At 54.1% G+C, this 93,078-nt stretch carries 74 protein-coding genes and 1 tRNA gene; 54 read left to right on the top strand and 21 right to left on the bottom strand.

What is annotated here, in order from left to right; translation table 11 throughout:
* From ABIK48_01040 to ftsZ, 20 genes are all read left to right on the top strand, one after another.
* On the top strand, positions 1 to 1,441 hold a 1,441-nt coding region (locus ABIK48_01040; protein MEO0020747.1), incomplete at its 5' end, for a tail fiber domain-containing protein.
* A gap of 6 nt (positions 1,442 to 1,447) precedes the next feature.
* Complete coding sequence (locus ABIK48_01045; protein MEO0020748.1) at positions 1,448 to 1,990, top strand: FlgD immunoglobulin-like domain containing protein; 543 nt, start codon at positions 1,448 to 1,450, stop codon at positions 1,988 to 1,990.
* A gap of 92 nt (positions 1,991 to 2,082) precedes the next feature.
* A complete protein-coding gene (locus tag ABIK48_01050) occupies positions 2,083 to 2,871 on the top strand; it encodes a cobalamin biosynthesis protein CbiA (protein MEO0020749.1) in 789 nt (262 codons plus the stop codon).
* A gap of 9 nt (positions 2,872 to 2,880) precedes the next feature.
* Positions 2,881 to 3,129, top strand: coding sequence for a 4Fe-4S dicluster domain-containing protein (locus tag ABIK48_01055; protein ID MEO0020750.1), 249 nt, complete (start codon positions 2,881 to 2,883; stop codon positions 3,127 to 3,129).
* A complete protein-coding gene (locus ABIK48_01060) occupies positions 3,122 to 4,186 on the top strand; it encodes a 3-methyl-2-oxobutanoate dehydrogenase subunit VorB (protein MEO0020751.1) in 1,065 nt (354 codons plus the stop codon). Before ABIK48_01055 ends, ABIK48_01060 begins: the two co-directional genes overlap by 8 nt.
* On the top strand, positions 4,183 to 4,944 hold the full coding sequence (locus tag ABIK48_01065) for a thiamine pyrophosphate-dependent enzyme (protein MEO0020752.1): 762 nt from the start codon (positions 4,183 to 4,185) through the stop codon (positions 4,942 to 4,944). The genes ABIK48_01060 and ABIK48_01065 overlap by 4 nt, the downstream gene beginning before the upstream one ends.
* Positions 4,934 to 5,485 carry a 2-oxoacid:acceptor oxidoreductase family protein gene (locus ABIK48_01070; GenBank protein ID MEO0020753.1) on the top strand — a complete coding sequence of 184 codons (552 nt, stop codon included), beginning with the start codon at positions 4,934 to 4,936 and terminating at the stop codon, positions 5,483 to 5,485. The genes ABIK48_01065 and ABIK48_01070 overlap by 11 nt, the downstream gene beginning before the upstream one ends.
* 291 nt (positions 5,486 to 5,776) lie before the next feature.
* A complete protein-coding gene (locus ABIK48_01075; protein ID MEO0020754.1) occupies positions 5,777 to 6,265 on the top strand; it encodes a transcriptional regulator MraZ in 489 nt (162 codons plus the stop codon).
* Positions 6,249 to 7,229 (top strand): 16S rRNA (cytosine(1402)-N(4))-methyltransferase RsmH, encoded by a 981-nt coding sequence (gene rsmH, locus ABIK48_01080; GenBank protein MEO0020755.1) that lies wholly within the window; start codon positions 6,249 to 6,251, stop codon positions 7,227 to 7,229. The genes ABIK48_01075 and rsmH overlap by 17 nt, the downstream gene beginning before the upstream one ends.
* Before the next feature lie 18 nt (positions 7,230 to 7,247).
* Positions 7,248 to 7,610, top strand: a complete 363-nt coding sequence (locus ABIK48_01085; protein ID MEO0020756.1) for a hypothetical protein — start codon at positions 7,248 to 7,250, stop codon at positions 7,608 to 7,610.
* A gap of 26 nt (positions 7,611 to 7,636) precedes the next feature.
* Positions 7,637 to 9,334 carry a penicillin-binding protein 2 gene (locus ABIK48_01090; protein MEO0020757.1) on the top strand — a complete coding sequence of 566 codons (1,698 nt, stop codon included), beginning with the start codon at positions 7,637 to 7,639 and terminating at the stop codon, positions 9,332 to 9,334.
* Between the two features lie 24 nt (positions 9,335 to 9,358).
* Positions 9,359 to 10,936, top strand: a complete 1,578-nt coding sequence (locus ABIK48_01095) for a UDP-N-acetylmuramoyl-L-alanyl-D-glutamate--2,6-diaminopimelate ligase (GenBank protein MEO0020758.1) — start codon at positions 9,359 to 9,361, stop codon at positions 10,934 to 10,936.
* An 8-nt stretch (positions 10,937 to 10,944) separates the two neighbouring features.
* Positions 10,945 to 12,033 (top strand): phospho-N-acetylmuramoyl-pentapeptide-transferase, encoded by a 1,089-nt coding sequence (gene mraY / locus ABIK48_01100; GenBank protein MEO0020759.1) that lies wholly within the window; start codon positions 10,945 to 10,947, stop codon positions 12,031 to 12,033.
* Entirely contained in the window at positions 12,033 to 13,412 is a 1,380-nt protein-coding gene (murD, locus tag ABIK48_01105) for a UDP-N-acetylmuramoyl-L-alanine--D-glutamate ligase (GenBank protein ID MEO0020760.1), read from the top strand. The genes mraY and murD overlap by 1 nt, the downstream gene beginning before the upstream one ends.
* Positions 13,390 to 14,640 carry an FtsW/RodA/SpoVE family cell cycle protein gene (locus ABIK48_01110; GenBank protein MEO0020761.1) on the top strand — a complete coding sequence of 417 codons (1,251 nt, stop codon included), beginning with the start codon at positions 13,390 to 13,392 and terminating at the stop codon, positions 14,638 to 14,640. Before murD ends, ABIK48_01110 begins: the two co-directional genes overlap by 23 nt.
* Positions 14,573 to 15,655, top strand: coding sequence for an undecaprenyldiphospho-muramoylpentapeptide beta-N-acetylglucosaminyltransferase (gene murG, locus ABIK48_01115; GenBank protein ID MEO0020762.1), 1,083 nt, complete (start codon positions 14,573 to 14,575; stop codon positions 15,653 to 15,655). The genes ABIK48_01110 and murG overlap by 68 nt, the downstream gene beginning before the upstream one ends.
* Before the next feature lie 6 nt (positions 15,656 to 15,661).
* Complete coding sequence (murC, locus tag ABIK48_01120) at positions 15,662 to 17,047, top strand: UDP-N-acetylmuramate--L-alanine ligase (GenBank protein MEO0020763.1); 1,386 nt, start codon at positions 15,662 to 15,664, stop codon at positions 17,045 to 17,047.
* Positions 17,047 to 17,967: a UDP-N-acetylmuramate dehydrogenase gene (gene murB / locus ABIK48_01125; GenBank protein ID MEO0020764.1), complete on the top strand. Its 921-nt coding sequence runs from the start codon at positions 17,047 to 17,049 to the stop codon at positions 17,965 to 17,967. The genes murC and murB overlap by 1 nt, the downstream gene beginning before the upstream one ends.
* 3 nt (positions 17,968 to 17,970) lie before the next feature.
* Positions 17,971 to 19,197 (top strand): cell division protein FtsA, encoded by a 1,227-nt coding sequence (gene ftsA, locus ABIK48_01130; GenBank protein MEO0020765.1) that lies wholly within the window; start codon positions 17,971 to 17,973, stop codon positions 19,195 to 19,197.
* Positions 19,198 to 19,217: 20 nt separating this feature from the next.
* Positions 19,218 to 20,312 carry a cell division protein FtsZ gene (gene ftsZ, locus ABIK48_01135; protein ID MEO0020766.1) on the top strand — a complete coding sequence of 365 codons (1,095 nt, stop codon included), beginning with the start codon at positions 19,218 to 19,220 and terminating at the stop codon, positions 20,310 to 20,312.
* Positions 20,313 to 20,362: 50 nt separating this feature from the next.
* On the opposite strand, the gene purF is transcribed toward ftsZ, so the two are convergent.
* Genes purF through ABIK48_01155 form a run of 4 tightly spaced genes read right to left on the bottom strand, consistent with a single transcriptional unit; the run spans position 20,363 to position 24,679 of the window.
* Complete coding sequence (gene purF, locus ABIK48_01140) at positions 20,363 to 21,880, bottom strand: amidophosphoribosyltransferase (protein MEO0020767.1); 1,518 nt, start codon at positions 21,878 to 21,880, stop codon at positions 20,363 to 20,365.
* Positions 21,881 to 21,920: 40 nt separating this feature from the next.
* Complete coding sequence (locus ABIK48_01145) at positions 21,921 to 23,171, bottom strand: DNA polymerase IV (GenBank protein ID MEO0020768.1); 1,251 nt, start codon at positions 23,169 to 23,171, stop codon at positions 21,921 to 21,923.
* Positions 23,168 to 23,752 (bottom strand): transcriptional repressor LexA, encoded by a 585-nt coding sequence (gene lexA / locus ABIK48_01150; protein ID MEO0020769.1) that lies wholly within the window; start codon positions 23,750 to 23,752, stop codon positions 23,168 to 23,170. Before lexA ends, ABIK48_01145 begins: the two co-directional genes overlap by 4 nt.
* 42 nt (positions 23,753 to 23,794) lie before the next feature.
* Positions 23,795 to 24,679 (bottom strand): radical SAM protein, encoded by an 885-nt coding sequence (locus tag ABIK48_01155; GenBank protein MEO0020770.1) that lies wholly within the window; start codon positions 24,677 to 24,679, stop codon positions 23,795 to 23,797.
* 124 nt (positions 24,680 to 24,803) lie between these two features.
* Between ABIK48_01155 and uvrB the strand changes: the two genes are divergently transcribed.
* Positions 24,804 to 26,831, top strand: a complete 2,028-nt coding sequence (uvrB, locus tag ABIK48_01160) for an excinuclease ABC subunit UvrB (protein MEO0020771.1) — start codon at positions 24,804 to 24,806, stop codon at positions 26,829 to 26,831.
* A gap of 36 nt (positions 26,832 to 26,867) precedes the next feature.
* Here uvrB and ABIK48_01165 read toward each other — a convergent pair whose 3' ends face one another.
* From ABIK48_01165 to ABIK48_01200, 8 genes are all read right to left on the bottom strand, one after another.
* A complete protein-coding gene (locus ABIK48_01165) occupies positions 26,868 to 28,052 on the bottom strand; it encodes a hypothetical protein (protein MEO0020772.1) in 1,185 nt (394 codons plus the stop codon).
* Between the two features lie 177 nt (positions 28,053 to 28,229).
* Complete coding sequence (locus tag ABIK48_01170; protein ID MEO0020773.1) at positions 28,230 to 28,421, bottom strand: hypothetical protein; 192 nt, start codon at positions 28,419 to 28,421, stop codon at positions 28,230 to 28,232.
* 8 nt (positions 28,422 to 28,429) lie between these two features.
* On the bottom strand, positions 28,430 to 28,651 hold the full coding sequence (locus tag ABIK48_01175) for a hypothetical protein (GenBank protein MEO0020774.1): 222 nt from the start codon (positions 28,649 to 28,651) through the stop codon (positions 28,430 to 28,432).
* A gap of 425 nt (positions 28,652 to 29,076) precedes the next feature.
* A complete protein-coding gene (locus ABIK48_01180) occupies positions 29,077 to 30,177 on the bottom strand; it encodes a DUF362 domain-containing protein (protein MEO0020775.1) in 1,101 nt (366 codons plus the stop codon).
* An 18-nt stretch (positions 30,178 to 30,195) separates the two neighbouring features.
* The gene (locus ABIK48_01185; protein ID MEO0020776.1) at positions 30,196 to 30,387 is read right to left on the bottom strand and encodes a hypothetical protein; all 192 of its coding nucleotides are present in this window, start codon (positions 30,385 to 30,387) and stop codon (positions 30,196 to 30,198) included.
* A 12-nt stretch (positions 30,388 to 30,399) separates the two neighbouring features.
* A complete protein-coding gene (locus ABIK48_01190) occupies positions 30,400 to 31,599 on the bottom strand; it encodes an acyl-CoA dehydrogenase family protein (protein ID MEO0020777.1) in 1,200 nt (399 codons plus the stop codon).
* Positions 31,599 to 32,894: an adenylosuccinate lyase gene (gene purB / locus ABIK48_01195; GenBank protein MEO0020778.1), complete on the bottom strand. Its 1,296-nt coding sequence runs from the start codon at positions 32,892 to 32,894 to the stop codon at positions 31,599 to 31,601. The genes ABIK48_01190 and purB overlap by 1 nt, the downstream gene beginning before the upstream one ends.
* Positions 32,895 to 32,899: 5 nt before the next feature.
* A complete protein-coding gene (locus tag ABIK48_01200; GenBank protein MEO0020779.1) occupies positions 32,900 to 34,030 on the bottom strand; it encodes a trypsin-like peptidase domain-containing protein in 1,131 nt (376 codons plus the stop codon).
* A gap of 164 nt (positions 34,031 to 34,194) precedes the next feature.
* On the opposite strand from ABIK48_01200, the gene ABIK48_01205 reads away from it, so the two are divergent.
* Positions 34,195 to 37,110: a T9SS type A sorting domain-containing protein gene (locus ABIK48_01205; protein ID MEO0020780.1), complete on the top strand. Its 2,916-nt coding sequence runs from the start codon at positions 34,195 to 34,197 to the stop codon at positions 37,108 to 37,110.
* A gap of 28 nt (positions 37,111 to 37,138) precedes the next feature.
* Positions 37,139 to 40,456, top strand: coding sequence for a T9SS type A sorting domain-containing protein (locus ABIK48_01210; GenBank protein ID MEO0020781.1), 3,318 nt, complete (start codon positions 37,139 to 37,141; stop codon positions 40,454 to 40,456).
* On the opposite strand, the gene ABIK48_01215 is transcribed toward ABIK48_01210, so the two are convergent.
* Positions 40,442 to 41,935, bottom strand: a complete 1,494-nt coding sequence (locus tag ABIK48_01215) for a hypothetical protein (protein ID MEO0020782.1) — start codon at positions 41,933 to 41,935, stop codon at positions 40,442 to 40,444. The two genes, ABIK48_01210 and ABIK48_01215, sit on opposite strands and share 15 nt — an antisense overlap.
* Before the next feature lie 219 nt (positions 41,936 to 42,154).
* Here ABIK48_01215 and ABIK48_01220 point away from each other — a divergent pair, with 219 nt between their 5' ends.
* From ABIK48_01220 to ABIK48_01230, 3 genes are all read left to right on the top strand, one after another.
* Complete coding sequence (locus tag ABIK48_01220) at positions 42,155 to 42,643, top strand: hypothetical protein (GenBank protein ID MEO0020783.1); 489 nt, start codon at positions 42,155 to 42,157, stop codon at positions 42,641 to 42,643.
* 47 nt (positions 42,644 to 42,690) lie between these two features.
* Positions 42,691 to 44,247, top strand: a complete 1,557-nt coding sequence (locus tag ABIK48_01225; GenBank protein MEO0020784.1) for an SBBP repeat-containing protein — start codon at positions 42,691 to 42,693, stop codon at positions 44,245 to 44,247.
* Between the two features lie 155 nt (positions 44,248 to 44,402).
* Positions 44,403 to 46,568 carry a patatin-like phospholipase family protein gene (locus tag ABIK48_01230; GenBank protein ID MEO0020785.1) on the top strand — a complete coding sequence of 722 codons (2,166 nt, stop codon included), beginning with the start codon at positions 44,403 to 44,405 and terminating at the stop codon, positions 46,566 to 46,568.
* Between the two features lie 8 nt (positions 46,569 to 46,576).
* Here ABIK48_01230 and ABIK48_01235 read toward each other — a convergent pair whose 3' ends face one another.
* On the bottom strand, positions 46,577 to 47,254 hold the full coding sequence (locus ABIK48_01235) for a 4Fe-4S double cluster binding domain-containing protein (GenBank protein MEO0020786.1): 678 nt from the start codon (positions 47,252 to 47,254) through the stop codon (positions 46,577 to 46,579).
* Entirely contained in the window at positions 47,251 to 49,143 is a 1,893-nt protein-coding gene (gene mnmG, locus ABIK48_01240; protein MEO0020787.1) for a tRNA uridine-5-carboxymethylaminomethyl(34) synthesis enzyme MnmG, read from the bottom strand. Before mnmG ends, ABIK48_01235 begins: the two co-directional genes overlap by 4 nt.
* A gap of 102 nt (positions 49,144 to 49,245) precedes the next feature.
* On the opposite strand from mnmG, the gene ABIK48_01245 reads away from it, so the two are divergent.
* From ABIK48_01245 to ABIK48_01315, 15 genes are all read left to right on the top strand, one after another.
* Positions 49,246 to 50,064, top strand: a complete 819-nt coding sequence (locus ABIK48_01245; protein ID MEO0020788.1) for a hypothetical protein — start codon at positions 49,246 to 49,248, stop codon at positions 50,062 to 50,064.
* 4 nt (positions 50,065 to 50,068) lie between these two features.
* Entirely contained in the window at positions 50,069 to 52,453 is a 2,385-nt protein-coding gene (locus ABIK48_01250; GenBank protein ID MEO0020789.1) for a helix-hairpin-helix domain-containing protein, read from the top strand.
* 9 nt (positions 52,454 to 52,462) lie between these two features.
* On the top strand, positions 52,463 to 53,563 hold the full coding sequence (locus ABIK48_01255) for a hypothetical protein (GenBank protein ID MEO0020790.1): 1,101 nt from the start codon (positions 52,463 to 52,465) through the stop codon (positions 53,561 to 53,563).
* 6 nt (positions 53,564 to 53,569) lie between these two features.
* A complete protein-coding gene (locus ABIK48_01260) occupies positions 53,570 to 55,108 on the top strand; it encodes a bifunctional UDP-sugar hydrolase/5'-nucleotidase (GenBank protein ID MEO0020791.1) in 1,539 nt (512 codons plus the stop codon).
* A complete protein-coding gene (locus ABIK48_01265; protein ID MEO0020792.1) occupies positions 55,105 to 56,727 on the top strand; it encodes a DHH family phosphoesterase in 1,623 nt (540 codons plus the stop codon). The genes ABIK48_01260 and ABIK48_01265 overlap by 4 nt, the downstream gene beginning before the upstream one ends.
* A 5-nt stretch (positions 56,728 to 56,732) precedes the next feature.
* Entirely contained in the window at positions 56,733 to 57,899 is a 1,167-nt protein-coding gene (locus tag ABIK48_01270) for a class I SAM-dependent rRNA methyltransferase (GenBank protein MEO0020793.1), read from the top strand.
* A 503-nt stretch (positions 57,900 to 58,402) separates the two neighbouring features.
* A complete protein-coding gene (locus ABIK48_01275) occupies positions 58,403 to 58,795 on the top strand; it encodes a 4Fe-4S dicluster domain-containing protein (protein MEO0020794.1) in 393 nt (130 codons plus the stop codon).
* Entirely contained in the window at positions 58,792 to 59,649 is an 858-nt protein-coding gene (locus tag ABIK48_01280; GenBank protein MEO0020795.1) for a CoB--CoM heterodisulfide reductase iron-sulfur subunit B family protein, read from the top strand. Before ABIK48_01275 ends, ABIK48_01280 begins: the two co-directional genes overlap by 4 nt.
* On the top strand, positions 59,646 to 61,586 hold the full coding sequence (locus tag ABIK48_01285) for a CoB--CoM heterodisulfide reductase iron-sulfur subunit A family protein (GenBank protein ID MEO0020796.1): 1,941 nt from the start codon (positions 59,646 to 59,648) through the stop codon (positions 61,584 to 61,586). The genes ABIK48_01280 and ABIK48_01285 overlap by 4 nt, the downstream gene beginning before the upstream one ends.
* Positions 61,583 to 66,028 (top strand): FAD-dependent oxidoreductase, encoded by a 4,446-nt coding sequence (locus ABIK48_01290; GenBank protein ID MEO0020797.1) that lies wholly within the window; start codon positions 61,583 to 61,585, stop codon positions 66,026 to 66,028. The genes ABIK48_01285 and ABIK48_01290 overlap by 4 nt, the downstream gene beginning before the upstream one ends.
* Before the next feature lie 34 nt (positions 66,029 to 66,062).
* The gene (locus ABIK48_01295) at positions 66,063 to 66,482 is read left to right on the top strand and encodes a hydrogenase iron-sulfur subunit (protein ID MEO0020798.1); all 420 of its coding nucleotides are present in this window, start codon (positions 66,063 to 66,065) and stop codon (positions 66,480 to 66,482) included.
* A gap of 1 nt (position 66,483) precedes the next feature.
* Complete coding sequence (locus ABIK48_01300; GenBank protein ID MEO0020799.1) at positions 66,484 to 67,623, top strand: 4Fe-4S dicluster domain-containing protein; 1,140 nt, start codon at positions 66,484 to 66,486, stop codon at positions 67,621 to 67,623.
* A 2-nt stretch (positions 67,624 to 67,625) separates the two neighbouring features.
* Positions 67,626 to 68,297 (top strand): 4Fe-4S dicluster domain-containing protein, encoded by a 672-nt coding sequence (locus tag ABIK48_01305; protein MEO0020800.1) that lies wholly within the window; start codon positions 67,626 to 67,628, stop codon positions 68,295 to 68,297.
* Complete coding sequence (locus ABIK48_01310) at positions 68,290 to 71,313, top strand: FAD-dependent oxidoreductase (GenBank protein ID MEO0020801.1); 3,024 nt, start codon at positions 68,290 to 68,292, stop codon at positions 71,311 to 71,313. The genes ABIK48_01305 and ABIK48_01310 overlap by 8 nt, the downstream gene beginning before the upstream one ends.
* Positions 71,314 to 71,337: 24 nt before the next feature.
* On the top strand, positions 71,338 to 71,772 hold the full coding sequence (locus ABIK48_01315; protein ID MEO0020802.1) for an archease: 435 nt from the start codon (positions 71,338 to 71,340) through the stop codon (positions 71,770 to 71,772).
* Positions 71,773 to 71,775: 3 nt separating this feature from the next.
* Here ABIK48_01315 and ABIK48_01320 read toward each other — a convergent pair whose 3' ends face one another.
* Genes ABIK48_01320 through ABIK48_01330 form a run of 3 tightly spaced genes read right to left on the bottom strand, consistent with a single transcriptional unit; the run spans position 71,776 to position 74,418 of the window.
* Complete coding sequence (locus ABIK48_01320; protein ID MEO0020803.1) at positions 71,776 to 72,945, bottom strand: cysteine desulfurase family protein; 1,170 nt, start codon at positions 72,943 to 72,945, stop codon at positions 71,776 to 71,778.
* The gene (gene lspA, locus ABIK48_01325) at positions 72,860 to 73,468 is read right to left on the bottom strand and encodes a signal peptidase II (protein ID MEO0020804.1); all 609 of its coding nucleotides are present in this window, start codon (positions 73,466 to 73,468) and stop codon (positions 72,860 to 72,862) included. Before lspA ends, ABIK48_01320 begins: the two co-directional genes overlap by 86 nt.
* Positions 73,468 to 74,418, bottom strand: coding sequence for a restriction endonuclease (locus ABIK48_01330; protein ID MEO0020805.1), 951 nt, complete (start codon positions 74,416 to 74,418; stop codon positions 73,468 to 73,470). Before ABIK48_01330 ends, lspA begins: the two co-directional genes overlap by 1 nt.
* Positions 74,419 to 74,516: 98 nt before the next feature.
* Here ABIK48_01330 and ABIK48_01335 point away from each other — a divergent pair, with 98 nt between their 5' ends.
* The 7 genes from ABIK48_01335 to truA all read left to right on the top strand — a co-directional run bounded on the left by ABIK48_01335 (position 74,517) and on the right by truA (position 83,953).
* Entirely contained in the window at positions 74,517 to 76,532 is a 2,016-nt protein-coding gene (locus tag ABIK48_01335; protein MEO0020806.1) for a Na/Pi cotransporter family protein, read from the top strand.
* A gap of 327 nt (positions 76,533 to 76,859) precedes the next feature.
* Positions 76,860 to 77,510: a DOMON domain-containing protein gene (locus tag ABIK48_01340; protein ID MEO0020807.1), complete on the top strand. Its 651-nt coding sequence runs from the start codon at positions 76,860 to 76,862 to the stop codon at positions 77,508 to 77,510.
* Positions 77,511 to 77,572: 62 nt separating this feature from the next.
* Complete coding sequence (locus ABIK48_01345) at positions 77,573 to 78,265, top strand: hypothetical protein (GenBank protein MEO0020808.1); 693 nt, start codon at positions 77,573 to 77,575, stop codon at positions 78,263 to 78,265.
* A gap of 60 nt (positions 78,266 to 78,325) precedes the next feature.
* Positions 78,326 to 79,789: a PQQ-binding-like beta-propeller repeat protein gene (locus ABIK48_01350; GenBank protein ID MEO0020809.1), complete on the top strand. Its 1,464-nt coding sequence runs from the start codon at positions 78,326 to 78,328 to the stop codon at positions 79,787 to 79,789.
* Positions 79,790 to 79,803: 14 nt separating this feature from the next.
* The gene (ileS, locus tag ABIK48_01355) at positions 79,804 to 82,785 is read left to right on the top strand and encodes an isoleucine--tRNA ligase (GenBank protein ID MEO0020810.1); all 2,982 of its coding nucleotides are present in this window, start codon (positions 79,804 to 79,806) and stop codon (positions 82,783 to 82,785) included.
* The gene (locus ABIK48_01360; protein MEO0020811.1) at positions 82,785 to 83,177 is read left to right on the top strand and encodes a TraR/DksA C4-type zinc finger protein; all 393 of its coding nucleotides are present in this window, start codon (positions 82,785 to 82,787) and stop codon (positions 83,175 to 83,177) included. The genes ileS and ABIK48_01360 overlap by 1 nt, the downstream gene beginning before the upstream one ends.
* Positions 83,153 to 83,953: a tRNA pseudouridine(38-40) synthase TruA gene (truA, locus tag ABIK48_01365; GenBank protein ID MEO0020812.1), complete on the top strand. Its 801-nt coding sequence runs from the start codon at positions 83,153 to 83,155 to the stop codon at positions 83,951 to 83,953. Before ABIK48_01360 ends, truA begins: the two co-directional genes overlap by 25 nt.
* 19 nt (positions 83,954 to 83,972) lie before the next feature.
* Here truA and ABIK48_01370 read toward each other — a convergent pair whose 3' ends face one another.
* A complete protein-coding gene (locus tag ABIK48_01370; GenBank protein MEO0020813.1) occupies positions 83,973 to 85,220 on the bottom strand; it encodes an ABC transporter substrate-binding protein in 1,248 nt (415 codons plus the stop codon).
* Between the two features lie 99 nt (positions 85,221 to 85,319).
* Here ABIK48_01370 and ABIK48_01375 point away from each other — a divergent pair.
* The 3 genes from ABIK48_01375 to ABIK48_01385 all read left to right on the top strand — a co-directional run bounded on the left by ABIK48_01375 (position 85,320) and on the right by ABIK48_01385 (position 86,990).
* A tRNA-Leu gene (locus ABIK48_01375) sits at positions 85,320 to 85,401 on the top strand.
* Positions 85,402 to 85,414: 13 nt separating this feature from the next.
* Positions 85,415 to 86,605: a phosphopentomutase gene (locus ABIK48_01380; GenBank protein MEO0020814.1), complete on the top strand. Its 1,191-nt coding sequence runs from the start codon at positions 85,415 to 85,417 to the stop codon at positions 86,603 to 86,605.
* Positions 86,589 to 86,990, top strand: coding sequence for a cytidine deaminase (locus tag ABIK48_01385; protein MEO0020815.1), 402 nt, complete (start codon positions 86,589 to 86,591; stop codon positions 86,988 to 86,990). The genes ABIK48_01380 and ABIK48_01385 overlap by 17 nt, the downstream gene beginning before the upstream one ends.
* Positions 86,991 to 86,993: 3 nt before the next feature.
* Here ABIK48_01385 and serS read toward each other — a convergent pair whose 3' ends face one another.
* Positions 86,994 to 88,244, bottom strand: a complete 1,251-nt coding sequence (gene serS / locus ABIK48_01390) for a serine--tRNA ligase (GenBank protein ID MEO0020816.1) — start codon at positions 88,242 to 88,244, stop codon at positions 86,994 to 86,996.
* Positions 88,245 to 88,288: 44 nt separating this feature from the next.
* Positions 88,289 to 89,122, bottom strand: coding sequence for a radical SAM protein (locus ABIK48_01395; GenBank protein ID MEO0020817.1), 834 nt, complete (start codon positions 89,120 to 89,122; stop codon positions 88,289 to 88,291).
* Between the two features lie 168 nt (positions 89,123 to 89,290).
* Here ABIK48_01395 and ABIK48_01400 point away from each other — a divergent pair, with 168 nt between their 5' ends.
* The 3 genes from ABIK48_01400 to ABIK48_01410 all read left to right on the top strand — a co-directional run.
* Complete coding sequence (locus ABIK48_01400) at positions 89,291 to 91,756, top strand: hypothetical protein (protein ID MEO0020818.1); 2,466 nt, start codon at positions 89,291 to 89,293, stop codon at positions 91,754 to 91,756.
* Between the two features lie 2 nt (positions 91,757 to 91,758).
* Positions 91,759 to 92,292, top strand: a complete 534-nt coding sequence (locus tag ABIK48_01405; protein ID MEO0020819.1) for a FlgD immunoglobulin-like domain containing protein — start codon at positions 91,759 to 91,761, stop codon at positions 92,290 to 92,292.
* A gap of 199 nt (positions 92,293 to 92,491) precedes the next feature.
* Positions 92,492 to 93,078: hypothetical protein (locus ABIK48_01410; GenBank protein ID MEO0020820.1), on the top strand; the 587-nt coding region annotated here is incomplete at its 3' end.

Genomic DNA, 93,078 nt, shown 5'->3' on the forward strand with positions numbered 1-93,078 from the left:
TCATCCGTATGTGGACAGTGCTGGTGGGGCGGAGCGTGTTGGCGGGCTGGATCTGAGCGGGCTGGATGAGCGGTATGTTGAGGCGGGTGAGGCGGATGCGATTACCAGCGGGATGATTGCGGACGGGACGATTGAGCGTGGTGATGTGGCGGCTGATTTCAAGGCGCCGTATGCGGACACTGCGGACTATGCGGCGTCTGCGGGAGATGCGCAGACCTTGCAGGGCATGGAGCCGGACGACTTTGCAGCGGCAGATCACAGTCATCCGTATGTGGACAGTGCTGGTGGGGCGGAGCGTGTTGGCGGGCTGGATCTGAGCGGGCTGGATGAGCGGTATGTTGAGGCGGGTGAGGCGGATGCGATTACCAGCGGGATGATTGCGGACGGGGCGGTGACGATGACGAAGATTGATCAGGCGGGTGCGACTGCTGGGCAGGTGCTGAAGTGGAACGGCAGTGCCTGGGCGCCGGCTGCGGATTTGAATGATGATGCCTGGGTGCGGGATAGTAACCAGGACAGTGTGCTGTTCACGGCGCGACAACTGGGTATCGCCCGCGGCAATGCGGACAATGTGCTTTATGGAGCACTTCGGTACACCCATGTGAACTTCGGTGTTGCCTGCACTACCGGTAACTCGAGTTTTGATGTTGCCTACAGCACAGTTGGCGGAGGTGTCAATAATGTAGCGAGCGCTGCTGCTGCTACTGTTGCTGGTGGGGAAAATAATAGAGCTGCCGGTTATATGGCGGTTGTGGCTGGCGGCTATGCTAACAGAGCAGGCGGAACCTATGCTTCGATCGGTGGTGGAAGTAATAATGTTAGCAACGGTAATTATGCAGCTGTTCCTGGCGGGCGCGACAATGTTGCAAGCGGTGATTATTCAATCGTTGCCGGCGGTATGTCTGACACTGCTGCAGCTAATTACAGTTTTGCCGGCGGTTACAACACCCGCGTTCGAGCCAGCGCTGATTACACCTTTGCCTTTGGCGAGGGTTGTTCGACCTCCACTCCGCGGGCAGTAGTATTCTACCATTCGGGCGGAACAACAAAACTCGGGGTCGGAGTACAGAATCCTCAGTATCCGATTCATGTTCAGGGTGGTGCTTATTGCGACGGTACCAGCTGGGTGGATGCCAGCTCACGTCTCCTGAAGAAGGATATCAGGGTTCTGACACCGGAAGAGGTGAAGGCGATTCTGGAGGAGTTGAAGCGGATTCAGGTAGTGCGTTTCCGTTATAAATCGGATATCAAAGGTGAAGAGCATATTGGTGTGATTGCTGAAGATGCGCCGGAACTGCTGGCAACACCGAACCGGGATGGTATCAACACCGGTGACGCCATCGGTTTCCTGCTAGCAGCAATCCAAGCAGTCTGTGAGCAGAACCAGGAACTCCGGCAGGAGCTTGAAGCTTTGAAAGCACAGCTTCAGGAAGGCAGGTAAACCATGATGGGCAGGAGATGGATAGCTCTGGGATTTCTTCTGCTGACCAGTTCCTGGCTCTGGGCTCAGTCTTACCGCTGTGACTGGCAGGTGACAGCGGTTGGCGGTGGAATGCTCGCAGGTGGTTACCGCTGTGGCGTTACCGTTGGACAGACAGCAACCGGGTTGATGAGTGGTCCTAACCTGCTGGCACTGGCCGGTTTCTGGCAGCCAGAGGTCACCACGGGTATTGCCGAAAAGGACCGGTTCTGGCAGGAAGGGGCAGTAGCTAATGAAACCCGGTTGTATCCGGTGTTGCCCAATCCATTCTCCGGTGCGACCAGAATCCGATATACGCTTAACTGTGAACAGCGGACACTGGTGCAGATTTGTGATATCAGCGGCCGAGTAGTAAGGACACTGGTGAATTCGGTTCAGCCTGCTGGTACATATACACTGACTTGGGATACAAGAGACAACGCCGGGCGCGAGGTTGCTGCCGGTATTTACTTCTGCCGGTTTTCTGCCGGTGGTTACCGGCGCAGCACCAAGCTCGTGCTCCAGCGTTAAAAGAACAACAGAGATCAACACGGGGCGGCGTTTTTGCCGCCCCTTTTTTGTCATATTTGACCGGAGTGTATCGGATGCTATAATTTTTTCTCATGTCGGGATTTTCTAAAACAGGTTCCCTAGCGGAAATCGCTGGCAGGCCCTTCTGGTTTAATGCGGAAAATTTTGTTGCCGGACTGCGCCGAGTAAGTATCTTTGCAGGGGGATATGGTTCGGGCAAGAGCGAAATTGCGGTCAATTTTGCTCTGAGTTTGACAGAGCTGGGCACGCCAGTAACGATTGCTGATCTGGATATCGTTAATCCCTATTTCCGGAGCCGGGAGGCGAGGCAGGTTCTTGAGCAATGGGGAGTCCGGGTGCTGATGCCGCCGGTAACGGTGATGGAGACCGATCTGCCGATGATCGGAGCCGAAATTCGCGGTGCAATGGTTTCGGGAGCAGGTTTTCTGATTTTGGACTTGGGCGGGGATCCAGTAGGTGCCCGGGTGATGGCAAGTCTGAGCCATGGTATAAACCGAGATGAGTATAACAGTTTTTTTGTGCTCAATTCCCGTCGGCCTTTTACCCGAACTGTGTCACAGATTCAGAGTTTGCTGGGAGATATTGAATCAACATCAGGGTTGACCATTACACATCTGGTGGTAAATTCCCACCTGATTGAGGAAACAACCGCTGCAATCGTTCAAGAGGGAATAAAACTGGCAGAGGCGGTGAGTGCCGTAACTGCTAAACCGATTGCGTTTATAGCAATCGAACGCCGAGTTCTGGAGGACTTCGATCCGAAGAGTACTGATTATCCAGTGCTGGTATTGGAACGACAGCTTCTGAAGCCCTGGGAACAGAGGAATGATCGTTTAGGTCCGAGGCGTTTTAAAATTTAAGGAGTTAATGTGGGGAGAAAGGCAAAAGTAACAATTGAGAAGAACCGCTGTAAGGGATGTGAACTATGTGTGACTTACTGTCCGAAGCAGGTCTTGGCGATGTCCAAGGAGATTAACGACAAAGGTTACTTCTATGCGCAGGTCGTTAATCAGGATGCATGCATAGCCTGCCGGTTCTGTGGTATGATGTGTCCGGATACGGCAATTGAAATTGCCGTCGAGGAGTCGGAAAAATCGGAGGTGAAGGCAGATGGCTAAAATTCTGATGAAGGGTAATGAGGCAATTGCTGAATCAGCAGTCCGGGCAGGGGGACTTCTCTATTTTGGCTATCCGATTACACCTCAGTCGGAGATTGCAGAATATCTTGCTCACCGGATGCCTGAAGTGGGCGGGGTGTTTCTGCAGATTGAAAGCGAAGTGGCGGTGGCTAATGTGCTCTATGGTGCGGCAGGTGCCGGTGCCCGCGTCTGGACTTCTTCCTCCAGTCCGGGGATCAGTCTGATGATGGAAGCTGTTTCCTATATTGCGGCAGCAGAACTGCCATGTGTGATCGTAAATATTGTGCGCTGCGGGCCCGGACTCGGTGGTATTCTGCCATCACAGGGGGACTATTTTCAGGCGGTCAAAGGGGGCGGACACGGTGATTACCGGTGCCTGGTGCTGGCGCCCTGTTCGGTTCAGGAAGCTGTAGATTTGATGCCGCTGGCGTTTGACCGGGCGGACCGGTATCGTAATCCGGTGATTGTCATTGGTGACGGAATGATCGGGCAGATGATGGAACCAGTGGAGTTCACGGAGCAGCAGTTTCCTCCCTTGCCGCCGAAAGACTGGGCAACAACCGGTTGTAAGGGAAGAAAGCCAAATGTAATTAACTCACTTTATCTGGATCCGGTTGAGGAGGAGAAATTGAATTTCAAACTGGCGGCAAAGTACGAACAGATGAAAAAAAATGAGGTGCGTTATGAGAAATTCCGTACCGACCGGGAGCTTGAGTGTCTGCTGGTGGCTTACGGCACTACGGCGCGAGTGTGTAAAACTGCGATTCAACGACTTGATGATGAGGGGATACCTACAGGACTGCTCAGACCGATTACACTTTTTCCTTTTCCTGAGGAGCCGATCTATGAACTCAGCCAGCGGACACAGTTTCTGTTGAGTGTAGAGATGTCCACCGGTCAGATGGTGGAGGATGTCCGGCTGGCAGTTGGCAGGAGTAAGCCAGTCTATTTTTATGGGCGGGCAGGAGGAATGGTCCCCAGTCCAGAGGAAGTGGTGGATGCGGTGAAGCGGTACATTGCCGGAGGTGGCAGATGAAAGTAATTTTCCGACGTCCGGAGTCGCTGAGTGTGACTCCAACTCACTATTGTCCGGGGTGCACACATGGTATCATTCATCGGCTGATTGCCGAGGTGATTGATGAGTTGGGATTGCGGGAAAAAGCGGTGGGAATTGCTCCGGTTGGCTGTTCCGTGCTGGCATTTAATTATTTCAATTTTGATTTCCAGCAGGCAGCTCATGGTCGGGCACCGGCGGTGGCAACAGGAATTAAAAGGGCGCGACCGGACTTGATTGTCTTTACCTATCAGGGAGATGGAGACCTGGCATCGATCGGGATGAGTGAAATTATTCATGCTGCGAACCGCGGTGAGAAATTTACGGTAGTATTTATCAATAACGCTATTTACGGCATGACCGGGGGGCAGATGGCGCCAACGACGATGCCGGGACAGGTAACGACAACATCCCCGCGGGGGAGAGATGTTAATGATGTGGGTTATCCAATCCGGATGTGTGAGCTGCTCAGCAGTCTGCGTACGCCGGCATTTATTGAACGGGTGGCGGTGCATAATCCCAAGCAGGTAATCAATGCCCGGCGTGCACTAAAATTGGCGTTCAGCTATCAACGGGATCGGGCTTGCTTTACATTCGTGGAGTTTCTGTCAACCTGTCCAACGAACTGGGGAATGTCTCCGGTTCAGGCAACTCGATGGCTGGAGGAGAATATGCTGCCCTATTATCCGGTAAAGAACTTCAAGACGCCGGAATTTACGGAGGGACAAAATGCAGATTGAGACCGTATTTGCCGGATTTGGTGGTCAGGGGGTTATGCTTGCCGGCAGAGTACTGGCAGAGGTGGGTATGAAAATGGGGAAGGAAGTGGTCTGGCTTCCCTCCTATGGTCCGGAAATGAGAGGTGGAACCGCCAATTGTGTGGTGATAATTGCCGATGAACCGATTGCTTCACCGATTATTGCCCATCCACGCGATACGGTGGTAATGAACCGTCCTTCCCTGGAAAAGTTCTGTGCGACACAAAAACCTGGGGGGTATGCTATTGTTAATAGTTCACTGATTAACATTCGACCGGATAGGGATGATATCAGAGTGGTAGAAGTGCCGGCTAATGAAGTTGCGATCGAGGCGGGCAGTGGGAAAGCGGCAAATATGGTGATGCTGGGCGCCTATGTTGGGGCAACGGGCATTGTGCCGGTTGAGGCGATTATCGAACAGATCAAAGAGGAATTTCAAGCTAAAGCAAAGCTGATTCCAGTAAATATTGCTTGCGTCGAGCGTGGTTATAATATCGGCAGAGCTGCTGGATACAACATTTAGCGGTTAATACTTTCACTGTTATTAATAAGTATTGATCTCAGACGCGACAATTTAGTTCTGATACCTACCAAGACGATTAAATTCCAGAGCAAATAGAAATTCTCATATATATTATAGCAATGCCATTTAAGTAATTATTTATCAATAAATTATAATTTTGTTTAGCTTGTTAAATTCTTTTTAATTTTTTCTTGACAAGAACTAAAGTGGGGATATAGTAATTTACAGATATATGAAGTGGATAATTGTGTGGAATTGTGTGGATAACGGGAATGGTGTTGGATGATGGGGTTGGGAAGGTTTATCGGTGAGTTTGAATATACAATTGACGGCAAAGGCAGGCTCGCGGTCCCCGTGGAGTTCCGTAAGAAACTGGGTCCGGATGAGAACAGGTTAATATTTCTTCCCGGACGGTTTCAAACAATAGAAGTCCACCCCTACACCGAATGGAACGACTACGAGGACCGCGTGCTTCGCCATCTTCCTGAGCATACTGAAGAGGCTCAGCGTTTTTTTATTCTGCTTTATTCTCAGGCAGGTGAAGCTACTTTGGATGTTCAGGGGCGGGTACTTTTGCCCAAGCATCTCCGGGAATGGGCGGGAATCAAAAGTAACGTGGTGATTACCGGAGCGGGGAAATTTTTTCTGATCTGGGAACCGGAACGGTATCGCAAGTTTGTCATGGAGTCCATGGCGAATTATCAGCGCGATCGGAATGAAGCGGGGCGTCAGGCTTGGGAGATGATGTTACGTTTTCGCGCCCATGAGCGTAACGACTGAACATGTGCCCGTGCTTGTCGAAAAAGTTGTCAGCCTGTTGAGACCATGTCTGGGTGTGGGAACGGTTATCGATGCGACTGCCGGTGGAGGAGGTCATTTGCGGGCGCTGGCACAGGAGATGCAGAGACTTATCCCTCTCGGGGAACAACGGTGCCGGCTTATTGGCATTGACATTGATGCCACTGCACTCAGATTTGCACAGTCAAGATTAAGCGAGTTCGGTTGCACGTTCATCCGGGGAATGGCTGAAGTCAGTTCTCCGGTTGGTGGTAATCAGTTGTCGATGATTTTGCTGATACAGGCAAATTATGTGAATATGGCTGAGTTGGTAGAACGATTGGGGATCAGGTTGGTAAGCGGCGTGCTGATGGACTTAGGATTGTCCTCCTACCAGCTTCAACCGGAGCGGGGGTTTTCATTCGAGGCGGATGGTCCCCTGGATATGCGTTTTGATCAGCAGAGTTCCAGACCGACCGCAAGGGAGATTTTGCAGGAAGCCAGTATCAATGAGCTTTATTCTTGGTTCAGGGTATATGCCGATGAACCGATGGCGGGCAGAATCAGCCGCCAGATATATGCTGCACGGAAAGATATCAGGACAACCGGAGATTTGGTGAAGGTAGTGGGAAAGGTTATTCCCCCACGGCGGTTGAGGAAAACTCTTGCCCGGATTTTTCAGGCACTGAGGATTGTAGTGAACAACGAGATTGAAAATCTCCGGCTCGGATTAAAGGCAGCGATTCGATTACTGATGCCAGGTGGTCGACTGGTGGTAATCTGTTATCAGTCTGGAGAAGACCGGTGTTTCAAGGAGATGTATCGGGAACATCGGGGGGAACTGTTGTTGTTAACCAGAAAACCGCTTTACCCGGACGCAGATGAGGTTTTTGCTAATCCGAGGGCGAGAAGTGCGCGGCTGCGTGCCGTAGAGAAGACAGAGTCGATCACAGACAAAAGAAATTAATTTTTATGGAGGAGGGGGATGAAAGCTAATGGCAGTTTTAAGGCAATGGTAATCATGATTGTGCTTTGCGGCATTGCGCTGGCATATCTTTATCTTCATGCTACCAGTATTCGTATGACCCGGGAACTTTTAAGATTGGAAATGGAATGGCGACTTGTAACCCAACAGGTTGATACACTGACAGTTACGCTCGAGCAGCTTACCAGTTTCTGCAGGCTTGAGTCGTTGTGCAGTATCAGCAGGGGCGGGTTTAATGTTTCTCCAGTGTTTTCATCTGAGTCGGCAGATGCTGTTCTTGCGATGCGGGGGGGAGAAGAGGAGAAGAAGCAGCCAGCTGTGCCAGTTGCAGTTACTTATAACCAAGTTCTTATCAGGAGATGAGGCGAAGGAGCAAGAGGGAGAAAATAGTGTTTGCTGGATTTTCAGCAATTTGGCTATTTCTAATCGTTAGGGTTGCCGAGGTTCAGATTGGTAAATGGCGGTATTATGAGAATCTGGCAGATCGGCTGCATCACAAAAAGATAATTCTTTTGGGGGAAAGAGGGCGGATTTTTGACCGCAAGGGACGAGCATTAGCGTTAAACCGTTTGTGCTGTTCGATTCAGATTCTGCCTCAGTATGTGCGGAATCGAGATACCTTGGCAGAAATTCTTGCGGGTTTCGGACTGGGGTCGGTTCAGGAAAACCGGGAGTTACTGGGACAGAAGAAACGCCTGTTCTGGTTTCGCCGGTCTGTGGATTATAATACTGGTGATTCTTTGAGGAAGGTTCTTACGAGAAGAAGATTTATCAATGCAGTACTGGTACAAGATGATTATGAACGGATTTATCCTTACGGCGAAATTTGTGCTGATATTATCGGATTTGTGGGAAAGGAAAGAGGGCTTGCCGGAATAGAGTGGGAGTTTGATTCAGTGCTGCGTGGCGAGCCGGGCTGGATTATGCTCCAGAAGGATGCACTGGGATGGGCAAAGCCTTATCCCAGTTTGCCGATGAGGCCGCCGAGTCCGGGAACGGACCTTTATCTGACTGTTGATGCCGACATTCAGATGATCTGTTTTCAGGCGCTTAAAAATGGTGTGGAAGAAACAGGCGCAAAGCGGGGTTCTGCTATCGTTCTGGATGCTAAGAATGGAGCAATTCTGGGGGCGGTTGATTATCCGGCATATGATCCGAACAACTATTGCGATTATCCAAGAGAGCGGTATAAACTTAATGCGGTTGCGGATCAGTTTGAACCCGGATCGAGTTTCAAGATCGTCATCTGTGCTGCGGCACTTGAGGATTCAGCGCCAGAGCGATTTACCGAGCGTTTATATGATGTTTCTGCAGGTTTTATTGAAATTGGAAGCAAAAAGATCAAGGATGTACATCCTAATGGAGTGCTTTCATTTGACAGTGTGTTCATTCAATCTTCCAATCCGGCCTGCGCGATGATGTCATTTGAGGTTAATCCGGAAATATATTACTCTATAGCCAGGAAACTCGGGTTTGCCGAGAAGGTAGGAATTGGCTTCCCGGATGAGGGCGGAGGCCGGCTGGACCGGCCCAAGCAGCTAAGAAATCGGCTGCGCTTTGCTACAATTTCGTTCGGTCAGGGCGTGATGGTAACATTGCTGCAGATGGCAGCGGCTTATCTCTGTGTGGCAAATGATGGGACGTACTTGAAGCCTTATTTACTGCAGGCAATGGCAAAACGTGGTATTGTCGCCTCCGCCATGAAGGGGAATAACCGGATGAAAATTCATGTTGCGGGAAAGACAGCTGTGCGACAGGCGTTGAGCAAAAGAACCGCTCAGAGGATGAAGGATATTCTGGAACGGGTAGTGCTGAACGGCACCGGGAAACTGGCCAGGATTGACGGGGTGAGTATTTGCGGAAAGACTGGGACTGCGCAGAAAGTTGATGCTAACGGTGTGTATTCCAGCACGAGGTCACTAATGAGTTTTATCGGGTTTTTCCCAAAGAATGAACCGAGGTATGTGATCGCAGTGATGCTGGATGAACCCACAAAGTATCGATTTGCGGGCAGCACTGCCTGTCCGGTTTTCCGTGAAATCGCTGAACGACTGCTGAAACTGGAGATGGCTGTAGCCAGCAGATGAAAAGTTTATGGAGTTGTAGTTAAGATGGTAGGGAGTGAACGGACTAAATCTCTGGCTGATTTGATTACTGGCATACCGTGTGATGTACTAACCAGCGGTGTTGCCAGTAGAAGTATTGGTTTAGGAGAAATTAAAATCAGGGGGATTGCTTACCATTCGGCTCAGGTTAAGCCGGGTTTTCTCTTTGTGGCAATTGAAGGGACGCGTGTGTCGGGCAATGATTATATTGACGAGGCGATTAACCGCGGTGCTGTGGCCGTGGCAACCAGTGAGCCCCGGAGGGTGCGGAAGAATTGGGTGGCGATCATTCAAACTCAGTTCCCACGCCGGTTTCTGGCCCAGGTTGCTAATCGTTTTTATGATTTCCCCGCACGAAAGCTGCAATTGATTGGTGTTACAGGGACAAACGGTAAAACTACTACCTGCTATCTTACCCGTTCTGTCTGCCGTCAGCTGGGTAACGAGCCGGGGTTTATCGGGACGATAGAATATTGGGATGGAGTAGAAAGAAAAGTTGCTGGCAATACTACACCTGAAAGTCTGGATATGGTACAGATGCTTTCTCGCATGGTGGAAAATGGGGTACAGATATGTGTGTCTGAGGTTTCCTCCCATGCTCTGGAGATGGATCGGGTTTTTGACCTTGATTTCAAGGTGGCAGTTTTTACTAACCTTACTCAGGACCATCTTGATTTTCACCGGACGATGGAAAATTATCGTCGCGCCAAGATGAAGCTTTTTCAGTCCCTGACACCCGGGTGTTTTGCAGTTGTCAATTTTGACGACCGGACAGGAATTGGAATTCCTCATTTGACGAGAGCCCGGGTAATCGGTTTTGGGACAAAGCCGGAACCGGATCTGGTCCTTAAGAACGAACAAAATGTAACTGAGTATATCTGGGGTGAAGTAAAACACGTTTCCGGCGCAGGAGTAGCAGGGGTGGTTTATGTCAATAATTTGCATAGCAGGAAACTCCAGGCAATTCCGATTCGTTTAAGGTTACCGGGTAGACACAATATGCTGAACGCACTTGCAGTATTCGGTATTGCCAGAGCATTGGGTTGGGAGCTAGAACCGGTTGTTACGGGAATTGAACGGCTTGATGCTGTACCGGGCAGGCTGGAACGCATTGAACATTCGGGTAACTTCCATGTCTATGTTGACTATGCTCATACTCCTGATGCCCTGAGAAAGGTGCTGGAGACTGTTCGTGAGTGGACTTCCAACCGGGTAATTGTGGTTTTTGGTTGTGGGGGGGACCGGGATCGGGGAAAGCGACCGTTGATGGGCAAAGTTGCGACACAGATGGCAGATATTGTAATAATAACTTCGGATAACCCACGGAGCGAAGAACCGGCGAAGATAATTGAGGAAATTTTGATGGGAGTGGCACCGGTTTTGCGTCAAGATTCTTCACGATGCCGGATTGAGATTAACCGCAAAGAGGCAATACGGCAGGCGTTAACGCTGGCACAGGCCGGAGATACAGTTGTGATTGCAGGGAAGGGACATGAGGATTATCAAATTATCGGCAATGAACGGTTTCATTTTGACGATCGGGAAGTGGTGCGGGAAATTCTGGGCTCGTTACAGAAAGAATAGGAGGAGGGGTGTTTTATTATCTTCTGACACCACTGACACGCTACTTTGGGGCGTTAAATCTGTTTCGATACATCACATTTCGGGCAGCAATGGCGGGTGTAGTAGCGATTGTGCTAACCTTGGTGTTAGGAGCTCCGCTGATCAGATTGCTGAAGCGACTGCAGGTCGGTCAGAATATCCGGGAAGAGGTTCCTGAAAGGCACCGGGGAAAAGCCGGGACGCCCACAATGGGAGGGGCGCTGATACTGGTGGCAGCGATAATCGGTACGGTGCTTTTCGGGGATTTGAAGAATCAGTCGGTCCTTTTGGGTTTGGCGGTACTGCTCTCTTTAGGAGCACTGGGGTTTTGGGATGATTACGTGAAAGTGCGGGGAGGTCGTGCCCGAGGAATTAACAAACGCACAAAGTTGTTCTTTCAACTTCTTGTTGCAGCTGGTGTGGGGATTGTGCTTTACTTCTTCCCGACTGACCCGGGAATTAAAACCAAGACCAATTTTTTACTGTTTAAAAATATTGTCGTAGACTTCGGGATATTCTATATTCCGCTGATAATGCTAGTGCTAATCGGTTCTTCAAACGCAGTGAATCTGAGTGACGGACTGGACGGTTTGGCACCCGGATTACTAACAGTAGCCCTGGGTACTTATACTGCGCTGTGCTATATTTCGGGTAATTTCAAGATTGCTCAATATCTTAATATCCAATATGTGCCGGTCTCAGGAGAGATGACGGTATTTTGTCTGGCACTTACTGGTGCTTGCCTCGGGTTTTTGTGGTTTAATTCCTATCCGGCAGAGATTTTCATGGGTGACACCGGTTCCCTGCCGCTTGGGGGTGCTCTGGGGCTGGCTGCAATTGTTTCCAAACATGAATTGCTGCTGCCGATCGTGGGAGGCGTGTTTGTGCTTGAGGCAGGGTCGGTGTTGCTACAGGTGATATATTTCCACTCTACCGGTGGAAAAAGAATTTTTCGCATGGCACCACTGCATCATCATTTCGAATTTAAAGGTTGGGTTGAACCTAAAATTGTAACCCGGTTTGTGATCGTTGCTGTGTTGTGTGGGATGGTGGCGTTAGCAACTCTCAAGGTGCGCTAATGTTAAGGATATTCAGAGAACAGGTGGCGGGGCGGCCATTTCTAATTCTGGGGTTAGGAAGAGCGGGGAAAGCATTGGCGAACGCACTGCTGCACGCAGAAGCTGATGTTGCAGGGTATGATGATGACGAATCGGTCTGGCACCAGCCGGTGCTTCAGGGGTTAGTAGGATTGGGATTGAGGCGGATTTACCGGGTGAATCATCAGCTTCTGATCCCACATGTGACGGTAGTGGCGAGCCCCGGATTTCCAGCTGAGCATCCGGTGGTTCGCTTTTTAACTGATAACGGGATCTCGGTGTACGATGAGCTTGATTTTGCCAGCAAATTTCTCCCTGGTGTTCAGATTGCAGTTACCGGTACCAATGGAAAATCAACTACCGTATCTTTGATTGCAACAATCCTAAAGCAGGCAGGGAAGAAAGTTTTTGTCGGCGGGAATCTGGCACCGGGAAAGCCGCTGTCAGCAGCGCTGAACATGAACGAGAAGGATTTTTATGTTATTGAAGTGTCCAGTTTTCAGCTTATGCGGGCACGAGCGCTGAAACCGAAGGTGGCGGTATTGCTGAATATTACCGAGGACCATCTGGACCGGCATCGGTCATTTGCTGATTATGTCCGCTGCAAACTGAGGATATTTGAATATCAGCAGAAGGATGACTGGGCAGTATTAAATTATGACGACCCATCAGTAAGAAAAGGGGTTGAAAATGTTCAGGCAGAAATAGTATGGTTTTCAAGAAAAAAATTAGCAGATGCCTATATCGCCCGGGGGTGGTTCTGGTTTAAAGGCAAAGCTGTAGTATCCGTCAGTGAGCTGCTCCAGCGGCCGATGAAATTTTACAATCTGAGATATCTGCCCGTGATTGAAAATGCGCTGGCGGCAGTGTGTGTTGCTCAGATATTACAAATTCCCATACCTGCAATTAAACAGGGATTGAGACGATTTAAGCATCTACCACATCGACTGGAGTTTGTTCGTCGCTTGCATGGAGTTTATTTTTTTAATAATTCGATGTGCACAAATCCTGAGGCGGGAGTCCGGTCGCTTCAGGCTTGGCGAAAGAAGGTTATTTTGATAGCAGGAGGGAAAGAGAAAGATACCAATTTTAAAAATTATCTAGACACAATCAGACAGCGGGCAAAGTGCGTAGTACTTTTAGGAGAAAACAGTAATCGTCTGGCAGAAGAATTAAGCAGCCTCGGATTTAAGAAATACGAGATTGCAGGTTCGATGAAGGATGCTGTGGTTCGTGCTTATCAGCATGCTAGGCCCGGGGATGTTGTTGTGCTTTCCCCAGGCTTTGCCTCATTTGACCTATTTCATGATTTTCAGGAAAGGGGAAGGGTTTTTCGTAATGCGGTCCGGCAACTACAGTGATAGTGGCGTGCTGAATGTTGTCCACCGCCCGAACCGGTTGTGGATTCCGGTCAGCGGACGGAGCGGAGCATTCGAATATCTGCCCAATTCTCCAATTGATTATCAGCTGCTTGTTATTGTTCTCGCCTTGGGGGTAATTGGTCTTATCACGGTATATGCAGCGACATATCATCTGGGGTTGGAATATCTCCGGGGGCAGACTTTGCGACTATTGATGGGTTGCGGAGCGCTCTGGTTGGGTATGAAGGTTAATCTCGGGCGAATTGCCGGCAGAAATTTTCAATGGCTGCTACTAATAATAATGCTCGGGCTGTTGGCAGGGGCAGTTGTTCTTGGAAATCTTGCCGGGGTGGTTGCCTGTCGTGAGCTATACGGTTTTCAACCTCAGGAGTTTGTGAAGTACGCACTGGTTCTCTGGCTGGCAGGTTATTTTGACAGGCTTCGGAATTCCGATTTAAAACCCAACTTCGTTAATACAGTAGTAAGACCGGGTTTGATAGTCGCCCTTACCGTAGGACTTACGCTGGCGCAACCTGCGCTGGGCACAAGTTTCATAATAGCAGCATCTAGTTTCTTCATTTTCGTCCTTGCGGGCGTCAGATGGCGTTATCTGGTGCCGATAATTATGGTTGTGGGAATGTTAGTTGGGGTCTGGTTCATAGTAAAGCCTGTGCTCAGGACGACAAAGTTCCGCTATATTACGGAGCGTTGGGATAATTTCTGGGCTGGCGATCGGTATCATCAGACCCAGGCATTGATCGCTCTGGGCTCCGGTGGTCCCTTTGGTAAGGGACTAGGAGAGAGCCGTCAGAAGTATTATTTTCTGCCAAAGCTGCACAAGGATTTTATTTTCTGCCTGATCGGCGAAGAAAGGGGATTTTTGGGTACGTTGATACTCATTTTACTTTATATTCTCTTAGTCTATCGAGTGACGAAGGTGGCAGAGAGGTCGGTAACAGAGTTCGGGCGTCTATTAAGCGGTGGCGTCGGAGTGGTCATTACAATCTACGCTATGGTTCACATCGCTGTATCGCTGAGCCTGATACCCACGACCGGACAGCCATTACCTTTCATATCATATGGCGGTTCGGCACTGGTATCAAACATGTTTGCTGCCGGACTGGTTCTGAATGTTTCAAGACATAGAAGGAGTGGTGTCGATGAGGAAGGTGTTGCTGGTCGCGGGTGGAACCGGCGGCCATATTTTTCCCGCGCTCGCGCTGGGTGAAGAGCTCAGAAATTGCGGGGTAACTGTGATATGGGTAGGAAGGAAAGGTATGTTGGAGGAGACAGTTGCCCGGCGGGCAGCTTTTCAATTTGAGCCTATACAATCCGGTCAAGTGACCGGGAAAGATCCGGTTTTCAGATTGCGCGGGTTAGCCGAGATTAGTGCCGGTTTTTTTCAGTCTGTGAAAATTATCAATCGGATAAATCCCAATGCAGTCATTGCCGCCGGTGGGTTTGTAAGTGCTCCACTTCTCATGGCTTCTTGGATTCGACGAATCAAATTCTTCCTTTTAGAACAGAATTGTGTCCCCGGAAGAGTAACCCGATTTTTCTCGCGGTACGCTCAAGAAGTCTTTCTGACTTTTCCGCTTGAAAAATCTCTGAGTGGTAATTGTAATGTTACCGGGACGCCACTGCGTCAGGGAATTGTTCAAAGATGTTCTCAATCAAGTGTTTTTCAATTGAGAGAAGAGGCTTCAGCGACCATTCAGAACCGGACAGTATTGGTAATCGGAGGGAGTCAAGGTGCGCGGGTACTAAATCTCGCCGCACTAGATTTGGCAGCAACACTTTCCAATATCCGGGTTGTTATTATTACCGGGAAAAGGGATTACGAGCTGATTAAGTCTCTGGTGCATTCCAGAAATTGCGAACTGGTGGACTGGACTGATCAGCCAGAAGAATATTATGCTCAAGCTGCGCTGGCAATTACCCGCGCTGGTGCGCTGGTAATATCAGAATTAATGGCGTTCGGCATACCGATGATTGTCGTTCCCTTTCCTTTTGCCGCCGACCGGCACCAGGATGCCAATGCCCGGTATATAGCAAAAATCGGTGCCGGAATTGTGCTGGAACAGAGTCAGCTTTCGGGGTTGACCAGCTTGGTACAGCATCTTTTGACAGATGCTGCAAAGATGGAAGCGATGTCAAGAAATGCCCGTATGGCTGCTCGGATAGATGCCGGTCCTGCCATTGCCCGACGGATTATTACGGCGTTAAATTCAGAAGGAGATTGAGCTGCTATGTTTGGCAGACTAAAACGTATTCATTTTGTGGGTGTCGGTGGCGCAGGGATGTCGGGTATTGCACTGCTACTCAAAAATCTCGGATTTGAGGTTTCGGGATCGGACATTCAGGCAAGTGAAGTGACGGAACGTTTGATACAGGAGGGGATAAAGGTGTTTATCGGACACCAGGCAGAAAATTGCACCCATGCTGAGGTGGTGGTTTTTTCCACAGCAGTTGCTGATGATAACCCCGAATTGGTTTTTGCCCGCGCTCACGGGATACCGGTAATCAGGCGGGCAGAAATGCTGGCAGAACTGATGCGTTTGAAATTCAGCATCGCAATATCTGGGAGCCACGGCAAGACAACCACTACTTCACTCGTTACGCATGTTCTGACTCGTGCCGGGCTGGATCCTACCGCAGTGATTGGCGGTAGAATTGTTGGAGCCGAAACCGGTGCCCGGCTGGGTCAGTCAGAATATCTCGTTGCTGAAGCTGATGAGAGTGACCGTTCTTTTGTTCTACTTTATCCTTCGATCGCAGTGGTGACAAATATTGAACCGGAGCATCTTGATTATTACCGGAATATTCAGGATTTAAAGAAGGAATTTTTACGGTTTGTTAACCGGGTTCCCTTTTATGGCAGTGTCATTTTATGTATGGATTCCCCGGCGGTCCGTTCCTTCCGGAACCGGGTGTCGCGTCGGGTAGTAACCTATGGGGTTGATACGGAGGCAGATTTTACAATCCGCGATCTCCAGCTTTACCGCTTCAGTTCGGCATTTACAGTGGTTTATGATGGTAGGGAGATAGGCAGATTCAGCCTGGCGATGGCAGGAAGACATAATGTGCAGAATGCGCTGGCAGCAATTGCGGTGGGGGCTGAGCTGGGAATTGACTTTGCTACCATTGAACAGGCGCTGGCAACATTTACAGGCGTTCACCGGCGACTGGAAAAGAAGGGGGAAGTGAACGGGATAGAAGTGTTTGATGATTATGGTCATCATCCGACGGAAATCCGGGTGACCATCGAGGCATTGCGTCATGCCTATCCAGAGCACCGGATACTGGTTGTTTTTCAGCCCCATCGCTATACGCGCACCAAACTACTGGCGGAAGAATTTGGCACTGCATTTGATCAGGCAGATGAAGTGGTAATTACCGGGATTTATGCCGCAGCTGAACCGCCGATTCCTGGGGTGGACGAGAGGTTGATTGTAGATGCGGTCCGGAGGCGAAGCAGAGCCGGTTTGACAGTTCACCACATACCGGAGCTGAATGAAGTGACAAATTTCCTCGGTGATCGATTGAAGGGGGGGGATGTGGTGCTGACGCTGGGGGCGGGCAGTATCACCAAATTGGCAGATGAGATTCTGAAACTGCTCGGTGAGGTTAAGTGATGACTGGTAACTGGCAAGAGGTATTGCTGCAGGCAGTTCATGAGGAGCATTGTGAGGTATTTTTTAACGAGCTTCTTGCCCGCCATACCAGTTTCCGGATTGGCGGTCCGGCTGATGCATTGGTTATTGTCAGGAGTCGAAGGGGTTTGCGCGGGGTGTGGACGATTGCTCAGAAATATGGAGTAAACATAACGGTTATCGGGCGCGGTACCAATATGCTAATTTCTGAACAGGGACTGCGTGGTATTGTGGTTAAACTTCAAGGTGAATTCTGCCGGATCGAATTGAGGGACAATGAGATTTATGCGGGGGCGGGTGTCTTACTTGATGAAATTGCAGATTTTGCCGAATCTCATGGTTTTTCCGGTGCTGAATTCCTCGCGGGGATTCCTGGAACAATTGGAGGCGGGTTGATGAGTAATGCCGGTGCCTACGGTAGAAGTCTGGGGGATATCGTCCAGCAGGTAGAAGTAATGGATAATCAGGGGATAGTCGCATTGTTAAACAGGGAGGTTCTCAGGAATCAATATCGGGAATCCCTGCTACCTGCAGGCTCTTGGGCATTATCAGTAATTTTGAAATTACCGCAAGGCAAGGGAAGGAGCTGTCAGGAAATAAGAAGTGAGCGCCGGCAAAAGCATCCGTCTGAACCCTCAGCCGGTTCTTTTTTTAAGAATCCTGCAACAGTTCCTGCAGGTAAACTAATTGAGCAGTGCGGTTTGAAAGGCATGATATTGGGCGGAGCAGCAGTTTCACCCCAGCACGGGAATTTTATAGTTAACCGGGGCGGTGCCCGATTTGTTGATGTTTATGAGTTAGTTCAGATTATCAAGGCAACAGTTGAGGAGATGACCGGCATTGAGCTTGATGAGGAGGTGCGGATTCTGCCTCCTACAGGTTCAGCCGGAGACAGGAGGTGAAGAATGGGTAAATTGAGAAGGATTGCTGCAATTGATATCGGTACCACTAAGGTTACCTGTGTGATTGCCGAAGTGGATCCCACCGGTAAGACGGAAGTCAAGGGATACGGGGTGTCGCCACCGGACGGATTCCGGATGGGAGTTGTCATCAGCCTTGATAAGGCAACAGAGTCATTTGCCCGGGCAATTGAGCAGGCGGAAAAGATGGCGAACTGTCGTATTGGTGCTGGTCCGGTTTACACCAGCATTACCGGTGATCATATCAAGCATATGCCCGGATTAGGGGCAGTGCCGGTGAGCAGACCAAATAAGGGAATCATGCCACGTGATATAGAGGATGTAATACGTCAAGCACAGACCATTCGTCTACCGAATGATGAACAGATACTTCACGTTATCCCAACTCAGTTCATTGTTGATGGTCAGCGGGGAGTGCGGAATCCCTTGGGATTGTTTGGGGTCCGTTTAGAAGTAGAGGCATTGCTGATCATCGGCGCGGTTACCGCGATCGAGAACATATATCGGGTAATGGAACGGCTGGATATCAAACACCGGGTGTTAGTACTTCAGTCGCTGGCTACTTCCTACGGAGTTTGTGATGAGGAAGACAAGGAGCTGGGAGTAGCGATTATTGATATCGGCGGAGTACTGGAGGTATCGATCTATCGGGAAGGGGAAATCCGGTTTACGAAAATGCTCCCGGTTGGCGCCGCAAATATTACTAAGGACGTGGCAATCGGACTGCGGACTTCGTATCAACAGGCAGAGAGTATCAAGCGGGAGTTCGGGGTGGCAATGGCGGGGATGATTGAAAGAGATGAACCACTGACGATTGAAGATGCTTCAGGCCGGGGGCCCAAGCAAGTGTCCCGACGCCTGCTGGCATCAATCATTGAGCCCCGGGTGGAGGAGCTGCTTAACTTGGCGGATGCGGAAATCAGAAAGTCACAGCTTGCGGACGGACTTTCCGGAGGTGTTATTCTGACTGGGGGTGGTGCTCTTTTACCCGGGATTGATATGCTTGCTGAGCAGATTTGTGGGATGCCGGTAAAAATCGGAAGGCCGGAACGGGTAGGAGGACCACGAGAAGTGGTTACGAATCCGGCGTTCGCCACTTCTGTAGGGTTGATCCGCTGTGCAGTTGAAGGGAAAAGTAGTCAGTTGCATCGTTTGCCTGTTCCCGGTTTGGGACAAAGGCTGTGGGAAGATTTGAAGTCGTGGTTTTCTTAAATTAATGAAAGGAGGCAAGAGTGATTGAGCCGGTAGAGGAAAGAAATCTGACCCGGATCGGTGTATTCGGGGTCGGTGGGGCAGGCTGTAATGCCATAAATCATATGGTTGATGCCCGTCTAAGTGGAGTGGAACTGTTTGCGGTCAATACCGATCTCCAAGCGCTGTCAATGTCTCTGGCACCGAACAAGATTCAGATTGGTGCGCAGCTAACCGGTGGTCTGGGTTCGGGCGGTGATCCGAGAATTGGCCGGCAGGCAGCTGAGGAATCAATCAGTGTCCTGCGTGAGAATCTTGCTGGGTTTGATATGGTTTTTATTGCCGCCGGTGAAGGTGGTGGTACAGGTACCGGTGCTGCACCGGTGGTTGCTCAGGAGGCCAAGCAGCAGGGGGCACTGGTGGTCGCAGTTGTTACTCGGCCGTTTGATTTTGAAGGCCGGCAGCGTCGCGAGAAAGCTCAGGCAGGAATCGATGCGCTCAGACCGCATGTTGATACGCTGATTGTAATTCCCAATCAGCGGATTCTGGAAGTTTACGGCGCCCAGCCCTGTTTTGAGGCATTTCGGCTCGCAGATGAAGTGCTGTTAAATGCAGTTCGGGGAATATCAGAGATTGTTACGACCCGGCAGTTAATCAATATTGATTTTGCCGATGTGCGTACCGTGATGAGCGAGCGGGGAGGAGCGGTGATGTCGGTAGGGATTGCTCAAGGAGAGGGGCGTGCCACTGAAGCAGCACACCGGGCGTTGCGTTCGCCATTGATTGAGGACGTATCGATTGAGAGCGCCCGTCGGGTCCTGCTGAATATCTCGGGCGATGAATCAATGACACTGAAAGAGGTAGATGAGGCTGCCCAGATTATCTACCATGCAACGAATGGACAGGCAGATATCCGGATGGGGGCTGCTCGTCTGAGCGATCTGAATTCCGCAATGAAGGTGACGCTGATTGCTACCGGGCTCAACGAACCTTTGCCGCGAATTGATGATGTAGCTGACCTTTTGAGCGGGGTAGATTTGAATCCTCTGCGGCGTAATTTAAATCCTAAAGGCGAACTGCCGGTAGATAAAACGGATTTAGAGATTCCTACTTTTATCCGTCGGCAACTCGATTAACGCGCGGGCGGCGCAGCAGTCGGGAAGATAGCTGCTGCGCCGCTGCTGTTTTATTCCGGCATCTTCCTTTCCGCCTGTTCCATCCAGCGCCGGCGTTCGGCTTCCAAAGCGCGCAGGTCACGTTCGGTAATCCCAGTGGGATAGTTACCGTTGAAACAGGCGGTACAAAACTGACGGTCGTGGTGATTACCTCTGACTGCTTGGATCAGACCGTCATAGCTCTGGTATATCAGTTCATCTACACCGATCAGTCTTGCGATCTGCGGTTCGGTTTTTCCCTTGGCGATGAATTCGCCCCGGGTCATCATGTCAATTCCGTAGACACATGGGAAGCGGAGCGGGGGTGCGGTAACCGCCAAGTAAACATGGCGCGCACCGGCTTCCCGGACCATCTGAACAATCTCTCTGGAGGTTGTTCCCCGGACAATTGAATCGTCAACAAGCAGAATATTCTTGTTCTGAATCTGGGAACGCACCGGATTGAGTTTCTGACGGACAGAAACAGAGCGATTGACTGTTGCCGGGGTAATGAAGGTCCGAGCGATGTAGCGGTTCTTGATCAGACCTTCCCGCATCTCGATATTCAGTGCCCGGGCAAGAGCAGCACCCGCCGGTCGGGCAGTATCCGGAACCGGTATTACAATCTCGGGTTGGATGTTACGGCGCATAACCTCGTGAGCGAGTGTATTACCGAGCCGCAACCGTGCCTCGTAAACTTCAATACCATCGATGACTGAATCAGGCCGGGCAAAATATACATATTCAAAGATGCAAGTGCGGGGTTTACATGAATTAAGCAGGTGATGGTGGAGTCGGTGATGACGGTCGATGAAAATGACTTCTCCCGGCTGAACATCACGGAATTCGGTAAAGCCGATCAGATCCAAGGCAACGCTTTCTGAAGCGACGGCGAATTCATAAACCGGTCTTTTCCTCAGTACACTATGGCGTAGGCTGTGCGAACTGTGTTCGGCTGATACCCTCCTTTTTCCCAGCACCAACGGACGGATACCGCTCTGGTCGCGGAAGGCAACCAGACCCTGCTGATGAATGAGCGCTACCACGGAATAGGCACCCTTAGCCCGCTGGAACACTGTTTTCACTGCCTGGTAAATGTGTTCCGGTTTCAGCGGTTCCGAACGGTATTTTTCCAGTTCACTGGCAAAAACATTCAGGATCGGTTCGACATCACAGAAACTGGTCAGCTGGCGCAGATCTCTTGTTTCCAATTCGTGTCGTAGGCTGAAATAATTGGTAAGATTGCCGTTATGGACCATACCAATGCCATAGGGATGATTAACAAAGAATGGCTGGGCATCTTCACTGGTTCCCGGCCCGATCGTCGGGTAACGGGTATGTCCGATCCCCAGTGAACCGGTAAGCCGGGAAAGATTCTTTTCATTGAACACTCGGCTTACCAGCCCGTTTCCTTTTTTCAAATGAAGTGTAACATCGGAGGTCAGAATTCCGGCAGAGTCCTGTCCCCGGTGTTGGAGTGCGATCAGGCCAGTAACTAAGTCCGGTGCTACCGGTTGATTAAAGTAGAAAAGGCCGAGAACACCACACACGGGTCTATTTTAAATGATTCAATTCAGAATGCAAATTTAGTTAATCACGCAGTCTGATGTCAAGGTACGGGATTTTCAACCGTTTTGCCATCCCGGGAGAAACGGTTAATGCCATGCCCGAACCGATTACCTCACTGCCCATGCGTCTTTTTAATAAATCGACTGCCCGATAAAGTCGTTCCATTTTTTCCAAGCGGAGCGGATCGTCAAAGAGTGTAATTTGACTGTTACGGGTAGAGACCAGTCGAGTCAGAATGACGCCGGTTTGCCGGTAAACCTTCCCGGGTTGATAGATCGCATCAAACCCCTGTTGAATAAATGGAGCTAATAGAAGCGGATACGCTGTTGGTGCGGACAGCTTCAATTCCACTGCGCTTTCCTGAAATTCCTGGGTGCGGAGAAACAGAATCAGACGCTGAGGTGCCAGCTGATAGCGCCGGGCTTTGAAGCAGGCGGCTTCAAGATTGGCGCTGAGCCTGCTGAAGATCGCAAACCGGCTGGTGGTCGGTGGGAATGTCGTTGCCTTGCTGATTGACTGGTAGTTGTTCTTGGGTTCGGGATTTACCGGATATACCGGTCGGCCGTTTAGTTCCTGCCAGATTTCGTAGCAGGGTTTAGGGAGGTGTTTATGGATAAACATTTCGGACCGGCGGGCGAGGTCCAGTGCAGTTCTGATGCCTAGTTTATTACACCAGGCAGCGGTACTGGTTCCGATTCCCCAGACCGCATCCACGGGCAATTTTTCCAGATACAGGTGAATCTGTCGTCCCGGGATTACTGTCAGGCCCCCGGGTTTTCTGTGCTGAGAGGCGATCTTAGCGAGAACTTTAGTGAGGCTGATGCCGATGGAAACCGAGATGCCCAGTTCTGTCCGGATTGTTTCCTGAATCCGGAAGCCCAGTTCCTCATAGGAGCAGTGATAGGCCCGGCGCAGGCCGGTAATGTCCACAAACGCTTCATCAATTGAGTATTCTTCGACCGCTGGAGAAAATCGGCGGAGAATATCCATCATCCGGATCGAAAACAGACTGTATTTTTCATAATCGGAGTTAAGAACAATTACCGCTGGATAAAGGTGTTTCACATCCCGGATCCGCATGCCCCGTTTGATACCAAGCACCTTGGCTTCATAACTGGCAGCAGTAACAATTCCCCGCTCTCTGCCGACGATCAGCGGTTTACCGGCAAGGTGGGGATTGGTTGCCTGCTCACAGGCAGCAAAGAAGGCGTCGGCATCTACATGCAGAATCGCATTTTGCCAGTCAAAGACCAGGAGTGGCTGGGTGCTCATCGGTATTTCCGGATTACGGCGGTAACCACCCCACCGATTCGGAGTTCTGCTCTGGGCTTCAAAGGCGGGTAGTTCGGATTTGCGGGGACGAGGATAATCTGTCCTCCCTGTTTTCTTAAGTACTTGATCGTCCATTCACCATCAACCTCAGCAATCACGATATCGCCATTCTTGGGGGTGATTGAGCGGTCGATCAGAACCATGTCTCCCGGGAGAATGCCGGCTTCCCGCATTGAATTGCCGGTGACCTTCAAGAGGAAGGTAGCGGCTGAGTTGCGTATCAGCCATTCATCAAGTGAAATTTTGTCCAGAAGTTCCTCCTCGGCAGGGGAGGGAAAGCCGGCTTCAACGGTTCCGAGCAGTTTCAGGGGTGAAAGCAGTTTCTGAGGGATAAGCCTACCTTTTTCATCCTGAGTGATGATCCCCTGTGCCTTCAGTTTCTTCACCAGCCGGAAAACCGCATTTTTGGAACGCCAGCCAAAGAGCTGCGCAATTTCAGTGTAAGACGGCATCCGGCACCGCTGCCGGTAGAACTGCCGGAGCTGTTCAATTTTATTGTTCAAGTCAGCACTTCGCCTCATGAATTAATTATAGTGAACGATTGTTCACTTGTCAAGCAATCTTTAGTTGTCGATGCCCCGGCCTTCAAAGTCCGGGGTGTAGTCGGAGGAAGCGGAGGAAAGTTCCTGCAGAAAACCTTCTTCAAAACCGAGGTCCAGAAAGTAATCCCTGATCTCCTGATACTCGGAGGGACGGAGGCGCCGGTTCATATCCGGCAGAGTTTCTGCCTGATAGGTCGGATAATACTGTGCCATCAGACTGATCTGGGTCTGGGGTCCGAGATTGTCCCGGAGCCAGCGGAGGATTTTCTTGGAGTCTTCAATCTGTCCCGGCAGGACGAGATGGCGGACAATCAGCCCCTGTTTAATAATTCCCTCCTCGTCGTAGCGGTTTTCTCCAACCTGCCGTTTCATTTCCATGATTGCTGCGGAGGCGTATTTAAAATAGTTCGGTGCGGAGGAGAACTGCTGTGCCAGTTCGTCGGAAAAATACTTCAGATCAGGAAGATAGATCGAGACCAGACCTCCCAGTTGCCGCAGGGTTTCCACCTTTTCATAGGCGTTGGAGTTCCAGAGGATGGGAATCCGTAACCGCTGTCTCGCCGCCTCGAGTACCGGGATCAGCTGCAGGGTATAGTGGGTCGGGGTTACGAGGTTGATGTTGTGGGCACCCTGATTTTCAAGCTGGAGCATGATTTCGACTAAACGCTCCGGTTGCACCTTTCTGCCGAATCCCAGCTGGGAGATATCGTAGTTCTGACAGAAACGGCAGCGGAGATTGCAGTGGGAAAAGAAGATCGTTCCTGATCCTCTGGTGCCGGATACCGGAGGTTCCTCCCAGAAATGGAGCTGTGCCTGAGCAATTTCAATTTCATCGGTTGCCCGGCACCGGCCCGGATGGACCGAGCGGTCAATATTACATTCAAACGGACAGGCGTTGCAGATCATGCTTATAATTCTACTTCCCGAAGGAGGCGGTATCAACTCCGGGTTGGTGCTTGTGATTAGGCGGGCAGGGCAGTGAAACCAGTTTCTGTCTTGACCCGGAGCGGAGGCGATTTAGAATATCCTGATGCAGGAGCGGTTCCGGTTGAGAGCGCCTTTCCAGCCCGCCGGTGACCAGCCGGAGGCGATTGAGCGGCTGGTTGAATTTATTCAGTCGGGAGCGAAATATTCCACCCTGCTGGGGGTCACCGGATCGGGCAAGACCTTTGTCATGGCATCAGTAATCGCCCGGCTTAACCGGCCGACGATTGTCATCTCCCATAACAAGACACTGGCAGCTCAGCTGTATGGCGAGTTCAGACAGTTCTTTCCGGATAATGCGGTGGAGTACTTCATCTCCTATTATGACTATTACCAGCCTGAGGCCTATGTGCCGGAACATGACCTTTACATTGAAAAGGACGCCTCTATTAACGAGGAGATTGAGCGGCTCCGCTTACGTGCCACCTCCAGCCTGATTGAGCGCCGGGATGTGATCGTGGTCGCCTCAGTTTCCTGTATCTATAACCTCGGCGAACCCTGGGAGTTCCGAGAGTCGCTTTTTCCGATTGAACTGAATCGGGAGCTGGACCGGGAACAGTTACTGGAACAGCTGGTAAAACTGCAATATACCAGAAACGATTTTGAGCCCAAGCGGTCAACCTTCCGGGTCCGGGGTGAGGTAGTGGAGGTTCACCCTTCGCACCGGGATTACGGGGTGCGGATTGAGTTCCAGGAGGACCGGATTGCCCGGCTGAGTATCTTTGACATTGTATCCGGCGAACTGATTGAGCGCCGGGAGCGGGTGGTAATCTATCCGGCACGCCATTTCATTACCGGTAAGGAGCGGATTGAGCGGGCAATCAGATCAATTGAGGCCGAACTCCGGCAACGGGTGGCGGAGCTGGAGGCACAGGGAAAATTCCTAGAGGCGCAGCGGCTCAGAACCAGAACCAGATTTGATCTCGAGATGATTCAGGAGTTCGGCTACTGTCCCGGAATTGAGAATTACTCCCGGCATCTTCTGGGCAAGGCGCCGGGCGAGCGGCCTTACTGCCTTCTGGACTATTTTCCGGCTGACTACCTGATGTTCATTGATGAGTCCCATCAGACCGTTCCCCAGATCCAGGGGATGTATAATGGTGACCGGTCAAGAAAGCAGGTGCTGGTCGATTACGGATTCCGACTGCCCTCCTGTCTGGACAACCGGCCGCTGCGTTTTGACGAGTTTGAGACTCTGATCAATCAGGTGGTCTTTACTTCGGCGACACCGGGAGATTATGAGCTGGAGCGGAGTCAGGGCCAGGTTGCCGAGCTGATTGTCCGGCCCACCGGACTGGTGGATCCGAAGATGACCATCCGGTCGACCGCCAATCAGGTGGATGATCTGCTGAATGAAATCCGGCAGCGGGTGGAGCGCCAGGAGCGGGTGCTGGTGACGACACTAACCAAGCGTATGGCCGAGGACCTAGCGGAGTATCTGACTGAGCTGGGCATCCGGGTAAGGTATCTCCATTCCGAGATTGAGCCGCTGGAGCGGGTGGAGATTCTGCGTGGACTGCGGCTCGGCGAATTTGATGTGCTGGTCGGGATTAACCTTTTGCGTGAAGGGCTTGATCTGCCGGAGGTGTCCTTAGTGGCGGTGCTGGATGCAGACAAGGAGGGGTTTCTGCGTGATGCCCGTTCCTTGATTCAGACCGCGGGCCGGGCGGCAAGAAATGTCCGGGGCGAGGTAATTCTATATGCCGATAACATCACCCGTTCCATCCGGAATGCCCTTGCTGAGACCGAGCGGCGGCGGCAGAAGCAGATTGAGTATAACCGCCGGCACGGCATCATTCCCCGCTCAATTGAAAAGACGACGGAACAGGTGCTGGGTACAACCGCGGTTGCCGATGCCCGGGATGCAGAAGAGGCGGAAAATAACTGGCAGGTCGCTGAAGATGGAGGCCGAATGGAACTGCTGCTCCGGCTGGAAAAGGAGATGCAGCAGGCGGCTCAGAATCTGGAGTTTGAGCGGGCAGCAAAGCTGCGGGACAGAATCCGTGAGCTCCGGCAGCAGATTGATGATGAAGAGTGGCGAAAAAGCCGGCGCAAACGGCTGAAAAACCGGTGAGGCGTAAGGGTTACCCTTAAAAACAATCCGGCTCAATTAAGGGAGCAGCAGTTCAAAGTAATGAGTTATATCACCAGGTGTGGCAGCAAGGCCTATTGCCACCACTCTGTCTTCAGTCAGCCGTAAAAGATAATAGGTGGCGGTTGCTTTTACCACCTGTCGTGGTAGCAGGAATCGCTCTGTTGTTCTTTTCTGACGGTGGATTTTATAGACCAGAGGTTGTCTGTTATTATTAATGGTAACTAGGACATAGATGCAGCTGCCGGTATCAAGAAAATCCACAATCCGCTGGGGGAAGTTGGTGCGCAGTGTTTCAAGCATATAGCGCAGCGGTTCACTGGAGCGGTCAATCTCCGGGGTAACCGGTACCGGATTTTCCCAGATCAATACCGAGTCCTCCAATTCAAATTCCTGGTTGAAGATCATAATTTTCCCCGAATAACGATCGGTAGTGTAGGAGCGGTTGTTCTGTCTGCGGACAAAGGCTTCGCTACCCACGAGATACCCAAGCCGCAGTTCCTCAAACCTGGGATCAAGCCCGCCGATAAAACGGATAAATCTGCCACCGGTATCATAAACTGCCAGCTGGTGGATGTTCTTGAGATAAAATTCCTCCCGGAAAGGATTCCAGTCCGCGGGCAGGTTTTCATCAAGCATTTCCGAACCCTGGGCAGGCCAGCCCCGGCAGTAAGGCAGAAACACAATTCCCGTTTCGGAAATGAGGGAGGCATCGGGATGTTCAAAAACGTCGGGAATGGTGTCAGGCCAGGGTTGAAATTCCACGCACCGTAACATCTGATTGGAATTTATGTTTTTGGTGATCATGACCGGTGCATTGAAGTAGTCAATCTGTACATTCTCGCCTTTGTCTCTCATCTGAATGCTGGGCAGGGGGGCGGTGATTATTAGCAGGGAATCATCAAGAAACCGGTGACTGAAATACATGGAATTGATAATATTCATTGCCTTGAGTTTAAGCACAAGCTCTGCCGGCAGACGGATGAAGAGCACCTCTTCCGAACTGTCGGGATAAAGCGCACGCAGCAGCTTTCCAGTTAGAAGATCAAAGACATAAACATGGGAGGTCATATGGTCGGTAAACGCCAGACGGGTACCGGCGGGATTGAGCGAAAGATAATACGTGCTAGAAATCGGATGTTCATCTGTGTCCCGAAGTCTTATCCTCCGCCGGAATTGCGGCTTCAGTCTTTTCTCCGGCACCCTTTTTTCTGAAACAGCGACTGCTTTGCTAGCAACTCTCGGGTGGGAGCTGTCGGCGATGAACTGGGCAACTAAGATGGAGTCAATCCGGCAGCTCAGCGTGCAGGATGAGATCAGCTCCCCGGTTGAGATTTTGAATTTGGTAACAAAAGGTACCTGGAGAGTACCGGCGGAAAATTAAAAGTTTCTGAGGAAGTTTTCGTCAACCACCAGAGTATAGTCGGCATTAAAACTCCGGCGCTGGAGATAGCGTTCTGCCGCACGGCGGTGATTGGAGACCGCCAGCAAAATGATGTCGTTTTTTACTCCCTGGGCCCGGAGGAGATCGGTAAATGGTTTGATCCCTCCTTCAATCCGGGCAGCGATCATCGGTGGAACTAAAAAACATACACCGTATCTGATTTGTAGTTAATTCCGAGTTTCTGGAAAAAGCGGTGGATTTCACGATTGGTACCTTCAATCTGCGCCATCTGGTGAAGCTGGAGAACCGGATTGAAAACGGAACCGAATAGATAAACAGAGGTTACAAGTATGAGCACAAGGGCAGGGGCAGTGATTTTACCGCCCCTGCCCGCATGTACCACTGATTTACAGTCCATGTCCGGGTTACTCTATCGTTCTATCGGAACAATCTCCACGACCTTCAGTTCGTCACCGTAAACCGGAGTTCCATCAAGCGGCAAAGGAGCACCCAGACGGATACGATAACGCTGCCCTGAACTCGGATCCGTACCCGTTAATTCAAGAAGGGTATCAGGGGATGCATTAAAGGGAAGGGTAATCTCAAGACAGACAATGGAATCTCTGACGGGACAGATCCGAGGAGGAATAACTGTTACCCCCCAGAACCATAGAGCTTGATACTGGCAGCGGTAAATGCAGGAATCAGGAGAAAAAGAAGCCCGAGGAAGAGAATACGCAGGTTCGTTAATTTTTAAGCATCCTTTTCCTCCTTTCACAGCCGGAGTTCTTTCCCGACTGCGACTAAATTATAATTATACTACTACTTGTCAACAAATTTAATTTATTTTCTCATTCTCAGCCAGAAACTGTGTAGGTGGCCGGCGATCGTCATTGCCTTTACCGGGCAGATTTCTGAGCAGCAGAAGCAGCGGATGCATTTGCGACGGTCGATTTCGGGCAAGGGACTCATTCTGATCGCCTCTACCGGACAGTTCCGGGCACATTCAGCACAACGGATGCAGCGGTTGTGGTTCAGGACCGGCACGCGGGGGATAATCAGCCGGTACACCGGCCGGGATAGGCGGGTGATCAGACTGGCGAATCCGGCACCGGGCAGGCGGAACCCGGGAATGGGTGCAAAGTCACCGTGGATCTGAATTGCAGTCCGGGCTGCCGGTCCGAGCCTGCGACTGGCAGCGATGCGCACGGTCGGGATGGAGTCCGGCTGGGCACCGGCAAGCATCGCCATGACCGCATCCAGGGCAATACCGTTTTCACTGGCGAGCAGCAGATCCATCTTCCGCACCCTGCCGCCACTCGGTCCGTTGATTCCGTCCATGACCCGGATACCATCCATGATATGGAGCATTTTTACCGGCACCGTCTGATAGATGTCCACGAGCAGTTCGGCAAACTGTTCGGCACTGGCAGCCAAGGTGTGGAGATACGCCTTGTGCCCGCCGGGAATGATGCCGAAGATGTTTTTGACCGCACCGGTGAGCAGGGTCAGGGCATGGGTTTTGAATACCGGCAGATTGAGGATGATATCAACTTCGTGAATCAGGCTGGAGACCGGAATTTCTGGGGTATAGCGGGATGAAAGCGGCAGTTGCACCGGGTTGATTGAGACATTCTGAAAACAGCCCTGACTGGCTTCAATCATACCAGTCGGCTTCAGATAGTCTTCAATCCGGTTCCGGCGGGCGCCGGCCGGATTGTCACCGACGATTATCCTTTTGGCGTTGCGCCGTTTGAGCTCGGAGATGATCCCATGAACCAGCTCCGGATTGGTGGTAACCCCGGCTTCGGGGGGGTGGGGTGCGAGCAGGTTGGGTTTGACCCAGATCCGTTTGCCGGAGAAGTCATAATTAAGAAAGTCAAGCGCCTCAATGACCGTTGCTTGCAGGTCGCCAATTTTCCGGATGAGTACCGAGGCGGGCATTAAGCAGTCGGCAGGGTGCTACTTGTTATCTTGACCCGGGATGATATAAAGGACATTGGCAAGGGATACCACCGCTTCAGGCTGCCGCTCCCTGCCTTCAGGAATTCCGGTTTCCTTGAAAATCACATCCACCATCTTGACGACACCTTCCTTGACGGTGTAACCACCACAAACCGCATAGCCGCCGGATTTGAGATAGACAATCGGCATTTTTTCTCCTTTCTACATCTCGGGTCGGGGCAGGCTGACCCGAGACGGTTTTTCCTCCCGGAAACCTAGGGCAAAGTCCGCCTGCAGCAGTTTGTGAATCTCCCTGCTCCCCTCATAAATCTGGGCACCCTTGGCATTCCGGTAGAAGCGTTCTACCGGATATTCGTCGGAAAAGCCGTAGGCACCGAGGGTTTGAACCGCATTACTTGCTGCCCGTTCGGCCGCCTCACAGGCAAAAAGTTTTGCCGCTGAGGTGGCGCGGGTGGCGGTCCGGCCCTGATTTTTCTCCCAGCCGGCGCGGAGATAGAGCAGTCTTGCAGCCTGATAGCTGACTGCCATGTCAGCGATCATATCCTTGACAAGCTGATGTTCTGCGAGCGGTTTCCCGAAGCTGCTGCGGGTAAGGGCGTAGCCGGAAGCCACATCAAGGCAGGCACGGATCAGACCGGCGGCTCCGGCAGCAACGGTGTAGCGGCCCTGGTCAATTGCAAACATGGCGATCCTGAAACCCTCGTTCTCCCGACCGAGACGGTTGGCTTCCGGGACCCGGACATCGCTCAGGGAAATGGAGCCGGTATTGCCCGCCCGGACGCCGAGTTTGTGATGGATGGTTGAAGTGGACAGTCCGGCCATGCCCCGTTCGAGGATAAAGGCGGTGATGCCGGTGTGGTCACGCCGCTGCTGTTTTTCCCGGTCAGTCCAGGCAAAAACAAGGAAGTGGTCGGCGATATCCGCAAGTGAAATCCATGTTTTCTCGCCGTTCAGGATGTAGCAGTTGCCATCCCGGCGTGCGGTCGCCCGGATACCCAGAACATCGGAGCCGGCATCCGGTTCGGTCAGACCGAAGGCGGCAAGTTTCTCACCCTTTGCCTGCGGGATCAGGTATCTCTTTTTCTGCGCTTCATCGCCCCATGCCAGCAGGGTCAGGCTGACAAGGCCGATATGGACCGAAATGATTACCCGCAGTGAGGTATCAACATACTCCAGCTCCTCACAGGTAAGACCCAGACTGATATAGTCACCACCGCTTCCACCCCAGACGGCGGGAATGGTCAGGCCAAGCAGACCCAGCTCCGCCATCTTCCGGGCGATCCGCGGGTCAAAGAACTGGTTGCGGTCGTTTTCCTGAATTCTGGGTTGAACCTCGTTGCGGGCAAACTCCCGGGCGAGTTTCTGCACGAGCTGCTGTTCTTCGGTGAAGGTGAAGTCGATCACTTTCTGCCCAGTACCCGGCGGTAGACCGCATCCACATGCCGGACCAGATTCCGCAGTTGGAACACTGCCTCCAACTCAGACGGACTGAGATGGTGCTGCACGGTGCGGTCATTTCTGGCGAGCTGGCTCAGGGTTGTGCCCGAGCTGATTGCTTCGAATGACAGTTTCTGCACCAGTCTGTAGGCACGGGTGCGGTTCATACCCTTGTTTACCAGTGCCAGCAGCAGTGCCTGCGAGAAGAAGGTCTCACCGGAGATTTTCAGGTTTTTCTCCATCTGGTCAGGTCTGACCACCAGTCCGGCGAGGACCCGGTTCATCTGCCGGAGACAGTAGTGGAGGAGGGTAAAGGCCTCGGGAATGATAATCCGCTCGGCGGCAGAGTTGGTCAGATCCCGCTCGTGCCAGAGGGGGATGTTCTCGTAGCTGGCTAAGGCGTAGGAACGGATTACCCGGGCAAGGGAACAAACTCTTTCGCAGATGATCGGATTTTTCTTATGGGGCATTGCTGAAGATCCCGCCTGAGATTTGCCAAACGGTTCACTTACCTCCCCGATTTCGGTCCGCTGAAGGTTGCGGATCTCAGTAGCGATCCTTTCTAGCCCGGCAGCGATCAGTGCCAGCATCGAGAGGAGAAAGGCATGCCGGTCGCGCGGGATCACCTGGGTGGACACCGACTCGACCTTCAGATTAAGCAGTTTCAAAACCCTTTTTTCCACATCCGGGCTGAGCTGGGTATAGGCGCCGACGGTGCCGGAGATCTTGCCGTAGCCGATTTCCATCCGGGCGAGTTTGATCCGTTCAATACCCCGATTGATTTCCGCCAGCCAGGACAGGCATTTCAACCCGAAGGTAATCGGTTCTGCATGGACGCCGTGGGTTCTGCCGATCATCGGGGTCCAGTGGTAGCGGCGGGCAAGATCGGCGGTGGTCTTCTGGAGCTCGAGTAGTGCTGTGTGGATTATATCCAGCGCCTGAACGCAGCGAATCGCCAGGGCGGTGTCAACCACATCGTAAGAGGTAAGTCCGTAATGGACATACTTGCCTGCCTCGCCGGCACTTTTTGCCACGCTGCGGGTGAAGGCGATCACATCGTGGTTGGTTTCCTTTTCAAAACGTTCAATCTCACTGATTTTAAAAGTTGCCTGCTGGATTTTTTCTGCTGCCGGCTTCGGGATAATACCCAGTTCACCCTCGACCTTTGCCACTGCTTTCTCCACGAGCAGCCAGGTCTGAAACTTTGCCTCTTCAGACCAGAGCTGAGCCATTTCCGGTGTCAGGTAGCGGGAGGTCATAAATACTATCTCAGCTGGTAGAGAATTCTTAACTGCTCACCCTTGCGATCAATAATCAGATCAATTGAACCCTGAAGCCGGTTCAGCCGTTCCTGGAGCATCCGGGCAGAGCTGACTACCTTGCCCTGAAACACCAGAATTACATCGCCCGGCAGCAGGCCGATTTTTTCGGCGACCGAATTTTCATTGACGCCAACGACCACTACTCCCTTCGTATGGGCAAGACCGAAGCGGCGCCGGAGCACCGGATTGATATCAGCAACAACAAGACCCAGTCCGGTGCTGAACTTTTCATACTCAATCTGAGTTTCTCCGAGGGCTTCGCTGACGAACCTTTTAACTTCATTAATGGGCCGGGCGAATCCGACCCCTTCCGAACCACCGGCATGGGAAAAAATGAAGGTGTTGATACCGATGACCTCGCCCAGCGCATTGACCAGCGGACCGCCCGAATTTCCGGGGTTGATTGCGGCATCGGTCTGAATCATATCGGTATAGACGGCACCGCCTCTGCCGGAACGGATGTCCCGGTGCAGTGCGGAGATGACGCCAACGGTGACGGTCGGCTGGGCATCTTCAATCAGGAAGCCGAACGGGTTACCGATCGCGATTGCCCATTCGCCGATCAGCAGCTGGTCGGAATTACCTAGGGGTGCTACCGGCAGATTATCGCCCGAAATTTTCAGCAGTGCCAGATCCCGGTCGGGATCAAGAGCGATAATCTCCGCATCAAAGCTCCGGTTGTCAGGCAGGGTTACCTTGATTTTGGTTGCATTGCTGACAACATGGGCATTGGTAATGATATAACCCTTGGCATCTACAATTACCCCCGAACCCATGGATTTGATTTCCTGCCGGAAGGTGTGCCGGGGAAAGAAGTCACGGAAGAAGTCGTCAAACCCGAAGATATCAAACGGGTCATAGGATACAATCCGCGTCTGAGTCACTACGACTGAGACCACCGCCGGGCTGACCTTCTGAGCAGCGATGACAATCGCATTTACCCGGGACCGGTCAATTTCTGTATTAACCTGTTCAACTGCAGGCCGGGATGGAGTTTTTTCGGTTGTGGCGCCACAGGCGAGGGGCAGAAACGCCAGCAGTAATGTAATTATATTAAGAGGGTCGTATTTCATCAGATTAGTTTAACCGGCAATTGGAGTAAGGTCAAGTCTTGCCGGTACTTGACAGGGGAAGAAGACAGATTTATAATTTATTAAGGCAGGCAGAAGACATAGGCAGTTCATTTTTTCTTCTCGGGTCTACATCCGGACGGCTTTAAAATTTTAAGGAGGTCATTATGAGAAATCCGGGTTTGAACTCTGTAATACCCAGTTGCCTACTTTTATCAGTTCTCCTGATAATTTTTATCCCTCAATCTGGAAGGGCGCAGGTTGAGGTCTGGACCGCCCGCTATGATGGCGGGGCAGATGACTGGGATGAGGCGACTTCAATGGTGCTGACTCCGGACGGGAATATTGTGGTTACCGGTTTCAGTGTCGGCAGTGACCACAGCCGGGACATCGCTACCGTCAAGTTTTCCGGAACGGATGGGGAGATTATCTGGAGCCAGCGCTGGGCAAGGAACACCGGATCAAGGGATGAAGGCTGGAAGGTTTGTAGTGATACCGCAGGCAACATTTTTGTTGCCGGCTGGACAAGAACGACCGGGGCCGACACCGATTTTGTCGTGATCAAGTATTCGGCTGATGGTGAGGAGCAGTGGGTCTATGTCTATGATTCTGCCGGCGGTCCGGACCGGGCAACCGGCGTGGTGGCAGATGAGGCGGGCGGATGTTATGCTGCCGGTTATTCCTCCAATGGCACCAACCGTGATTATGTGATTTTTCATTTCCGGCCGGATGGCAGCCGGGACTGGTTCGTGCGGTATAACGGACCGGCGAATGGTAATGATCTGGCAAATGCAGTTGCCCGGGATAAAGCGGGGAATATCTATGTCACCGGTTTCTCCTGGGGTGGTTCTGCTGCCCGGCTGGATTATCTGACGATGAAGATCAGTCCGGCAGGCGAAACACTCTGGACCCGGCGTTATGATGGCACCGCAGTTGACAGTCTGATCAAGAATGATTTCGGATTTGCCCTTGCGGTTGATGATTCAGACTATGTGTATGTTACCGGCAGAGCAGGGGAAAGCGGAAGCTGGTATGATGGCACGACAATCAAGTACACCCCATCAGGCCAGGTGGTCTGGATTAACCGGTTTGACTGGGGTGAAAATGCGCTTGACGGCACGGGTGAGATCAGAATCGGACCGGACCGGAGTGTCTACTGTGCGGGTTATACCGAGACCAATATCGGCTGGTTTGACATGGTAATTTACAAACTGGCGCCGGACGGGCAGCTGGAATGGCAGCGCAGTTATGATTATGTTGCCGATGATGACAGTGTGACCGGGTTGTGGGTAGACCGTTTTGGTAACGCCTATCTTACCGGTTATTCCTATGGCGGGGACGGCTGTATGGACTGGGTGACAATGAAATACAATCCGAACGGTGCCCTGATCTGGATGGCACGGCACAGTACCTTTGACGAGGATGATCAAAGTTATGATATTGCGGTGAATGGACTGGGTGATGTGCTGGTCGCCGGGTATGACTATCTGGAGGGGAGCGAGGATTATGCGGTGGTCAAGTATTCCGCACCGGATGTCGGTGCTGCGATGATCATTCAGCCGGTTGATACCTTCCGGCTGGATGCAGTTGTCACTCCTAGGGTGCGGGTGAAGAACTTCAGCGCGCTCAGCTTCACATTTCCGGTGCGGATTGAGATCGGCAATTTCTATTTTGACATCCAGCAGGTGCCGGCACTGGCACCATATGATTCCGCGGATGTTACTTTTGCTCCTTGGTTAGTACGTGATCTCGGAGAGCATGCGGTGGTGTGCTATTCAATGCTTAACGGCGACAAGGAACCCGGTAATGATACGGTCCTGGGTAGGGTGATTACCGTTTCCGCATGGGAGCGGCTTGAGGACATGCCGGCTGGTGCTCGCGGGAAGGGGGTAAAGGATGGTGGTGCGCTGTCATTTGCCCAGGATAGTCTGGTTTTCGGATTCAAGGGCAATAATACCACCGAATTTTATGCTTATAATACCCGATCCGGGCGCTGGGTGATCAAAGAGAGTATCCCCGCGGTCGGCAGGAGCGGAAGCCGGAAACGGGTCAAGGGTGGCGCCTGTCTTGCGGCTGATACCGCAGGAAGTCTGTTTGCTCTCAAAGGCAGTAATACTTTGGAGTTCTGGCGGTATTCAATTGCTGATAACCGCTGGACCCAGCTGCCCGATTTTCCGACCGGTGGCACGACCAAGCGGGTGAAGAATGGTGCCGGGATGGTTTATGTGCCACAGCTGCACCGGATTTATGCCCTGCGTGGCGCCAATACCAACGATTTCTACTGCTATGTAATTGCCCGAGATTCCTGGATGGGGAGAAGGAGCGTTCCTCCTGGAGAGCGCAACCGGCGGATGAAGGATGGAAGTGCGATTGCCTTTGACGGCGATTCACTGATCTATGCGCTCAAGGGTGGTACCTATGAGTTCTATGCCTACAACATCAGCCGGGATACCTGGATTCAGCTGCCCTATATTCCGGACAGCAGGATTCATACCAAGCGCACCAAGATGAAGAAGGGGGCGGCAATGGCTTATGATTACCAGTTCCAGCGGGTATATGCAACCAAGGGTGGCAAGTCAACCGAGTTCTGGTTCTTTGATGCAATCGGGGACAGCTGGAGTGAGACCCGGGATACCTTTCCCAGGGGCCCGGACAACAAGGCACCCTCCAATGGCGGTGCGCTGACCTATGGTGCCGGCAAGGTTTACGCCCTGAAGGGTAACAAGACCCGGGAGTTCTGGCGGTATAATGCCAATTTTCCACTCAATCCGCCCCTGCCGAGTGTGCAGGCAGAGGTATCAAGCCTGTTACCGCGACTGCGGATGACAGTTATGCCCAATCCGGTCCGGAGTCACGGTCTAATCCGTTACACTCTTCCCCAGTCGGGCGCAGTGCGGATGGCGGTCTATGACATCGCCGGCAGGGCGGTCCGGATGGTGAAACGGGATTATTTGCCGGCTGGCGAGCAGACGGAGCGGTTGGAAACTGCCGGGCTGAGTGCCGGAGTGTATCTGGTTCGGATTGAGGTTCTGGACGGTTCGGGCAGATACGGCGCAACGCAGAAGGTTCTTATTACCCGCTAATGGCAGAGAAAGTTGAGGGAGGTTCAAGATGAAGTTTGCTGTAAAACTGGCCATTCTCGGTCTGATTCCGGTGTTTTTGACCGCCGGCGCGGTGGATACAATGTGGTTGCGGATTTATCCGGGTTCGGATTCGGCAAGCGGTAACTTTAATCAGGCGGGTGATATCGGGTTTGACCCGCAGGGCAATATCATTGTCTGCGGTGCCGGAGAAAAGGGAACTGCGGGCAGTACCGATATGCTGGTTGCTAAGTTCAATCCGTGGGGTGAGACGCTCTGGGTGCGCTCCTATGGCGGGATTGTGGGCAGTGAGGAGGATATGGCGCATGCGCTGGCGGTAGATTCGTTCGGAAATATCTATGTGGTCGGAGTCACCGGTCAGTCAGGTCCTTATGATCTTGACATCACCTGGCTGAAATTTTCACCAGAAGGCAGTCTTCTCTGGGCGAGAAGGACGATGCTGCCTGATGATGATATCGGTTATGATATTGAGATCGGCCTGCAGGGCGATATCTATATCTGCGGTGCGGTTACCGATACCCACTTTGTTCTCTCCCGTTACTGGCTTGCCCGGATCAATCCGGCAAATGGCGATACGGTCTGGACCAGAAGTTATATTTTGGATACGCTGGCGTTTAATGCCAGAAAGGACCGGCACCCGGATTTTGTGATGAGTGACTGGGACCGGTGGGACAACTGCGCAGCCGCGCTGGCGATTTCTCCGGACTCCGGACATATCGTTACTACCGGCTTCGGCTACAGCGATAGCCGGAGCTATCAGGTGTGGACGATGAAGTTCCTTCCTGACGGCACCCGGCGCTGGCAGCATGAGCATTACTGGTCACTGGATTACGATGACGCCGGATTTGATGTCGCAGTGGCAAACAATGGCTACATCTTTGTTGCCGGATTTGAGGAGAATGATTACAACTGGTATGATGCCACTCTTTTGCGCTATGCTCCCACCGGCGGTACGCCTTCAGTGCGCAGGGTTAATGACCCGATGGATGATGAGGATTACTTCTTTGCAGTGACACTTGATGATTCCAATCCTCCGAATGTGTATGCCACCGGTGCCTATTATCAGAGCACGACGACCGGATTTGATATCATCACTTACAAGGCGAATGTGGCACTTACCGCCCGCTGGGGAACTGCCGGTGCAATTTTCTCCAGCAATCTTGATGATTACGGCTTTGCCATTACCTACAATCAGGGCAAGATTTATGTTGCCGGCAGAAAGGGCAATGACCTGGTGGTATTGTGTTACCGGGCGGACAATACGGTTCCGCACGATACCCTCTGGTCATTCAGCTACAATTCCCCTTACAATCAGGAGGATTTTGCCGCGGTAGTGGCGGCGATGGATTCGGATCATGTGTATTTTGCCGGTCAGGTTGCGCGAACCGGAGTTGCGAACAGTTACACCGATCTTATTGCCGGGAAGCTGTTTTACCCTTATCCTGATGTCGGGGTGGATGCCATTCTTGCGCCGGCGGGTCTGGTGGGATATCAGGAAACGATCACACCTCAGGTCCGTTTTGTCAACAGTGGTAATTCGCTTGCCCGGTTCAATGCCACTCTGCGTATCGGCAGTGATTACAGTCAGACCGTAAGCCGGACCACACCGCTCTATCCGGGTGATTCCTGTGTTTTAACCTTCCCGGACTGGGTGGCGCATCCGCTCGGGCAGGTGACGGTTACCTGTACAGTGGCGATGAGCGGGGATCGGGAACCACTGAATAATCTGCTGACTGGAGCGGTTCAGGTGGTGCTGCGCGATGCCGGCTGTCTGCGGATCGTGGCACCGGCGGATACCGTGGATTCGGGGGTGGCGGTTACACCGCAGGCATGGGTCCGCAATTACGGCACGGTTCAGGAGAATATCGGCGTCCGGTTCAGAATCGGCGACGGCTATGTAAATCAGCAGACGGTTCTGGTTGCTCCCGGGGAGAGCGCGCTGGTCCAGTTTGCCCTGTGGCGGCCGGCTGTGCCCGGTACCTGGGCGCTCCGCTGTTCCACCCTGCTGGCAGGTGATGCCAATCACAGCAATGATTTTGCTGATGGTCTGGTAGTTGTCCGTTCCGGTGGGGGTGTCTGGCCCGCAGGCTGGCAGGAGGTGGCATCGGTGCTCTCGCCACCCTCCGGCAGAGCGGTCAAGGATGGCGGCTGGCTCGCATTTGACCCGGAGCAGGGCAGGATTTATGCGGTCAAGGGGTACAAGACTGGAGATTTCTATGTTTACGATATTTATACCAACCGCTGGACCACCCTCACCCCCTGGCCTGCCGGCACTGAAGGCAAGCTGCCTTATAAGGGTTCTGCGGGCTGTTATGGTGATGGCAGGGTATGGGCGGTCAAGGGGTATAATACGCCGGAGTTCTGGTGTTATGATATCAGCACCAGTGAGTGGCGTCAGCTGCAGAATATCCTGCCGGGAAACTCGGGAAAGTACCCCAAGGGCGGGACCGATGTCGTCTATGCCGAGGTGGATGGTGTCGGTTATGTGTATCTGCTCAAGGGTTACAAGTGCGATTTCATGCGTTATAATACCGTGACCGGAGTCTGGGAACCGCTGCCGGATGCACCGGGAGGAATCAAACCCAAGTGGGATAAAGGTTCATGGCTTGCTTTTGACGGTGAAAATACACTTTATGCGCATAAGGCAAAGTATCATGAATTCTGGACCTTTGATGTCCGGGCAGGGCAGTGGAGTCTGACTCAGCTGCCTAATCTGCCGTTTGCCAGTCAGCGCACCGGCAAAAGCAAGAAGTCCAAGGATGGTGGTGCCGGTTTCTATTACAACGGTTTCATCTATGCGCTCAAGGGGGGCAATACCTGTGAGTTCTACCGGTTTGACTGCACCGGTCAGACCTGGGCCGAGCTCGACCCGATGCCGGAGATCGGTTCCACTGGCAGAAAGAAGCGGGTCAAGGCGGGAGGGGATATCGTTGCCGGTGTCAACGCCTGCTGGGCGCTGAAAGGAAATAAAACGCTTGAGTTCTGGCGCTACGGTTTGATTCAGCCTGCAGAACCGGACCGAGGTGCGCCCAGTGCTCAGAGCGGTGAGGTGGCTGGTGCCGGGTGCTGGCAGTTGATGCCGGTTTACACCCGGGCGGGGGTCGGTTTCCGGTATTCTGCTCCGGAGCCGGTGCGGATTCAGGGACAGCTTTACGACCGGTCGGGCAGGCTGGTGCTGACTGTGCCGGAGATGCAGATCACCGGCACTGGAACCGTCAAGCCCGATCTCTCCGGTCTCAGTGCCGGGGTTTATCTTCTGAAACTGGAGGCGGGTGACGGCACAGTTCAGCATAAGAAGCTGATTCTGCGGCCGTCAGTGGAGCAGTAGGACCCGGCGCAGCGGCCGGTCTGCAGTTTTAAGGAAGTAGACCCCGGAGGAAATACGAACCAGCCAGTTCAGACCGGGGGAGAGCTTCGCCACTTTTCTCCCGCTCCGGTCCAGAAGCAGACCGTAATCAGGGACAGTAATCACTGGCAGACGATAGATTGAGGGCTGGAGCCTGGTGCCCGGCTTGCGGTCCGGAAGGTCCGCCACCGCGGTAAGAAACCGGGGTTTAAGCATGCCATCGCCAATAAGGCACATCCCGTAAAACCAGGAGCGTTCCCAGGGTTCAAAACCGCCCTGTGCCTGAGAGGTGAACCAGTCTCGGAATGCGAGTGCCAGCGGCTCACCACCGGCAAGGGGCAGATAGAAGTCCTGAAACTCGAGCATCGAGCCGGTTTTGGTGGAGCCGATTGCCGCCAGCCCGGATGATGACTGAAACACATACCTGCCACCGCAATACCCGGTTTCCACAAACCGGACATTGGAGCAGGCAAACAGGTTGTAAAAGCAGGCTTCAGGATTAATGCGCGGTATCGATTCGCCGTAGAACCAGTCCCAGCTCTGGCTGTGGTTGTATTTCATCGCATGGCCTCCGGGCCAGGAATGAGCACACAGCTGAATCCACTGATAGGCGGCGGTGTCAATCCTTGGTTTGTAGTCCCGGACCCGGGTCTGCTCCGAATCGGCGACAAACACCCGCTCCGGATACAGCAGGCCGACATGTGAGTTCCATTCTCCTGCCCAGGGTGTCCAGTCGTCATCAATATAGGTGAGCGCCCGGTCCCGGATCTGGAGTCTGCCGGTGCGGTAGGCGTGGAGGCGGGCGAGATACTGCTGAATCAGACTGATATCCGGGCTGATGGTTGAGATGTAAATCCGGGAAATGCCGATCTCCGGCTCAATTGCACCGTAATGGGTGTCATGGATGCGGTCTGAACCGGGGACAAGTGAGTCCAGCGTATCCAGTCGGACCAGCGTATCCAGCCAGGTGCCATCCAGATCCATCAGGAAGAGATCACAGGGAAACTCCTCGTAGTGCTCATCCGGATCCCGCCTGCCGTTGCTGTTCCAGTCGTCAATGAGCTGAAACCAGGGCACCGGCAGGTTGCCGATCAGAATGGCGGCGGTCAGACTGGAGTACTGGTATTCCCGTACGAAAAAGGCACGCAGTGACTCCGGGCTGGTGCCGGTGATGGCGAAGGCGGCAACCGAGTAGCCTTCACCGGTCAGGTCCGCATAGAGGGTGTCAAGCCACGGATTCAGGGCGCTGACAAGTGAATCCTGAATCAGGATATCAACCCGCGGGTCAAACCGGCTGCCGGCACCGGCAAGCGGTGAAACCTGCCATCGGTCGGTCAGGGGCTGGCGGGCAACGAACTCCTGATAGCTGAGCGGTCTTGATGAGTTTGGGCTCAGCCAGCGCAGGACCGTAACTTCAGGAGGAGCCATCAGGATGAGCAGGGTGGATATCAGAATTTGCATAACTGATTATAATCATCAGCTTAGCGCAGTCAAAGCGGGTTGTGTGATTGCTTAACCATCTTCATATCAGATGAGGAAAGCCTTTTTCTCTTTTGGAGACCGGAATGGTAGGACTCTTTTCCTGGGGCTGAGTCCTTGGCATGATTTTCCTTGACAGGTGTGTGTGTGATTATAATAGGTTCGCCCCCGGTTCCGGACCCGGGGGTGAAATGAGTGAAGATGATGTACCGGAGATGGCTGGTGACTGTGATGCTGGCAGTCACCGCAATACCTGTGGGCAGTGTGGTTGCTGATGACGGGTTAAACCCAGAGGGGCTGTTTCTTGCGGTGTTTAATGCTGATGGCTCCTATGCGGATCGCAGCTATGTTGCTGCCTACATTTATGACATCACCTCCACCGAGCCCGCATCCCTATATGTAATCGGCAGCACGGGACCTGGAGAGGGTAATAACAACATCGGGCCCACCTACAATATCTGCCGGTTTGCCCGTGGCGGTGCGCTTCCGCCCGGTGATGCGATCCCCTGTGATGCCTGCTATCGCTGGCGGTTCTATGCCTGGAAGGTGATTAACGGCACCACCTATTACAGCAACTGGAGCAAGGAGATGCGCTACTCTGCGCCCGACCATCTGTATGACAGTGACAATCTGTATCTCACCCGGACTGCGCCACCGGAGCCGATACCGCCCTACTATGCGAATGAGTGAGGTCGGAAATGGGCTTGGGGGAGCGGACTGGCTGGTGGTCAGGAAGGTTGAGCAGGCTGGTCCTGCTCCCCTTGATTTTCTGTCCGCTGCTTTGGGCACAGGTCTGGATCCGGACCTTTGACGGACCGGCGCACGGGCGGGATATATTGTATTGTCTTGATATTGATCCGCTGGGAAATGCAATTGTAACTGGTAGTACCAAGATTGTACTCGGGGATGATACCGTGTTAGCAGGTTTGACATTGAAGTATGATCCGGCAGGTAACCGGCAGTGGGTGCGGATTCAGGACAATAATACTTGGCTGGCGCTGGTGTGTGATGGTCAGGGCAACGCCTATGTTTCCGGCTCTAACGGAATTGGCAAATACTATGCCAATGGTGAGCTTGCTTGGTTCTGGGGCAATCGGGTGAATGGCAGTGCTATTGCCCTTGACCGCAGGGGTGATGTGTGTGTTACCGGCTTTATTACCGAACCGCCGCCGGTGTGGAATCGTGCCGTCATCGCCAAGTATGACACGGCAGGACGGCTGCTGTGGATGTGGATTGATTCCTTAGGCTCCCAGATGTATGGTCTGGCACTGGATACACTGGACAACATCTATGTGGTTGGTTCCGATGCCAAGAGAGGTCCGCCTCCCCGGTGGCGGATAATGAAGTTCAGTCCGGAGGGGCGACTGGTCTGGGACCGGGTTACCAATACTCCCGGGGGTGCGATGAGCATTGCGGTCACTTCTGGTGGAGAGGCGTATGCGACGGGTGAATACCGGACGGGCACAGAGCCGGAGCGGATTGTGACGGTGAAATACTCGCCGGATGGTGAGGAGCGGTGGCTGCGGTATTATGACGGTCCTGGCTGGGACTGGGGATATCCGGTCAAGCTGGGTCCGGATGGGTGCTGTTATGTTATCGGTCCGAGTGGCACTCAACCCGGACCCTGGCCGCTGTTTGACTTTGTGACGATTAAGTATTCACCGGATGGTGAGGAGTTGTGGGTTAAGCGGTATGACGGGTCGGGCAAGGATGATATGCCGTTTGGGCTGGCGTTTGACTCCAGTGGTAATATCTATGTTGGTGGCTGGAGTCAGGTGCCGGCGGATTCGGTCAATTACAAGGCGGACTACACCCTGCTAAAATACGATCCGGATGGCAACCTGCTCTGGGAGGCGCGCTATTCCGGTCCGGATAATCTGGGCGGGTGCATCTACTCAATTGCAATTGATCGGGATAACTTCGTTTACACCGCCGGCAATATTTTTGTCGGAGCGCGGCCGCTTTACAGCTATGATGCCTGCATTATCAAATACCTTACGACCGGGCCAGGGATGGTGGAGCCGGGCACAGGCAGGGCTGGCAGGTCGGCACTGGTGCTTAGTCCCAATCCTGCCCGGTTCTGGTTTATGATTACCGGAGCCAGCCGGGTGGGAAATGTCCGGCTCTATGACATCGCCGGCAACCGGTTGCGGGTTTATGAGCGGGCAGAATCGGGGTGTTTTCCCCTTGCGGGTTTGAAGTCCGGGGTTTATCTGGTGAAGGGCGATACCCCCGAGGGTGAGTTTACTCGGAAACTTGTGGTCAGACAAATTTGGGATAATCAGATCAAGTAATTTACCTTCCTGCCATTCTGAAGCCAGATTTTGAGGAGACCCCACGGTTATTCCTTTCCGAGATGAGGTTTCAGTTCCAAATCCGGTCCGGTTTCCAGTTAGGTCGCGTATCATGGTATTAGTAGATTTATTCCGGTTTGGTATTATAATTGGGCATGCGCCGGATTGTGTTCGGATTTCTGATTGCCGGCTGGGTGCTGGCTGAGCCGGTGCGTATCGGTCTGGCGCTTTCCGGTGGAGCTGCCCTTGGTCTTGCCCATATCGGTGTGCTGAAGGTGCTGGAGCGGGAGGGGCTGGATTTTGTCGGAATCTCGGGAAACAGCATGGGTTCGCTCGTGGGCGGGGTTTATGCTGCCGGCTACAGCGCGGCTCAGATTGAGAGCATTGCCCTGAGCGTTGACTGGAACCGGCTTTTCTCCTCTCAGCCCGCCTATGGCGCCCAGTATCTGCAGGAGAAGCAGCAGGTGGAAAGGTATATCCTGCGCCTGCGACATAACCGGTTTCTGCCCTATCTGCCGGGCGGGCTGATTTCGCTGCAGAATGTTGAGCTTCTGCTTAACCGGCTGCTGGCTGAGGTTGAATTTAATACCGGATACGATTTTGACCGGCTGCCAGTGCCCTACCGGGCGGTGGCGGTGGATATCCGGGCGGGCAGGAAGGTGGTCCTGAAGTCGGGCCGGCTGGAGCAGGCGATCCGGGCAAGCATCGCCATTCCCGGGGTTTTTTCGCCTGAGGTAATTGAGGGCCGGGAGCTGGTGGATGGCGGGGTGCTGGATTATCTGCCTGTGACCGCACTGGAAGATTTTCAGCCCGATTTCATCATTGCGGTTCTGACAATGCGGCGTCAGGAATCTCCAGATCAGAGTCTGCTTGATGTCGCCTCCCGGAGTATTGATCTGATGAGTATTGCCAATGTTGAACAGGCGCGGCAGCGGGCGGATGTGGTGATTGAGCCGGATGTTTCGAGGTTTCTCCATTCCGATTTTGCCCGTGCCCGGGAGCTGATCGCTGCCGGTGAGTCAGCAGCACTACGGGCGTTGCCGGTGATCCGGGAAAGGCTCAGGGGTAGGGTGCCGGTGCGGAGCAGAAACCGGATTGAACCCCGGTCCGTGCCGGTAGTGCGGCGGGTGGTCTTTGAAGGTCTGAAGCGGACCCGGCGCTCGCTTCTTCTACCCTATCTTCGCACCCGGGAGGGTGTAAGGCTGAATTTCGGTCTGCTCCTCGGGGATGTGGAGCGGCTTTTCAATACCGGGCTGTTTGAGGATGTGAATTTCCGGTTAGGAGAGGTCACCGCGGAGAGTGCCGATGTGATCTTCGAGGTCAATGAGCGGCCGTTCGGGTTCTATGCGTTCGGGGTGCGCTATGATAATTATGATAATGTGGTGGTCGGGGCTGAGGTCGGGGAGGAGAATATTCTGGGTTTCGGCGCTACGGTCCGTGCCGGCGGTGTGGTCGGTAATCCGAATGAATTCCGGCTCGGGGTTACCGGCACACGGATTTTCCAGCTGCCTCTAGGATACCGGATTGACGGTTACATCAGCTCGCTGAGCCGGAGTCTCTGGGAGCAGGGGCGATTTGGTTCGAGTTACTTTGTCCGGGTGCGGGGTGTGGTGACCGAGGCGGGCTACAGCACCGGCAGAAACGGGTTTTTCAATTTCGGCGCCCGGGTGGAGCGGATCGGTTATGAGGGCATGGCGGTGGAGACCCTGCCCAGTGGCTTGCTTGCCGGTCTGCGGGCAAATCTGGAGTTCAATACCTTTGACCGGCTGGAGCTGCCCGGCCGGGGTCTGGGGTACCGGTTGAGCGGGTTTTACTCCAGCCCGAAGGTGCTGAGCCGGTTTGAGTTTCTGAAGGCGGAGTTTGCAGATGAACAGGTTGTGCCGCTGTCTGCCCGCTGGGCACTGCGCTGGTGGAGCGATATCGGGCTGGTGCTGGGCAGACCGCCGTTCAGTGAGCAGTTTCTTTCCGGTGGTGAACGGTTTGCCGGTTTTGCGCCCGAGGAGTTTGTTAGTGAGCAGCGGTTGATCGCCGGTTCGGCACTGCGCTGGCGGGTACTGAACCTGCTGAGCCGGGATGATTATCCGGTATATCTTGAGGCCGGGGTTAATGCCGGAACCTTTGCCCGGCCGGATTCGCTGCTGTTGAGCGACCGGGTTTTTGAGCAGCTGCACTGGGGCGCCGGTTTCGGGGTGATGACGAACACACCGGCAGGGCCGCTGAAGCTGATCGTCGGACTGGGCAACTTTTTCAAGCCGACGCCGCATCCGGGCGGGGTGCGGATTTACCTTTCTCTGGGCAAGGAGTTCCGATACCGGCGCTGAGCCGGATTTCAGTCGCGGCTGCCCGGACAGGCGCGGACACACAGCCCGCAGATGAACTGATGGACAAAGTGCTGGCGCTGAAATTCCCTGAGTTTCTCAAAGCAGGCTTGATGATCAAACTCCTCGGGTTTTTCCCGGATCGCACCCGCAGGGCAGATCGAGATGCAGTTGCGGCATTCACCGCAGTCCCGGTTGAGCGGTGTGCCCGGCTCCAGTTCCAGATCGGTGAGGATGGTGACGAGCCGGACCTGAGCACCGTATTCCGGGGTGACGAGCAAATTGTTTCTGCCCAGCCAGCCGAGCCCGGCCTCAATTGCAATCCGCTTGTGGGAGAGGTGCGCCCGTTGGTTCTGCCAGTCAACAAACTGGGAGGCGGGGATAGGCAGGGCGCGGTAGTCGTTGTGCTGAAGCCAGATGGTGATGTCAAGGGCAATCCGGTCGAGGGTGAAGTTGACCTGGCGGTAATGATGTTCGTAGAGCAGATCCGGATGATCAGGCAGGGCCTCGAGGATTTCGCGGGCGAGCCGGACCCCGAGGACAATCGCATAGGGCAGCCGGTCAAGCGTAGTGCGGGGAAGAAGGAAGTCGTCGGTCCGGATTTTGCGCAGGTCGGCAACGCCGATGAGCGCCGCACCCCGGGCGCGGGCAAGTGATTCCAGTTCGGTACGCAGGCGAATCAGGCTCATTCGGGCTCCTTAACGATTATATTCGTTGCCGGTTTTTTATCAAGATATACCGTAAGGGCAAAGATGGCTGCCGGCGTTATTCCCGGAATCCGCTGTGCCTGACCGACCGATGCGGGTCGGATGCGGCTCAGTTTCTCGCGGACTTCAGTGGACAGCCCTGGAATCTGATAGTAATCGATGCCGGGAGGAATTCGGATTTCCTCCAGCTCCTGGAAACGGGCGACCTGCCGTTTTGTCCTTTCAATATAGCCTTCATATTTGACCTCAACCTCAATCAGCTCCTGAACCGGCAGGGGCAGCTGGGGTGCGGATTCGGTCAGCCGGCACAAACTCTGCCAGGTAATTTCGGGCCGGCGCAGCAGTTCTAGGGCTGAAGCCGGTTCCTGAAGCGGAGCGGTTTTGATCTCCTTAAGGATCCGGTTGACCCGGTCTGAAGGTCTGATCCGGCAGGTGCGCAGCCATTGCATACCCTTCTGGAACTGCTGATTTTTTTCCTCGATCTTGCGGAAGCGCTCCGGGCTGACTAGTCCCAGCTCATAACCCTTCGGTCCGAGCCGGAGGTCGGCGTTGTCCTCGCGCAACAGCAGCCGGAACTCAACCCGGGCGGTAAACATCCGGTAGGGTTCATCGGTGCCCTTTGTAACCAGGTCGTCAATCAGGACCCCGATATAGCCATCAGTCCGGGAGAGAACAAAAGGCGGTTTGCCTCTGACCTTCAACACCGCATTGATGCCGGCAACCAGTCCCTGAACCGCCGCCTCCTCGTAACCGGTCGTGCCGTTAATCTGACCGGCAAAGAAGAGGTTCCGGATCAGCCGGGTCTCCAGGGTCGGGTTGAGTTGGGTCGGGTCAGAATAGTCGTGTTCAATCGCATATCCGGGCCGGAGCATCCGGCATTCCTCCAGACCCGGGATGGAGTGGAGCATCCTTTCCTGAATTTCCACCGGCAGTGAGGTGGAGATGCCATTGGGGTAGCATTCGATCGTGTCGGTGCCTTCGGGTTCAATGAAGATGTGGTGGCGTTCCCGTTCAGCGAACTTGACCACCTTGTCCTCAATTGAGGGGCAGTAACGGACGCCGCGGCCCTTGATCACGCCGGTGTAGAGCGGGGAGTATTTCAGACCCTTCCGGACAATTTCGTGGGTTTTGGGGGTAGTATAAGTGAGATAGCAGACCGCCCGGTTCCGGAGCGGCTGTCCGGTCCAGAAGGAAAACGGCCGGGGTGGCTCGTCACCCTCCTGTTTCTGCAGGACATCAAGCCTGACGGTGCGGATGTCAAGCCGGGGCGGGGTGCCGGTTTTGAATCTGCCGATCCGGAAGCCCAGTTCCTGCAGGTTCCGGCTCAGAAGGTTTGATGGTGCCTCGCCCAGTCTGCCGGCGGGAAAGCTGACCAGTCCGATGTGGACCAGCCCGGAAAGGAAGGTCCCGGGCGCAAGGATTATCGTTCTGCCGTAGAACTTCTCGCCGGTTTCGGTTTCAATGCCGATGGCGGTTTTTCCCCGGGTGAGAACCCGGGCGCAGGTTCCCTGCCGGAGAAAGAGGTTTGCGGTTTTTTCCAGAACTGAGCGCATGAGCTGGCGGTAGAGCTGACGGTCAACCTGAACCCGGGAGGAACGGACCGCTCTGCCCGAACTGGTGTTCAGCTGGCGGAAGTGAATGCCCGCAAGGTCGGTCACCTGTGCCATCTGCCCACCGAGCGCATCCAGCTCCCGGACGAGCTGTCCCTTGCCGATGCCGCCAACCGCGGGATTGCAGGACATCAGAGCAATAGTGTCCAGGTTCTGAGTTAAAAGCAGTGTTCTTATGCCCAGCCGGGCACTAACCAGTGCCGCTTCACATCCCGCATGGCCGGCACCGACCACGATGACATCAAATTTTTCCGCCGGCATCACAGCTGATTTTAGTTTCTCCTGAGGGAAATGTCAATCAGCCGTCTCTTGGGTGATATTCAGATTTGACACCAATCGGGTTCAGGTTAAAATCGTTTAACCATGCGGACGCTCTTGCCCCTGTTTATATTGCTGGGAATGGCGGTAATGCCGGTTTATGCCCTTTTTGAGGAAAATGCATCTGGAGTCCGGGCAGAGGGGATGGGCGGCAGTTTCTGTGCGGTGGCGGATGATCTCAGTGCGCTCGATTTCAATCCTGCGGGGCTTGCCTTTGTCCGGGAGAGACAGTTTCAGAGTTTTTACAAGCTGCTTTACAGCGGGGTGGGGGTGAATCTGCACACATTCCATGCCGGTCTGGCACTCCCCCTGAGCCGGTTCGGTTGTCTGGCAGGGCGGGTCCAGGAGACCGGTTTTGAGCTTCAGTCCCAGCGTTCGCTCAAGCTTGGACATGGCTTTTTACTGGCAGAGGGACTGGCGTTCGGTTACGGAATAAACGGCTATAATCTCGTTCAGCAGGAGCTGGGTTCCGGATATGCCTTGGGCCTGGATGTAAGCCTCTTTGCCCGGATTGCCCGTTACTGGACCGTGGGGTTTTATGGTCATAATATCAACCTGCCGAAAATCGGTTCTTCAGAACTGCCGTCAGTGCTTGTCCTGGGACTGGGGTTTTCTCCCCGGCAGGGCATTCAGTCATCGCTGCAGGTGAGCAAGGAGCCCGGGATGCCTACCAGAATTGCTCTGGGGCAGGAGTTTGAGGTTGTCTCCGATTATCTTATCCTGCGTGCCGGTGTCCAGAATGAACCGGTCCGGTTCGCCTTCGGACTGAGTACCGGTTTGCGGCGGGTCGGAATTGACTATGCGCTGATCACCCATCCGGTTCTACCCTTTACTCATAACTTCGGACTGCGGGTGAAATTTTAGCCTGATGCTGCTGGTCTTTGTCTGGCTATTGGGTCTGTGGACAGCAGATAATCAGCTGGATATCAACCGGGCAAACCGGGCGGAAATCGGTCAGCTGCCGGTGGATTCCATGACCGCGGACCGGATCTATGAGTATCTGCAGCTTTACGGCCGGTTCAACAGTATCTATGATCTGCTGCAGGTTCCCGGAATTACCCCCGAGAAACTGGATGAGCTGAAGCCGGTGATTTACATCCGGCCCCGGACTTGGGAGGAGCGGGCAACAGAGAATGTCCAGCGGATTCAGCGCCGGCTGGCAGCTGAGGACAGTCCGGGCAGGGCGGTAGTGGAGGAGTGGCAGGATCTGCTGCTGGATCCGCTCAACATTAACCGCGCAACGGTAGATGAGCTGCTGCTGCTGGAGAATGTGTCGCTGGTTGATGCGGTGGCGGTCGTGAATTTCATCCGGCAGGGAGGGAGGATCACGAGCCGTCGGGATCTGGCGAGCCAGGTTCCCGGTCTTTCAACCTATGGGTATCGGGGGATGCGGAATTATGTGACCTTTCAGGACCGGGCTGATACTGCCCGGGTCAGGATCTGGAGCGGGAACTACCGGTTGAAATACGAGAGCGGGCAGGACTGGGAGGTGCTTACCAGTGCAGAGGAGTTTACCGCAGCATTGAACAGCTTGGTTCAGGACAGCGCCCGGTTCCGGGAGGCTGGGTTTACCGAGCCGGAGCTGGCATTTTACCGGGAGAGGTTGACCCAGGAGCTGGAGTTTCGAAAAAACATGGGCAATACGGGCATAATGCGCCACCGGTTACGGGCACGGATTGGTGAACAGATCCGGGCTGGCGGACTGGTGGAGCAGAATTTATACGAAAAGCCGGGTTTCAGCGGTGTCAGGGGGTATGTGACTGTTGACAAAATCGGTCCGGTCCGGCGGCTGCTCGTCGGTGATTACCGGCTGACTCTGGGGCAGGGACTTTTAATCGATAACAATTTTGAGCTGATGGCAAGGACGCATAAGCGAACCGCCGGGCTTTTCGGCGAGCTGAATGAAAATCCCGGTTTTGGGCTCAGAGGAGCGGCGGTTGAGCTGAAATTATATCGGTCCGGCTTATTGGGATTTTATTCGCTGGCAAAGCGGGACGGAATTCTAAATCCGGACAGCACGGTAAACTGGTATATCATTTCCACACCACGCTACCCGACATTTAAAAATTTATTCGGTCAGACCGATGCCGGAGCCAGCTGGTCCGCTGATCTTTCCCAGCTGGTGTTTCTGCCACTCGGAACGCGCCTGGGTGTAAACGGTCTTTTTTCCCGCACCAGCCGGAGTCTGCAACCGGCTGCCCGCTATCTTGAACTTCCTGGTGATGCGGAGGTCATTGATGATCCGAACTGGGCCCGGCTGGATACGGGCAGAACCCGGCTGTTTTATTCTGCCGATTTCCGGACGGTGATTAACAATTTTGCCCTGGAGGGGGAGGTTGCTCATCAGCATCGGGGTGGCAGTGCCTATCTGCTGAAGGGTTATCTGCAGCATGATCTGCTGAATCTGACCGTGCTTTACCGGCATTATGATGTCAGTTATGTCAATCCGTATAACCGCGGGTTCTGTGAGGAGCTGCGGTTTGAGGATACACCACTGGAAAAGCCCTACCGGCTCATTGACCCGGCGTATGCTGCGCTCCAGAATTTCCCGATGCCCAAAGCGGAGCAGGGGTTTTTTGCCGAGATGCGCTATCAGATCTCCCGGCAGATTACCTTTACCCGTGCCTATCTTGATGTCTGGCGCAACCTTGCATATGGGGCGGACAATTTCCGGTTTCAGGCGGAAATGGAATACCGCCCGGTTTTTCCACTGCGGCTGCGCTTCCGGCAGAAGGTTCAGTTGAAGGAGCGACCGAGGCTGGTGCTGGGAACCGGCTCACTGTCCCTTGAGTCCTCACTGCGGGCACTGGTTTCGCTTTCCAACTGGGACTATCTGACTGGCGAACTGCGGTACAGCAGAACCCGGCTGACGCCAACGATGAAATACGATGACCGGGCGAGTATTGACGGCGACTTTGTGCTCGTGCAGTGGGAGCACAATTTTTCGGACGATTTTCAGGGGGAGCTGGGAATTGCCGGCTGGCGCAGCGGCGGCATGTCGAACTGGATGTTTGAGGACAACGGGATTGATTTTGTTGACGGCGACGGGTGCAAGTGGTATCTGGCATTGACTAACCGCCTGACCAATAATCTCCTTGTTTACCTGAAGTTCCGGCAGAAGTTAAGCATATTTCCCCATACCGGGCTGAGTGGAAATGAGGGCATCCATTATCCGGAAGGCATGCCGGTTCGGGATTTTATGAGTCAGAGCCGGCGGTTTGATATCTGGCTGCAGATTGATTTTCTCTGGTGAGGAGGTACAGTGAAATTGAGATTCTGGAAAGTTCTGCTCAGCTTACTTGCCGGTGGAACCGGTGCATTTGCCAGTGTGCCGGTGCGAAACTGGTGGGGCGAGGAGCTGACTGTTGAGCCATCAGGCATATTCCTTTATCCTTCAAAACTGACGGGTTACCGCGGAGCAGCAGTCTTTGCCGGACTGGGCAGCAGCATGCTGAGCGAGGAGCGGACCCGGCTGGTATACGACCAGTTTGAGAATACGATCGGCGAGGCGGCGTATGCAGATAACATCAGCTGGTCGCTGTATTTCGGACCTTTTGCCGGTGTTTATCGCTGGAGGGGATTCGGTTTCGGTGCCGGGCTGGCACAGATCCGGGATTTCAGCTATCAGTACCTGAAGGAATATCTGGACGATTTTTATGTGAAAATCGGTGAGGACCGGGTTGAGCAGTCAGGCGGCATCTGGAACGGAGTGCTTGCGGTCGGATACAGTCCGGTTTCGTGGCTTGAGATCGGTGCCGGAGGAAGATATCTTTATGGTCAGCGCAGACTGGAACAGGTGCACATCCGGGTACCGGAGACCTCAGTGGTCAGCTTGAAAAACAGCATCAGGGGTGCGGGCTGGCAGGCAGGTGCGGGGTTTGTTTCCCGCGCCGGCTGGAGGGTGGATGCGTGTTACCAGTCAGGTGTCCGGTTTGGCAGCGAGGATTCAGATGCACTCAGGAAACTACCCTGGTGTGCCGGTATCGCTGCGGAATTGAATGTCCCGGGTGCGCTGCCAGCAAGAATGCTTGCGGAGGCAAAGCTGTCCGGCTGGTCTGAAGTGGATTCCGGTTTCCGGAATGTGCTGAGCGTGCGGGCGGGGATTGAGCATCGGCTGCTCAATCGGGTGCGGATGAGCTACGGGTTCGGTGTCGACCCGCTCTTTTCCAATTCCGCGGTGCACCGGCTTCTGGGGCGGTTCGGGCTTGGATTTGATGTCAGCCGGCTGCGGCTGGATTTTAATCTTCAGGCGAGCCGGGAGGAACTTGATGCCGGAGATTTTGCCCTGCCGGTGGAACCGGCAGACATACGGGTTTATCAGGACCGAATCTGTCTGATGCTTAATTTCCGTTATGATATTTAGGGGCAGATGGGAAGAAAACAGGTGAAGTTCCGCCGTTTCGGGCTGTTCGTCAGTCTGCTGCTGGTCACCGCTGCGGCAGATGCTGAAATTCAGCATCTGATTATTGTCCATACCAATGATATCCATGGGGCCCTGCTGCCGGCTGAGGCTTACTGGCTGGATAACAACTTTCCGCCCCCGCTGGCTAACGCCGCAGGAGCGGTGACGGTAATTCGGGAGTTGCGGGATTCAGCGGTTCGGCACGGATACGGATTTCTGCTGCTGGATGGTGGTGATATCTTCAAGGGAACGCCGGTAGGGGATTTCACCCGCGGCCAGGCGGTCATCGACTTTTTCCGGCAGGCAGGGTATGATGCGGTTGCGCCTGGCAATCACGATTTTGATTTCGGCTGGCAGGTGCTGAAGGAGCTGGCTGATTCCTCCCGGATTCCTTGGATCGCAACCAATGTCCGGGTACCGGATGGCGACAGTCCGCCCGGTTATCTGAAGCGGAGCTGCATTTTTGAACGGGGCGGTATCAAGATTGGCATCCTGGGGTTTTTGACCAAGTATCTTTACGGTATGGTGAACGAGTCGCTGACGGGCGGGCTTAATATTCTCCCTTATTATGATATTGCCCGGGAAGAGGTGACGAAACTGCGGGAAGCCGGGGCTGAGATCGTCATTGCACTCAATCATATCGGTTACACCCACGATCAGCGGTTTGCCGATTCAGTATCCGGGGTGGATGTGATTATCGGTGCGCACAGCCATACCGGTGTTGAGCCGCCTTACGAGAGTCCGAAGAACCATGTCATCATCCAGCAGGCGTATTCAAAACTGAGTTCAATCGGGGTGCTGGATATCCGTTTTGACACCAGAAGTCGACGCATTGTCGGTTATGAGGGCAGGTTGATTGATCTGCTCGCCGATGAGGTGCCCATGGATTCTATTTATTCCCGGCGGCTGGATTCAATCCGGCAGACTGCGGAGAAGGGGTTTGATGAGGTTCTGGGCTATTCACGGCGTGAGCTGACCCGGGGCGGATTTACCGAAACACCGATGGGGAATCTGATTACCGATGCCATGCGGGAGCGCTTCGGCACGGAAATTGCGGTGCACAATTCCGCCGGTATCCGGGCAAACATCCCTGCCGGTCCGGTGACCTATCGCCACATTTATCAGGTGGATGTTTTCGGGAATACCGTGGTTACCGGCAGGTATACCGGCAGACAGATCAGGGAGATTCTGGAGGTGTCGGTAAACGGACATCATGCAATCTTTCAGGTTTCAGGGGTGAAAATGAGATACTCGCTGAAGCGGCCGATCGGGGAAAGAGTATTGTGGGTGGAAGTTAATGGTGCCCCGCTTGACTCGAACCGGATTTATACTCTGGCAACCAATTCCTATCTGGCGTCCGGGACCGGTGAATACCACATCTTTGCTGAGGGCGCTGATCTGGAGGACAGCTTTCTCCCGTTGCGCGATGTGCTGGCGGACTACATCCGGCGTCATTCTCCGGTGGATGCCAGGATTGAGGGCAGAATTGTGCTGATTGACCAATGAAAATCTGGCAGTTGAAACCGGCGGACGAAAGGCAGATTCAGAGTGTGGCTGAGGGGTGTGGTATTTCCCGGGAGTTTGCCCGGATGCTGGTTGTGCGCGGGGTTACGACCGGAGACGATGTTCGCATCTGGCTGCACCCGCGCCTCTCCGACCTCCATCCCAGCGAGCTCCTGCCGGATTTCGAGCCGGCAGTGAACCGGATTCAGCAGGCGATTGCACACCGGGAGCGGATTCTGGTCTGGGGGCATGATGACCTGGACGGGATTACTGCGGTTCTGGTCATGGTGAAGGTGCTGAGCAGTCTGCAGGCGGATGTTGATTATCATATTCCGGTAAAGGGCAGAGATAAGCATGGGCTTGATGCCCGGCTGGTGGCAGGTCTGCCGGCAGAAAAGAAACCGGGGCTGATCATCACGGTTGACTGCGGAATTTCCAATCACAGCGATATTGCCGGGCTGAGACAGCAGGGGGTGGAGGTAATTGTCACGGATCATCATGAGGTGGTCATGCCTTTACCGCCAGCGCTGGCGGTGGTTGATCCGAAGCGCAGTGACAGCGAATATCCCTACAGACAGCTGACCGGTGCCGGCGTGGCACTGAAGCTGATGATGGGGCTGGTGGCACACCGGCTCGGCTTGAGCGTTACTCAGTTTGTTTCCGCTCAGCCGGAGCTGCTGGAGCTGGTGACACTGGGGACAGTGGCGGACCGGGCGCCCCTGACCGGTGAAAACCGCATTCTGGTGAAACTGGGGTTTGACCGGCTGATGAAGACCAGGCTGCCGGCGCTGCGCGCGGTGCTGGACAACTTGAGAAACGGGAATGAACCGTTGACGGTATCAACATTTCTTACTGAGCTGCTGCCGCTGTTTGCCGCGGCGAACGGCAGTGAGGGGGTAAGAAAATTTCTTTCCCGGGATCTGGCAGAAGTGCAGGCGTGGGTGAAAGAATTGACAGTCCGCAGTCAGGAGTGGCGGCAGGAGGCGGAAAGGACATTTCAGCTGGCACAGGCGCATGTCCGGCTCGGTGACGGCATTCTGTTTGTTCAGCATCCGGAGCTGTCGCTCCGGGCGCTGGGGTTCAGTGCCGCACGATTGAAGGACCGGTATCAGGTGCCGGCAATTGTCATCGGCCGGCGGGATGATGTCTGGGTCGGCGAGTGCCGGGGTATTGAGGGTGTGGATCTGATGGAGCTTTTGCGTGCCCACCGCAACTTCTTTATTGATTTCGGCGGGCACAAGAAGGCAGCCGGATTTACCATCAGCCCGGACCGGGTGGATGAGTTCATCATTTCGGCGGAGCGGTTCGCCCACGAAAACTTTGCCGGCAGAATCATGCCGGAGAATCAGCTGACTGCAGATGCAGCCCTGCCCTTTTCCCGGTTCAATACCGAGATCTGCCGGCTGGCACCGTTTGGGGAGGGGAACCCGGAGCCGGTTCTGATTTCCGAGCCGGTCCGCCTGATTCTCCAAGATAAGGGCTTTGTGCCTGACACCCGCCCGGATTTGGTTCTCTTCTGCCGTCGGAGCGGTCTGGAGATTCAGCCGGAGATTTCCTATTCGGTCCTGTATTCCGTTGATGACCTGTGCCGGCTCTGGCTCATTGATCTCCAGCCCGTATAAATCCTGTGTCCCCGGCAAAAATTTCCATTACCCGCCGGAAATCGGCACGCGGCCATCTCTGGGTGTTCGCGGATGAAATTAAGAGAATTGAAGGGGAGCCGGGTAAAGGTGATCTGGTCCGGGTATATGAGCACGGCAGGCTGGTCGGTTCCGGGATGTTCAATCCCGATTCGCTGATCCGGGTCCGGCTTTACTCGTTCCGCGATGAGGAGCTGGATGAGGAGCTGCTGGTTCAGCGGCTGACGGCAGCGCATCGGCGGCGCCAGCAGAAACTGCCTCAGGAACAGGATTTCCGGCTGGTATTCGGAGAGAGTGATTTTCTGCCCGGACTGGTGATTGACAAATATGGCGATCACTTTGCGGTTCAGGTTTATGCTGCGGGGTTTGACCGCCGCATCGAAATGGTGGTCAGTGCGCTGTGCCGGCTGTTTCCGGCAAAGGCGATCTATGAGAAGGATGACATCAAGCTCCGGGAGCCCGAAGGACTGGAGCGCCGGGAACGGCTGCTATACGGTCAGCCGAATCCGGACCTCATCATCTCGGAGAATGGAGTCCGGTTTTATGTGGACATCGCCGGCGGGCAGAAGACCGGTTACTTCTTCGACCACCGGCTCACCCGCAGGAAGGTCCGGCGTCTGGCACGAAACCGCCGGGTGCTGGATGTGTTCTGCTACACCGGTTCCTTTGCAATTAATGCGGCACTGGGCGGGGCAACCGAGGTGATTGCGGTTGATATTTCGTCCGAAGCCTGCCGCTGGGCAGAGCGGAACGCCCGCCTGAACGGGGTTGAGGCGCGCTGCCGGTTTGTCACCGCCGATGCCTTTGAATACCTGCAGGAACTTCAGGCGTGCGGTGAGCGGTTTGACCTGATCAATCTTGACCCGCCCGCATTTATCAAGAGCCAGAAGCAGAAGGTGTCCGGGATCCGGGGCTATGAGAAGATCAACCGGCTGGCACTGGCACTACTGAAACCCGGCGGGATTCTGGTCTCTTCATCCTGTTCCCATTATCTGTTCTGGCAGGACCTGCTGGATGTGGTCAGCAATGCCGCCGCCGAACTTAACCGGCAGTTTGTTATCCTTGACCGTTCCACTCAGGGCCCGGACCATCCGGTTCTGCCGCAGATGCCCGAATCTGAATACCTGCGCTGTCTCATTGTTCAGGTGAATTAGACCTGAAATTTTACCTTTCTGCTGAAGATTGAGTCTGATATCACCAGAAGAGGATCCGGCAGGAAGACACGGGCGACCGGTGGCAGGACACTGCGGGGAGCCGGGCAGACAGCAGAACCGAAAACCGAGGGCGAGACAGGGGTTGAACTGGGATGCGGAGTTCGGCCTGAACTGAGGCTGGCGTCAGGCTTCTGAGCGAGCGTCGGGGCAGGACCTGCAGCCGGACCGGGGCTAGCCCCCGGCTACCCCCTCCGAAACAAATTCCGGGTATAACATTGTTTTAAGTGCCAGCCTGATAATTACTTAGAGACAGAAGTTAAACGATACATTAACAAGAAGTAGTTATGGAGGTGAAAGGGAAGGGGAGGTGTAAGCAAGAGGCTCGGTTTAACTGTCACCCGGGTGGTTTGTTTCCGGTTACGGTCCGGCAGTCATGCATCGGGTTAATTATTCCTTAAATTTTCTTGACTTGTAGTCTTGCTGATTTATCATATTTTCTTAGCATGAGTTCACAGGACAACTCCCAGCTTGTTTCCCAAATTGAAGAGTTGAGCGGTCAGCGTGTCAGTGAGTGTTACCAGTGCGGCTGCTGTACTGCGGGCTGTCCGGTTGGCGAGCTGATGGATCCGCCACCGAACCGGGCGATCCGGTTGCTGCAGCTCGGCCGGGCGCAGGAGCTTTTGGCAAGTGAAGGGATCTGGGTGTGTGCCAGCTGTCTTGTGTGCGGGAACCGCTGTCCGCGCAATGTGGATTATGCCAAAATTGCCGAGGCGTGCCGGGCACTGATTCTGCGGGCAAAGCGGAGCCAGGTTGATCCCGATGTGGTGAATGATCAGGACCTGCAGGATGTGCCGCAGCAGGCGTTTATCGCCAGTTTCCGGAAGTTTTCGGTATGAAGTATCCCTACTATCCGGGCTGTACCCTTTATTCCAAGGCGAGAAATCTGGACCGGTGCGGCCGGCTCGCAGCGGCGCGGGCAGGTTTTGAGCTTGAGGAGCTGCCTTCCTGGAACTGCTGTGGTGCAATTTACAATACCAATACTGATGATCTGGCAGCTCAGGTCGGACCGGTCCGGGTGCTGGCAAAGGCAAGTCAGCAGGGCAGACGGCTGGTGACCCTTTGTGCCGCCTGTTACAATGTGCTGAAGCGGGCGAATGAGCGTCTGCATGCCACCGGTTTTGAGCAGGACCGGCAGCGGATTCTGGAGTTTGTTGATGAGCCATTTGAACAGGATGTTGAGGTTGTGCATTACCTTGAGGTGCTCAAGGAGCTGGGCTGGGATGCTTTAAGAGCGCGGGTGGTGCGTTCCCTGAACGGTCTGAAGGTGGCATCCTATTACGGCTGTCTGATGGTGCGGCCCAGGGAGGTGCTGAAGTTTGATGATCCGGAGAATCCGGTGGTGATGGATCAGCTGATTGCGGCGCTGGGCGGAGAGCCGGTGCGGTTTGATTTCAAGGCGGAGTGCTGTGGCGGGTATCTGGTGGTGAACCGGCGTCCGGTTGCCGATGCCTGCTCCCTGCGGGTGGTGGAGAACGCCCGGACCTGGGGGGCAGAGGCGCTCGTGACCACCTGTCCGCTCTGTCAGTACAATCTGGAAACCGCCCAGCTGCGCCGGGAAACAGTACTGACACCGGTTTTTTATTTCACTCAGCTGCTCGGCTTGGCGCTGGGGCTGGAGCCACCGGAGCTGGGTTTTGAGGATAACAGGTCGGACCCGGTGCCGTTTCTGAAGGAGAAGGGGCTGTTGTGAAGCGCCGGATCGGGGTTTTTGTCTGTCACTGCGGGATCAATATTGCGGGGGTGGTCAGGGTGCCGGAGCTGGTCGAGCGGGCAAAAAATATTCCCGGCGTGGTGACGGCGCTGGATTATGTCTACTGCTGTTCGGATCCGGGGCAGCGGTTGATCCGGGAGACAATTGAGCGGGAACGGCTGGAGGGGATTGTGGTCGCCTGCTGTTCCCCCAATCTTCATGAGACCACCTTCCGCAAGGCGGCGGCTGAGGCCGGTCTCAACCCCTATCTCTGTGAGATCGCCAATATCCGGGAGCAGTGCTCCTGGGTGACTTCTGACCGGGATGCTGCCACGGACAAGGCGGAGGGAATTGTCCGGACAATGGTGGCGAAGGTGAGTCATGATCAGCCGCTCGTGCGGCTCGGTGTGCCGATTGTCAAGCGGGCGCTGGTGGTCGGAGCAGGCATTGCCGGCATCCAGGCAGCGCTGGACATCGCCAACGCCGGTTATGAGGTGGTGCTGGTGGAGAAGGAGCCGTCAATCGGCGGACATATGGCGCAGCTTTCTGAGACCTTTCCGACGCTCGACTGCTCCCAGTGCATTCTGACCCCGAAGACGGTGGAGGCGGGCCGTCATCCGAAAATCCGGCTTCTGACCTATTCCGAGGTTGCCGAGGTCTCCGGATTTGTCGGCAACTTCCGGGTGAAGATCCGGCAGAAGCCGCGCTATGTTGACCTTGACGCCTGCACCGGCTGCGGTATCTGTCTCGAGAAGTGTCCGGTGCGGGTGGAGTCGGCGTTTGACCGGAATCTGACCCGGCGCCGGGCGATCTACCGGCTCTTTCCGCAGGCGGTGCCGAACAAGGTGGTGATTGATGCGGAAAACTGCCGGCAGCTCCAAGGTAAGAAGTGCGGAGTATGTGCCAAGGTCTGTCCGGCGCAGGCGATCCGGTATGATGACCAGGAGCGGATTGTCGAGGAGGAGGTGGGAGCGATCGTGCTTGCCACCGGCTATGAGCTTTTTGACAGCCGCCGGCTGGGTGCCTACGGGCTGGGGGTGGTGCCGGATGTAATTGACAGCCTCGCCTTTGAGCGCATCCTTTCTGCCTCCGGACCTTTTGCCGGTGAGGTGCGCCGGCCTTCGGATGGCAGAGTGCCGAAGCGGGTGGTTTTTGTCCAGTGTGCCGGTTCCCGGGATTCAAACCAGGGTGTGCCCTACTGTTCGAAGATCTGCTGTATGTACACCGCCAAGCATGCCCTGCTTTACCGGCACCGGGTCCATGATGGTGAGGCGATTGTCTGCTATATTGATGTCCGGACCCCGGGCAAGGGTTTTGAGGAGTTTTACCGCCGGGCAACGGATGAGGGGGTCCAGTATCTCCGGGGCAAGGTGTCCAAGATCTTCCGGCGCGGCGACCGGGTGGTGGTCTGGGCAGCCGATACCCTGGCAGGCAAGAAGCTGGAAATTGAGGCGGATATGGTGGTGCTGGCAAGTGCGGTCGTGCCCAATCCTGAGGGCGTGGCGCTGGCACGCAGGCTGAAAATTCCGGTAGACAGCTGGGGGTTTCTGTCTGAAGCCCATCCGAAGCTCCGGCCGGTGGAGACGCTGACCGCCGGCTTCTTCCTCTGCGGCTGCGGTCAGGGACCGAAGGACATTCCGGAGACGGTGGCGCAGGCGTCAGGTGCTGCTGCCAAGGTGCTGGCGATGTTCGGGCAGAGTGAGCTGTATCATGAGCCGGTGACCGCAGTGGTGGATGAGGAGATCTGTGTCGGGTGCGGGAACTGTGAGCGGACCTGTGCCTATGAGGCGGTCAAGGTTGACCGGCAGCTGGGCAGGGCGGTGGTGCAGGCGGTGATGTGTGAAGGGTGCGGTGCCTGTTCGGTTGCCTGCCCGGCTGGCGCAATCAACCTGAAGAACTTCACCAAACAGGCGCTGACTGAAATGGTGGATGTATGAGCGGTAATGGTGATCAGAGACCGATGACCGGTGCGGCGCTGGTGGTCGGCGCGGGAATTGCCGGCATTCAGACAGCCCTTGAGCTGGCTGAGTCCGGTTTCAAGGTCTATCTTGCCGACTCCTCACCGGCGATCGGCGGGGTGATGGCGATGCTGGACAAGACCTTCCCGACCAATGACTGCTCAATGTGCATTCTGGCACCGAAGCTGGTGGGTACGGGCCGGCATCCGAATATTGAGCTTTTGAACTGCGCTGAGCTTCTGGAGCTCCGGGGCGAGCCGGGCAACTTTACCGCCCGCATCCGGCAGCGGCCGCGGTATGTGCTTCTGGACAAGTGCACCGGCTGTCTGGACTGCACCAAGGTTTGTCCGGTCCGGGTTCCCGATGAATACAACCAGCGGCTTTCGGAAAGGGGTGCGATTTATAAACGTTTTGCCCAGGCGATTCCCAATGCGGTGGCGATTGACAAGGGTGAGCGCCGGGCACCCTGCCGGCTTGCCTGTCCGGCCGGGGTTAATGCCCAAGCTTATATTGCGCTGACCCGCGCCCGCAAGTTCAAGGAGGGGTATCTCAAGGTCCGGGAAAGGCTGCCGTTTGTTGGCATCTGTGGCCGGGTGTGCCATCACCCGTGTGAACAGGAGTGTAACCGGCAGCAGGTTGATGGTGAGCCGCCGGTGGCGATCAGGACGATCAAGCGGTTTCTTGCCGACTATGCGGCGGCTCAGGGCGGTGTGCCCTATCCCGCACCGGCAGCGGAGCGGGAGGAGCGGATTGCGGTCATCGGTGCCGGACCGGCAGGACTGACCTGCGCGCTGGATCTACGGCTTAAGGGTTATCAGGTCACCGTTTTTGAGGCTGCGGACCAGCCCGGTGGTATGATGCGCTGGGGAATTCCTGCCTACCGTCTGCCGCGGAATGTGCTCGATCAGGAGATTAAGGATATCCTTGATACTGGAATTGAGCTGAAGCTGAATACACCGGTCAGAACAACCGCGGAACTGCAGGAGTTACGCAATCAGGGCTACCGGGCGGTTTTCGTTGCCCTTGGTGCCCAGCGCAGCCGGACGCTGAACATTCCGGGTATGGAGCTTGAGGGGGTTTTGCACGGAATTGAGTTTCTGCGCCAGGTTAACCGGGGTGAGGTGCCGGCGGTGGGCAGACGGGTGGTGGTTATCGGCGGTGGTAATGTCGCAGTCGATGTGGCGATGTGTGCCCGGCGCGCCGGTGCTGAGGAAGTAACGATGGTATGTCTGGAGCAGCGGGAGGAGATGCCGGCGCACGAATGGGAGATTGAGGAGGCGCTGGCTGAGGGCATCAAGATCATGCCGGGCTGGGGTCCGGCAGCGATCCGGGGAGAAAACGGCAGCGTCAAGGGTCTGGAAACGGTAGAATGCGTCCGGGTGTTTGATGAACAGCGCCGGTTCAATCCGGCGTTCAACCCGGAGCATACCGGATTTGTGTCCGCAGATACGGTAATTCTGGCAATCGGACAGCAGGTGGCGGCTGAAGGGTTTGAAGGTATTGAACGGGGAGCGGGAGGAACATTCAGGGTTGATCCGGTGACGCTGGAGGTCAGCGGGCTGGAAGGTGTTTTTGCCGGTGGCGATCTGGTGAGCGGACCGGCATCAGTAATTGAGGCAGTCCAGGCAGGGCATGAGGCGGCGATTTCTATTGACCGTTTTATCCGGGGGGAGGATCTGCGTGCAGGCAGACCGGAGCCGAAGCCGGAGAAGGCAGGGCTTGAGGATTCTGCCGGATATCGGACCGGAATCAGAAAACAGCCCCGGACCGGGGAACCGGTTCTGCCGCCTGGTGAACGCAGTGGTGAGCAGGAGATTAACCTTGGTTTCTCTGAGGAACAGGCGGTCCTTGAGGCACAGCGGTGTCTGGACTGCGGAGTGTGCTGCGAGTGTCTGCAGTGTGTTGCCGCCTGTGAAGCGGGGGCAATTGATCACCTCCAGCAGGTGCAGGAACGGGAGCTGCAGATCGGGGCGGTGATTCTTGCCGGCGGGTTCACCGAGCACAAGCCGGTTGCTGATGTCAGTCTGGGATATGGCCGGCACCCGAACATTATCACCAGTCTGGAGTTTGAGCGGATCCTTTCCGCCACCGGTCCTTATGAGGGACATGTGCGCCGGCCTGGAGACCGGACTCAGCCGAAAAAGATTGCCTGGGTGCAGTGTGTCGGCTCAAGAAATCAGGAGCATTATTACTGTTCTTCGGTCTGCTGCATGTTCGCAACCAAGGAGGCGGTGATTGCCAAGGAGCACTGCCTCGGTGATCTGGAGTGCCATATCTACTACATGGACATGCGCTGCTTCGGCAAGGGGTTTGAGCGCTATTACGAACGGGCGGAGAAGGAGTACGGGGTGGTCTTCCGCCGGTCAAGGGTGAGTGCCATCCGTGCTGTGCCCGATTCCGGTGATCTGATTATCTCCTATGAGGATGATCAGGGTCAGCTTCATGATGAGGTTTACAACCTGGTGGTGCTCTCCAGCGCGCTCGTGCCCAGCCCGGAGATGAAAAGCCTCTGCGAACGGCTCGGGGTCAAGACCGATGAACAGGGTTTTGTCCGGACCGAGACCTACTATCCGGTGGCGACGAGCCGGAGCGGGGTTTTTGCCTGCGGGGTGCTGACCGAGCCCAAGGACATTCCGGAAACGGTCACCGAGGCGACCGGCTGTGCCGGTGCGGTTGCCGGGCTGCTCAGTTCCGCCCGGAATACGCTGGTGAGCAAGAAGAGTTATCCCGCAGAGCGGGATGTCAGCCTGGAGGAGCCGAGAATCGGGGTTTTTGTCTGTAACTGCGGGATCAATATCGGCGGGGTGGTGCGGGTGCCAGAGGTGGTGGAGTATGCGCAGAATCTGCCTGGTGTGGTGCATGCGGAGGAAAATCTGTTTACCTGTTCGCAGGACACCCAGGAGAAGATCAAGCGGGTGATCCAGGAACAGCGGTTGAACCGGGTGGTGGTGGCATCCTGTACCCCCAGAACCCATGAACCGCTGTTTCAGGAGACGCTGGCAGAAGCCGGACTCAACCGGTATCTTTTCACGATGGCAAACATCCGGGATCAGTGTTCCTGGGTGCATATGCATCTGCCCGCTGAGGCAACTGCAAAGGCAAAGGAGCTGGTGCGGATGGCGGTTGCCAATGCCCGCCGACTCAAGCCGCTGGGCTCTTCCTCCCAGAAGGTCATTCAGCGGGCGCTGGTCATTGGCGGTGGTGTTGCCGGTATGACCGCGGCAATGTCAATTGCCGAGCAGGGGTTTGAGGTTTATCTGGTGGAACGGGAAAAGGAGCTGGGTGGTAATCTGCGCCGGTTACGCTACGATGAGGCCGGTAATCAGACCGCCGAGCTTGCGAGCCGGCTGGAGCGTCAGGTCCGTTCCCACCCCCGAATCCGGGTGCTGACCGGAGTCGAGATTACCGGGGTTAACGGTTACATCGGTAACTACCGGACAGCGGTGCGGCCGGTGGCAAGTTCTGATGCTGGTGAAGAAATTCTGGAGCACGGGGTCTATGTTGTGGCGGTAGGGGCAAATGAATATGTGCCCAGGGAGTATTTCTACCGCGAGGACGAGCGGGTCAAGACTCAGCTGGAGCTGGAGGCTTTGCTGGAGCAGGGGACTGATTTCAATTCGCAGACAGTTGTGATGATTCAGTGTGTCGGTTCCAGAAACAGCGAGCATCCCTGGTGTTCCCGGGTCTGCTGTACTGAGGCAGTCAAGAATGCGCTGGCGATCCGGCGGCGCTATCCGCAGTCGCGGGTTTACATCTTCTACCGGGATATGCGGACCTACGGTTTCCGGGAGGCGTTGTACCGTGAAGCTCGGCGTGCCGGCGTTGTTTTCATTCATTACGAGCCTGATGATCTGAAGGTGGAGAAGCGGGATGGCAGAATTGTTGTCTCCAGCTATGATCCGGTGCTGGCACAGCGGATTGCAGCTGCTGCTGACTGGCTGGTGCTTTCAACCGGAGTTGTGCCCGCACCGGTGAACTCCCAGCTGGCAAAGATGCTCAAGGTGCCGTTAAATGAGGATGGATTCTTCCTTGAAGCCCATATGAAGCTCCGGCCGGTGGACTTCAACACCGCCGGCATCTTCATGGCCGGAATGTGTCACAGTCCGCGTTTTATTTCCGAAACCATCGCTCAGGCGCTGGCAGCAGCGGCGCGTGCCGGTTCAGTGATCAGTCAGGACACTATTACCACATCGGCGGTGGTTGCCCGGGTTAATACCCGCTGGTGTGCGGGCTGCGGAATCTGTGAGCAGGTTTGCCAGTACGAGGCGGCACGGCTCAATCCCGAAACCGGGAAATCGGAGGTGACTCCTGTGCTCTGTCAGGGCTGCGGGGCGTGTGCAGCTGCCTGTCCATCAAATGCAATTGAACTTCAGGGGTTTGAATCAAAGCAGCTGCTGGCAATGATTGAGGAGGCGCTGTGAAAGGCAAATATTGGTGCGCGGCAGGAGGTGACAGATGAGCTTTGAACCCAAGATCGTCGGTTTTCTCTGTAACTGGTGCACCTATGCGGGTGCGGATCTGGCAGGAACTTCACGGCTCCAGTATCCGCCGAATATGCGGCCGATCCGGGTGATGTGTTCCGGGGCAGTGGACTCGGTTTACATCCTCCGGGCACTGCTGGAAGGGGCAGATGGGGTCTTCATCGGCGGTTGTCATCCGGGTGACTGCCACTATGTTTCCGGTAACTACAAGACCAGGCGCCGGATGGTGCTGTTCAATTCAATCATGCGGGCACTCGGGCTGGATGAGGGGCGGGTGCTGTTGCGCTGGATATCTGCTGCTGAGGGCAAGAAATTTGCTGATACGGTAACGGAGATGACCGAGCGGTTGCGTCAGCTCGGTCCCAGTCCGTTCCGGAAGCTGTGGGAGGTGTGATTTGGGCAAGATCGGTCTGCTGCCAGTAAAAGACAACCGTCCGGTTCAGACGCTGCGTGAACTTTTTGTCCGCTGGCTGGAATCGGGTCATGTGTCTGCCCTGCTGGTGCCGGCGGTTTCCCCGGCCGGGGTGGTGGCGCCGGTGCTCTGGTCTGATCCGGAAAAAGCATTACAGATTTATCCGCTTTTGCCGGTGATGGGAATTAACAGTGCTGGTGTGGTGGCAGAGATTGCCGCGGATAAGGCGGAAGGCAGCCGGCTGGGAGTGGTATTAAGACCCTGTGAGATGCGGGCGGTGGTGGAGCTGATTAAGCTTCAGCAGATTGCCCGGGACAATCTGGTTCTGATCGGCGTGGACTGTGCAGGAACATACAAGCCGACCACCTTGGGATCTGAGCTTAAAAATGATGCGGGGGAACTTGAGAACTGGATTACCGGGTTTCTGACCGCTCAGGACCGGTATCTGAAGGATGAGCGGTTACGCCGTGCCTGCCAGCTGTGTGAATTTCCAGTTCCGCTCGTTTATGATGTGGCGCTCGGCTTTCTCGGGGTCAATCCGAAGGAGCAGCTGCTGATTCAGTCTGCCAGTGAGCTGGGAGATATGCTGCTGACCGAAGTGAACATTTCGCCAGTCGCAGCAGTGCCGGCAGAGAGGCAAACGTATCTCGACCATTTCATTTCCAAGCGTCAGGAGCAGGCAGTCCGGGCGATTGCCGATTTTGACCGGGCTGCTCTTGGTCCGGAAAATCTGGTGCGCTATTTTGCCTCCTGCATCAACTGCCATAACTGCATGAAGGTGTGTCCGGTCTGTTACTGCCGGGAATGTTTCTTTGACTCGGAGGTTCTGAAGCGGGACCTGGATGGTTATATCCGGGTGTCCCGGCGTAAGGGGCTGAACCGGATGCCGGCAGACACACTGCTGTTTCATCTGACCAGAATGAACCACATGATGACCTCCTGTGTCCAGTGTGGCATCTGTGAGGATTCCTGTCCAGCCGGGATCGGTTTAAGCGTCATGTTCAAGAAGGTTTCCCGGGAGGCGCAGGCAGCATTTGAATATCTATCCGGTCGCTCGCTTGAGGAGCCGTTGCCGCTGACCACCTTCCGTGAGGATGAGTTCCGGCAGATCGGGGAGGATTAGTCATGGCAGAACTGCTCCTGAACGAACTGGATGCCAGTTTCAAGCACCGGATTGCAGAACGGATGGGCGATGACAGTTTTCTCAACTGTTTTGCCTGCGGTTCCTGCACCGCTTCCTGTCCGGTGCGCCGGCTGGAGGAGAAATACAATCCCCGCCGGCTGATCAGGATGGCGATTCTGGGAATGAAGGAGGAGGTTTACCGCTCGGAATTCCTCTGGCTCTGTTCCTATCACTCTACCTGCCATTATCGCTGTCCGCAGAAGGTGAATATCGGAGCAGTCTGCGATGCGGTGGTGCGGATCCGGCAGGAGCGGGACGAAAATCACTGGCCGGCAGGTCCTACCCGTGAATTTCGCCAGCGGGTGCTGCGGGAGGTTTCCGGCGTGAGCGCCTGTTTTGTCTGCGGAACCTGCACCGCGGTCTGTCCCGAAAGTTTTCTTGATCCTTCGCGGGATCCAAGAAAGTTCATCCGCAAGGTTAATCTCGGTCTGGCACAGGCGGCACTGGCCGATGAGTTCAAGGATATCTGCGCCACCCATTTACGGTGTGAGAGCCGCTGTCCGCAGGGGGTGAAGATCAGCCGGGTGATGCAGGCACTGCGCGAGCTGGCGCTGGAAGACGGTTTTTCCTGTCCAGAATCGTTAAACTTTCTGAAAAATCAGACAGATGACTGAGCCGAAATTTTCGGACCGGGTGTTAGTTATCGGTGGCGGGATCGGCGGTGTTCAGGCAGCGCTTGATCTCGCCGATACCGGCAGAAAGGTTTACTTGGTGGAAAGTGCGCCGGCGATTGGTGGCTATATGGCGATGCTGGATAAAACTTTTCCCACTAACGACTGTTCGATGTGCATTCTCAGCCCGAAGCTGGTCAGTTGTGCCCGGCATCCGAATGTGGAACTGATGACACTGAGCCGGCTCGTGGCACTCAGCGGTGAGCCGGGCAGGTTTCGGATACGGATACTTCGCCATGCCCGCTCGGTGGACCTTTCCCGGTGCACCGGCTGTGGTGACTGTCTGGAGAAGTGTCCGGTCAAAGTACCGAATGAGTTTGAGGGCGGTCTGGCACAACGCCGAGCAATCTACCGGCTCTATGCCCAGGCGGTACCCAATGCACCGGTGATTGACCGCCGCTTCTGTCTCAAATTCACCAAGGACCGCTGTGGCAACTGTGCCCGGGTGTGCAAGGCCGGGGCGATTGATTACCGCCAGCAGGATGAGGAGATTGAACTGGAAGTCGGTGCGGTGATCAATGCAAGCGGCAGTGTGATTGCTGATCCGCAACTCCGGCAGGAGTTCGGACACCGGCGCCTCGCCAATGTAGTTACCGCACTGGAGTTTGAGCGTATTCTTTCCGCCTCAGGTCCTTATTCCGGGCATGTCCTCCGTCCTGGTGATGGTAAGGAGCCGAAACGCATCGCCTGGGTTCAGTGTTTCGGTTCCAGGGATGAGTCAATTGATCACGGTTACTGTTCGTCGGTCTGCTGCATGTATGCGGTCAAGGAGGCGGTGATCGCCCGCGAGCACAATCCGGCGATTGAACCGACGGTTTTCTATATGGACATCCGGGCTTACGGCAAGGAGTTTGACCGCTATATTGAACGGGCACAGAAGCAGTACGGGGTGAGGTTCGTCCAGGCGCGGGTGGCGGAAATTCTTGAGCAGAAGGAGAGCGGGAGTCTGATTGTCCGCTACGCTGATACCGGGGGTCAGCGTTCTGAGCTGTTTGATCTGGTAGTGCTGTCCTGCGGGCTCAGTGCCCGGGAGTTTGCTGGTATGACGGTAGAAAGGGATAGTGCCGGATTTCCTGTGACCAGGTTGACCGAGCCGGTCAGTAGTTCCAGCGCCGGGGTATTTCTGGCCGGCAGCTGTGCGGCGCCGGTGGCGATCCCCGAGACGGTGATGGCAGCATCAGCAGCAGCGCTGAAGGCGATGACGCTGACCGTTCCGGCGGCGAAAGCCGTATCTGAAGAGCAGAGTGGTTTTGAACTTGATGTTGCCGGTGCTCCACCCCGAATCGGTGTTTTTGTCTGCAACTGCGGGATTAATATCGGCGGGGTGGTGCGGGTGCCGGAGGTGGTGGAGTATGCTCGGACACTGCCCGGAGTGGTTTATGCCGAAGAAAATCTCTATTCCTGTTCGGCGGATACGCTGGAGAAGCTCAAGCAGAGGGTCAGGGAGTATAACCTGAACCGGGTGGTGGTGGCATCCTGTTCCCCCCGGACGCACGAACCGCTGTTCCAGCAGACACTGGCTGAAGCAGGATTGAATCCGCATCTGTTTGCGATGGCAAACATCCGGGACCAGTGTTCTTGGGTGCATCCGGACCGGGATAGGGCAACAGAAAAGGCAAAGGATCTGGTCAAGATGGCGGTCGCCAGAGTACGCCGGCAGCTACCGCTCAAACCGGTGAAACTGCCGGTTACTAGGGCGGCACTGGTCGTCGGCGGCGGTATCAGTGGTATGGCGGCAGCGCTGGCGCTTGCTGACACCGGGGTTGATGTTTGTTTGGTGGAACGGGAGCCGGTTCTTGGGGGCATGGCAAGAAGAATTTACGAGACCATTGAAGGCGAGGACGTCCAACGGCTTCTGGCAGAAATGGAGGAACGAGTGAGGTCGCATCCCCGGATCCGGATTTTTACCGGAGCGGAAATCAGGCGCGTCAATGGCTTTGTTGGTTCATTTGAAACTACGGTTGCAGTTGCGGGCAGAGAGGAGATAGTGCGTCACGGGGTTGTGATTGTTGCCACCGGTGCTCAATACCGTCAGCCTGACGAATATCTTTATGGACAGGATCCGAGAATCCGGACCCAGCAGGAGCTGGAGGAGATTATTGCCCGCCAGCCTGAGGAGCTGAAGCGATTGGATAAGGTCGTGATGATTCAGTGTGTTGGTTCGCGGGAGGGGAAACATAACTATTGTTCCCGGGTGTGCTGTACGGAGGCGGTCAAGAATGCGCTGGCAATCAAGCGCATTAATCCGGATTGCGATATATACATTCTTTACCGGGATATCCGTACTTACGGTATACTGGAGCGGTATTACCGCCAGGCACGGGAGGCAGGGGTGATATTTGTCCGCTATGAGGAGACGGATAAACCTCGGGTGAAAGTGTCTGACGGAAAACTGCAGGTTGAGCTGCTCGAACCCGTACTGAAGATGCCCCTGACACTGCAACCGGATTGGTTGATTCTTTCCAGTGGAGTAACGCCTTATTCTGATGCCTCAATACTGGGACAGTTGCTGAAGGTACCGTTGCAGCAGGACGGATTTTTCCTTGAGGCGCATGCCAAGCTCCGGCCCGTGGATTTTGCCACTGATGGGGTATTTGTTGCCGGAATGTGCCATTATCCCAAGTTCATCCCCGAGGCGGTGGCATCGGCACAGGCGGCTGCCGGCAGGGCGGCAACCGTTCTCGCCCGGGAGTATATTGAGGCTGAACCCTATCAGGCGGTGGTTAATCCGGAGCGCTGCTCTGCCTGCGGGATGTGTGAAAAACTGTGTGCCTATCGGGCAATTGAAGTGCAGGTGATTGATGAGCGTTCCGGCAGGCGGGCAGCAGTTGTCAATCAGGCGATGTGCAAGGGCTGTGGTGCCTGTGCCGCCAATTGCCGGTCGGCGGCAATTGATATCCGGGGTTTTGTTGCCGAAAACATCAGTCGCGAGCTTGCCGCACTTTTTGCTGAAGATTAACAGACGACACTATTAGGGGACAGGATGAATTCTGATTCTCTCCCTTACCGACTTCTCGACCATACAGCGGATTTAAAAGTGGAAATATACGGGCAGGAGTTGAAGGAACTGTTTTGCAACGCTGCCTTCATGATTTTTGATGTCATGCTGGATTTGAAACAGGTGCGTGAACAGGGGAACTATGAAATATCGCTGCAATCGGCAGACCTGCCTGAACTCTTTCTGGACTGGCTCCGCGAACTGCTTTTCCTTTTTTCAACCCGCAGTTTTGTCACCAGACGGGTTGAAATTTCGGCATTGCAGAGCGAACCTGCGCTGCTGAAAGCAGTAGTCTACGGCGAAAGTTATGACCCGGACCGGCACGGATTGAAAATTGAGATTAAAACGCCTACCTATCATCAGTATCAGATTGAACGGATGCAGGAGGGCTATCGGGCAACCGTAATCTTTGATGTATAGCTATTAGCCGCCGGGCTTTAAAGGCGAGATTTCCCTTAACCGTTTTACAACCCGTTCCATCACCTCAACCGCGTAATCAATTTCCACTTCGGTATTTTCCTCTCCCAGTGAGAAGCGGATGACGGAATTTCGATAGATTTCCGGTACACCGATCGCCTTGACGGTCGGGGAGGGTTCAGGTTCACCGGAAGAACAGGCAGAACCGGAGGCAACGGCAATGCCCTCCAGATCCAGATTCATCAGCAGTGCCTCTCCTTCCACATATGCGACGCTGAAATGGCTGGTGTTGGGTAATCTTTTCTCCGGATGACCATTAAGTCGCACTTCAGAAATCCGTTCCAGAATGCCCTTTTCCAGCCGGTCCCGCAGCTGCCGGATACGGGCGACATTCTGTTGCCATTCCTCTTTAAGAATTTCACATGCCTTGCCGATACCGATGATGCCGATGACATTTTCGGTGCCGGCGCGCAGACCCCGCTGATGATGGCCGCCGTGAATCAGGGGTACAATCGGAGTTCCAGAACGGATGAAGAGCACGCCGATTCCCTTAGGGGCATGAATTTTATGACCTGATATGGTCATCAGATCAACTCCCAGATTCTGGACATCAATTTCGATCTTGCCGGCGGCAGAGACCGCATCGGTATGTACTAATACCTCATGTTCATGACAAATTCGGACAATTTCCTTTAGCGGTTCAATTGTGCCGATCTCGTTATTGGCAAGCATTACACTGACAAGCACGGTCTGGGGAGTGATTGCCTTGCGTACCGCTTCCGGGTCGACGATACCATAAGCATCTACTGGCAGGTAGGTGACCTGCCAGCCCATTTCCGCAAGATAGTGGGTACTTCCCAGTACAGAGGCGTGTTCAATCGGACTGGTGATAATGTGTCGTCCCTTTTTCAGCATCAGTGCGGCAGCGACACCCTTGATTGCCCAGTTATTGGCTTCAGTGCCGCCACTGGTAAAGAATATTTCTGCTGGCTTGGCGTTGATAAATGCCGCGACCTGCTCCCGGGCTCTTTCAATCCCTTCAGCGCATTCCCGGCCGAATGAGTGCAGGTTCGAGGGATTGCCGAAAATATCAGTCAGGTAAGGTGCAATTGCTTCCCTGACCCGCGGATCGATCGGGGTGGTTGAGTTGTTGTCCAGATAGACACGCATTTTCATTTTTTTGCTCCTTCTTTTTTCTCGATTTTAATCCTCCGATGAATTCATAAAGTAGGATCAGGATTACGCCGGTTACTACAAAGGCATCCGCCAGATTAAATGTAAACCAGCGGAATCCGAGTGAACGGATTTCAAAGTCAATGAAATCGATGACATGACCCAGCCGTACCCGGTCCACGAGATTACCCAACGCACCGCCCAGAATAATGCCATAGGCACAGCCGAGATAGGTGCTACGGGTCTTTAATGCCAGCAGCAGTACCAATATAATCCCGGTGAGCTGCAACAGGTAATGGAGCCAGACCGCGCCGAATGATATCCCGAATACCCCGAAGGGGTTGGTATTATAGGAAATTTTAAGCAGATCACCTATTATCCGGATTGAAACGGGTGCTGCCGGCCTGTTGAAAATCCCGTAGACAAGATTTTTTGTTATCTGGTCAGCAAACAAAGCCAGAATGCTGGTCCAGACAAAAGAACGACCCAGCACCGGTGTGCAGCGGACGGGTTCTGAATTGGACATCAGGATGTCTTTTCTGCGGCAGCAATAAGCTGGTCGAGCTGATCAGGGGGATAAACTCGGATATGATAGTGCTGGGCAAACTGTTGTGCTTCGGGGCTTAATGCGGTCCCGGCGATCAGAATAATATCCTGCGCACCGACATCATATGCCTTGGCATAAAGCTTTATTACTTCCTCGGCCGGTATTTCGGTCGCCCCGGCGGCAAATCCGATAACGACTTGGTGTTCCAGCGGACCGGATCGCTTGACCGCGAGAATGTCAATCAAATGTCTTGCTCCAGACCGGCCCGATACAGTAACCGCTTCCCGAACATCATACCCTTCCTGAGTTAGCAGGTTCTTTACCCGGCTCCGGGGTATCCTTTCCTCCTGTATCTTTTTCAACTGTTCAGGATTAACACAATATTTATAGAGCACAAGTTCGCGTACACCATTTTTTTCATACAGCTGACTGCATCCGCTGCAGTGCCAGCGTTCTACCGGGGACCGGGTTAATTCGCGGCAGTGAGGGCACCGGTACCGGTAACCCAGATCTTCATAATCACTGCCCAGCAGCAGCAATTCATCACGGCATTTCGGACAGACCCTCCGGTTATAGCGAAGAAAATCATCCGCCGGTCCGGAATAACCGCAAGTTCGATGTTTTAATACTCTGGTGCGAAGAATTTCCGGAGAGTGGCACTTGGGACAGAAAAAAACAAGCTTCAGCCGATCGGCATTACATCGTGGACAAAGAAATATTCTTTCCGCGAACTGGCGTTCCAAATATCCGAGCCGGGAGAGATCCTCGAGAAGCTGGACCGCAGCTTGAGCATCGATTTTCAGGTGTGATTCTACGAGTGGATAGCTGATGCCCTCAGGGGTATGAGGAGCAAAGACCGGTTCCAGCGATCGGTCCGGTTTTTCTGTCAGCAGTTCAAAAAGTTTCAGCAGGTTGCTGTCAGTTTCCATTCCGGAGCTCCTTGTGTGTTATTATAAACTTAATTTCACCTCAGTCAAATAAGTTTGCTCGATTGACAATTGCGATTTTGATGTTTAACTTTAAAACTGTGCAGAGTTTTATTGTACTCATCGCAATTCTGTTTGCTGTTGTTAGTGGGAAAGCTTTTCCCGGCTATCAATTAAAATTTGCTACCGTGGGAGATGAGGATATTTCCGGTAATAATCAGGTGGGAGAGACCGGAAGTGATTTGCCCCGCTGCTTGGCACTGCAGGTTTTAGACCGGGGGAAACCTGTTGTCCATATTCCGGTGCATTTTTCCATTTTAAGCGAACCGGTAGAAAACAGTTACCCGGGTAATTTCCGTGCCCGGCTTTCAGACACCGTTGTTTATACCGATCAGCTTGGTATCGCCCGGACGAGACTGAGACTGGGAAGTAATACTGGTGAATATCTGATTAAAGGAGAAACGGCGGGCAGTGAACTGGTGTTTGTGATCCGGGGGTTGAAACATCGCTGGTATCTCGGGACAATTCTGGAAATTATCGGCGGGACAGCAATTTTTCTCTTCGGTTTGTATTACGGTTCAAAAGGGTTAAGGCGACTGGCAGGTGATAGACTGCGGCAGGTCCTTTTTGCACTGATTCCCAACCGGCTACTCGGGGTCTTAGTGGGAATTATTGTCACCGCAATTTTCCAGTCCTCCAGCGCCACGGTCGGGCTTTTAATGTCGCTTGCCTCTTCCGGACTGATTACGGTGGGACAATCACTGGGGGTCATTCTGGGGGCTGATATCGGTACAACAATTACAATCCAGCTGCTTTCATTCCGGATATACGAATACGCCCTTTTTGCTGTGGCAGTCGGATTGCTTTTAATGAATTCAAGCTGGCGGCTGAAGGATATCGGTCAGGTAATTTTCGGATTCGGGCTGGTATTTTTTTCCATGAAGATGGTTCTGAGTGCAGTGGAACCGGTAAAGTATCTGCCCCAATTTCAGGCGTTTTTCCGTGCGGGCACTATGCATCCTTTCTACTCGTTCGTGCTGGCACTGGTTTTTACCGCACTCGTGCGTTCTTCGGCAGCGACGATCGGAATGACGGTCGGACTGTCTTTTTCGGGAATAATCGGGCTGGAAAGTGCAATTCCTTTGATCCTGGGGGCGAACGTTGGCAGCGGTTTAACAGCACTGGTTACAGCATGGAATACCAAGTCTGCAGGCAGACGGGTGGCGCTCGCCCAGCTCCTGTTTAAATTGATTACTACCCTGATGATTATTCCGGTAATCCCACCAGCCACAGTTTTTTTCTCCCGGACCTCGCCAATCACTGCCCGGCAGATTGCCAATGCCCATACACTGATCAACATAGCGGCAGCAGTGATTTTTCTTCCGTTACTTGGCATCATCGAGAAACTGCTGGAGGTGATTATTCCGGAGCAGGCGGATACTGAAGCGGGTCCACGGTATCTTGATACCGCAGCGCTTGATAGTCCGGAACTGGCACTGGCACAGGGGACCCGGGAAATACTGAGAATGGGAGAGATGGTGCAGAATATGCTGGAAAAGTCACTGCTCTTTTTCCTGGAGAATGATAAAGAAGGCTGTCGCTGGTTGGCATTGGAGGATGACCGGGTCGACCGGCTCGAAGAAGAGCTGATGGTTTTTTTATCAAAGATTCCTCCGGAATCACAGAATCCGGAGACATCAAAACGTACGCGGACACTGTTCTATATAACTGAGGAGCTGGAACATATTGCGGACATTGTTTCCAAAAACATGGTGGTATACATCAGAAAAAGGATAAACCACAACCTGGCTTTTTCTCCTGCTGGTCTGGAAGAGATCAAGAATTTTCACCAGCAAGTTCTGAAAAACCTGACAATGGCACTTGGCTGCATTGCCACCTGGGATGGAAAGATGGCACAGCAGTTAGCAGAAAAAAGGGTTTGGGGCATCGAGAGAAAACAGGAATTGCAAAACCGTCACCTTGAAAGGCTGGCACTCGGTTTAAAGGAAACTTTGGATACTTCCTCGATTCACCTGGATTTGATTTCGGATCTCGAAAGAATCAATTTCCACTGTAGCCAGATAGGTGCTGCAATAGCAAGTGTTGCAGAAGGCTAAAAAAAGAGCCCCGAAGAGTCGGGGCTCAGGTGCAGAGCTGCGACGCATCTCACCCCTTTCGCCGCTCCCTCAATTTACTAACTCCTAGATAAGCAAAAAATATGCCAAACAATGTCGCATGGCGTGTATTGCATAATTATTTTTAAATTAATAACTTATCATGCGTGGGCAAAGTTTTCGTCAGCAGCCACATATTTTTAATGCTTATAAAATCAGCATTACTGCCGCATTTTTCTGCGGTGTCTTGAATTTTTCGATTTTATTGTTAATGGAGTTTATCTTGACTGCTGGGGAGTTTTGTTGTATTATAATTAAAAAGGAGTGGCGATGAAAGTATATGCAAAGATGTTTTGGGGTTTGTTAGTGGTTTTGTTCCCGGTTTACGCACAATCCCGAATCGATACATTAGCTGTTCCTTTCGATTCTTTAATGGATTATCGGGTAACAGTTGACGGCTATATAGATGCAGAAGATAATGAATATCCCGCAAGTTTCCGTGATCCGGCAACAGGGATTACTGTTTACTGGGGGCACGATGATAGCCTCGTTTATGTAGGCATGGAGGCAAAGGGGAAAGGCTGGCTGGCGATCGGATTCGGCTCTCCGGTAATGAGCGGGTCCAATATGATAATTGGCCTTTATTCGGACGATTCACTGGCGGTATTTAATCATATCGGAGGAGAAAGAGGTCATCGTGCAGTTAGTGGTGACATCGGTCTGATTGAAGACTGGGAGATTGACTATGACGATGAAACCAATACTGTGGTAATGGAATTTGTTTATCCCTTGCGCTGGCGGGGACTGGAAGGGACCGCAGTCAAGTCTCTTGAACCAGGCAATGTCTATGACTTCATACTTGCCCGTAATCCCCGTAGTATCTCGCTCAAGTCAAAGCACGCGCAGAAGTCGCACCGGGTGTTCAGAATTGAAGCAGGTCTGATTCCGCAGGATTCTACATTGTCTCCAAAGGGTAACTGATTATACTGCTGACACTTACGATTTGCACATTATTCTGCATTTCGGAGGTGGATTTTTCCCGATTGCACGCTGATTCAATTGACGCTGATGTTGTGCTGGTAGTTCATTTCGGGGGGTGGGGCAATGTCCCGCTGATGCTGGCCAGTGAGTTCGTGCCGTTAGTCTTGGGTGTTGAACGTTGTCTTCAGAGGCGCGGGTTCCGCACGCTCATTGCATCCTATCATCGTGCACCTGCTGATTTCCCCGATCCCCCGGATCTGGGTGTGCAGCTGGCAGTTTTGACCGAGATGTTCGGGTTTCATAAAACCCGGGTGCGCAGGTTTGCAGTGCTGCTGGAAACGCTGGCGGTAAGAAATCCCGATGTTCATTTCATCCTGTTGGGTCAGTCGAATGGTGCAATCTTTGTTGATGATGCAATTAAATTGCTGTCTTCACGTTTTGACCGGCGGGTGGCAGGTATTGTTGTCGGAATGCCGTTCTGGAAGCACGCCAGTGGTTGTGAGAATATACTCTATCTTGATAATGACGGGGATGATGAGTTGACAACGGGTGAGGTTGGCGAGATTTTCGGCACGGTATTGCAGCGGCTTTATCAACGGATGGCAGCAGCCTTGGGTTTCAGAATCCGGGAATATGAGCGGATATGGTATCTGCCAGGCCATGATTATGAGTGGCAGCGGGTGGAACCGGAAGTAACAGCATTCCTTGATCGTCTCCCGTTAAAGAAGCCGAAGGCTTCATCCGTTGACAATTAGAATCTGTTTGATAAATTTTGAGATTGTGGTGATGACAACAGTTGATAAAAAGGAGGAGTTATGCACACCCGGTCAGGTATGCTGATGTTGCTAATTGCCGGATTACTGATATTTACCGGTTGTCCTAAACCACCATTACAGCCAGAAACACCGCATGGGTCAGAGATTGTATTTCAGAATACGGTTTATTCGTGCACGACGCTAACCTCTGATCCCGCGGGCTTAAAAGTGGCATATCAGTTTGACTGGGGAGATGGCGTGAGGTCAGAATGGTCCAGCTGGGTTGAAAGCGGTACGCCCTATGCCGACACTCATACCTATGTGCAAAGCGGTGAAGTCAGTATCGTGGTCCGGGCTAAGAACACTAAGGGCAGGATTTCGAGCTGGTCCGAGCCGCTGGTAGTTAATGTCAGCCCGGGTGAGGGCAATGTGCTCTGGAAATTCGGTTATTATGATCCTGAGGAACCGGAGGATTCGGCTGATTTTACCAATCATACTTTTGCCATTGGTCCGGAAGGACAGATTTATATCGGTTCCGGCGATATTTGCGCGCTACTCTGTCGAAAAGCCAACGGTGCCCGGCGTTGGGAGTTCATTGACCCGGAGGAGGAGGAGTTCTCTTCTGCACCGGCGATCGCCGAGGACGGCACAATTTATGCCGGAACCGAAGGAGGAAAGTTCTACGCACTGACATCATCCGGGACCAAAAAGTGGGAAATTGATTTTCGTTCCGCCATACTGACCGCGCCGGCAATCGGTGCCGATGGAACAGTTTACATTCAACCCGAGGACGATACAGTTTATGCAATTGACCCTGCTAATGGCGCCCGGAAGTGGACGTTTTATGCCGGCGGCGGAGTGCGGTCACCAGTGATCGGTGCTGACGGAACGGTTTATATTTCTCAGGATGATACCCTGTTTGCGCTGGATCCGGCTAATGGCAGTATCAAATGGCGCTATGGTATGAGGCAGGCGATCGCAGTTTCACCGGCAGTTGACGCCAGCCGTAATGTGCTGTATGTCATGGATGAAGATGGGTGGCTGGCATCTGTAAACCTCGCGGACGGCAGTGAAAACTGGCAGGTCTGGATCAGTGGTGACGCCACAGCCCCGGTGATAGATGAGAATGGGAGAGTCTATATCACCGGCGGGGGACGGCTGCATGCAATAAATCCGGTAAATGGGGCTGTTGAGTGGGACTGGGTTGCTCCGGTTTTGGAGGAAATGACGATGCCGGCGGTATCAAGTGAAGGGGTAATCTACTTCCTGGTGTTCTCTTCGGCGGTAACCGGCGCAACTGATACGCTGTATGCGGTGAACCGGGATGGCAGTCGGCGCTGGGCAGTAGGGTTAGCATCCGGAACACCCTTGGATTTCGTATCTGCCCCCAAAATTGATTCCCGGGGACTGGTGTATATCGGTGACGGAACAAGAGCCTGGTGTGTGGTGGGCAAGGGTGGTCCGGCAGCTTCATCCTGGCCTATGTTTCAGGCGGATATCAGAAATTCAGGACGGGCACGGTAAACCGGGAATAGGATATGGATAATCGGGTGCCTTCCAACTCACCACCGAAAACAGTTTTTCAGCCAGTACCGTCTCAGCCGGACTATCAGGAAATTCAGCGCCGGATTCTGAAATTTTGGGAGCAGGGCCGGCATTTTTACCGGCTGATGGCACGGAACCGCGGTAATCCGAAATTCAAGTTTCTTGACGGTCCGATTACAGCCAACGGTCCGATGGGGGTGCATCATGCCTGGGGCAGAACCTACAAGGATCTCTTCCAGCGATACAAAGCGATGCAGGGTTTTGATCAGCGCTTCCAGAACGGTTTTGACTGTCAGGGGCTCTGGGTTGAGGTAGAGGTAGAAAAGGAGCTGGGTTTCAAGTCCAAGCGGGACATTGAGAAGTTCGGGATCGACCGGTTTGTGGAGAAATGCAAGGAGCGGGTGCTGCGTTTCTCCCGGATTCAGACTCAGCAGTCAATTCTGATTGGACAGTGGATGGACTGGGAGAATTCATATTATACCATGTCGGAAGAAAACAACTACTCCATCTGGTATTTTCTCAAGGAGTGTCATCGCCGCGGGTTGATTTATGAGGGGACCGATGTCATGCCCTGGTGTGCCCGGTGCGGGACTGCGATTTCTGATATGGAGATCGCCACCGAGGGCTACCGGGAACTGACTCATCCGGCAGTTTATGTTAAATTCCCTCTTATTGAAAGAGAAGGTGAAAGTCTGCTGGTCTGGACGACGACCCCCTGGACTCTGAGTTCCAATACCGGGGCTGCGGTTCATCCGGATCTGACCTATGTCCGGGCAAAACTCGGGGATGAGGTGCTGATCCTGGCGCAGGATCGACTGGCGGTGCTGGGCACTGATTTCCGGGTGCTTGAAGAGGTTCCCGGTTCGGAACTTGCCGGGCTGAAGTATCGTGGTCCTTTTGACGAACTGCCTGCTCAGCAGGGTGTCGAGCACCGGGTTGTTCTCTGGGAGGATGTCAGTGCTAATGAAGGTACGGGTATTGTGCACATCGCACCCGGATGCGGCAAGGAGGATTTTCTTCTGGGAAAGGAGCAGGGGCTGGCGGTAATTGCTCCGCTGCTGGAAGACGGCACATTCCAAGAGGGATTTGACTGGCTGACCGGCAGGTTTGCGGGGGAAGTTGCACCCGATATTTTTGAAAACTTACGGAGCAAGGGACTGCTTTTCCGCGTTGAGGATTATACTCACCGCTATCCGGTCTGCTGGCGTTGCGGTCAGGAGCTGGTCTTCCGGCTCGTTGATGAGTGGTTCATCCGGATGGATCCGTTGCGGGAGGAGATAATGAATTCGGCACGACAGGTGCGCTGGATTCCTGAGTTCGGGTTGGACCGTGAACTGGACTGGTTGCGCAATATGTCCGACTGGTGCATCTCCAAGAAGCGTTACTGGGGTCTGGCGCTGCCGATTTTCAAATGCGGCTGTGGCTGGTTTGATGTCATCGGCTCACGGGATGAGCTGAGACAGCGGGCAATAGCCGGCTGGGAACGGTTTGAGGGTCACACACCTCACCGTCCGTGGGTCGATGAGGTGAAAATTGCCTGCCCCCAATGTGGCAGTGCAGTTTCCCGGATTAAGGATGTCGGTAACCCCTGGCTGGATGCAGGGATTGTGCCCTTTTCTACGACCCATTATTTGAGCGACCGTCAATACTGGCAGGAGTGGTTTCCATTTGATTTTATCACCGAATCGTTTCCAGGACAGTTCCGAAACTGGTTCTATGCGATTCTGGCGATGAGTACGGTGCTGGAAAAATGTTCACCTTTCAAGACGGTGCTGGGCTATGCGACGATGAAGGCGGAGGACGGACGGGAGATGCATAAATCGTGGGGAAATGCGATTGAGGTTGAGGAGGCGGTTGAGAAGATGGGGGCGGATGTGATGCGCTGGGTATTTGCCCGTCACAACCCGGTTCAGAATCTGCTTTTCGGTTTCAAAGTTGGGCAGGAGGTCCGACGCAAACTGCTGACCTTCTGGAATGTTTACGGATTTTTTGTCACCTATGCCAACATTGATCAGATCAATCCGGTGAAACTTCGGGTTGAGCCGGATGACCTGACTCTCCTGGATCGCTGGATTCTATCCCGCCTGAATTCGGTGGTGAAGCTGGCACGCAACCGGCTTGATGATTACGACTGTATGAGTGTGGCACTGGCAGTTGAGGATTTTATTGAGGATCTGTCCACCTGGTATGTACGCCGGAACCGGCGGCGCTTCTGGAAATCGGCCGAAGACCGGGATAAAGCAGCTGCCTACTATACACTCTATCAGTGTATAGTGACGCTGATCAAGCTGGTGGCGCCGATCATGCCATTCATAACTGAGGATATATATCAGAATCTCGTCCGGAGCTGTGATGCCGATGCCCCGGATAGCATCCATCTGTGTTTTTACCCCGAACCGGATGAGAAAATGATCAACCTGGAACTGGAGCGGGAGATGAAGATGGTCCGGGCGCTGGTTTCCCTTGGTCATGCGGCGCGGGAAAAGGCACAGATCAAGGTTCGTCAACCTCTTTCCCGGATGATCGTGAGTATGAAATCAGCCGGCAGCCGGGACTGGTTGCTCCCATACGCTGACATCATCCGGGATGAGCTCAATATCCGGGAGCTTCAGTTTGCCGACTCTGATGAGCTGCCCGGTGCGGGACTGATAATTCAGGAGGATGAGAATTTTGCCATCGGGCTGGATACCAGTTTAACTCCGGAGCTGGAGTATGAAGGTATTGCCCGGGAACTGGTGCGCAAGATTCAGAATATGCGCAAATCCGCCGGGTTTGAAGTCGTCGACCGGATTGCACTCAGCTGCCAGTGTGCGGGTAAACTGGAGGCCGCGATCCGGATGTTTTCCGACTATATCCGTCAGGAAACTCTTGCGCAGGATATCACTTTTGCACCACTGGCGGATTATGACTCGGTCGCCGAGTTTGCCATCAATAACTGTCCCATCCGGGTGGAAATAAAGAGAGAGAGGAAGTAATGGCACAAAAGAAACAGAGAGCCGGTTCTCCCCTGAGCAAAAAGGACCTGCTGCGGCTGGAAAAGGCACTGCTGGAGGAGAAACAGCGGGTGCTCCGTCAGAGCAGTTTCACTCAGCAGGTTATGGACACACCTGCTGCTGCCGGTGATCTTTCCAGCCATCGCACCCATGTTGCTGATCAGGGGACGGAAAACTACCAGCGGGAACTGGCATCCCAGCTTAAGTCAATTGAGTCCGATGCCCTGCGGGAGATTGACGCTGCCCTGGACCGGATTGCCCGTGGAACCTACGGAATCTGCGAGCGCTGTGGTGAGCCGATACCACTGGCACGCCTGGAAGTGATACCCTATGCCCGGCTGTGTATGAAGTGTCTGAAAAGTCGGCAGAGTTAAACCCCGAATTCATACCGAGGCAGCGGACTGACACTGCCCGGTCGGATCGCCGGTGGGAGCGGAATATCCGTCTGACAATTGAGTTTGACGGCACCGCCTATGCCGGGTGGCAAATTCAATCCAACTGCCAGACGGTGCAGGGCATGCTTACCGCAGCTGTTGAGGCGGTTCTGGGTACAAAGGTTGTAATCCATGGCTGCAGCCGGACCGATGCAGGGGTGTCGGCGCGGAACTATGTGGCTAATTTCCGCTGTCCGGTAAAAATGCCGGTTGAGCGTATTCCACCGGCACTTAATCACCACCTGCCCGATGATATTTTTGTTAAAGATGCTGAAGTCGTTGCCGACGATTTTCACGCCCGTTACAGTGCCCGGGGAAAGGTTTATTCCTATTACATTGTCTGCGGGCGGTCGCCGTTAAGGCGCCGGTTTGCCTGGGAATATACGGGCAGAATTGATATCGAAAGACTGAAAAACTGTCGGCAGCTGTTTCTGGGTACCAGCGATTTCAGCCGGTTCTGCTATGACCGTTCGGGCGGTGGCTGGTGCACGGTGCGGTCAATTACAGTCCAGCAGCGTCACGATGAGCTGGTCGTAACCGTGCGGGGTGACCGGTTTCTCTATAAGATGGTGCGGCGGATTGTCGGCGCACTGGTGGCGTATGCCACCGGCAGAATCACTAAAAGGGATATCCGAGCCGCACTGAACGGCAGAAAGCACCGTCCTTTCGTCACCGCACCCGCGTGCGGTCTGATCCTCGAACGGGTGATTTATTGATAGCTGACCTGCAGATCTGTTACTGCTGCCGGTAGCGCCGGGCGGCATCATCCAGAGCCTGTTTCGGAGTTTTTGCTCCCAGTGTCGCCGCCTCCAGTTCTTCCACCAGCGCTTTTCTGCCGGCAAGCCACTTCAAGCCCCGGGGCTCGAAAACTCCGTATTCGAGCTGCCGGTAGGCGGCAAGCAGTCCCGGCGTGGTGGCAAAGCGCTCCTGAAGTTGCGGATCGTCAAGACAGGAACGGTGAATCGGCACATACCACGTGCCCAGCGACCATTTTACCTGCTGTTTCGGAGCAATGAACCATTTGATAAACCGCCAAGCCGCCTTTTTTTCTGCCGGTGAAGCCTTCTTGAACATGCCGATGTTTGTGCCATAGATGATGGCGGCGGGTTTACCTTCCACCGGAATCGGTGCCATGCCGACGGGAAATTTTTCCTGTCCGGCAATCGGGGCGCGCCAGGTGGAGCTGCCGGTGATGGTGGCGATTCTGCCGACAAGAAATTCTTCCATCGGGTTTCTGCCGGTGGCAGTAGTCTGGATACTGTCCCGGAATATCAGGTCAAGCTGAAAGGAAAGCACCTCAACGCCGAGCGGGCTGTTGAATTCCGGTTCGCCATCCTCCTGGCTGAGAAATCTGCCGCCGCGCTGGAGGAGCATGGAACCGAAAATCCAGATATCGGTACCGTTGGCGGTTGCCCAAGTTGCGATCGTGCCGTCAGGATTCCGGCGCAGCAGTTTCCGGCACATCTGGCGGAATTCGGACCAGGTGCGGGGAAATGAGTCGTAGCCTGCCTGTCGGAGCAGTTCAACATTGTAGTAGTAAACCGGGACACTTTTGTTGAACGGCAGGGTAAGGATTTTTCCGTCCCAGCGATTGTTTTCCAGCAGACCCGGATAGATATCAGCAATTTCAGAACTGTCCAAGCCTTCCGGTCCCAGGATGTAATCCTCAAGAAATTCGAGCTGACCTGCGGCGTAAAGCTGGGTAGTCCAGTTTTCATACATCTGGGCAATAGTGGGCGGATTCTGGACCGCAACCGCACCCAGCAGTTTCTGTGCCAGTGCATCATAGTTTCCCATTCCTACGAGCTCAATCTTGATATCCGGATTTTCCCGCTCAAACTCCTCAACCATCAGTTTGAGTGTTTTCTGGGCTTCTCCCCCCATCGCATGCCAGAACTTTACCTTTACCTTTTCACTTCCGGAACGACAGGCAGGCGCAAGGATTGAGATTGTAAAAAGTAAGGTCAGCAGCCAGTAGCGCATAAATAAATTTTACCGGCGAGCACAGCGCTGTCAAACTGCCGGTTTCACCGATAAACAGATTTGACAGCAACCACATATTTTTTATAATTTTTGAGTTCCGCCGGGGTGGTGGAAATGGCAGACACGCATGGTTGAGGGCCATGTGCCTCACGGCATGCAGGTTCAAATCCTGTCCCCGGCACTGAGAAATCCGCATGAAAGTCCCCCGGGTCCTGATAATTGTACTGGATGGGGTCGGGTGTGGCGAACTTCCGGATGCAGACCGATTTAACGATTGCGGTTCCAATACGCTAAAGAATCTGGCTCAGGCGGTGGGGGGACTTAATCTGCCCAACCTTACCCGGCTCGGACTGGGGAATGTCATTGAGATTGCCGGTGTGCCGGCACAGCGTAATCCACAGGCGGCATTCGGAATGATGGCGGAGAAATCAGCGGGCAAGGATTCAACTACGGGGCACTGGGAGATTGCCGGTGTCATTACCGCCGAGCCATTTCCGGTTTTCCCGAACGGATTTCCTCAGGAACTGATTCAGGAATTTGAACGCCGGATTAACCGGCGGGTGCTGGGTAATGTGGCAGCATCAGGGACGGAGATCATCAATCGCCTTGGAGAGGAGCATCTGAGGACCGGCAGTCCGATTGTGTATACTTCAGCCGACAGCGTGTTTCAGATTGCTGCTCATGTTGATGTTATTCCTGTGGAGGAACTTTACCGCTATGCCCGGATTGCCCGTGAGCTGTTAACCGGTCCTTACCGCGTTGCCCGGGTAATCGCCCGTCCCTTTGCCGGCAGACCCGGCGGATTTTACCGCACCCCCCAGCGCCGGGATTTTTCCTGTCCGCCCCCGCAGCCGACCCTGCTGGACAAAGTGCAGGTTGCCGGTATGGAGGTTGTAGCCATCGGCAAAATTGACGAACTTTTCGCCGGCCGGGGAATCACCCGCGGTTTCCACTCGGTGAACAATTCTGATTGTGCTGAATATACACTTCAGGTAATAGGGGAGAGTTTTGCCGGACTGGTGTTTGTAAATCTGGTGCAGTTTGACATGGACTGGGGGCACAGGAATGACCCAGGCGGGTTTGCTCACGGGCTGGAGGAGTTTGATCATATGCTGAAAGAAATCATTTCCCAGCTGAAGGAAGATGACCTTCTTTTTATTACCGCTGATCATGGCTGCGATCCAACAACATCCTCGACTGATCATTCCCGGGAGTATGTGCCACTCTTGGTTTACGGTTCAATGGTAAGGTCCGGAGTGAATCTTGGAGTAAGAGAGACGTTTGCCGACTTGGGGCAGACCGCAGCCGAATATCTCGGGGTTGAACCGCTTGCTGCCGGTACCAGTTTTCTCAGGGAGATCAAGCAGGGTGAAGCCGGGAATTAATGCAGGTGCGATCAGGAGGCTGCTGACCGCTGCTCAGCGGGCGTTACGGCGTGCCTATGCCCCCTATTCGGGGTTTCCGGTTGGTGCAGCGGTGCTCGCCGCTGATGGCAGGGTTTATGCTGGCGCCAATGTGGAGAACAGTTCCTACGGCTTGACCGTATGTGCGGAACGGATTGCGGTTTTTAAGGCGGTAAACGCTGGGGTGCGTCAGATTAAGGCAATCTTGGTATATACGCCCACCGACAACTTTACACCCCCGTGCGGTGCGTGTCTGCAGGTATTAAGTGAATTTGCAAACGAGGCGGTGATAATCCTTGCCTGCCGGCAGGGGGTCAGACAGCTGAAATTAAGTGATCTGTTGCCCCTGCAGTTTCGGTTGAAATAAAATTCAGGTAAGGCGCTCCTGACCCATCATATACGGTCGCAGGACTTCCGGGATGATAATCGAACCGTCCGCCTGCTGATAATTTTCAATAATGGCGATGAAGGTCCGGGGCAGGGCAAGCGCAGAGCCGTTGAGCGCATGCGGGTAATAACTTCTGCCGTCACGGCTCCGGACCCGGATTCTGCCACGCCGAGTCTGGAAATCCTCGCAGTTGGAGATTGAGGAGACCTCAAGCCACCGTCCGACACCGGCAGCCCAGACTTCAAGGTCGTAGGTTTTTGCTGACTGAAAGGCGATATCCCAGGCTGCCAGCCTTTTTACACGGTAGGGGAGACCCAGTGCCTGGAGCAGATCTTCCGCCTCACTGCGCATCTCCTCCAGATCCTGATAGGAACGGTCCGGGCAGGTGAGCCGTACCAGCTCGACTTTGTCAAACTGGTGGATTCTGATCATCCCGCGCACATCCCGGCCATAGGAACCGGCCTCCCGGCGGAAACACGGGGTATAGGCGACCATTTTCAGGGGCAGATTTTCCTCTGCCAGCGTTTCTTCCCGATAGTATGATACAAGCTGCGGTTCAGCAGTGGGGACCAGATAAAGTTCATCGGTTTCAATCCGGTACATTTCCGATTCGAGATGGGGCAGCTGACCGGCAGCTTCCAGTGTTGATTTGTTAGCAAGCACCGGTGGTGAGATTTCGGTATAACCGTACTTCCGGACCGCAGTGTCAAGGAAGAAGTTGATCAGTGCCCGCTCCAGCCGGGCACCATCACCCCGGAACAGCACAAACCGGGAACCTGCCAGCCGGGCGGCGGTTTCAAAGTCCAGAATTCCCAGTGCCGGTCCCAGGTCCCAGTGTGTCAGCGGCTGAAAGTCAAACTGCGGTGGTTCACCCCAGCTGGCAACAATTTCTTCTTCCCCGGTTACTGAAGGATGAACCCGGTTGGGTAAAAGTTTTACAAGCGTCTCCTGCCGATTTTCAATTTCTTCGACTTTCTGCTCAAGCGTTTTAATGCTATCCGAAAGCTCCCGGGCTCTTTTCAGCAGTTCGGCATCCTCCTGTTTGTTCTGCTTGAGCCGGGCAATGGCAGCAGAAATTTCCTTCTGCTGGCGGCGCAGTTCATCCCGCTTGGTCACGAGGTGACGGCGCTCAGTATCAAGCTGAAGGATTTCGTCAATTGACAGCGGACTGCGGCGCAGCGTCAGAATCCGGCGCACCTCATCCGGCTGTTCGCGGACAAACTTGAGATCCATACGCAGAATTTTATTTCAATCTGCCGGCCGGTCAAACAAAAAAGTCAGAAGATAATTCGTCCCTCCAGACCGGAATCGGCGAGCGCCTGGAGAATCCGGTTCCGGAGTGTGGCTGAATACTGTTCCGGTTCTGTTAAGGCGAAATTCCAGACCGGTGCGGAGGCATGAAACTGCGTTTCAATTACCGGTCTGAGCCGGACTATTTTCTGCGGCAGGTAGTTTAACCTGTCAAACAGCACCCGGTGTGCACCTGCATCTTTCACCGCCAGCAGTAGTTCCTGAATCTGCTCCGGAGAGTCGGAAATTCCGGGCAGCAGCGGTCCGATGAAAACGGTTGTCTGAACGCCAGCCCGGACAAGCTGTCTTACCGCCTGTAATCTCGGTTTCGGAGCCGGCGCCCCCGGTTCGAAAGCCCGGGCGGCTTTTTCATCCAGCGTGGTGATGGTCAGCTCGACGCTGAAGCCGGGAAATCTTGAGAGGAGATCAATATCGCGCAGCACGAGGTCTGACTTGGTCATAACTTCCACACTATAGCCCCGTTCGCCCAGAATTGACAGCGCCTGCCGGCTGAGCTGAAACTCCCGCTCTGCCGGCTGATAAGGGTCACATACCGTTCCCAAGAGAACGGTCCCCGGTTTTCTTGCCTGCCTTTTCAGAACATCCGGCAGGTTGATCTTGGCTTCCACAAATGTGCCCCAGGGTTCGCGGATGCCGGAGTATTTGAGCTTGAAACTGGCATAGCAGTAAAGGCAGTTATGGGTGCAGCCGAGGTAAGGGTTGACACAGTAATCGGCACCCGGGATGCCGGTCCGGTTGAGCGCGGAACGACATCGTCGAATCCGGACCGAGACTTTATTGCTGTTGCGGGCGAATGCCATTTACTCAATAGCCTTATCCAATCCGGCGGAAAAATCAAAATTGAACCCGGGCATTGCGTCGAGCAGAATTGACAAATCTTTGATTCAATGTTAATTTTATGCGCTGTCCGGGGTTAAGTTGCTCCGGATAGAGCGTGTTAGGTTCATAAATAACAAAAAGGAGGTAATGTGGTTTATCGAATAGTTCTGGCTGTGCTGCTGATTTTCCTGAGTGGCTTGGCCCGGGCAAATGAGCGATCCTCAACTATATCCGGTTCCACCTTCACCACGGTTGCGGAGGAGGTAGTTGCTGCCACGGATGCGATCACCATTCCCCGTCTGCTCTCCTATCAGGGTCGGTTGACCGACAGTCTGGGCAACCCGGTGCCGGATGGCAGCTATCAGCTCACCTACCGGCTGTATACCCAGGAGACTGGCGGTACGCCGTTCTGGAATGAGGTGCAGACGGTCAGTGTCAGAAACGGCATTTTCTCAGTCCTGCTGGGCTCGGTAACACCGATCAGCAGTATTCCGGATGCGGGAGCGGTCTATCTCAGCCTGCAGGTGGGCACCGGCTCGGAGCTGACCCCGAGGTTGCGGATTGTCTCTGCTGCCTATGCCTTTCTGACCGAGCGGGCAGCAAACTCCGACCTGCTGCAGGGTAAGGATACGACTGCACTGGATGCAAGATATGTGAATGAGGGGCAGGCAAACTCAGTCACCAGTGCGATGATCACCGATGGTGCGGTTGGAACCGCTGATATTGCCAACATTGCGGTTACCAGTGCCAAGATTGGCAATGGCGAGGTCACCATGGCCAAGATCAACCAGTCCGGTGCCACGACCGGTCAGGTGATCAAATGGAACGGCACGCAGTGGGCGCCGGCAGATGATGCGGTTGGAGCAGGGGACAACGCCTGGGTCCGGGGGACCCCGGACAGTGTGCTTTATACCATCAGACAGCTGGGTATTGCCCGCGGCGGTTCAGACAATATGCTTTATGGCAACTATTGTTGTACCCAAACTAACCTGGGTGTTGCCTGCACAACCGGCATCAATGGCCAGAATCACCAATTCTGCACCGTTGGCGGCGGTTTCAGGAACAGGGCGTCCAGTTCTTTAGCCACGGTAGCTGGTGGCAGGCAGAATACTGCTGGTGGCATTGAAGCCACAGTTGCCGGCGGCAGGGAAAATGCGGCAACTGGTAATAATGCCACGGTTGGCGGGGGGTTCTCAAATACTGCTACAGAATTTGCAGCAACGGTCGCTGGTGGACGTTCGAATCAGGCACGGAGCCAAGATGTCGCAATTGGTGGTGGAGCGGGTAACATCGCCTGGGGACAGGCGGCGACCATTGCCGGTGGCAACCAGAACCGGGACAGTGGTTATGTGGCGACGATCAGCGGTGGCGGAAATAACATCGCCTATGGTGACGGTGCAACAATCGGCGGGGGAATGGTTAACAGTGTCATCAGCTCCAACGCGGTAATCGGTGGTGGGGCTTTAAACCAGATTACCGGTCTGATGGGTGTTATTGGAGGTGGTCATGCCGATACCGTTAAGGGGGTATATGGTGGTATCCTTGCCGGCTACAGCAACCTCGCCGGTGACGGGCCTGAAGATACCGCAGCAACGGTCGCTGGTGGCTATAATAATGCCGCAACTGCCCGTCAGGCGTTTGTAGGCGGTGGACGCAATAATACTGCCAGTGGTACTGATGCTACCGTTGGCGGTGGCGAAAATAACTCCGCCAGTGCCGACGGTGCGACAATTGGCGGTGGAGTAAACAATCAGGCAAATGGCTGGAATTCCACCATTGCGGGGGGCGGTGGCAATACCACCACCGGGACCAATGCGACAATCGGCGGCGGGTATGGTAATGTTGCCAGCGGTGATGCGACCGTTGCTGGCGGTCATAGTAACTTTGCCTCCGGTTTCTACTCAGCAATTGCCGGCGGCGAATCTAATCTTGCCTCGGGAAACTGGGCGGCAGTTGCCGGTGGCTGGTATGACACTTCAGCTGCCAACTACAGCTTCACTACCGGCTACCTTTCGGTTGTCCCCAGTGGTTACAGCAACTCCGCCGCCTTCAACGGCCAGACCGCCACCGCCAGCAACCAGCTCCGCTGTGGCACACTGTCCAAGGCGGGTGGCAGCTTTACCATCGACCATCCGCTTGACCCCTACGGCAAGATCCTCAACCACTACTTTGTTGAGGGTCCGGAGATGCTCAACATCTACCGGGGTGTGGTGACCCTTGATGCCTCGGGCAGAGCCGAGGTCAGACTGCCCGACTACTTCTCCGCGCTCAACCGCAACCCGCACATCCAGCTCACCGGTGTCGGCTCCCCGGAGGTGTATGTTGCTGAAAAGATCACGGGCAACCGGTTTGTGATCGGCGGCCGACCGGGAATGGAAGTCTTCTGGCAGGTGACTGGTGAGCGGGCTGATGTCTCCGCGGAAGTGATCAGAAGGCTGATGCCGGTGGAGCAGAAAAAGACCGGTGCCCTTGACGGCAGGATGCTGGATGATGAGTTTCTTGCCGGCTGCATGGAGCAGCTGGAGCGGGAGGGTAAGACGGAAGGCATCAACTTCCGCACTCCAGCGGGCAGACAGCGGTATGAACAGATGAAAAGCCGGCAGACCGGGAGGTAAATATGAAGCGGGGTTTTTTCATCCTGTTACTGCTCACAGCGGTTCTCTCTGCCCAGCCCTTTCACTGCGACTGGGAGGTGGTGGCAGCAGGTGGCGGTATACTTGCCGGTGATTACCGCTGTGGTGCCACCATCGGTCAGACCGCCACCGGCAGAATCACCGGTCCGAACCTGCTGGCGCTCATCGGCTTCTGGCAGCCGGAGCCGGCGACCGGGCTGGAGGAAAGACAGCAGTTTGACCAGCAGGCGGTGTCGCCGCTGGTGACCCGGCTTTACCAGCCCGCACCCAACCCGTTTCTCCGCCGGACGGTCATCTGCTACTCGCTGGCAGAGGCGGGTCCGGTCAGTCTGCAGATCCTTGACCTTTCCGGCAGAGTGGTGCGGACACTGGTGAACGCAATACAGAAGCCGGGTGTCTACCGTCTGGTCTGGGATGGTCAGGATCAGTCGGGCAGAGTGCTTGCCGGCGGGGTCTATTTCTGCCGGTTCTGTGCCGGTGCTCACCGCCAGACGGTCAAACTGCTCTTCGGACGCTGAAAAACAGCAGTCGATCTTCAGGCGGGGCAGGAGTAACAACCCTGTCCCGCTATTTTTTTGATTCCGGGCAGTAATAATGCCCATTGTCGTTGTTGACAGACGATAATCTTATGTTACATTTCTGCATTCCTGTCCGAAACGAAACCTGATTCGGACAGTAAGTAGAGGGGGCTTTATTAAAAGCAATAAAGGAGGTAATATGGGAGTCAAAGGCTCACTCACAATCCTGCTGATTTTCTTGAGCGGTCTGCTGCTGGCAGAGGAAGTAGCCGGGATAACACCGGGCTTGGCGGCTGCTCCGGTCGAGGACTCAGCTCTGATCGGTGTTGATGCGATCGTCATTCCCCGGATGCTTTCCTATCAGGGCAGACTCACCGACAGTCTGGGCAACCCGGTGCCGGATGGCAGCTATCAGCTTACCTTCCGGCTCTACAGTCAGGAGAGCGGTGGTACACCTTTCTGGACTGAGGTGCAGACGGTGAATGTGCGAAACGGCATCTTCTCGGTCCTGCTGGGTTCGGTGACATCGATCAGCAGTATTCCTGATGCCGGCACAGTTTATCTCAGCCTGCAGGTGGGCACCGGCTCGGAGCTGACCCCGAGGTTGAGGATTGTCTCTTCTGCCTATGCCTTTCTGACCGAGCGGGCAGCCAATGCTGACCTGCTTCAGGGTCGGGATACCACCTATTTTGCCCGGGCGAATCATACCCATAGCTATGTTGACAGTGCGGGTGGTGCACAGCGGGTTGGCGGGCTCAGCCTTGCGGGTCTGGACGGCCGGTATGT

The sequence above is a fragment of the candidate division WOR-3 bacterium genome (assembly GCA_039801085.1).
Classification (GTDB): domain Bacteria; phylum Hydrothermota; class Tepidihabitantia; order Tepidihabitantales; family Tepidihabitantaceae; genus JAOABP01.

Coding starts and splice junctions, on each gene's coding strand:
- ABIK48_01170 (MEO0020773.1), bottom strand. CDS start 28,421: ATGATCGCTGCCCGGATTGAAGGAGGGATCAAACCATTTACCGATCTC.
- ABIK48_01155 (MEO0020770.1), bottom strand. CDS start 24,679: ATGATCTGCAACGCCTGTCCGTTTGAATGTAATATTGACCGCTCGGTC.
- ABIK48_01060 (MEO0020751.1), top strand. CDS start 3,122: ATGGCTAAAATTCTGATGAAGGGTAATGAGGCAATTGCTGAATCAGCA.
- ABIK48_01215 (MEO0020782.1), bottom strand. CDS start 41,935: ATGCAAATTCTGATATCCACCCTGCTCATCCTGATGGCTCCTCCTGAA.
- ABIK48_01280 (MEO0020795.1), top strand. CDS start 58,792: ATGAAGTATCCCTACTATCCGGGCTGTACCCTTTATTCCAAGGCGAGA.
- ABIK48_01045 (MEO0020748.1), top strand. CDS start 1,448: ATGGGCAGGAGATGGATAGCTCTGGGATTTCTTCTGCTGACCAGTTCC.
- murC (MEO0020763.1), top strand. CDS start 15,662: ATGTTTGGCAGACTAAAACGTATTCATTTTGTGGGTGTCGGTGGCGCA.
- purB (MEO0020778.1), bottom strand. CDS start 32,894: ATGACCTCCCGCTACCTGACACCGGAAATGGCTCAGCTCTGGTCTGAA.
- ABIK48_01330 (MEO0020805.1), bottom strand. CDS start 74,418: ATGGAAACTGACAGCAACCTGCTGAAACTTTTTGAACTGCTGACAGAA.
- ABIK48_01065 (MEO0020752.1), top strand. CDS start 4,183: ATGAAAGTAATTTTCCGACGTCCGGAGTCGCTGAGTGTGACTCCAACT.
- ABIK48_01340 (MEO0020807.1), top strand. CDS start 76,860: ATGAAAGTATATGCAAAGATGTTTTGGGGTTTGTTAGTGGTTTTGTTC.
- ftsA (MEO0020765.1), top strand. CDS start 17,971: ATGGGTAAATTGAGAAGGATTGCTGCAATTGATATCGGTACCACTAAG.
- ABIK48_01275 (MEO0020794.1), top strand. CDS start 58,403: ATGAGTTCACAGGACAACTCCCAGCTTGTTTCCCAAATTGAAGAGTTG.
- uvrB (MEO0020771.1), top strand. CDS start 24,804: ATGCAGGAGCGGTTCCGGTTGAGAGCGCCTTTCCAGCCCGCCGGTGAC.
- ABIK48_01050 (MEO0020749.1), top strand. CDS start 2,083: ATGTCGGGATTTTCTAAAACAGGTTCCCTAGCGGAAATCGCTGGCAGG.
- ABIK48_01095 (MEO0020758.1), top strand. CDS start 9,359: ATGGTAGGGAGTGAACGGACTAAATCTCTGGCTGATTTGATTACTGGC.
- ABIK48_01085 (MEO0020756.1), top strand. CDS start 7,248: ATGAAAGCTAATGGCAGTTTTAAGGCAATGGTAATCATGATTGTGCTT.
- ABIK48_01220 (MEO0020783.1), top strand. CDS start 42,155: ATGATGTACCGGAGATGGCTGGTGACTGTGATGCTGGCAGTCACCGCA.
- ABIK48_01210 (MEO0020781.1), top strand. CDS start 37,139: ATGAAGTTTGCTGTAAAACTGGCCATTCTCGGTCTGATTCCGGTGTTT.
- ABIK48_01320 (MEO0020803.1), bottom strand. CDS start 72,945: ATGAAAATGCGTGTCTATCTGGACAACAACTCAACCACCCCGATCGAT.
- murB (MEO0020764.1), top strand. CDS start 17,047: ATGACTGGTAACTGGCAAGAGGTATTGCTGCAGGCAGTTCATGAGGAG.
- ABIK48_01070 (MEO0020753.1), top strand. CDS start 4,934: ATGCAGATTGAGACCGTATTTGCCGGATTTGGTGGTCAGGGGGTTATG.
- ileS (MEO0020810.1), top strand. CDS start 79,804: ATGGATAATCGGGTGCCTTCCAACTCACCACCGAAAACAGTTTTTCAG.
- ABIK48_01110 (MEO0020761.1), top strand. CDS start 13,390: ATGCGGTCCGGCAACTACAGTGATAGTGGCGTGCTGAATGTTGTCCAC.
- ABIK48_01405 (MEO0020819.1), top strand. CDS start 91,759: ATGAAGCGGGGTTTTTTCATCCTGTTACTGCTCACAGCGGTTCTCTCT.
- ABIK48_01260 (MEO0020791.1), top strand. CDS start 53,570: ATGGGAAGAAAACAGGTGAAGTTCCGCCGTTTCGGGCTGTTCGTCAGT.
- ABIK48_01185 (MEO0020776.1), bottom strand. CDS start 30,387: ATGCCGATTGTCTATCTCAAATCCGGCGGCTATGCGGTTTGTGGTGGT.
- ABIK48_01395 (MEO0020817.1), bottom strand. CDS start 89,122: ATGGCATTCGCCCGCAACAGCAATAAAGTCTCGGTCCGGATTCGACGA.
- rsmH (MEO0020755.1), top strand. CDS start 6,249: ATGAGCGTAACGACTGAACATGTGCCCGTGCTTGTCGAAAAAGTTGTC.
- ABIK48_01310 (MEO0020801.1), top strand. CDS start 68,290: ATGACTGAGCCGAAATTTTCGGACCGGGTGTTAGTTATCGGTGGCGGG.
- murG (MEO0020762.1), top strand. CDS start 14,573: ATGAGGAAGGTGTTGCTGGTCGCGGGTGGAACCGGCGGCCATATTTTT.
- ABIK48_01370 (MEO0020813.1), bottom strand. CDS start 85,220: ATGCGCTACTGGCTGCTGACCTTACTTTTTACAATCTCAATCCTTGCG.
- ABIK48_01230 (MEO0020785.1), top strand. CDS start 44,403: ATGCGCCGGATTGTGTTCGGATTTCTGATTGCCGGCTGGGTGCTGGCT.
- ABIK48_01350 (MEO0020809.1), top strand. CDS start 78,326: ATGCACACCCGGTCAGGTATGCTGATGTTGCTAATTGCCGGATTACTG.
- ABIK48_01205 (MEO0020780.1), top strand. CDS start 34,195: ATGAGAAATCCGGGTTTGAACTCTGTAATACCCAGTTGCCTACTTTTA.
- ABIK48_01245 (MEO0020788.1), top strand. CDS start 49,246: ATGCGGACGCTCTTGCCCCTGTTTATATTGCTGGGAATGGCGGTAATG.
- ABIK48_01175 (MEO0020774.1), bottom strand. CDS start 28,651: ATGGACTGTAAATCAGTGGTACATGCGGGCAGGGGCGGTAAAATCACT.
- ABIK48_01290 (MEO0020797.1), top strand. CDS start 61,583: ATGAGCGGTAATGGTGATCAGAGACCGATGACCGGTGCGGCGCTGGTG.
- ABIK48_01295 (MEO0020798.1), top strand. CDS start 66,063: ATGAGCTTTGAACCCAAGATCGTCGGTTTTCTCTGTAACTGGTGCACC.
- ABIK48_01380 (MEO0020814.1), top strand. CDS start 85,415: ATGAAAGTCCCCCGGGTCCTGATAATTGTACTGGATGGGGTCGGGTGT.
- ABIK48_01360 (MEO0020811.1), top strand. CDS start 82,785: ATGGCACAAAAGAAACAGAGAGCCGGTTCTCCCCTGAGCAAAAAGGAC.
- murD (MEO0020760.1), top strand. CDS start 12,033: ATGTTAAGGATATTCAGAGAACAGGTGGCGGGGCGGCCATTTCTAATT.
- ABIK48_01250 (MEO0020789.1), top strand. CDS start 50,069: ATGCTGCTGGTCTTTGTCTGGCTATTGGGTCTGTGGACAGCAGATAAT.
- lexA (MEO0020769.1), bottom strand. CDS start 23,752: ATGAGGCGAAGTGCTGACTTGAACAATAAAATTGAACAGCTCCGGCAG.
- ABIK48_01265 (MEO0020792.1), top strand. CDS start 55,105: ATGAAAATCTGGCAGTTGAAACCGGCGGACGAAAGGCAGATTCAGAGT.
- ABIK48_01235 (MEO0020786.1), bottom strand. CDS start 47,254: ATGAGCCTGATTCGCCTGCGTACCGAACTGGAATCACTTGCCCGCGCC.
- ABIK48_01305 (MEO0020800.1), top strand. CDS start 67,626: ATGGCAGAACTGCTCCTGAACGAACTGGATGCCAGTTTCAAGCACCGG.
- ABIK48_01180 (MEO0020775.1), bottom strand. CDS start 30,177: ATGCCCGCCTCGGTACTCATCCGGAAAATTGGCGACCTGCAAGCAACG.
- ABIK48_01200 (MEO0020779.1), bottom strand. CDS start 34,030: ATGAAATACGACCCTCTTAATATAATTACATTACTGCTGGCGTTTCTG.
- ABIK48_01145 (MEO0020768.1), bottom strand. CDS start 23,171: ATGAGCACCCAGCCACTCCTGGTCTTTGACTGGCAAAATGCGATTCTG.
- mnmG (MEO0020787.1), bottom strand. CDS start 49,143: ATGCCGGCGGAAAAATTTGATGTCATCGTGGTCGGTGCCGGCCATGCG.
- serS (MEO0020816.1), bottom strand. CDS start 88,244: ATGGATCTCAAGTTTGTCCGCGAACAGCCGGATGAGGTGCGCCGGATT.
- ABIK48_01315 (MEO0020802.1), top strand. CDS start 71,338: ATGAATTCTGATTCTCTCCCTTACCGACTTCTCGACCATACAGCGGAT.
- lspA (MEO0020804.1), bottom strand. CDS start 73,468: ATGTCCAATTCAGAACCCGTCCGCTGCACACCGGTGCTGGGTCGTTCT.